We start from the raw sequence: 113,231 nt of genomic DNA, 5'->3' as shown, positions 1-113,231 counted from the left end.
GTCATCGCCGGCGTGAGCGGCTTCGACTTCAGCGAGGTGAGCCAGTAGCCGCCGGCGCGCACGTCGATGTCGAGCGGTCGCACGAGCAGGCCGAGCTGCAATTCGCGCGCGAACATGCACGCCGGCGCGAGCGCGACGCCCGCGCCCTGCATCGCAGCCTCGACCATCAGCCGCGACGAATCGAACACGGGCCCGTTGACCGCCCACGGCGCGAGCTGCGCGGCATCGAACCAGCCGTGCCATTCGTCGGTGCGGTACGAGCGCAGCAGCGTTTCGTTCGCGAGATCGGCCGGTTGTGCGAGCCGCCGCGCGATGTCCGGCGCGCACAGCGCGGTCAGCGGCGCGTCGAGCAGGCGCTCGTTGCGCGTCGTCGGCCAGTTGCCTTCCCCGAAGCGGATCGCGAAGTCGAGGCCCTCGGCGGCGAGGTCGACGACGTTGTTGTTGGTCCGCATCCGCAACTCGACGAACGGGTGCGTATCGCCGAACTGTTTCAGGCGCGGCATTAGCCAGCCTATGGCAAAGGTGCCGACCACGCCGAGCGTCAGTACCTCGCGGAAGCGCCCGCCGTCGAACTGCTTGAGCACCGTCTCGATGCGGCTGAATGCGTCGCTCAGCACAGGCAGCAGCGCGCGCCCCTCGTCGGTGAGCCCGAGGCCGCGCGGCAGCCGCGTGAACAGCGTGCAGCCGAGCCGCTCCTCCAGCGAACGCACCTGCTGGCTGACCGCGGCCTGGGTCACGCTCAGCTCGAGTCCGGCGCGTGTGAAGTTCAGGTGGCGCGCCGACGATTCGAACGCGCGCAGCGCATTGAGCGGAAGATGAGGGCGGAGCTTAGTCATAAGGATTTCTTTTGTCAGCGCTCAATTATCGTTGCTTGTCAGGCAACCGTAAAGTCCCGATAGTGCTGTCTCGCCGGCCGGGTGCGTTCAACCCCCTTTCGCTCACATTCCTCCACGAGACAACCGACATGACCCACTCTTCGAAACGTCGAACCTTGTTGCTGGCCGCTGCGACAGCGCCGCTCGCCCTGACCGTCGCCGCGTGCGCGTCGCGGCAGACGGCTGCACCGGACCCGTCATCGAGCGAGGCCGCCGCCGCGGTCGGGGCGGCCTCGCTCGACGCGGAAGCGTTCGATGCGCTGGCGGCGCTCGAACGCAGCGCGGGCGGCCGCCTCGGCGTGTGCGCGATCGACATCGCAAGCGGCCGGCGCGCGGCACATCGCCAGGACGAGCGCTTCCCGTTCTGCAGCACGTTCAAGGCGATGCTGAGCGCGGCGGTGCTGGCGCAGAGCGTCGAGCGCCCCGCGTTGCTGCAACAGCGCGTGACGTATACCAGGGCCGACCTCGTCAACTATTCGCCGGTGTCGGAACAGCATGTCGGTGAGGGCATGACGGTTGCCGCGCTGTGCGAGGCCGCGATCCAGTACAGCGACAACTCGGCCGCGAACCTGCTGATGAAGCTGCTCGGCGGCCCGCCGGCGGTGACGGCCTACGCGCGCTCGATCGGCGACGACACGTTCCGGCTCGATCGATGGGAGACCGAACTGAATACCGCGCTGCCCGGCGACCCGCGCGACACGACGACGCCGGCCGCGATGGCCGCGAGCATGCGCGTGCTGATGGTTGGCGATGCGCTGCCGCCCGCGCAGCGTGCGCAGCTCGTCGCGTGGATGCGCGGCAACAAGGTCGGCGACAAGCGACTCCGTGCGGGCGTGCCGGCCGGATGGACGGTCGGCGACAAGACGGGCACCGGCGACTACGGGACCACCAACGACGCGGGTGTCGTGTGGTCGCCGTCGGGTGCGCCGATCGCGCTGGCCGTGTACTACACGCAGGCGCGTGCCGATGCGCGGGCGAAGGACGACGTGATCGCGTCGGTCGCACGCATCGTGGTCCGGGCATTCGGTTGAGCGGGTGGCGCGGCGTGTGTGATCCGCATGCATGCCGTGCCTCGGCCGTGACCTGCGTGATCAAACGTTGTGCGATCAACGACTTAGGTCACGCATGCTCAGGATATCCACATGCTTGCCAACAAAAAGTGTGGACAAGCCCGCGCGCGGCCGCATCCGGCGTGGCGCGGGCCGCCGTGCCGCGTTTGAAGCGGCGCGGACAAAGTCTTTCGGATCAAGCGCTTGGCCTCGGTATGCGCAGGCTATCCACACGCTTGGCAACACAATCTGTGGACAAGCCGGTTCGCACGCGCGGAAGGTGCTCCGTCACGTGGCGAACGGGCGTGTGAGCGGCGCTTTCCCGGCCGCGTGCCGCATTTGAAGCGGCACGGAGAAAGTCTTTCGGATCAAGCGCTTGGTCGCGGTATGCGCAGGCTATCCACATGCTTGCCAACAAAATCTGTGGACAAGCCGAGCAGCCGTGGTGACGACGGTCAGGGCTGCCGATCATCGACGGTGGGCCAGCGCGCGAACGCGAACACCCACAACATCACGAAGTTCAGGATCGGGACGAACATCGTCAGGACCCACCAGCCCGAATGCCCGGTACGCCGGACGATGCGGACGTACGGATAGATGACGACGGCGACGAGCACGAGTGAGACGACCAGTTGCCACGCGGTGAAGTGTTCCATGGTCTTCCTCGGAGTGAGGTGTCGTGGTGCGGCACCGGCGGAACGTCCAGGCCGTTGAGCCGTCGCGCGAAGCCGGCGATGCGCGTCAGCGTGCGGCTCGCGTGATCTTGACGCGAGGCAGGCGCGAGCGTCAAGGCGACGGCGATGCGCTGCTGTTGCGGGGGATCGTCCGCCTGCGCGGGCCGCACGGTGCCGCAACCGTGACGCCGCGCATGAACCGTAGTCCGATCAACGGGTTAGCGCAGGCTTGCGCAGGATATCCACAAGCTTGCCAACAAAATCTGTGGGTAAGTGCGCCGCGCATGGCGGGCACGTGCGAGAACCGGCTGCGGCGTGCATCGTCTTGGCGTTGTGATGCGTCGTGCGGCGACGCGGGGGATGCGATGGCCATCCCCGGGGCCTCGTCTGCATCACGCGTGCCAAAGTCCATCGGATCAAGGGCTTAGGGTTGCGGTGCGCAGGATATCCACAAGCTTGCCAACATTTTCTGTGGAGAAGTCGGGGTGCGCGAGCGACGCGCGACACCCCCGCGAATGCCACGCGTTGCCCCGCTTCACGCGTGCACTCACGCAGTGCAGATACCGGCCATACCGACTTTCTGGAACAGGTGAGGGCTCGCGACGGCGGACGACGGATAGGCCGACAGCTTGGCGACGAACTCCGGATGCGTGAAGGCCGCGCGAAACGCTGCGGTCGATTCCCAGATCGCGTAGTTCAGGTAGGTCGGACTGTCGCCGAGCGCGCGATGCAGCTGGGTCGAGATGAATCCCGGCTGCCGCTTCATGAATTCGGCGTCGTCCTTCCACACGGCGAGAAAGTCGGCTTCGTCGGCGGCGGCCAACGTGAACACGTTGACGAGGACGACCGGCTCCGCGTCGATGGCGACCTGTTGCTGGATCGGAAAAGCCGGATCCATCGGCTTGAATTGAGGCATGGGAACTCCTTCGGATGAGGGGGGAGCGGTTGAGCGGTCACGTCGGTGCAGCGGCGCCATGCGCGCTGGACATCGCTGACAGCACGCGGATCGCCGCATCCAGGTCAGCCGAACTGAAGTCGCCGGCGATGTCGCGGACATGCTGTTGCCACTGCCCGACCACGGCCTGGTAGGCCGCCTCGCCGCGAGGCGTCAGCGCGTACAGGGGCGAGCGCTTGTGTGCCGGGTTGGGCAGCGATTGAACCAGCCCTTCGTCGGTCAGCACGTTGATCTGTTTCAGCACGGCCTGCCGCGTGATGCCCATCGCATCGGCGATCTGCGGGATGTTCGGGGCTTCCGGCGCGAGCGAGATGGCGCCAAGCACCTGCCAGCGTGCACTGGTCAGGCCGTGGGGCCCGGCAAACGTGTTGCCCCATTCGATCAGCAGGCCGTTCAGGCGGAATACGGACAGCGCGACGGCGGTCAGCTTCGCGGATTTCGTCATGTTCGATACGCGGGATAAATTGACAACCACTTTACGTTATGGACAACTGGTTGTCAATGTTGCGAGCGAATCGTCGACGACAGCTGAGCGAGATGCGTGGTTGACCCGGGCTGGCGCATTTGCCAAGCACGCCTGGCAAACCCTTTCCGATCAATGGCTTGGTGCTGTTAATGGACGGTTGTCCACAAGCTTGCCAACACAATCTGTGGACAAGCCGCGCGATGCGCGCGGGTCAGGCCGGCAGCGGAAAGCGCACGGTGACGGTCAGCCCGCGCCCGCCGCGCGTGGTGCCGAGTGTAACCGTCGCGCGATGCTGTTCGGCGATCCGCTTGACGATCGACAGCCCGAGCCCGCTGCCCGACGACGTGACGGCCTGCGCGCCGGCGCCGCGATAGAAGCGCTCCCACACGTCGTTGCGTTCGGCCTCCGGGATCCCCGGGCCGTCGTCGGCGACTTCGAGCACGGGCGTCGCGCCGTCGATGCGTGCAGACACATCGACACGCGCGCCGTCGCCCGCATAGCGGATCGCGTTGTCGACGAGGTTGTTCAGCAGTACGCGCAGCGTGTCCGCATTGCCCGACGTCATCACGGGCGTCGACACGATCGCGCCGAGATCGATCCGGTGCGCGTCGGCGACGCGCGTGCGATCCGAAACCACCGACCGGCACAGCGCGGCGAGATCGACGGGGGCCGACACGGAGGCGGCCGCCTGCGCATCGGGTTCGAGGCGCGCGAGCGTCAGCAACTGCTCGGCGAGGTGGCCGAGGCGTGTCGTGCCTGCCTGGATCTGTGCGAGGATGTGCTCGCGTTCTTCGGCGGTGGCCGCGCGCCGCAGCAATTGCGACTGGATCGACAGGCCCATGATCGGCGTGCGCAACTCGTGTGCGGCGTCGGCGATGAAGTGACGCTGCAGCGTGAACGAGCGGTCGAGGCGCGCGAGCAGGTCGTTGATCGCTTCGGCGAGCGGTCGGACTTCGTTCGGCATCGAGCCGACGTCGACCGGTTCCAGATTGTTCGCATTCCTGCGCTTGAGGCCGGATGCAATCGTGCGCAGCGGCCGCAACCCCGCGCCGATGCCGAACCACAGGCCGATCGCGAGCAGCGGCAGCATCGAGAACACCGGCCACAGCAGGTGCACGGCGATGCCCGCGATCGCTTCCCATCGGGCATGGCGTGCCTGCGCGAGCCGGATCGTCGTGCCGCCGCGCTCGGTCACATAGGTGCGCCACGGCTGGCCGGCGACGTCGACACTTGCGATGCCCTTCTGCTCGGGCGGCGGCAGTTTCGAATCGCGGTCGGTCGAATACACGAGCGTGCCGTTGCGCCAGACCTGCAGCAGCACGGCGTCGGGGTCGCTCGCCTCGAAACCGTGCTTGCCGTTGGCGTGGTTGCTGAACGACAGCTCGCCGTTCGGACCGACGACGATCTGCTTCGACATGCTGCGCATCTGGTCGTCGAGCAGGTCGTCGAGCTCGCGCAGCGCGCCCCAGTAGGTGCCCGCGCTCGCGACGAGGCCGATCACGCATGCGGCCGGCAGCAGCCACGTCAGCAGGCGCCGCCGCAGCGATGCGTTGCGCCAGCGCGCGATCGCGCGTTGCATGCGCGTCATGGGCCGTCACCGATCCGGTAGCCGACGCCGCGCACCGTGCGGATCATGTCGTGGCCGAGTTTCTTGCGCAGGTTGTGGATGTGCACTTGCACGGCGTTGCTCTCGATTTCCTCGCCCCAGCTGTACAGCCGCTCCTCGAACTGCTCGCGCGAAATCACCGCGCCCGGGTCGCGCATCAGCTCGTGCAGCAGCACGAACTCCTTCGGCGACAGCGGCACTTCGTCGTCATTGAGCCAGACGAGGTGCTTGACGGGGTCGAGCCGCAGCGGGCCGATCGCGAGGGTCGTCTGCGCGCGGCCCGCATGGCGGCGGTTCACGGCGCGGATACGGGCGAGCAGTTCGTCGAGTTCGAACGGCTTGACGAGATAGTCGTCCGCCCCGCTGTCGAGGCCTGCGATGCGGTCGGGCACGCCGTCGCGCGCGGTGATGATGATCGCGGGGAGGTTTTCGTCGCGGCGGCGCAGCGCGGCGAGCACCGACAGGCCGTCGCGGTTCGGCAGCCCGAGATCGAGCAGCAGCAGGCCGTAGCCGGTCGCGCGCAGCGCGAGCGACGCGGCGTCGCCGTCCTTCACCCAGTCGACCGCGAAGCCTTCCTGTTTGAGCCCCTGTTCGAGCCCGCTGCCGATCAGCGGATCGTCCTCGACGAGCAATACGCGCATGAATTGGTGTCTCTTCAACGGGGCGCCGTGGCGCCCGGGGTTCCCATGATAAGCGCCCGTGTCTTAGGCGCACCTTAAATGCGGGCGGCGCGCGGCGGGCGTCGGCGGGCATCCGATGCGGCACCGTGTCGCTTCGGTGCGGCCTTCAGGTTTGCTTAATCTTACGGTCCGTAATCTGGGGCCGTCGCGTTCATCGGGGCGCGGCGTCACATCGAAGAAGAGGACCACGATCATGAAACACCTGGCCAGAATCCTGACGGTTGCGCTCGCCACGCTGCCCGCCGCCGTCTACGCGCAATATACGGGGCCGTCCGCGCTGACCCCGACGACCGTGAAGGAGCTGCTCGCGAACGGCAAGGACGACCAGCACGTGCAGTTGCAGGGCCGCATCGTCAAGCATGTCGGCGGCGAGGATTACGAATTCGCCGATGCGACCGGCACGATCCACGTCGAGATCGACCACAAGCTGTGGGCGGCCGGCCAGCCCGTCAGCGACAAGAACGAAGTGAAGGTGACCGGCGAATTCGAGCGCAAATGGTCGGGTAGCGTGAAGGTCGACGCCGATCACGTCGAAGTGCTGCGCTGACCGGTGCGCGCGGGGCCGGTGATACCATGGACGACCGGTTCCCGTACCCACCAAGATGGCCGCCAATTTCGACGAACTCGCGTCCCGGATCCGGGCGCAATTTTCCGAGCTGAGCCCGCAATTCCAGGCGGGCGCCGCCTTCCTGCTCGATCATCCCGACGAAGTCGCCACCTCGTCGATGCGCAAGGTCGCACAGCGCGCACAGGTGCAGCCCGCATCGCTCGTGCGGCTCGCGCAGCAATTCGGCTTCCCCGGCTGGAACGAGCTGCGCGACCTGTGCGTCGCACGCGTGCGCACGCGCCCCGAGCCGCTCACGCAGCGGGCGCGCTCGCTCGTGCGGCCCGACGCGAAGGCGTCGCTCGCGCACGACCTGCTCGCCGCCCAACAACACAACCTGTCGGCCACCGCCGCGCAGAACGAGCACGCGCTCGCCGATGCCGCGAAACTGATCCGCAAGGCGTCGCACGTGCATGTCGCGGGGTTTCGCTCGTGCTATCCGGTCGCGTTCGGCTTCGTGTACGGCTACCGGCTGTTCCGTCCGACCGTGTCGCTGCTCAACGGCGTCGCCGGTTCGCTCGAAATGGAGCTGCGGACGATCGCGAAGCAGAGCGTGACCGTCGTCGTCAGCTTTGCACCGTATTCGGCGGAAGCGACGCGCGTCGCACAGGCCGCGAAGGCGCAGGGCAGCCGGATCGTCGCGATCACCGACAGCGCGGTGTCGCCGATCGCACTGCACGCGGATGCGCAACTGATCTTCGCGCACGACAGCCCGTCGTTCTTCCCGTCACTGGTGGCCGCGCACGCGATCGCCGAAACGCTGGTCGCGCAGTTGCTGGCGCTCGAAGGCAGCGATGCGGTCGCCGCGCTCGAGCGCACGGAAGCGGAACTGCACGCGAAGGGTGCTTACGTCGTTTGACGCGGTACGGACGGCTGCAACCTTTCCTTGTTTTCGATTCACGCGGACTCAACCGATGACGTTCACATACGAGGTGACGGACGCGGGCGACGCGAACGTGCGCAAGCAGATCGTCGCGCCGCTCGTCCGGTTCAACGAAAGCCAGGCGAGCCCGAACGATGCCCGTCCGCTGGCCGTGGTCGTGACCGATGGCGACGGCGCGGTGGTGGGCGGCCTGTGGGGCAGCACGGCGTATGGCTGGCTGCATGTCGACCTGCTCGTGGTGCCCGAGGCCGCGCGCGGCCAGGGCGCGGGCACGCGCATCATGGATCTGGCCGAGGCGGAAGCCGCCGCGCGCGGCTGCCACAGCGCGTGGCTCGACACCTTCGACTTTCAGGCGCGGCCGTTCTACGAGAAGCGCGGCTATGTCCGCTTCGGCGAGTTGCCGGATTATCCGGTCGGACACGCGCGCATTTTCCTGACGAAGAAGCTCGCGGGCTGAGCCTCGCCGCCGCATGGCGCGGCACGGTTGACGAGGTCGCTGGCCGTCGCCTAGGATACCTGGCAGCGATGCAGGTCGCTTCCGGGTCCGCGGAAAGGGTTGAACCCACCTGTCGCAGCAAATTCGCTTTCCCCCTGTCCTTTGTGCTGGCGGTATTGCGGACCTTCGGCCACGACTGCACGAGGATTCGCATGAAAAAGCTGCCGCCCAAGGCCAATCCCGATCATCTGAAAAAGCAGGCCAAGGCATTGCTGCGCCTGTACCGGCAAGGCGACGCCGATGCCGTCGCGCGCTTTGTCCGGTTTCTCCCTGCCGCCGCGAACCGCACGCACGACGAAGCGCGCGCGCTCGGGCTTCGCCTGCATGACGCGCAATCCTGCATTGCGCGCGAGTACGGCTTTGCCTCATGGGCCGATCTCGGCGCATTCGTCGAAACGCATGCGCTGGCGGGGCAACCGCGGTCGCAACTGATCCGGCGCTGGCTCGACCTGGCGTACGGCGGCGACGTGACCGGCGGCTTCGACGCACCCCGGCCGCGCGTCGCCGCAAAATTGCTGCTCGACCATCCCGATCTCGTGGCGGGCGATCCGACCGTCGCATGCGCGGCCGGCGATCTCGACGCGGTGAAGGCGGCACTGGCCGCCGATCCCGGCTGGATCGCGCGCGCCGGCGGCGTGCTGAAGCTGCCGCCGCTGGTCGCCGTCACGCATTCGCGGCTCGGGCAGCTTCCCGGGTTTGCCGCCAGGCTGCGCGCCTGCGCGCGTCTTCTGCTCGATGCCGGCGCCGATCCGAACCAGCGGATCGGCAACCGCTTTCCGCCGGCTTCGCTCGCCGAGCCCGACGACGCGGGCCCGTTGTCGGCCCTGTACGGCGCAGCGGGCGTCAATCGCGATCCGGTTCTCACCGCCATGCTGCTGGAAGCCGGCGCCGATCCGAACGACGGCGAATCGCTGTATCACTCGGTGGAGAACCCGGCCTGTACGCGCCTGCTGCTCGAACACGGCGCGCGGGTGGGCGGGACGAATGCGTTGCGGCGTGCGTTCGACATGCGTGACGCAGAGGCGCTCGAACTGCTGCTCGCGCATGGCGGCGATCCGAACGAGCCGCCCGGAGCGGGGCTGGCGCAGACCTGGGGCGCGCCGTTGTTGCGGGCGATCGGCGTGCGCTGCTCGGCGCGCCACGTCGCCGCGCTGCTGGCGGCCGGCGCCGATCCCGGCGCGCGGACCCCGGCAGGCGTCAGTGCGTACCGGCTGGCGATGCAGACCGGGCTGCCCGATGTCGAGGCGTTGTTGCGTGCGGCCGGCGCGGAAGAGGCGCTCGATGCGCAGGACGCGTTCGTGGCGGCCTGCGCGCGCGCCGACGCCGACGATGCGCGGCGCATCCAGGCGCGCCATCCCGACCTGCCCGGTGCGCTGTCGGGCGAGCGGCTGCGGTTGCTGCCGGACGCTGCCGCGTGGGGTTCGCGCGACGCCGTGAAGGTCATGGTCGAACTCGGCTGGCCGATCGCCGCGCGAGGCGGCGACTGGGATGCGAGCGCGCTGAATCACGCGGTGTTCCGCGGCGATGCGGACCTGCTTGCGTTCCTGCTCGCGCACGGCGCGAGCTGGCGCGACATGCACGGGTTCGGGAGCGACGCGCTCGGCACGTTGTCGTGGGCATCCGTCAACGAACCGGAGCATGCCGGTGCGGCCGACTGGGAGGCTTGCGCGCGGGTGCTGCTCGCGCACGGCGTGCCGCATGCCACGCGGGATCCGTCGAATCCGGATGGCGTGCTGATCGACGGTCGCGCGATGCGCTTCTCCGAGGCCGCGACCGACGTATTGCTCGGCATCGACGACGGGCCGAGCGCATCGATCTGAACGACCGCGGGCCGGCGACGGGTAGGCGCCGGCCCGCTCGTCGGCGGCTGCCGCCGTGCCGGGTTTTTCAAGTCGCACGACGACATTTCGGCGAACGCTGAAACGTCGCGTGCACGAGCGGCGTAAGCTCGGTCGTCAACGTCCCTCCGGAGTCCGCGATGACCCTTTCCGACCAGCAAGCCCGCCAAGCCGAAGCCTTCCGCGCACTGCATGCGCGCCCCGGCGCCTTCATCATCCCGAACCCGTGGGACGCGGGCACCGCGCGCCTGCTCGCGATGGCCGGTTTCGAGGCGCTCGCGACCACGAGTGCCGGCTACGCGTTTTCGAAGGGGCAGCCCGACAATGCGATCGACCGCGACGCGATGCTCGATCACATCGTCGAGATCGTCGCCGCGGGCGGCCTGCCCGTCAGCGCCGATCTTGAGAACGGCTTCGGCGACGCGCCCGACACGGTGGCCGAAACGATCCGGCTCGCGGCCGAGGCCGGCGCGGTCGGCGGCTCGATCGAGGACGCGACGGGCCGCGCCGACGCGCCGATCTATGCGCGCGAAGCGGCGATCGAGCGCATCGCGGCCGCCGTCGACGCGGCACGCGCGCTGCCGTTCCCGTTCACGCTGACCGCGCGCTGCGAAAACTACCTGCATGGCCGCCACGACCTCGCCGACACGATCGCGCGGCTCGTCGCCTATCGCGACGCAGGCGCCGACGTGCTGTACGCGCCGGGTATCACGGATGCGGACGAAATCGCGGCGGTGACGCAGGCGGTCGGCGCGCCCGTGAACGTGGTGATGGGGCTGCAGGGCGGCTTGCTGAGCCTCGACGCACTGGCGGCGCTCGGCGTGAAGCGCGTGAGCGTCGGCGGCGCGCTGGCGCGGGCCGCGCTTGGCGCATTCCTGCGCGCGGCGAAGGAGATGGCGCAGGACGGCACGTTTACATTTACGCAAGCTGCCGTGCCCGGGCGCAATATCAACCGCTGGTTTGCGTCACCGGATAATTCACCGGATTTGTTCGGAGAATGAGTGTAAATAAATCGTGGGATCGTTTCCAATTGAAATTTTGATTGACAATAATCAATCGATTTCGCGTCCGAATTAAACGTCGGTGACGACGTAAAATACATCGTCTATTCTCCGCATTTGGCCCGTTCGACCCTCGCCGGCGCGCAAGCCGCGCCGGACAGGGCGATCGGGCGTCCGCCGGGCGCGTCGATGCCGCGCATTGTTGCATTTCCCCGTTCACTATGTTTTTTGAACGCGGGAGTTGCCGGCTGGTTTTTTGATTGATAATCTGCGGCACGTTTCAAATCAACGGTTGGTAAGCCGCCGGTAATATCGATATATAAGAATGCTGAGAGAGCGATGACGAACCGAGAAAATCAACGCATCAGGTTTCGTGTCGGCGATGTCGTGACGCTGAAGACGGGCGGGCCGCGCATGACCATCACCTATGCCGGGCCGGTCGTATTCGACGACGGCGACTGGCTGATCTGCCAGTGGTTCGACGAAAACGGCGAATTCCGGCAGGAAATGTTCCCTCACGACACTGTGGTGCCCGAGCCGCGCGCGATTTCGGCCGGGCGCGTACGCCTGCGCATGCAGTCGCATCGCTGCCGCTCGGCTGCCTGACAAGCACCTGTCGTCGCGATGCAGCCACGCCCGGTACCCGCGCCGCGACATTTCACGTCGGCCCGAAACATGCGGCGGTGCGCTGCGCCGATACTGTCCGCATGAACCCGACCGATCCTATCGCAGCGGTCACGCACCGCGATCCCTATCCCTACTATGCGGCGCTCGTCGACGGGCCGCCGCTCGCGTTCGACGCCACGCTCGGCCTGTGGGTCGCGAGCTGCGCGGCCGCCGTGACGGCCGTGCTGGGCCATCCGGCCTGCCGTGTTCGCCCGCTGGACGCACCCGTGCCGCCCGCGTTGCGCGGCACGACGGCCGGCGCGCTGTTCGGCGAGCTGGTGCGCATGAACGACGGCGCGTTGCGGCACGACGTGCCGAAGCAGGCGCTGCGCACGGCGTTCGCGCCGATCGACACGGCTGCATTGCGCGACCGTGCCACGCGGATTGCCGCGCGGCGCTTGCCGGCGCCGGGCGATGCCGGCGCACTGGACGCGTGGTGCATGACGGTGCCCGTCTGCGCGGTCGCCGATCTGCTCGGCTTCGACGAGGCGCAGCTCGACGACATCGCGGCGCAGGTCGTCGACTTCGTCGCCGCGCTTTCGCCGTTGTCGGATGCCCCGGCACTGGCTCGCGCGAGCGACGCCGCGCGGCAGCTGCTCGACCGGATGACGGCGCGCGTCGCGCAGACGCAGGCCCATGACGGCACGCTCGTCGCCGCGGTGCAGCAGGCGGCCCGTGCGTCGGGCTGGCACGCGAGCGGCGCGCTGGTCGCGAATCTGGTCGGGCTGCTGTCGCAGACCTGCGAGGCGACCGCCGCGTGGCTCGGCAATACCCTGGTGGCGTGGAACGGGGACGCGGGAGCGAGCGCGGCGCGCGGCGTTCCGGACGATGCCGCGCTCGACGCATTCGTTGCCGAAGTCGGGCGCTTCGATTCGCCGGTGCAGAACACGCGCCGCTTCGTCGCATCGCGCACGACGATCGAAGACGTGACCGTCGAAGCCGGTGACGCGATTCTCGTCGTGCTTGCCGCGGCGAATCGCGACCCGGCCGTGCATCGCGATCCGCACCGGTTCATGCCTGAGCGCGCGGCCGGGCCGAATTTCGGCTTCGGCACGGGGCCGCATGGTTGCCCGGGCGAGCGGATCGCGCGGGCGGTGACGGCGGGGGCGTTCGGGGCGTGGCTGCGTGCGGGCGGCGAACCGCCGCGCGACGGGCTGGCGTGGCATTACCGTGCGTCGACCAACGTCAGGATGCCGAAGTTCGGCGCGGCGCGGTGAAGGGGAAAGCGGGACTTAACGGCAGCCTTGCTTCTCCGCCCATTGTTCCTGGGCGGCGACGCGGCGTTGCACGCGTTCGACGAGACCGGTCGAGAAGGTTCGCATGCTGATACCGCGGCGCTTCGCGAGGATCGTCTGCGCGACATCGGTGCGGGGGTTCGGCTGGCAGGCCCAGTACAGCGTCATCAGCCAGCCGATGCCGGTCCACCCGAACAGCGCGTTGAACATCGCGACCGTCAGCTTGTCGTGCCGGCCACGCCGGTCGGCAATGACCGCCGGCAGAAAATAGATCGCGATCGCGGCGACCGAACCGGCCACTTGAATCAGGACTGCGTTCTGCATGTTGCTGCTCCATCCGAACTGCAATGGGACTGATTGTCGCGCTTTTTCCGTCTGCGTGCAGGCCGCGCCCTGGCAATTGATTGTTGCGTTTTTAATGACGATCAGCCGGCTTCGGCGCCTGCCGGCTGCACATCGTTGCTCAGCGCGAAACCTTCGTCGAGCCAGCCCGTCACGCCGCCGATCATCAGCTTGACCGGCCGGCCGAGGCGCGCGAGCTGGATCGCCGCGCGTGCGGCGCCGTTGCAGTGCGGGCCCGCGCAATAGACGACGAACAGCGTGCCGGCCGGATAGCCGGCGAGCTTGCTCTCGATGATCTTGCGGCGCGGCAGGTTGCGCGCGCCGGGTACGTGGCCGGCGGCGAACTGGTCGGGGCCGCGTACGTCGAGCAGCACGAAATCGGGCGTACCCGACGCGAGCGCGTCGTGCACGTCCCAGCAATCGGTCTCGAAGCGCAGCGATGCCTCGAAATGCGCGAGGGCGACGGGGCTGTCGGCGGCGGGCACGTCGGTGACGTAGGACATGGGAAAGTTCTCCTGAAAGTTGTGCGGAACGCGGTGGAATGAGGGGCAGTATCGCGGTTCCGCCCGTTTCGCGGCAGTGGCGCGATCGACAAGTTCCGGTAACATCACGCCATGCACAACCATCTCGTCGTCGCGCTCGCCTACGACCGCCTCTGCACGTTCGAATTCGGCTGCGTGGTCGAACTGTTCGCCCTCGAACGCCCCGAGCTCGGGGTCGACTGGTATCGCTTCGCGGTCTGCGCGAGCGAGCCGGGGCCCGTGCGCGCGGCGGGCGGCATCACGGTCGCCGCGCCGTATCGGCTCGCGACGCTCGATCGCGCCGATACCATCGTGATTCCCGGCTGGCGCGATCCGGACGAGCTGCCGCCGGAACCGTTGCTGAAGAAACTGCGGGCCGCGCATCGCCGCGGCGCGCGGCTCTGCTCGATCTGCTCGGGCGTGTTCGTGCTGGCCGCGGCCGGCGTGCTCGACGGCCTCACGGTGACGACCCACTGGCGTTATGCGGAGAAACTGCAGGCGCGCTATCCGGCGCTGCGCGTGAATCCCGATGCGCTGTACGTCGACGAAGGGCAGGTGATCACGTCGGCCGGATCGGCGGCGGGGCTCGACATGCTGCTGCATCTCGTGCGCCGCGATCACGGCGGCGCGATCGCGAACCGGGTCGCGCAGCGCCTCGTGCTGCCGCCGCATCGTGACGGCGGCCAGGCGCAGTTCGTGCCGCGCCCGGTCGCGCCGGGCGGCACCGACCGGCTCGCGAAGCTGATCGACTGGATGCGCGCGCACGCGGCCGAGCCGCACACGCTCGCGTCGCTTGCCGCACAGGCCGCGATGAGCACGCGCACGCTGCAGCGTCAGTTCGCGGACGCGACGGGAATGTCGCCGCTCGCGTGGCTGATCCGCGAACGCGTGAACGTCGCGAAGGACATGCTCGAAGCCCATCCCGGGCTGTCGCTCGCGCAGGTTGCGGCGCGAGCGGGGTTCGGTTCCGAGGAATCGCTGCGCCGGCATTTCCGGCGCGTCGCGGCGACGAGCCCCGCCGCGTACCGGCGCGGGATGAGTCGCGGCGAAGGCGCGCGGGACGCTTGAGCGCGGTACCGGTTCCTGGCGGCGCTCTCCTCGGATGACACCGCGGTGGCGTAAGATCGCGCATCACTGAGAGAAGCCGGTTGCGTGGTCGCCGGCTTGCGCCGTTCATGCGGCACGACGATAACGACAAGGACACCATCATGGGCCTGCTGGGAAAGCTGTTCGGAAAGAAATCGCGCGCGGAAGCGTCGTCGCCTGCGCCGTCGACGCGAGCCGGTGCCGAACCGGGTGAGTCGCGCGAGCCCGACATCGCCCCCGAACTCGCCCCCGCGCTGGCCGCGTTCCAGGCGGGCCGGCCCATGGACGCGATCGCGGGCGCCCTGCCGCACGTGGAGCGGCTGGCCGATGCGGCGCGCTTGTGCGCGCTCGCGTACTCGGAGATGGCGCGCTACCCGGAAGCCTTCCCGTACTGGCTCAAGCTGTTCGAGCGGGAGCCGAGCGCGCACAACGCGCTGCAGCTCGCGACGACGTCGGTGATGTGCGGCGAAGTGGAGCGCGGCGAAGCGTGGCTGCTGAAGGCTGCCCAGGTCAATCACGACACGCACGAGCAGTCCGACGTTGCCGCGTGCGTGAACTTCATTTCCGCATTGATGCAGAGCGGCCACCTGCGCGAGGCGCTGCCGCATCTCGCATGGATGCGCGACATCTACGCGCAGGTGCGCATCACCGATTCGACCTTCCTCTACATGCGCGGCATTCCGCTCTTCTCGTCGTTCCTGGAGAAGAGCTTCGAGATCCTGAAGGCCACGCAGCCGGCCGACGCGATTGCGTCGTGGTACGGCGAACTCGATGGCAAGCTCGACGAAGAGGGGGCGGCGCAGCTCGCCGAGTGGGTCGGCCAACTGAAGGGGCAGCCGGCGGCCTGAACGGCCGATGCCGGCTGCGAGTGACGACGCCTGCCGCCGGGCGGCGGCGCGGCGTCGCCGTGCGCGCTCGGTGCACTCAGCGCGTGCTGGTATCGCGCGGCTTCTGCTTGATGCACGCGATCCGGTACACGCCATCCTCGACTTCGACACCGTGCGTGTCGTGCGTGAAGCCCGGGAAGCGCAGGTCGTACTGCTCGAGCGCCTTCAGGTAGCCGAGCAGCGGCCCGTCGGCCGGCCCCGCGTTCTCGCCGGGCATCAGCAGCGGAATGCCGGGCGGATAAGGCACGACGCCCGTCGCGACGGTGCGGCCTTCCATCTCCGAGAGCTCCAGCATCTCGATGTCGTTGTGCACCAGATGCTCGAACGCCTCGGCCGGGCTGTAATCGGGCTTCGGCAGCGTGGAGAAGCCACGCGACATCATCTCGGTCGTCTTCAGGTCGCTCATCGCGCTGAACATCAGGTCGCACAGGTCGCGCAGGCCGAGCGTGCCGTAGCGTTGCGGATAGCGCGCGACGAGTTCGGGCAACGCCTGTTCGAGCGGCGCGTTCGCATCGTAGTCGCGCTTGAAGTCGAGCAGCGTGTTGACGAGCGTGCCCCACTTGCCCTTCGTCACGCCGAGCGAGAACAGGAACAGGATCGTGAAGTCGGTCGTTTTCTCGACGACGATCCCGTGCCGGTCGAGATACGCGGTGACGACCGATGCCGGAATGCCGACCGGCATCAACCCGCCGTGCGATGCGACGCCCGGCGTGACGATCGACACCTTGATCGGGTCGAGCATGCAGTAGTCGTCCTCGATATCGCCGAAGCCGTGCCACGTGTCGCCCGGATGCAGTACCCAGCACGACGGGTCGGTGGCGAGCAGCGTCTCGTCCGCTTCGTGGAAACGCACGCGGCGGCCGGTCTTGCGATCGACGACGCTGTCGGGCTGCCAGCCGTTGAAGAACCAGTCGTTGTTCTCCGCGCATTCCGTATGCAGGCGCGCCAGCATCTGGCGGAACGCGACGGCCTCGCGGATCGCGTCGGTCGTCAGCGCCTCGCCGCCGGGGCCGTCCATCATCGCGGCGCTCACGTCGTTCGACGCGATGATCGCGTAGTTCGGCGACGTCGACGCATGCATCATGTACGCCTCGTTGAAGCGTGCGTGCTCGATCGGGTTGCGGCCGTCGCGGACATGAATGAACGAGGCCTGCGACAGCGCGGCGAGCAGCTTGTGCGTCGATTGCGTCGCGAACACGGTCGGCTTGCTCGCGTCGTGTTGCGCGGGATCGCCGTGCATCGCGTGACGGTCGCGGTAGATCGGGTTGAAGCGCGCGTAGCCGTACCACGCCTCGTCGAAATGCAATCGATCGACGCTCTGGCCGAGCAGTGCCTCAACGCGCGCGACGTTGTAGCAGAGGCCGTCGTACGTCGAGTTCGTGATCAGCGCATGCACGGGCGTCGGGTCGATGCCGTCGCGGCCGCGCACGAGCGGGTTCGCGTCGATCGCGAGCCGCACGGCGGCGGCCGTCAGCCGCTCGGGCATGATCGGGCCGATGATCCCGTAGTGGTTGCGCGACGGAATCAGGTAGGTCGGAATCGCGCCCGACATCGTCATCGCGTGCTCGGCCGACTTGTGGCAGTTGCGGTCGCACAGCGCGACCTGGTTGCGCGTGACGCTCGCCATCAGGATCACGCGGTTCGACATCGACGAGCCGTTCGTCACGTGATACGTGCGATGCGCGCCGAACACGCGCGCCGCATAGCGTTCGCTTTCGCCGATCGGGCCCGAGTGATCGAGCAGCGAGCCGAGTTCGCCGACCGAGATCGACAGGTCGGAGCGGAACAGCGATTCGCCGAAGAATTCGAAGTACGCGCGGCCGACCGGCGATTTCAGGAACGCGGTGCCGCCGGTGTGGCCGGGCGTGTGCCATGAATATTCGTACACGCGCGAGAACTGCGCGAGCGCGCGGAACATCGGCGGCAGCACGGTTTCGCGGTAGCGCTCGATCGCGGCGACGATCCGGCCGCCGATGAACGCGGTGGTGTCTTCCAGCATCCAGATGAAATCGTCGGCCTTGCGCATCGCGTCGACCGGAATCGCGGACGCGCTCGCGCGGCTCGCCAGCAGGAACACGGGCACGGTCGCGTTGCGCGCGCGCATCGCGTCGAGCACGGCCTGCGCGGGTGCGTGCCCGGCATCGTTGCCGAGTTCCCAGTTGAGCAGCAGGCACTGAATCGCCGGATCGGCGGCGACCACCGCGCACGCATCGTCGGCGGACGTCGCGATCACGACGTCGACGAGCCGCGTGCGCAGCTCCTCGGCAAGCGCCGTTGCGGCGCGCCCGGTGGCCGTGCGTTCATCGATGTCGTGCTGCACGAGCAGCGCCTTCATGCCGAGGCGGCGGAAGGCCGGTTGGGTCAAGGAAGCGGTCATGTATTAATCCCCCGTTTGCTGGGTTGCCTGGACGCTCGCGGCAACAGCCGGCGAGCGCGCGTGAAGGGTGTCGGCCTGGTGACGGCCCACGGAGATCCAGAAGGTGGCGACGAGCGCGGCGATGGTCACGCCGAGCGCGAGATAGCGGACCCAGCGCGGCGAGCGGCCGCCCGGATGGATATGGGTTTCCTCGATCTCGCGCTGGCGGTTGATCGACAGCTCGTAGAAGACGATCGTCGCGACGACGAAGATCAGCGACCAGCGTGTTTGCTGGCCGTCGGAGCCGACCATCGCCCACAGCGCGTAGACGGCGCCGATCAGGCCGACGATCGTGTAGAACGTGAACTGGTGCGACGGCATCTTGCCGTAGCCGAGCACCTTGATCGCGATGCACGAGTAGATGTACGGCAGCAGCGTCATGATCACGGCGATCGACGCGATCTTGCCGAACTGCTCGCTGGCGCTCGGCGACATCGTCGCGAGTACCTGCACCGACATGATCAGCGCGACGATGGCAAGGCCGGCCGACGGCACGTTCTTCGAGTTCACGCGGGCGAACACGCCGGCGAACAGGCCGTCGTCGGCGGCCGCCTTCGCGGTCTGGCCGACCAGCAGCGTCCAGCCCGCGAGCGAGCCGAGGCAGCCGAGCGCCGCGCAGATCGCGACCGCGTTCGCGGCCGTATCGCCGAGCGCGAGCCGCGCGGCATCCGCGAACGGCGCGCTCGATGCGAGCAGCGCCTTGTTCGGGATCATCCCCATGATCACGGTCGAGCTGAGCACGTAGCAGACGGCCGCAAGCACGACGCCGCCGACGGTCGCGATCGGCACGTTGCGCGACGGGTTCTCGACGACGCCCGCCGATACCGACGCGCTCTCGACGCCGATGAACGCCCACAGCGTGAAGTTCAGCGTCGCGCCGATCGCGCTGAAGCTGTTGGTGCCGGACACGTTCCAGCCGGCGAAATACACGTCCTTGCTGAACCAGAACCAGCCGAACACGGCCATCCCGAGGATCGGCACCAGCGCGAAGATCGTCGTGACCGACTGCACGCGGCCGACGACGTTCGGCCCGAGGATGTTCGCGTACGTGAACAGCCAGATCACGAAGATCTGTGCGAGCGCGAACACGAGCGGGTCCTTCAGGACCGGGAAGAAATGCGTGAGGTAGCCGAGGCCGGCCACGGCGAGGCCGACGTTGCCGAGCACGTTCGCGAGCCAGTAGATCAGGTTGGTCTGGTAGCCCATGTACGGGCCGAACGACTTGCGCGCATACGCGTACGGGCCGCCGGCGACCGGGTCGATCGCCGCGAGCTTCGCGAACACCAGCGCGAGCGACACGGCGCCGACGACGGTGATCAGCCAGCCGAAGATCGCGATGCCGCCGGTGGCGGCGAGGTTCGCGGGCAGCATGAAGACGCCGGAGCCCATCATGTTGCCCGCGACCATCAGCGTGGCGGGAATGACGCCGATTTTCGGCGCGGAAGCCGCGGCCGACGTGGCGGCGGAGCGGGAGGAGGACGAGCTGGCATCGGACATGCGACGCTCCTTGACGAGACGTGTTGCGGTTGAGGTGGCGCGGCGGGGCGCCGGTCGGCGATTCCGGTGCGGATCGTCGATTTAATTAACGTGTTCATGTTATCGCCTGGATGGTTTCGAATAAGGGTAAACGCCGGTATTTAATAAATTGAAGATTGATGAATGTCATTGAAACTGGTGAATTGGCGTTTGAAGGCGGGGGGAGGTGGTCCGTGCGGCAACGCTGGAAGGCGTTTCTGTCGGTCTCGATCCCGGGCGTCGGGATCACGCTGCCGAAGCTGCCGTGAATAATCGTTTCTCCGAACCGATTGAATCGATTTGTGATGTAAATGGCGCAGCAATGGAGTGCGGGTTTGTCGGTTAATATCGAGCGCATTTGATGCGCGCCGCCTGCGCGCGCACGCTTCGCTTCTTCCCCGAGGACGATCCCGATGACGACGCTGCCTTCCCGCTTGCCGCTGATCCAGGCCCCGATGGTCGGGTCGCTGAGCCCGCTCGCGATCGCGGTGTGCGAAGCCGGCGGGCTCGGCTCGCTCGCATGCGCGGCGCTCGGCCCGCAGCAACTGCGCGACGAGATCGCGGCGATCCGCGCGCGCACGCCCGCGCCGTTCAACGTAAACTTCTTCTGCCATACGCCGCCGGCGCCCGATGCCGAGGTCGACGCGCGCTGGCGCGCGGCGCTCGCCGGCTACTACGCGCAAGCCGGGCTCGATCCGGCCGACGTGAAGGGCGGCCCCGGCCGCGCGCCGTTCGACGACGCGATGTGCGCGGTCGTCGAGGAATCGCGGCCGGCCGTCGTCAGCTTCCATTTCGGGTTGCCGGACGACACGCTGCTCGAGCGCGTGCGGCGCACGGGCGCGCAGGTGATTTCGTCCGCGACGACCGTCGAGGAAGCGCGCTGGCTGGATGCGCGCGGCGTCGACGCGATCGTCGCGCAGGGCGCGGAGGCCGGCGGCCATCGCGGGATGTTCCTGACCGACGACATCCATGCGCAACCGGGCCTGTTCGCGTTGCTGCCGCAGATCGTCGACGCGGTGCGCGCCCCGGTGATCGCGGCCGGCGCGATCGCCGACGGGCGCGGCATCGCGGCAGCGTTCGCGCTCGGCGCGCGCGCCGTGCAGATCGGCACGGGCTACCTGCTGACGCCGCAAGCCGGCCGTTCGGCGCAGCATCGCGCGGCGGTGCGCGCCGCGCGCGACGACGGCACGCGCATGACCAACCTGTACACGGGCCGCCCCGCGCGCGGGCTGCTGACGCGCTTCATGCGCGAGCAGGGGCCGATGAGCACGCTCGCGCCGGCGTTCCCGCTCGCGACGGCCGCGGTCGATCCGCTGCGCGGCGCGTTCGAGCGGCAAGGCCGCGACGACTTCTCGCTGCTGTGGGCGGGCGAGGCCGCGGCGCTTGCGCGCGAAGAGGATGCGGGCGAACTGACGCAGCGCCTGTGGCGTGACGCACTGGCGTGCGCGGCGGGGCTGCACGACGCACTCCCGCAGGCGGTCTGAACCACCGGGAAGGGGGGCGCTGGCGCGGGAGCATCGGCGTATCATCTGGGTTTTCGTCAGCCCGATCCAGGCACCCCCACCATGACCTCCGTCGACACTACCCCCGTCCTCGACCATGACAAGCTCGTTACCTTCATCGAGCGCAAGTGGAACGATGAAATCCTCCACGCCCTGACCGACTACATCGCGATCCCCGCGAAGAGCCCCGCATTCGACCCCGACTGGGCGAAACGCGGCTATCTCGAGCGCGTCGTCGTCGATGCCGCGCAGTGGGCCGAGCGGCAGCCCGTGAAGGGCCTGAAGCTCGAGATCGTGCGTTTGCCCGGCCGCACGCCGGTGATCTTCTTCGAATCGCCCGCCACGCGTTCGGGCAGCACCGACACGATCCTGCTGTACGGCCACCTCGACAAGCAGCCCGAATTCGACGGCTGGCGCGCGGACCTCGGCCCGTGGACGCCGAAGTACGAGAACGGCAAGCTGTACGGCCGCGGCGGCGCGGACGACGGCTATGCGATCTACGCGAGCCTCGCGGCGCTCGGTGCGCTCGACGAGCAGGGCATCGAGCGGCCGCGCTGCGTCGGCCTGATCGAGACCTGCGAGGAATCGGGCAGCTACGACCTGCTGCCGTACGTCGATGCGCTGCGCGACCGGCTCGGCCAGGTGTCGCTCGTCGTGTGCCTCGATTCGGGCGCCGGCAACTACGACCAGATGTGGCTCACCACGTCGCTGCGCGGGCTCGTGTCCGGCGACCTGCAGGTCGAGGTGCTCGAGGAGGGTGTGCACTCGGGCGTATTCGGCGGCATCGCGCCGTCGAGCTTCCGCGTGATGCGCCAGCTGTTCGAGCGCCTCGAGGATGCGAAGAACGGCAACCTGCTGCCGGGCGTGTTCCATTGCGAGATTCCCGACAGCCGCGTGCGCGAAGCCGAAGCGGCCGCCTCGATTCTCGGCGACGCCGTGTGGAAGGGGCTGCCGTGGGCCTGCGGCGCGGATGGCAAGCCGGTGCTGCCGACCACGACCGATCCGCGCGAGGCGCTGCTGAATTCGACGTGGCGTCCGTCGCTGTCGGTCACCGGCGCGGCCGGCCTGCCGGCGCTCGCCGATGCGGGCAACGTGCTGCGTCCGCGTACCGCGTTCAAGCTGTCGCTGCGCCTGCCGCCGCTCGTCGACGCCGCGCAGGCCGTGCAGCAGCTGAAGGAATTGCTCGAACTCGATCCGCCGTACAACGCGAAGGTCACGTTCAAGCCGGATGCGGGCGCCGCGACGGGCTGGAGCGCGCCCGATCTCGCGCCGTGGCTCGCATCGTCGCTCGATGCCGCGTCGCGCCGCCACTTCGGCGCCGACTGCGCGTACATGGGCCTCGGCGGCACGATCCCGCTGATGAACGTGCTGCAGGAAGGTTTCCCGTCCGCCCAGTTCATGGTGTGCGGCGTGCTCGGGCCGAAGTCGAACGCGCACGGCCCGAACGAATTCCTGCACGTGCCGTATGCGAAGAAGCTGACGGCGGCGGTCGCGGACGTGATCGCGACCGCGCGCTGATCGCCTGGCGCTTGGTGCTTGGCGTGACAACTGGCCAACCTGACCCGACGGAACCTCGCCGATGACCGCATTGCCGACGCTCGATACCGAACCGCTGCGCATGCGCGCCGAACCGCTGCATGCATTCGTCGCGGCGCTCTGGGAACGGGCCGGCAGCAGCGAGCGGGAGGCGAGGCTCGTCGCCGATCACCTGGTCGGCGCGAATCTCGCGGGCCACGATTCGCACGGGATCGGGATGATTCCGAACTACGTCGCGTCGTGGCGGGAAGGACAGTTGCAGTTGAACGGGCACGCGTCGATCGTTCGCGACGGCGGCGCGGTGCTAACGATCGACGGCGGGCGCGGCTTCGGCCAGGTGATCGCGTTCGAGGCGATGGTCGAAGGGATCGACCGCGCGCGACGCATGGGCATCTGCGCGATCGGGCTGCGCGACGTGCATCATCTCGGCCGTATCGGGCACTGGGCCGAGCAGTGCGCGCGCTCGGGGCTCGTATCGTTCCATTTCGTCAACGTGCCGGGCGACCTGCTGGTCGCGCCGCTGCACGGCACCGATCCGCGCTTCGGCACGAACCCGTTCTGCGCCGCGTATCCGCGTGCGGGCAGGCCGCCGCTACTGCTCGATTTCGCGACGAGCGCGATCGCGTACGGCAAGACGCGCGTTGCGTACAACCAGGGCAAGCGGGTGCCGGCCGGCTCGCTGATCGACCATCGCGGCCAGCCGACCGACGATCCGGCCGTGATGCACGAGCAGCCGTTCGGTGCGCTGCTGCCGTTCGGGATGCACAAGGGGTACGCGCTGGCGGCGATGTGCGAGATTTTCGGCGGCGCGCTCGTCGGCGGGCACACGACCTACGGCGACACATTGCAGAAGACGAGCGCGATCGTGAATGGAATGCTGTCGGTGCTGATCGATCCGAACGCGTTCGATGCGGCCGACGCGGAACGCGAAGCCGATGCGTTCGTCGCATGGGCGAAGGCGTCGCCGCAGGCCGGCGACGCACCGGTGCAGGTGCCGGGCGAGCCGGAAGAGGCGAGCCGCGCGGCACGCGGTGCCGGCGGCATTCCGGTCGATCGCGCGTCGTGGCGGCAGATTCGCGAGAGCGCGGCGGCGGTCGGCTTCGACGAGGCCGAGCTCGACGCGTGGACGCAGCGCTGCAGGGCATCCGCATGAGCTGGCAATCGGAAAAGGCGCACGGCGAGGAGATCGCGTATCGGCTCGCGCCGCTCGGCAACGTGACGGTCGTGCGATTCTTCAGCGGTGCGGCGATGCGGCTCGACGGCGTGATGTTCGGCTTCATGTCGCGCGGGTCGCTGTTCCTGCGTGTGGATGACGTGAACCGTCCTGCGTTCGTCGCGGCGGGGATGGGGCCGTTCTCGTACGAGCGGCCCACGCGCACGGTGTCGCTCGACGGCTATTACGAAACGCCGGCCGACGTGCTCGAGGACGCCGGCGCGCTGTTCGACTGGTGCCGCAGTGCGTATCGCGCGGCGTTGCTGGCGGGGCCGCCGAAGCGCAAGGCGCGGGCGGTGGCGAAGCCGGTGGCGGAAGGGAGCGCGGTGGTGAAGCGAGTGGCGAAATCGGTGGCGAAACCAGCAACGAAACCGGCAGCGAAACCAGCAGCGAAACCAGCAGCGAAACCAGCAGCGAAACCAGCAGCGAAACCGGCGTCAAAACCAGCAGCGAAACCAGCGGCAAAGCGCAAGCGAACCTGACACCGATCGAGCGACGCGAAAACGTCGCGAATTTCGCTTTCCTTTCTTTCGATCCCGACCGTGTCGGGGCGATTCGCTGCGCGCGTGGCGCGGCGTGGGTACCCGGCGGCGCGCCCGCACGGGTGCGCAAAATCATCCGCGTTGCCGCACCGCACATCCCCCATGCTTCACAACGGCGGCCACGGCGTTTATGATCGGCGCGGGTTTCACCCGTGCCTGGCGCGCCGAGCCGGCCTCGCCGCCGGCCCCGCGAACGGCGCATCGTACGCCGCGCGGGACGCTTCCCCACTCATCATTCCAGACGGAGACAGCCGATGCTCGTCCTGATTCTCGGTTTAGCGATCTTCCTCGGTGTGCACTCGATCCGGATCGTCGCGGACGGCTGGCGGTCAGCGACGATCGAGCGGATCGGCGAGAAAGGCTGGAAGGGCTCCTATTCGATCGCGTCGATCATCGGCTTCGTGCTGATCATCTGGGGCTACGGCATCGCGCGCCAGGGCGCGATGCTGCTGTGGGTGTCGCCGGTCGGCGTGCGCCACCTCACCGGCATGCTGACCGCGATCGCATTCGTGCTGATCGCCGCGTCCTACGTGCCCGGCAACCGCATCAAGACGCTCGTCGGCCATCCGATGGTGGCCGGCGTCGCGGTATGGGCGATCGCGCACCTGCTCGCGAACGGCACGCTGCATGCCGTCGTGTTGTTCGGCGCGTTCTTCGTGTGGTCGCTCGTCGATTTCGTCGTGTGGCGCGCGCGTGACCGCCGTGACGGCGTTCGCTATCCGGCGGGCAAGCTGTCGGGCGACGTCGTGGCGATCGTGGCCGGGCTCGTCGTGTGGGCCATCTTCGCGCGGTTCCTGCACGGCTGGCTGATCGGCGTGCGGCCGTTCTGAGCGGCCGGGAAGTTGAGCGACTGAGACGTCGAGCGACGGAGCGGCGGCCGACCGGCGCGCCGCTTGCCCGCCCGGGGCAACGGTCAGCGCACCCTCGCGCCGGCCGTATCGCCGAGCTGCGCCGGTTTGCGACGCAGGAAATACGCCGCGACGATTGCGAGCGCCGTCAATACCGTGAACCAGAACTGGAAGCGCGAATCCGGGTTGAATGCTTGCGAGCCGAGCACGGCGACCAGCGCCAGCAGTGCGATCCAGTTCGACACCGGGTAAAACCACGCGCGAAACGCCTGCGGATCGCGCGGTGCGTGCTTCTCCTGCCGGCGCATCGCGAAGTGCGCGACGATGATGAAGATCCACACGATCATCACGAACGCGCCGCTGCTCTTTGCGAGCATCAGGAACAGGTCGCCGCCGCTCACGAAGTGAACCCCGAGGATCGACACGCAGATCGCGAGGCACAGTACGAGCGCATTCATCGGCACGCCTTTCGCGTTGGTACGGCCGAACATCGCGGGCGCGTGGCCGCGCTGGCTGAGCGAGAACAGCATGCGCGAGTTCGAGAACAGGAACGAGTTCATCACCGACATGAACGACACGAACAACACGATCTTCATCGCGACGGCCGCGCCCGTGAAGCCTGCCATGTTGAACAGCGACACGTACGGCGACTTCAGGTTGGCCTTGTCGGTCCATGGCATGCACAGGATCAGGATCGACACCGAGCCGACGTAGAACACCATCACGCGCACGATCACGCTCTTGATCGCACGGATCACGTTCTTGCTCGGGTTCTCGGATTCGCCCGCCGCAACGGCTGCGATTTCGCTGCCGCCGAGCGAGAAGATCACGACCATCACACCGGCGAGCACGGGCGACATGCCGTTCGGCATGAAGCCGCCGTGATCGGTCAGGTTCACGAGCCCGGGCGCGGGAATGCGCGGCTGGAAGCCGAGCAGGATCGATGCGCCGAGCGCCATGAAGACGATGATCGTCGCGACCTTCGCGAACGACAGCCAGTATTCGGCTTCGCCGAACGAGCGTACCGAGTACGCATTGCTCGCGATCAGCGTGACGAGCATGAACAGCGCGCCGCCCCAAACGGGCAGCCACGGCAGGAAATCGTGGAGGATCGCGCCGAGCAGGATCGCCTCGACGGTGATCGTCATCATCGACTTGAACCAGTACAGCCAGCCGACCGCGAAGCCGGCCCATTCGCCGAGATAGCTGCTTGCGTAGGTGGAGAACGACCCGCTGTCGGGATTGCGGGATGCCATTTCGCCGAGCATGAACATGACCAGCGTGACGATCACGCCGCCGATCAGGTACGACAGGATGGCCGCTGGGCCGGCGGTCGCGATGATGGCGCCGGAGCCGACGAACAGGCCCGCGCCGATCACGCCGCCGAGCGCGATCATCGTGATGTGCCGTTGCTTGAGGCTTTGCCTCAATGAGTTGTCCTGCATCTCCTACCTCTAGTTATTGTTGGCACGTTGGCCGGGAACGCATCGGGCCGCGCGGCGGCAAGCGTTCTGCCGTCCGCATGGGGCGCCGATGTCGAGGGAGCGTGTGTGACGCGATGTGCCGGGCCGCCGGCGGTGAATCGGAATGGCGGCCGCGAAGTGCCGGTCGGTGCCCGCGAGAGGGCGATGACGACGACAACCCCGGATTGTGGGTGGACACCGCCGTCACGGCAAACGAGATATCCGAAAGACGTCTTGCGGTTTGCTCATCAATTGCCGCGGCGGCGGCGGGCGTGTGCGTGCGTCAGAGCGGCTTGACGAACAACCCGACGGTCAGCACCGCGCCGATGCAGACGATCCCGATCCGCAGCACGCGTTCGTTCACGCGATGCAGCGCCCACGTGCCGAGCAGCCCGCCGACGATCGCGCCGCCGCCGAGCGCGAGCGCCTTGCCCCAGTGCAGGTGCGGCGACGTCAGGAACAGCACCACGGCCGATGCGTTCATCACGCCCGCGAGCGCGTTCTTCGTCGACATCGCGTGACGTGGCGCGAGCCCGGCCATCGTCAGCACGGCCATCATCAGGAAGCCGAGTCCGCCGCCGAAGTAGCCGCCGTAGATCGCGATCATGAACTGCGAGAGCGCGGCGGGGACGGTGCCGAGATGGGCCGTGCCTTCGCTCGGCTTGCGGAAGAAGCTGCCCCACGCGAACACGATCGTCGCGAACAGCACGAGCCACGGCACGAGGCGCGAGAAGATCGACGACGGGGTCTTCAGCAACAGCAGCCCGCCGAGCGCACCGCCGACCACGCTGATGAAGAACATCGCGCGGAACGACAGCTTGCCCACGCCGCGCACCATGTTGCGGCTCGCCCAGCCGGTCGTGACCTGCGCGGGAAACAGCGCGACCGTCGACGTGATGTTCGCCGAGAGCGGCGACATGCCCGACACGATCAGCGCGGGCAGCGTGACGAACGAGCCGCCGCCGGCGAGGGTGTTCTGCAGTCCGGCCCACAGGCCGGCGAGGATGACGAGAGCGAGCATGGGTGCGGGAGCGGGGAAGTGGCTGGGCTGGCTTGCCGCGAGCGGGCAAACGCGGCGGCCGCTCGATGGTAATGCAGGATCGCGTTTGCCGGGAACGGGGCCCGGGCCGGGACGGCGTCGCCACCGCACGGCGTGCGAAACGAAAGACCAGCGAAGCGGATTCACGTTTCATGCGCGCGCCGCCCCTCCGGATACATCGCGCCGGCCGCATTTTCGCGAAATACCGATCGAGTCGCGAAAGGGCGGCCCGGGCAATCAAACGGATTTTCCCGGATTGCGGAGAGACATGCGTGAATCGACCGATCGGGAATTGTTTTGTGAAACGTTTGGCCGTCAAATCGGAATGTCGGTGTGAAAGTCAATAGAAGAGTTTAAAAGTTCTGTAATTCCGCTCGATGCGCAGAGCGTGCCGTACTTGGCGCGAAAGCCTTGCCGGCGGGCGGCCTCGCCATGTCCGGCAAGGCCGGTGCAGGCTTGCAGCGGCGGGCTTTGCTTCGTCGGCCGGCCGGTTTGCGTGCGCAATGCCCGAATCGGCGCAATGGAATTGGTTTGTTTTATTGTTCATTGGGGCGCATCGTTTCGTTTAAACCGAATGCGCATCGAGTCGGGTTGCGATTTGTTGCAGCGCGGTGCACAATCGTTCACAAGTGCAATAAATCCGCAGCGGATTTTCTCAGCGGCAAAAATTCTCCCCGCCATTCACGGCACGCCTCTTGGGCGGACGCACGATCGTGTGTCAGGCGCGGCGGCGCGACTGCCGATTTCCGGTATATCGCGAATCACGGAGCAAATACGCCCGAGGCACGATGCCGTTGTTGGCCCATCGGCCGGCCGGTCCCGACAGTACAGCATGGGCGCAACATGGCGACTTCCATCGACCTCAATCTTCTTGTCGTTCTGGACGCGTTGCTGTCCGAGAACAGCGTAGTGGGCGCGGCCAACGCGCTCGGCCTGAGTCCGTCCGCACTCAGCCGCTCGCTCGCACGGTTGCGGGTGATGACGGGCGACCCGTTGCTGGTGCGGGCGGGACGGGACCTCGTCCCGACCCCGCGCGCGCTCGAGTTGCGCGACAGGGTGCATGCGCTCGTCGTGGAGGCGCAATCGGTCATGTGCCCGTGCGAACGGGTCGACATGTCCACGCTCAAGCGCACGTTCTCGATTCGCGCGAACGAGGCGTTCGTCGAGACGTTCGCGCCGGCGCTGCTCGAGTACGCGTCGCACACGGCACCCGACGTGCGGCTGCGTTTCGCACCCAAACCCAACAAGCATGTCGACGCGCTGCGCAACGGCGACATCGATCTCGAGGTCGGCGTGATCGGCCAGGCCGGCCCCGAGTTGCGCGTGCAGGCGCTGTTTCGCGACCGCTTCATCGGCGTGGTCCGCACGGATCATCCGCTGGCGTCCGGCGAAATGACGCCGGAACGCTTCGTGTCGTTTCCGCACGTGGGCGTGTCGCGCCGCGGGCAGTTCAACGGACCGATCGATACGCTGCTCGATGCCCTCGGCATCGCGCGCTCGGTGACCACCGTCGTGGCGAGCTTCCCGACCGCGCTGTCGCTTGCGCGCGGCTCGGACTTCGTCGCCAGCGTGCCGGAGCGGCAGACCGAGCGGTCCCGCGTCGGCATGCACAGTTTTACGCTGCCGGTGCCGATCGCCGACCTGACCGTCTCGCAGATCTGGCACCCGCGTTTCGATCGCGACCCCGCGCATCGATGGCTGCGCGATTGCGTGCGCAATATCTGTGCGCCACGCGTTGCCGAGGCGAACGCCCGCTAGCTTCGTGGCCGCTTCGACGTGACGCGCCATGCAAGTGTTGTGGCGTGCGTCAACGTCATTGATATATTGCGTTTCATGCATCTTCCGAAGCGTAAATCGATTCGGTATGCTCGATTCCGGTTGGACAACACCGGAGATAATGGTTAGGACGTTTATTGCTTTTGAATTCGCCGAACATTCGTGACGCCTTTAAATAATAAATATCCAATCCGAGGGGTATGTGAATTGAGGTGAAAATTGGAAATCATGAATCTGAAATATTGGCGTCTTATTTTGGATGGAGAAACGAATGGTTCATTGTGCGGCGAATATCGCGACTCCCGATGATGTCACGCTGAGCATGCGCGAGTGCGAGGTATTGCGATGGGCAGCGGAGGGGAAGACCGCGTATGAGATCGGCATCATCCTCGGCTTGACCGAGAGGACGATCAATTTCCATATATCGAGATCGATCGTGAAGCTCAACGCATGCAACAAGACCAATGCGGTGGTGAAGGCCGTGCTGATGGGCCTGATCGTGTTTGCATGAACGGCACCGGGGCGTGCGCCCCGGTTGTGACATCAGATTGCGCCCTGGAACGACAGCACGCGCGTCCTGAACTCTTCCGGCACCGGCACCGTGGTCTTGCTGCCGTAATCGAACATCACGTGCGTGGACACGGCGCGCGCAACCACCGCCTGATCGTCGTCCGAATCCTCGCCGGGCGCCTGCGCGTCGCGCACCATCAGGTATTCCAGTTCGAAGCTCTTCGAGCCGAAGCGCGTGACGCTGCTGCGGACCGTGATCGTATCTCCGTACTGCGCGGGTTTCAGATACTCGCACGACGTCTTGACCATGATGTGCGGCAGCTTTTCCGAATAGGGCAGCTCCAGCAGATCGTGCATGTAGGTCAGGTATGCATGCTGCAGATAATCGTAATAGACCGGGCTGCTCACATGGCCCATTGCGTCCGTTTCCCGATATTTCACGTCGATCCGGGTTTCGAAATATTTTCTTGTCATTGCGAGGCTCCTTGGCAGAACAGCAGGTGAGAACGTGTTTGTTCAGGAGTTAAGTTAGACGTGATCCGCATATTGGAATACTGTCGGAAATCACAGATATTCACTATGCGAAATGCTTCTGAGATAAATGACAGTATCACCCCGGATTTGACCGCGCTCTAATTGCTTCGGAAATCGGCATCCGATCAGCGAGAGTGGAGTGATAAATGGAAAAATCCGTTGAGGCAGCGTTGACGCAAGGCGTGGCGGTGATCAGTGCGCAGCGGTTGCGCGCAGAGTTGCCATGCGATCCCGGCCTGGCACGCTCGATCGGCGATGCGCGGCGTGCATTGGCGCAGATCATCGCGGGCGAGGACGATCGGCTTGCGCTGATCGTCGGCCCGTGTTCGATCCATGACGCAGAGGCCGCGCTGGCGTTCGCGCGGCGGCTCGCGCCGCTGCGCGAGCGGTACGCCGATGTGCTCGAGATCGTGATGCGGGTCTATTTCGAAAAGCCGCGCACCACGGTCGGCTGGAAAGGACTGGTGAACGATCCGTATCTCGACGGCAGTTTCCGGATCGAGGACGGCCTGCGCGTTGCGCGCAAGGTGCTGCTCGGGATCAATGCGCTGGGCCTGCCGGCCGCGACGGAGTTTCTCGATCCGATGACCGCACCGTATCTCGACGACCTCGTATCCTGGGGCGCGATCGGCGCCCGGACGACCGAATCGCAGATCCATCGTCAGGCGGCATCGGGGCTCGACCTGCCGGTCGGCTTCAAGAACGGCACCGACGGCAACGTGAAGGTCGCGATCGATGCGATCCGCGCGTCCCGCGCTTCGCACTGCTACCTGAGGCCGTCCGTTTCCGGCGGCGTGGAAATTGCGACCACGCCCGGCAATCCCGACACGCATGTCGTCCTGCGCGGCGGCAAGACTCCGAATTACGATGCCGCGAGCGTTGCGGCGGCCTGCGCCGCGCTGCGCGACGCGCATCTCCCCCCGTATGTCGTGATCGACGCGAGCCATGGCAACAGCGGCAAGCAGACGCGCGCGCAGATCGATGTCTGCGGCAATCTCGCCGCGCAACTGCATCGCGGCGAGCGCGCCATCGTGGGCGTGATGATCGAGTCGTTCCTCGTCGAGGGGCGGCAGGACGTGGTGCCGGGCACGCCGCCGGTGTTCGGCCAAAGCATTACGGACGCATGTCTCGGCTGGGATCACACGGCCGAACTTGTCGAGCAGTTGGCTGCCGCGGTGGTTGCGCGGCGGCGTTCGCCAGCCGGCTTCATCGCGCACGGCGCCGCCGTCGCGATGCAGGCCGTTTCTTACTGAAAGGAGCTCTCTTGAACTCACCCATCGACATCGCCCGCGCGCTTGACTGGAAAGGCGACGGTGCCAGCCGCACGCCGTACGAGGCGTACACGAGTGAAGCGCTGTATCAGCGTGAACTCGAGCGCCTGTTCTACGCGAATCACTGGTGCTACATCGGCCTCGAAGCCGAAGTGCCGTCTCCCGGCGATTTCCAGCGCACGGAAGTCGGCGAGCGTTCCGTCGTGATGACGCGCACGGAGGACGGCGAAATCGTCGTCTTCGAAAATGCGTGCGCACACCGCGGCATGCAGTTTTGCCGGGAACGTTCGGGGAAAGCAAAGGATTTCCACTGCCCATATCACCAGTGGAACTATGACCTGAAGGGCAACCTGATCGGCGTGCCGTTCCGGCGCGGCGTGCGTCAGGGCGGCACGATCAACGGCGGCATGCCGGCGGATTTCGATCCGGGCAAGCATGCGCTGCGGCGCCTGCGCGTGTCGACGCGCGGCGGCGCGGTGTTCGCGTCGTTCGACGAGAACGTCGAATCGTTCGAGGATTTCCTCGGGCCGCGCATCCTGCCTTACTACGATCGCCTGTTCCACGGTCCGAAGCTGACGGTGCTCGGCTACACGCGGCAACGCGTGCCGAGCAACTGGAAGCTGATGGTCGAGAACATCAAGGATCCGTATCACGCGGGGCTGCTGCATACCTGGTTCGTCAATTTCGGCCTGTGGCGCGCGGACAATCCCGCCAAGCTCGTGACCGACGAGCATCACCGGCACGGTGCGATGGTGTCGATCCGCAGCGGCGGCGGCGGCGGCGAGGTGACCCACAACGTGACGAGCTTCAAGGAGCGCATGACGCTGAACGACGACCGCTTCCTCGATGTCGTGCACGAACCGTGGTGGGGCGATCCGACCGTCGTGATGCTCACGCTGATGCCGAGCGTCATCATCCAGCAGCAGGTCAATGCGTTGTCGACGCGGCGCATCCGGCCGGTCAGCCCGGGCGTGTTCGACTACGTGTGGACGCATTTCGGTTTCGAGACCGACACCGAGGAGATGACGCGGCGCCGTCTGCGCCAGGCCAATCTGTTCGGGCCGGCCGGCTTCGTGTCGGCGGACGATGGTGAAGTCATCGAGTGCGTGCAGCAGAGCTTCGAGCAGATCCAGCGCGGCAACGTCTACAACGAACTCGGCGGCCGGCAGGTCGACGAGCAAACCGACCATATGGTCAGTGAAACGCTGGTGCGCGGCATGTACCAGTACTGGCGCCAAGTGATGGAGGCCTGAATGAGCACGATCACGACACGAACGGGCCGGCCGGCCGCCGAGCCGCACCTCGGCGGCGCGAGCTTCGAGGATTTCTATGCGCTCGTCCAGCTCAATGCACGGTATGCGGCCGTGCTCGACAGCGGTGACTGGGACGCATGGCCGGAATTCTTCGTCGAGCAATGCCGGTATACGGTGGTGCCGCGCGAGAACCACGAGCGCAACCTGCCGCTCGCGGTGATGGACTTCGAGAGCAAGGGCATGCTGAAGGATCGCGTCTACGGGATCAAGGAGACGCTGTTCTTCGATCCGTACTATCAGCGCCACGTGATCGGGCTGCCGCTCGTCACGTATCTCGACGACGCGGCGATCGAGGCGGAGACGAACTACGCGGTGCTGCGCACGAAGACCGAGCAGATGAGCGACGTCTACAACACCGGGCGCTACCTGGACCGGATCGTGCGGACGCCGCAGGGGCTGCGTTTCGAGTCGCGCATCTGCGTCTACGACAGCGAGATGATTCCGAACTCGCTGATTTTCCCGGTTTGAGCGAGGTGCCGAAAGTGACTACGAATTGGATCGATGCGGTCGCGCCGGAAGCGGTGCGGACCGACGGATTGCTCGGCGTCCGGGTCGGCGGCCGCGACATCGCGCTGTATGCGGTGGGCGACGAGATCTTCGCGACCGAGAACCAGTGCACGCACGGTGACGCGCGGCTGAGCGACGGTTTCCTGCTCGACGACGAGATCGAGTGCCCGCTGCATCAGGGGCGCTTCAGCGTGCGGACCGGCATCGCGCTGTGCGCGCCGCTGACGACGTGCGTGCGCACCTATCCGGTGAAGATCGAGAACGGCCGCGTGTTCGTGCAGCTTGCGGCGGAGCCGGCGGAGGCGCGATCATGAGCGCATACGTGGTGTTCGATATCGACATACACGACGTCGACGCATACCAGGCGTACCGCCGGCTCGGCGCGCCGACGGTGGCCGAGTACGGCGGGCGTTTCCTGGTGCGCGGCGTCGAAGTCGAAACGCTGGAAGGGGAGTGGTCGCCGAAGCGCGTCGTCGTGCTCGAGTTCGAGTCGGCGCTGCGCGCCCGCGAATGGTATCGGTCCGAAGGCTATCAGGCAGCGAAGCTGCTGCGCGAGCCGGCGGCCCGGACGACCGGCATCCTCGCCGAAGGATACGTGCCGGTCGCCAGCGATCCGCGTTAAGCGGTGAAGGTGAAGGGGCTCCGCGCCGGGTCTTCCGGCGCGGAGCCTTTTTTTTCGTTCAGGAGTGCAGTCGAGCGTGGCGGGCTTCGGAGATTTCCCGCGTGGCTTCGCCCATGCCGTCGCCCGATTCACACGGAGGTCGCGCATGGCAGGGCACGCCGGACGGTGCGGGAGGTGTGTCAACGCGAGGTCGTGATTGAACGCCGCTGCGGCCAAGGCTATGGCTACCGCGAGCTTGCGTCGAAGTCACCGGAGCCGGACGTATCGCAGACGGTGCGCGCCACGGCCGCCGGCCGTGGCGCGTGCATCACGCGTGGCGGTAGCGGATCGACCAGACCGTCAGCAGCGTCGCGCCGAACAGCAGCAGGCAGCCGAACGAAAAATCGTTCAGCGCGAGCATGTGCGCTTCGACGTCGATTGAATGTGCGACGGATGCAAGCGCACCGGACGGCGACAGTCCCGCGTGATCGAGCCGCGCGAACCAGTCGCCGGACGCGAAATCGTACGGCGTGATGTGGTCGACGAGATAGGTGTTGTGCACGCGGGAACGGCGCTCGAAGTAAGTCGGCGCGACCGAGGTCGCGACGCTGGTGCCGATCCGTCGCAGCGCGTTCTGCAGCCCGGATGCAGCGGGCAGCCGCTCGCGGGGCAGCCCGGCGAGCGAAAGCGACACGAGCGGCGTGATGAAGAACGCGGTGGCGGCGCCCATCAGCAGCGAATTGGCGGCGATGTCCCCAAGGGTCACGTCGGTGTTGAAATGCATGCGCCAGAACGATGCGGCGCCCCATCCGACGAGTGCGACGGTCGCGAGCAGGCGCGGGTCGGTGCGGCCCTGGAAGCGGCCGAGAAGCGGCGCGATCACGATCCCCGCGACGCCGAGCGGCGCGGTGGCGATGCCGGCCCAGGTGGCCGTGTAGCCCTGCTGGGTCTGCAGCCACAGCGGCACGAGCACCAGCGCACCGAAGTAGAGCCCGAAGCCGACCGTGATCGCGAGCGTGCTCGTCGAGAAGTTGCGGTCCGCGAACAATCGCAGGTCGACGATCGGATGGTCGTCGGTCAGCTCCCAGAGGATCAGCGCGATGAACGACACGACCGCCACGACCGCCAGCCCGCGAATTTCGCCGGAGGCGAACCAGTCGAGGTTCTGGCCGCGATCGAGCAGCAGCTGGAACGAACCGAACGCGGCGGTGAGCAGCAGCAGCCCGACGACGTCGACCGGCAGGCGCCGCGTCGCGTTGTCGCGTCCCGCCAGCAGCCGCGCGAGTACGCCCAGCACGAGCACGCCCGGCGGTACGTTCACGTAGAAGATGTACGGCCAGCTCAGGTTGTCGGTGATCCAGCCGCCGGCAATTGGCCCGAGTACCGGTGCGACGAACGTCGTGGTCTGCCACACGGCCAGCGCGACGTGGCGGCGCGTCGACGGGAACACCGCCATCAGCAGCGCCTGGGATAGCGCGGTGATCGGGCCCGACGCGGCGCCCTGAAGCGCGCGAAACAGCAGCAGCGACTCGAAGTTCGGCGCCATCCCGCACAGGACCGACGTGAGCACGAAGAGCAGCACCGACAGGCGGAACAGCCGCACCTGGCCAAAGCGCTGCGTGAGCCAGCCGGTGAGCGGCAGCGTGATCGCGAGCGGCGTCGCGAACGAGGTCAGCATCCAGGTGCCCATGTCGGGCGCGACGCCGAGATCGCCCGCGATGGTCGGGACGGCGACGTTCGCGATCGTCAGGTCGAGCGTCTGCATGAAATTCGCGACGCTGACCGCGATCGCGACGAGCGCCAGCGGCATGCCGGCGAGCGGCTCCAGCGGCAGTTTCGGCGCCGCGTTCCGGGCGAAAAAGCGCATCGTCAGGCTCCCGGTGCGAGCGGGCGCGCGCCGCTGTTCGCGCGAATCGTCTCGGCGACGAGCGCATTGCCCGCTTCGTCGTCGTCACGGTAGATCGATGTGGCGTCGATCGACCTGCGCACCGCGGGCGGGCGGGCGACCGGCGACGCCGATGCGGTGCCGCTGCCGTGTTCGACCGGCACCGATGCCGTCATCGACAGGCCGATGCGCAGCGGGTGCGCGCGCAGCTCGGCGGGGTCGAGCGCGATCCGGACCGGCACGCGCTGAACGACCTTGATCCAGTTGCCGGTCGCGTTCTGCGCGGGCACGGCCGCGAACGCTGCGCCCGTGCCGGCTTCGAGCCCGACGACGCGCCCGTGGAACACCACGTCGCTGCCGTACAGATCCGAGAACAGTTCGACCGGCTGCCCGGCGCGCATGCCGCGCAGCTGCGATTCCTTGAAGTTGGCTTCGACCCACACGTGATCGAGCGGAACGAGCGCCATCGACGGCGTGCCGGGCGAGACGTGCTGGCCGACCTGCACGACCCGGCGCGTGACGAGCCCGCCGAGCGGCGCGCGTATTTCGGTGCGGCGCAGCGCAAGCGCCGCGCTGCGGACCCGGGACGCCGCCGCGCGCACGAGCGGGTTCGTGTCGATCGACGTGCCGTCGGTGTGCGCGAGCGTCGCGTCGTAGGCGGCTTGCTGCGCGTTCAGCGCGGCCGACGCACCGTCCATCGCGTCCCGCGCATGGCGAAGATCCTCGCGCGATACGCCGCCGTCCTGTGCGAGGCTCTGCCGGCGCTGGAGATCGTCATTCGCCTTGGACAATTCGGCGCGCCGCAGCCGGATCTGTGCTTCCTCGCGCGCCGCGTCCGCATGCGCGGTACGGTATTCGCGCACCGCGCGGGCGAGCTGGGCGACCGCTTCGTCCAGCGCGAGCCGCGCATCGGTCTTGTCGACGCTGAAGAGCAGGTCGCCCGGACCGACCCAGTCGGCGTTCTGCACGCGCACGGCGTCGACGGTGCCGCCGATCTGCGGCGAGATCTGCACGACGTCGCCGGACACGTATGCATCGTCGGTCGTCTCGGTGCCGCGCGTGGTGGCCCACGCGGCGACGCCGATGCCGGCGGCGCCGGCGAGTGCGATGAAGAACCAGCGGAAGTAGCGCCGGCGCGCGCGTTGCAGCGACGGCTCGGCGGCGGGGGATTCGGGACGGTTCATTGCGTGACTCCAGTGGAAGTGGCGCCGCCGAGCGCGGCGATCAGGCGGGCGTGCTCGATCGCGAACGACGCGTCCGCACGGGCGACCGATGCGCGATCCTCGAGCAGCCGGCCTTCGGCGAGCAGGACGTCGAGGTAGCCGGAAATGCCCTTCCGGTAGCGCTGCGTTTCGACGGCGTAGGTCTGTTGCGCGCGCGACAGCGCGTCGCGCTGAAGCGCGCGCTGCCGGCGGAGGGTGTCGATCTGGACGAGGGTGTCGCTGACCTGTGCAAGCGCGTTGACGACCGTGTCGTCGTACACCGCGACGGCGGCGTTGTAGGCGGCGGTTTGTGCGCGCAGGCCGGCTCGCAGCCGGCCACCCTCGAAAATCGGCAGCGTGATCGCGGGACCCGCGCCGAACGTGCCGCTGTTGCCGTGGAACAGCGCGCGGAAGCCGAAGCTCTGCACGCCGGCGAAGGCCATCAGGTTGACGTCCGGATAGAACGCGGCGCGCGCCGCGTCGATGTTCGCCGCCTCGGCTTCGACCTGGTAGCGCGCGGCCAGTACGTCCGGCCGGCGGCCGATCAGCGCCGCGGGCAGGACGGCCGGCATCGGCGGCTCGGCCGCGGGCGGCGCGGCCGGCGTCAGCGCATCGGCGTAACCGGGCCCCCGGCCGACGAGCGCGGCGAGCCGGTGGCGCAGCCGGGCCGATGCGGCCGCGTGCGTGTCGATGTCGGCCTGCGCGTGCGGAATGGGTTCGCTTGCCCTAAGCACGGCGACCTGCATGTCGAGCCCGGCGTCGGCGCGTTGCGACGTGAGGCGGAGCAGATAGCTGTGTTGCTGCAGCGTATCGCGCGAGATCGCGAGCAATTGCTGTTCGAGCACGAGCTGCAGATAGGTTTCGACGATCGCCGCCTGTAGCGACACGGTGGCCGCGTGCTCGAGCGCGCGCTGCTGGTCCGCGCGCAGCGCGGCGGCGCGGGCCAGCGCGTGCTGCCGGCCGGCGATGTCGAGATTCCACGATGCGCCGAGGAGCGCCTGCGCGTCGACCTGCCAGTGGCCGGCCGCGGGTGGAGGTGTCCGGTAGCTGCCGGGCAGGCGCGTCGGCACCGCACTGACCGTCGCGCCGAGTTGCGGCAACAGCGCGGCGCTTTCGACATCGGCGTCGGCGAGCGCCTGCGCGACACGTTCGCGTTGCGCCTGCAGCGTCGGGGCGCCGGCCAGTGCATCGTCGACGAGGCGATCCAGCTGCGCATCGCCGAACGCGGTCCACCAGCGTTCGGCGATCGTCGGCGAGCCTGCGCCGGCGGCGTGGATCGCGGCGCCCGCATCGAGTTGCTCGACGGGCGTCATCCGGGCCGCCGGGCGTTGCGCGCCGAACGGCGCGCAGCCGGCGATCGCAAGCGCGGCGAGCGCGGGAACCAGGCGGCGTGAGCCGCGCGCTCGGTCGATGAGAGAGGGCATGGTCGGTTTCCTGTGCGCGATGGCGAACAATATATCTAAAAATATATCTTTAGATATTATTTGACGCTCGGCAACTGGTAGAAATGGCAGTCCGCCGAACCGGCCGGCGGAGTTGAAGCAGCTGAAGGGGGGGCCGATCGGAGGAGCGATTTACGCCATGGCAAGCGCGTCGAGCGCTGCCGCGAGCGTTTGTGCGACGGACTGGCCGGATGTGTCGATGCGGCGATGCGCGCATGCGCGGTACAGCGATTCGCGCGCGTCGTGCAGCGCGGCGAGCGCCGCGCGCGGGTCGGCGACGTTCAGCAGCGGGCGGGACGCGTCGTCGCGCGTGCGGTGCAACAGGGTGTCGAGATCGCTCGCGAGATGGATCACGAAACAGCGCTGGCCGAGCCGGGCGCGCGTATCGTCGCGCAGCACGGCGCCGCCGCCGGTCGCGAGCACGAGCGCCGGCCCGCGCGTCAGCGCGTCGATGACGTCGGCCTCACGTGCGCGGAAGTCGCCCGCATGGAATTGCGCCGCGACGGGGGCGCCGAAGCGGCGTTCGAGTTCCCGATCGGCGTCGACGAACGGCAAACCGAGCGCGCCGGCCAGTGCGCTGCCGAGGGTCGTCTTGCCGGCGCCGGGCATCCCGACGAGCGCGATGCGCGTCGGGCCGGCCTGCGAGCGCGGGCTCACAGGCGGCTCCGCAGCGACGGGGCGCGGCGTGTCACGGCGGCGATCCGCTGCATCCGGACGTAGTTGGCGAGCCGGTCCAGTGCATCGGTGATGAAGGTGTGAGGCGCGCCAGGGGCGGTGTCCAGCGCAATGCCGGCGATGACGAGCGTGCCGTCGTACAGGGCGTCGGTGAGCGCGCCGATCCGGGCGCCAAGCGCCGGCGACGCAGCGCCGAGATCGGCGACCACGCGGCGCGAGCGAGGCCAGTCGACCGGTTCGGCCGGGCGTGCCGGCCAGCGCGCCAGCAGGCCGCCGGGCAGCGGCGCCGCGGGCCGTGCCGCCGCCGTTTCGAGCACCTGCCAGGTCAGCGGCGCCGCGGGCAGGCATGTGCGCCAGCGGCCGTAGGCGGTTGCCGCGGTGTCGCCGATCGCTACCGCAGGAAGCTGGAGACGCGCGCAGCGCCGCAGCAGGCACGCGGTGTCGGCGGCGTCCGGCATGCCGCGCACGATCGGCAGCAACTCCAGTTCGTCGTCGTATTCGGCGCGCAGCGCGCGCAGCCATCGTCCGGCGGCGAGCGGCAAGCATCCCGCCGAGGCGATGCCGCAGAGCACGAGCAGGCGATCGTCGCGACCGTCGCGAATCGCGAGCAGTCGGGCGGCGACGCGGGACGAAGCGGGTGCCGTCGTCATTGCGCGGCCGACCCGTCGGCGGGTGCGTCCGACCCGCTCGCGGCACGCGGATACGCGCCGAGGACGCGCAGTTCGGCAGCGGCGAGCGCGACTTCGTCGAGTGCCGCGCGCACGTTCGGATCGAGCGGGTGCCCGCCGAAATCGATGCAGTACCGATACGCATGGCCGCCGCCCCGTGCCGGACGCACGTCGACCCACAGCAGCGGTGCGCGGTGGTGCGCGAGCGCATCGAATACGCGCGCGAGCGCGTCGGGCGCATCGGTCGGCCGCAGCACGATGCTCGTGCGGTCGTGGCCGGTCGGGGCGGGAATCTGCCCGCCGACGATCACGAAGCGCGTGCGGTTGTCCGGGTGATCCTGGATCGTGCGGGATACGATTCGCAGTCCGTAAAGTGCGGCTGCCGGTTCGCCGGCGATCGCCGCGCAGTCGTACAGGTGCGCGGCTTCGCGCGCGGCCACCGCGTTGCTGGAAACGGGGATGCGGCGCAGGCCGGGCGCATGCGTGTCGAGCCACGCGCGGCATTGCGCGAGTGCCTGCGGATGGCCGACCACGCTGTCGACGCCGGCGAGCGATCCGCTGGCGCTCAGCAGGCAGTGCGCGACCGGCAGCTCGATCTCGCCCGTGACGGGTGCCGCTTGCGCGATCAGCAGGTCGAGCGTGCGGGTCACGCTGCCTTCGGAGGAATTCTCGACCGGCACGACCGCGCAATCCGCGTCGCCGCGCGCGAGCGCTTCGAATACTGCATCGATCGTCTCGTGTGCCTGCCCGCGGGCAAACTCGCCGAAATGCCGCAACATCGCGGCTTCGGTGTAGGTACCCGACGGGCCGAGGAACGCGACTGACGGCAGCGATTGCGCGTCACGGCTCGCGCGGAACAGCGTTTGCCAGATGGCCTTCAGGTCGCGGTCGCGCAGCCCCCACGGCGCGCGCGTGCACAGCTCGGCGACGATCGACGCTTCGCGGGCGGGCTGCTGCACCGCGAGCCCCGCGTGCCGCTTGAGATGACCGATCTCGGTCGCGTGCACGATGCGCTGGCCGATCAGCGCGAGAAGTTCGTCGTCGATCACGTCGATCTGCGCGCGGCGGCGCGCGATCGCATCGTCGACGGACGACGGGGCGGCAAGTTCGGACGGCGTCATGGCGTTTCGATCCGTGAAGTCGACGAAGCGGGCGGCCGGTGTGCGGCGACGTGCGCGGCTGCACCCGGCTGCAGCCGCGCGACGGCGCGCTCGTATTCGGCCTCGAGCCGTTCGACGATCTCGGCGACGCTGAGTACCGCGTCCATCGCGCCGACGCCCTGGCCGGCCCCCCAGATGTCGCGCCACTGCTTCGCGCCGCCTTCCGGCGAGAAATCGAGCTGCGCGCCGTCGACCCGTGCGAGCCGGCGCGCGTCGAGCCCGGCCGCCTCGATGCTCTGGCGCAGGTAGTTGCCGTGGACGCCGGTGAACGCGTCGGTATAGATGATGTCGGCCGCGCTGGCTTCGACGATCGTGTCCTTGTATCGCTGCACCACGTTTGCTTCGTGCGATGCCAGGAAGCGCGTGCCGATGTACGCGAAGTCGGCGCCGAGCGCGCGCGCGGCGGCGATCGCGTCGCCCGTCGCGATCGCGCCGGACAGTGCGATGAAGCCGTCGTAGAAGCGCCGTACTTCGGTGACCAGCGCGAACGGCGACAACGTGCCGGCGTGGCCGCCCGCACCCGCCGCGACGAGCACGAGGCCGTCGACGCCGGCTTCCAGCGCCTTCTGCGCATGCCGCACCGTCGTGACGTCGTGCAGCACGATTCCGCCGTAGGCGTGGATCGCGTCGACGATGTCGCGCGACGGTGCGCGCAGGCTCGTGATCATCAGCGGCACACGCCGCTCGATGCAGATGCGCAGGTCCTGTTCGGCGCGCGGATTCGACGGATGGCAGATGTGGTTGACCGCGTACGGGCCGACCGGCGCATCGGGATGGGCGTCCCGGTACGCACGCAGCGTGCCGTCGATCGTGTCGATCCAGTTGCCGAGCTGTGCGCTGAGCCGCGCGTTGAGCGCCGGAAATGCGCCGACGATCCCGCTCTTGCACTGGGCGAGCACCATCTCGGGATAGCTCGCGATCAGCATGGGAGACGCAATCACCGGCAGCCGGAGACCCTGCAGCGGAAGCGGAATCATGGTCGGGCTCCGGCTCGTTAGCGCGCGAGCGCCGTGCTGTCGCGCCGCTCGGCGAGACGGCGATGGAAGCCGTCGCGGCTCACCGCGCAGCGCGTATGCACGCCTTCGCCGACCACGCCCACCGCGTCGCGCACTTCGACCCGGTACGTCATCATGCGGCCGTCGACCTCGATCAGTTCGGCGTCGACCGTCACTTCCCATTCGGGCGGCGTCGGTGCGAGATGCTTGATCTCGAAGTTGTAGCCCACCGTCATCTGCCCGTCCGGCAGCAGATGGTCGGTCGCCTGCATGCAGGTCTGCTCGATGAAGATGATCATGATCGGGCTCGCGAGCGCGTGCGCTTCGCCTCCCCATTGATCGGCAAGCGAAATCGTGTCGACGCGGTGAGTGGCGCGGGCGCGCAGGCCAGTCTGGATAGTCAAGGGAAACTCCTGAAGGGGGGGTGAAAGTGAGCGGTTACGCCGCGCGCGCCGTGGCGGCCGCGCGTCGTTGCATCTGGCTGAAGATGTTCCGGTAATGCATTTCCTCGGTGCCGCCGGCCGATCCCATTGCGAGCGCGTCGGCGACGAAGGTGGCGAGCGGACCGTGCCGGTAGCCGTCGCTGCCGTGAATCGCAAGCAGGTGCAGTGCGGCCTGCGCGAGATCGCGCGCGCCCGCGAGCTTCGCGATCGAACAGTTCGCGAGGGCTTCGGGACGCTGCTCGACGAGCAAGTCGAGCGCGGCGCGCGCCGTCCAGCGGGTGCGCTCGATGCCGACCTGGACGTCGACCAGCCGGCGCTGCACGTGCTGATGCGTGTCCAGCGCGACGCCGAGCGTCTTGCGGGCGCCGGTGTGTGCGAGTGCGTCGGCGAGGAACGGCTGGGTGACGTTCGCGCACAGCAGGCCGAACAGCGCGCGATTCATCGACGCGATGTCCATCAGCAGGCGCAGTCCGTCGCCGGGCGCGCCGAGCAACTCGTCGGCCTCGACGCGTACGCCGGACAACGCGAGGTCGCCGATCGGCAGGTCCGTGACACCGAGCGTGGCCTGCGGCGCGGTGCGCTGCACGCCTGCGCGTGCGGGATCGATCAGCACCAGCGCGGTGGCCGGCTTGCCATCGCCGGCCAGGGTCGCGACGATCATCATCAGGCGCGCTTCGGGCGCGTGGCTGATGTTGTACTTGTGGCCGTCGAGCCGGTAGTGGTCGCCGTCGCGCGCGAGGCGGGTTTCGAGCGCGCGCACTTCGGTGCCGGTGCCTTTCTCCGAGATCGCCGTGGCGCCGATGGCGCCGGACAGCAGCGGCGGCAGATGCCGGGCGCGCTGCGCGTCGGAGCCGTATGCGACGATCGCACGAATCAGCGTCGCCTGGTTGGCGAGCGCCATCGCGAAGCCGACGGAGCGCTGCGCCGCGGCAATCGTCTCGAATGCGTCGATGAAGTCGCGCCACGTGCTTCCCGCACCGCCGAGTTCGCGCGCTACCGGCAGGCGCCACAGTCCCGCCTCGGACAATGCATCCCATGCTTCGCGATGGAATGAGCCGGAAGGGGCGGACCGCGCATGGCGTTCGGCGATGTCGCGGAACGTGGCGGTCGTCGTGTGCTGTACTTCGCTGGCAGTGAGGGTCATGTCAGGGAGCGAGACTTTGCATGGATCGTGTCGCCAATCTAATGAAAAGCCCCCGGCCGAGAAACTGTCAGTTATTGCACTCCGGCGCGGCACGCATCAGGGGATGATCCGGGCGAAACGAGCGATGCGGCGAACGGTGGCGCACGCTTGTCGAGCGAGGTCGTGACGCCGGTCGCACGCATCGTCGCGAAGCAGCGCCGCGCGAGTCGGGGCGCTTCGGCGACGGGAAATGATGGCGCACCGGCCGGTGAAGGCGCTGCCGCGCGTCGATCGTGACGGCGAGACGGCGCCGGGCTGTCGATGAATTTTTCAAACGGCTTGAGTCAATTGAGTTCGCACTACAGATTATTTGAAAAGATGCGATTCGAACTGCGCGAGCTCTCGTGAGTGGAAGCGGGTCGGCATGCTCGTTGCGCGCGAGGGCGACAACCTTGCCGGTGGCGTGTCGAATGCCCGCGCGGAGCGAATGCGGTGACGAATATCGCGTCGTGGCGGAGTCAGGGTGGCGTGAGTGGCAGCTCGTTCGCGCCGGATGCCGGCGCGTCAGGATGCCCGTGTCGTGGCCGACAGGTCGGACTGCTGCCGGGCCGCACTTGCGTTGCATCGGGGCACTCGACGACGAAATTCGGAATGGAAATGATCCGACGATTCGGCGCGCCCGATCTTGCCGTCCTGTTCTGGCGATCGGCGGAAAGCATTTCCAGCTTGCCCCCGTGAAATTGCCGTGCTAATTTTTCATGAAATTTATTGGCGTAAATTTCACGGGAGCCCGCATGTTCGTGCAGTCCGACCGTCACGTCGCAAGCTACTACGCCGGCACCTACCCGGCGCCGATCCCGCATCGTCCGGAACTGGAGGGGCGCATCGACACCGACGTGCTCGTCGTCGGCGCGGGGTTCAGCGGGCTGCATACGGCGTTGCGCCTGGCGCTGGCCGGCAAGCGTGTCGTCGTGCTCGAAGCGAGCCGCGTCGCGTGGGCCGCATCGGGCCGCAATGGCGGGCAGGCGTTGCTCGGCTGGTCGTGCGACATGCAGCCGCTCGAGGATTCGCTCGGCCGCGACGGCGCGCGCCTGCTGTGGGACAGCATGCGCTGGGCCGCGGCCGAGGTGCGCGAACTGCCGGCCAGGCACGGTTTCGATATCGACTACCGGCCCGGCAGCCTGTGGGCAGCGGTGCGGCCACGGCGTGTCGCGATGCTCGCGCAGGCCCGCGACGAAGCGGCCGAGCGCTGGGGCTACGACCGGCTGCGCGTGATCGGCCAGGCTGAAATGCCCGAATGGATCGGCGGCACGCGTTATCTTGCGGCGCTCTACGATCCCGAGGCCGGCCACCTCAATCCGCTGAAGCTCGCGCTCGGCCTCGCGCAGACGATCGAGCGCACGGGCGGCCGCATCTTCGAGCAGAGTCGCGTGCTCGACTGCCGCGAGACGGCCGGCGGTCACATTGCCCGCACGGCGCGTGGCGAAGTGCGCGCTGACGTACTGGTGCTGGCCTGCAACGCGTATGTCGACCGGCTCGATCGCGATCTCGCGCGCCGGTTGCTGCCGGTCGGCACGTACCAGGTCGCGACTACGCCGCTCGCGCCCGACGTCGCCCGTTCGCTGCTGCCGCGGAACAGTTGCGTGATCGACAACCAGTTCGTGCCCGACTATTTCCGCCTGAGCCCCGACAACCGGCTGCTGTTCGGCGGCGGCTGCACGTATCTCGGCGGCATTCCGGCCGATATCGCGGCCGCGACGCGCCCGCACCTCGAACGCGTGTTCCCGCAACTGGCCGGCGTGCCGCTCGATTACGCGTGGGGCGGCCATATCGACATCAGCATGCGCCGCACGCCGGACATCGGCCGCCACGGGCAGCGTTTCTGGCTGCAGGGGTTCTCGGGGCACGGCGTGCTGCCGACGCTCGCCGGTGCGCGGGCGGTGGCCGACGCGGTGCTCGGCGACGAACGCCTGCTCGCGCAGTACCAGCGCATCCGCAACCCGCGCTTCCCCGGCGGCGGCCGATTCGCCGCGCCGCTGGAGGCGATCGGCAAGGCCTGGTACCGTCTGCGCGATACCGTCTGACTGCACCGGAACCCACCATGAATGAACAGGAAGAGATAGAAAGCCTGGCGATCCTGATCCGCGACCTGCGCAAGCATCGCAAGGTCACGCTCAACGATCTCGCGGAACGGATCGGCCGCTCGGTCGGCTTTCTGTCACAGGTCGAGCGCGGGCTGTCGCGCCCGACGGTTGCGGATCTCACCGCGATCGGCGAGGCGCTCGGCGTGCCGACCACCTATTTCTACAGCCTGAGCAAGCCGCGCAGCGTGCCGTGGGTGACGCGGCCCGACGAGCGGCGCACCGTGTATTACGCGGCCGGCATTACCGACATCCTCGTGTCGCCGAACATGCGCTCGCGCTTCTCGATCCTCGAAAGCCATCTCGCGCCGGGCGCGAGCAGCGGCGAGCGGCCTGTCGACGACAGCGACGAGCAGGGCGGCTTCGTGCTTGAAGGAGAACTGACGATCTGGATCGACGGCGACGATACGCCCGTCACGCTTGGCCGGAACGACGCATTCCAGCTGCCAGCGCACAAGCGCTTCCGTTACGCCAACCTGACCGACGCGCCGACGCGCGTGATCTGGGTATTCACCTGAGTTGTCGGCGGGGCGGGCGGTGCAGCAGGCCGCCGCGTCACGCAGCCTGTTTGCAGTACTGATTTAAATGCGGCGTTCGTCGTCGAATGTACCGCGTGAATCCGGTTCGCCGCGCTGCGGCACCGCCATACAAGACATGGAAAGGATGAGACATGGCTGACGTCGTTCCCGCGCTGGTCGCTGAAGTCCGCGCATTCCGGCAGGCGCACCCGGAGATCCGTTATGTCGACCTGATCTGCCTCGACCTGCCCGGACATTTCTACGGCAAGCGCTACCCGGTCGATGCGCTCGAAAAGGTCGCGGCCGGCGCGCTGCTGAAGCTGCCGCAGAACTGCATCCTGCTCGGCACGCAGGGCGGCCTCTACAAGATCGGCGACTACTGTTTCAACGACGGTGACCCGGACGCCGTGCGCCGATTGGTCCCCGGCACGCTGAAGCCGGTGACCTGGGAGAAGCAGCCGCTCGGCCAGATGCTGATCACGACGGACGGCACCGACGCGCCGGTCGAGTTCGAGCCACGCGAGGTGCTCGCGCGCGTGCTGGAGCGGTTCGCGCGGCGCGGCATCCGGCCGGTCGTCGCGTTCGAGCTCGAGTTCTACCTGTTCGCCGCACAGCTCGAAGAGGGGATGCCGAAGTATCCGCGCGACCGCCTGTCCGATGATCGCGACGATCAGCCGAACATGCATATCGAGCGCCTGTCGCGCTTCTCCGACGTGTTGCACGAGATGGTCGACGTCGCGTGCATGCAGGGGATCGACGCGACCGTGATCACCGCCGAACTCGGGCCGGGCCAGTTCGAGATCAACTTCGGCCATTGCGACGACGGGTTGCGCGCGGCCGACTGGTCGGCGATGTTCTGCCGCAGCACGCGCGGCGTCGCATTGCAGCACGGTTATCGCGCGAGCTTCATGGGCAAGCCGTACCTGCATGCGCCGGGCAGCGGGATGCACGTGCACGTGAGCCTCTACGACGATGCGGGGCGCAACCTGCTCGCGGCGGACGGGCAGCGGCCGCTGCGGCATGCGGTGGCCGGATGCCTCGCACTGCTGCCGCATTGCATGCCCGTGTTCGCGCCGAATCACAACGCGTTTCGGCGTTACGGTTCGATGGTGAACGCGGCGAGCCGCGCGAGCTGGGGCTTCGAGGATCGCGATGCGTGCATCCGGATTCCCGAGTCGGATGCGCGCAACCTGCGGATCGAACACCGGCTCGCCAGTGCGGACGCGAACCCGTACCTCGTGCTCGCGGCGATTCTCGTCGGGATGGAGCACGGGCTCGACGCGAAGCTGGAGCCGATCGCGCCGCTCAACGAGGATCGCGGCAGCGGGATCGACTTTCCGAAGGAGATGCTGTCGGCCGTCGCGGCGATGCAGGATCATGCGGCCGTGCGCGAAGGGCTCGGCGGCGAGTTCGTGATGGTGTATTGCGAGAACAAGCGGCAGGAGGAACTGGATTTTCGCAATGAGATTGGCGCGCGGGAGTATCGGTGGTTCTTGTGATCGGATGCCATCGCTTGCGGGGCTTGTCAGTCCCGTGCCTGCACCATCGGCAGTCCCGCTCCCCACGCGTTCGCGAGCGCCTCGATTTCGGCGACCGGATCGGCTTGTCGGGCAGCTTCATGCGTGTCGTTGGCGAACAGCCGGTGAGCGAACGCGCGTGCGCGTAGCGTGATCGCTGCGGTTTTCCGGCTGCGTCGCACCGTGAACGACACGAGCGCGGCATTGAGGTCGCTGCCTTTTCCATGCTCGTCGAGGCAACGCGCGAGATGCCACGCGTCCTCGAGCGCCTGGCATGCGCCCTGTCCGGAGGTGGGGAGCGGCGCGTGTGCGGCATCGCCGATCAGCAGCACATTGCCGCGGTGCCATACATCGACCGGATCGAGATCGTGCACGCGGATCTTCGCGATCGTGTGCGGCGGCGTCGCACGCATCACGTCTGCGATCGGCGCCGGCCAGCCGTCGAAGAGCCGTTCCAGCAGCGGGCCTGGATCATCCGGCGCCGCAGCGTCGCTGTTGCTGTCGTTGTCGTCGGCGATTTCGGCCTCGGCCCGGGCCGCCGCCCAGTACAGGCGATGCCGGTCCACCGCGACGATGCCGAATCGCTCGCGCTGGCCCCAATAGTCGAATATCGACACTTCGTCGACCAGCGGCACATCGCTCTGCGCGACGCCGATCCAGTTGACGAAACCCTGATAGACGGGCGTGGCGTCGCCGACCACATGGCGTCGCGCTACGGAGTTCATGCGGCCGTCCGCGCCGATCACGAGATCGGGAGTGATCGTCGCGCCGTTGTCGAAATGAACGACGGCGCGGCCGTCAGTGCCGATGTCGATGGCCGTCGCGCAGTAGCCGAAGCAGACTTCGATGTCGTGCGCGGCGACATGCCGAGCCAGCACGGCCTGCAGGTCGCGCCGCAGGATCGAGCGCGTCTGGAAACCCATGTGTCGGTCGAGTTCGCCGATATCGAAACGCTTGAACGGGGTGCCGTGCCGGTCCATGCACCGCATCGCGTGCAGATGGCCGCTGACCGCGGCGATGTCCGGCAGCAGGCCGAGTTGCTCGAGCACGAAGCCGGCATTCGGCCATAACACGACACCGGCGCCCATCGTCGTCCCGGACGCCCTGCGTTCGTAGAGCCGTATCCGGTGCCCCTGCCCGGCAAGCGCAAGCGCGGTGCTCATGCCGGCCACGCCGGCGCCGAGAATGGCGATATCCATGTTGATGCTCCCGTAGGTTCGTGCGCGTGCTCGCATCGGCGCGGGATCGTGCGCCGGCGGCCACGCCTTGACTGGATCCGCATCGTAAATTACGGTCGCGAACGGGATAAGCCATGAAAAGCGGCGAGCTTTGATACCAAAAACGGGAGAATGATGCGCAGCAAGCTGGATCTGAACGCGGTGCGCGTGTTCGTGTCGGTCGTCGACGAAGGCAGCTTTGCCGGCGCTGCGCGTGTGCTGTCGATACCCGGTTCCAACGTGAGCCGTCATGTGGCGCAACTGGAGTCGAGGCTCGGTGTGCGCTTGCTGGAACGCAGCACGCGGCACCTGCGCATGACGGAGGCCGGGCGCCTGCTGCACGAGCGCGCGAAGCCGATGCTCGATGCACTGACGCTCGCCGAGTTCGAACTGACCTCGCAGCAGACGGAGCTGCGCGGCGTGCTGAAGCTCTGCGTGCCCGGCGAAATCGGGCCGCGCATGCTCGGGCCGATCGTCGCGGAATTCGCCCGCCGCCATCCGCGTGTCGAAATCGACTGCGATACGAGCCTCGCAGGGGTCTCGACACTGCGCGACGATATCGACCTGTCGGTCATCGTCAATCGCGGCAAGCTGGACGACAGTGCGTTCGTCGTCAGGCCGCTCGTGAGCCTGCCGAGCGTCGTCGTGGCGGCGCCGTCGCTGATCGAGCGCACGGGCATGCCGACCCGGACGGAGCAGCTCAGGCAATTGCCGTGCATCACGACGTTGAGCACGCTGAAAGGGCAGCCGTGGCAGTTCGCCGGCGACGACGGGCGGATTCACAAGATTCCGGTCGCCAGCCGGTATCGCGTCAATAGCGGCGAGATGGCGGGGCTGGCGGCGGTAAACGGGATCGGCTTCGCGATTCTCGTCGAACGAGGATGCGCGGCCGAGCTGGCCGCCGGGCGGCTCGTGCGCGTGCCACTGGAGATGACGCCGGCGCCGCTCGAACTGTTGGCCGCCTATTCGAGCCGCAATTCGGTCAACGCGAAGATCCGCGAGTTGCTGCAGCTGATGCAGGCGCGCCTTGCGGTGGAGGAAGCGATGCCGTCATGACGTTCGTTTCGGCAACGCGCGCCAATAGCGCACTTCTTCGATCGGCGCACCGTCGATCTCGAACGTCTTGATGTCGTCTTCGGCAACGAAACCCTCGCGTTCATAAAACGCCCGTGCTCGATGGTTCTTGACCAGCACCCAGAGCGACACCCACGCACGGCCCATGTCATGCAGCGCATCGCATGCATGGTCGACCAGCGCCGCGCCGACGCCTTGCCCGCAATGCGTCGGATGCAGGTAGATCGCTTCGATTTCACCCCAGGTGCGATCCTTGTCGGTGTCGCGCGTCGGACCGAAGGCGATCCAGCCCGTCGGGCCGCTTTCCGCGAACGCGAGCGCAACGCGCGGCCGGCCGGCGTCGAGCGCTTGGCGCCAAGAAGCGGTGCGCTTTTCGACCGACAGGCCGGCGAGGAACGGGGCCGGCATGATGCCCGGGTAGGTAGCCTGCCACGATGCGACGTGGATGGCGGCGATGGCCGGGGCATCGGCGGGCGTGGCAGGGCGGATGTCGATGTTCATCGTGTTCGATGTCATGTGTGTTCCGTCTGATCGGGTGCCGTGTGCCGCGCCGTCGTGTGCGGGATTCAATTCGCCGGATCCAGGCTGCCGTCGATCGCAAAACGGTAGTGGATATCCACCTGTGATGCATCGCCCGGCACGTCGGTTTTCTTCAGCACGAATTCGAACGCAGGCTCGAACCAGCCGTTGCGCGGCACTTCGCCACCGAGGATATCGACGTCATACCAGCCGTTGTCGATTTCGATCACGGGCCTGCCCGGTTCGCGGTAACGCGCGAGCAGCGCATCGACCGTTGCGTCGTTGAAGCGTTCGAGAATCCGCCACGTATAGAGCATGATCGAACGATGTTCGACGCGCAGCACGTACCCACCGCGCCGATGCTGCAGGCGGCTTCCCGTCTTCAGCAGTTCGGGTGTTGCGTCATCCAGCGTGAAGATGATCGTGTACGGATGATTCTCGATGCCGGCCAGCGGAATGACGACGCCTTCGAGCACGGCGCGATCGCCGCTGTCGCTCGTCGTGAACGCCGTCGCGACGTCGTCCGGCAGCCCCTGCCGTTCCTTGAAGCGCTTCAGCAGCAGGAGATCGCCGACGAGAAAATAGTCGACCAGATCGTTGAGGACTTCAGGGAATGCTTGTCGCATCGCCGCTCCTTTCGCGGTGCCGAAGCGGAGGGTTCGCAACGGCATGAAGCGCCGCGCCGCGAAACGCTTCGCGGCGCGGGTCGCGCGAAGCCCTTAGTCGCCGAGCTTCGACGTCACGCAACCCGTGCTCGTGCACTCGCGTTCACGCTCGCGCAGGAACGACAGCCGCGACTGCGTCATGTCGGTCGCGCACTGGAGATCCACGAGGTAGCCGTTGTTGCGCGTCTCGCTGCACTGCGCGTCGCGTTGCTTCAGCCATGCGAGCTGGCCGGCCTTCAGCGTCGCCTGCTGGTCGCTGCTCAGTTGCTTGCGCAGGCGGCCGTACTCGTCGTTGAGGTCACGGTCGGTCTGCGAGAACTGGGTGCTGCTGCAGTACACCTGGTCGAATGCGCTGTGCGGCTTCGCGCAGCCGGCCGCGTGCGCGGCGAACGGAACGGCAAGCGCGAGCAGCGCGCAGGATGCGAGCAGATTCTTCATTTTCATGGTGATGCTCCTGACTGGGTGAAAACCGTTGAGTCCGACGGGGATGCCGTCATTTATTTCGGCGCGGTGCACGTGTCGATGCCGCCCGCGATCGCAGTGGACAGCTTCTGGATCGTCTCGCGCCGCGCAAGCCGCGCTTCCTCGTCCGGATTGACGATCACGCCGGCTTCGACGAGCACGGCCGGAATCGGCGCGGTGCGCAACACGACGAGATCGTCGAAGCGGTGGATGCCGAGTTGCGGGTCGATCAGCGGGCGATTCTCGCCGCGGATCGGCTGCGCGTGATACAGCGACGGCCGCTCGCCGGACGCGACCAGCCGCTCGGCAATCGCCTTCGCGCACCGCAGGCTTTCCGCATAGTGCGGATTGCGTTCCGACACGAACACCGAGAAGCCGCGGAATTCGCGCTGGCGGCCCGCGTCGATGAACTGCTGCTGCATCGAGTCGTGATGGATCGACACGAACAGGTTCGCGTCGGGCGCCTGCGTCGAACGCTGGTCGAGCGCGATCTCGCGGCCGTCGGCCGACGTGCGCAGCACGCGGTCGCCATGCGCGACGAGTTTCTCGGCGACCGCCGCGGACAGGTCGAGGTTGTACAGGTATTCGACGCGGCCGCTCGCGCCGGTGGAACCCGGGTGAGCCGGCGTATGGCCGGTGTCGACGACGATGTAGCGCCCGGAGGCGGGCGCGGTGTCGGTGCCGGCCGCATGGAGCGCAAGCGGCGCGCCGAGCAGCGGGGCGCAGGCGAGCACGCGCGCGGCGGCGCGCACGAACGGGCGAAGGCGTCGGATGGTTCGGTTCGTCATTGTTGTTGTCGAGGAGGGCATACGGCGCGTCAGGCGGTGCGGCACCGTCGGCCTGCTCAAGGCAGTCGGAATGTCGGGCGATTATAGCGGGTGGCGGTGGCGCCGCAATGACGGATGACGACCGTCAGGCCAACGTGCGCCGGGCGGCGAGCATGCCCCAGTACGACGCTTCCTCGAACAGCGACAGCCCCGACAGGTCGGCATGCGCGAACACGACCGGGCCGTCGGCATCGCGCAGCGCGAGCAGCCCCGGCCGGCTCAGGAAGCCGACATCGGGCGTCGCCATCGCGTGACCGCGCATGGTGATCTCGAGCGCCGTCGCGTGTTTCCACAGATCGCGCCCGTAGACGGCCTGCAAGTCGGTCGCCGCCTGTTCGCGCAACGCGTCGGGTTGGGCCTGTGCAAGCCAGCGGCGCGTGTCGTCCGGCGCTTGCGTGCTCAACGCCTGGTACGCGGAGAACACCGAGCGCGTCGGCGGCGACATGCGGATCAACTGGTGCGTCGACACGACATAGCCGAGCCCTGCGCCGTCGTAGACGACGTTGTCCCACGCGAGCGGCACGCCGGCTGCTTCGGCCGGCATGCCGTCGAGCAGGAAGTTGGACACGAGCCACGGCGCGCGCGGCGGCAGGTCGCGCGCGGGATCGAAGCCATACGCGGCCAGCTGCGGAAATACGCGCGCCGCGACGAACAGCGGCATCGCGCTGACGACGCGCCGCGCCTTCAGCACGAACGTCGACAGCGCGCCGTCGTTGCCGATGCGTGCGCATAGCACGTCGACGCCGCCCGCGCGTTCGGTCGCGCGCACGGCGAAGCCATCGCGCGACCATGCGTTCGAGCCGGTGCGCGCGGTGATCGAATCGCTCAGCTTCGTCACCATCGTGTGCAGCCCGTCGGGCCAGGTCAGCACCGCGCCGTCGCCGGCATCGCCGGCGTGAGCGCCGCGCGACGAGAAATAATGCAGGCCTGCCCATGCGGACACGTGCTCGTATCCCGCGCCGTAGTCGTCGCGGCAGCAATAGTTCAGGTACCAGTGCAGCGACTTCGCGGTGTAGCCCTCGTCGAGCAGCCACTGGCGGAACGAGCGCCGGTCCAGCGCGCGCCAGCGCGGGTCGCGTGACGATTCCGCGATCGGGATGCAGAACACCTTGCGGCCATCGGCGCCGCGCGCGCTGCGCAGCCCGTCCGTGTACGCGAAGAAGCGTGCCTGTTGCGCGAGCTCGTCGGCGCCGAGGCCGGCCGTCGGCACGAGGCCGTCCTGCCACTGCCCGGCGATGAAGAGCCGCTCGTCGGGTGCATGGACGAGCACGCGCTCGTCGTACACGGGGCGCGCGGAGAACGGCGCCGATTCGATCACGCCGAGATCGGCGAGCATGTCGCGCAGATGCGCGGATTCGAGTGATGGCAGCGGCAGGTAGTGCGCGCCTTTCGGATAGCCGAGATCGCCGAAGCGGCCGCCGGCCGCGTTGCCGCCGAATTCGGGGCCCGCGAGCACCGTGAAGCGCTTGTGTCCCGCACGCGCGAGCTGCCATGCGCATGACAGCCCGGCAGCGCCCGCGCCGAGGATCGCGATGTCGGTCTCGATCGTGCCGGACGGCGGCGGCAGCGTCGCATGGTCGCGCAGCGCATGGCCTTCGCGCATGCCGGGGTAGTTGACATGCGGCGTCGTCTCGAGCCAGCCGGTGCGCCCGCAGGCGGCAAGCGACGCGGCCGCCGACGCGACGAGGAACGTGCGGCGGTCCATCAGCGCAGCACGTGTTTCCAGTCGTCGTCGAAACGGCGCACGAGCGGCTGGTCGTTGAGTTCGTTCGGCGACATCGGCAGCGCCGGCATGTCGGCCGGGAAGTGGAACATCTCGACGGCCGTCTGCGCGTCGAGCCAGCGCATGGGCACCGAGTAGTGCGTCGGCACCGTGAAGTCGCGCCGCTTGCCGGCGATCACGAAGCCCCAGTCGCCGAACGACGGCACGTAGCAGTGGTACGGCCACGTGTTGAGCCCGGCTTCATGCAGCGTCGCGATGATGGTCCAGTACGCGTGCGGCGCGAAATACGGCGACGTCGACTGGATCACCGCGTAGCCGTTCTCCGACAGGTGGCGGGCGAGCAACCGGAACACGGGCACCGAATACAGCCGGCCGAGCCCGAAGTTGGTCGGGTCGGGGAAGTCGACGACGATCGCGTCGTACACGTCGGCATTCGATTCGAGCCAGCGCACCGCATCGTCGTTGATCACGTGTACGCGCGGGTCCTTCAGCGAGCCCTGGTTCAGCTTGACGAGCGGTGCGGACGTCGAGAACAGCTTCGTCATCGCGGGATCGAGATCGACGAGCGTGATCCGTTCGAGGTTGCGGTGCTTCAGCAGTTCACGCACCGCGAGGCCGTCGCCGCCGCCGAGCACGAGCACGCGCTTCGCCCACGGCAGCGCCTCGATCGTCGGGTGGATCAGCGCCTCGTGATAGCGATGCTCGTCGCGCGACGAGAACTGCAGGTTGCCGTTCAGGTACAGCCTCATGTCGTCGTGCCACTGCGTGAGCACGATGCGCTGGTACGGCGTCGTTTCCGAGTAGATCGTCTCGTCGCCGTACACGCCGTGCTCGGCCCAGTGCGTGATGCGGTCCGACAGCGCGAAGCCGGCGACGAGCAGCCCGATCACGAGCGATGCGCGCATCAGCTTGCCGCGCACGTTGCGGATCTCGTCACGGAACAGGTGTGTCGTCCACAGCGCGACGAACGCGTTCAGGAGCCCAAACAGAAAGCTGGTGCGCAGCAGGCCGAGACGCGGCGCGAGTACCAGCGGGAAGATCAGCGACACGGCGAGCGAGCCGAGATAGTCGAAGGTCAGCACTTCGCTGACGGTATGGCGGAACGCCTGGCGTCGCTGCTGGAACGCGCGCATCACGAGCGGGATCTCCATCCCGATCAGCAGGCCGAGCGCCAGCACCAGGGCATAGAGCGCCGCGCGAAACGGCGCGGCGAGCCACGCGAACACGGCAAACAGCAGCGCGGCCGACACGCCGCCGAGCAGGCCGACGAGCAGCTCGATGTCGACGAAGCGGTCGAGCACGTCGTCGTCCTCGACGAACTTCGCGAGCCACGAGCCGATCCCCATCGCAAACAGGTAGCAACCGATCACCGACGAGAACTGCAGGATCGAATCGCCGAGCAGGTAGCTGGACAGCGCACTGCTGATCAGTTCGTAGCCGAGCCCGCACGACGCGAGCACGAGAATCGACAGGACGAGCGCGCGCCTATGCAGCATGGTGCGTCCGTTGTGCAGCGATCGGCAATGTGGATATACTGGCGCGGACTTTTGTGGGGCGGCCATCCGTCCGCTGGCCCCACACAAGCCGGCTGGCGACGGGGCGGCGAACCGAGCACAAGATCCGAGGGAAAGAATGAATAGTGCCTATCTCTATGCGGTTCATTTATTGTCGGCGTTCGTGCTGCTTCTCGTGTTCGCGGCAGTGTACCTGAAGGTCACCCCGTTCGACGAACTGGCGCTGATCCGCGACGGCAACGCGGCCGCGACGCTGTCGTTCGGCGGTGCGCTGGTCGGCTTCTGCCTGACGCTCGCATCCAGCATCGCGCACAATTCCACGCTCGGAGAAGTCGTGATCTGGGCCGTCGGCGCGATGGCCGTGCAACTGATCACCTATGCGGCGCTGACGCGCCTGATGCCCGGCATGAATCATGCAATCGAGGATCGCAACGTCGCGATGGGCGGCCTGATGGGCACCGCGTCGCTTGTCGTCGGCATCATCAATGCCGCCTGCCTGACCTGACGCGCCACGCGTTTCGAGGAGACCGACATGAGTCTGGGATCGTTTATCCGCAAGCAGTTCGTCGACGTCCTGCAATGGACCGAAGACACCGACGGCGTGCTGGCCTGGCGCTATCCGATGGAAGACATGGAAATCCGCTACGGCGGCAAACTGACCGTGCGCGAAACGCAGGTCGCGATCTTCGTCAACGAAGGCAAGGTCGCCGACATCTTCCAGGCGGGGCTGTACACGCTGGAAACGAATACGCTGCCGGTGCTCACGTACCTGAAGAACTGGGACAAACTCTTTCAGTCGCCTTTCAAATCGGACGTGTATTTCTTCAGCACGCGGCTACAGCTCGGCCGGCGCTGGGGCACCGCGCAGCCGGTGACGATCCGCGACCGCGAATTCGGCTTCGTGCAGGTGCGTGCGTTCGGCATCTACTCGTACCGGATCGTCGACGCGGGCGCGTTCTATCGCGAGGTCAGCGGCACGCGCGCGCAGTACACGGTCGACGATCTCGAACAGCAACTGCGCAACCTGGTGGTCACCGCGATGAGCACCACGTTCGGCTCGGCCGACGTACCGTTCGTCGACATGGCCGCGAACCAGTCGCTGCTGTCGCAGCGCGTCGCGGAGGCGCTGGCGCCGGTGTTTACGCGCTACGGCCTTGCGCTCGATGCGTTCGCGGTCGAGAGCGTGTCGCTGCCTGCGGAGCTGCAGAAGGCGCTCGACCTGCGGATCGGCGCGGGGATGGCCGGGGATCTTGCCCGCGCCACGCAATACCAGACCGCGCAGGCGATTCCGCTCGCCGCGCAGAACCCGGGCGGCATCGCCGGGATCGGCGCGGGGCTCGCCGCGGGTGCGGCGATCGGGCAGGCGATGGCCGGCCAGATGGCGGGTGTCGCGCAATCGGCGCCGGCTGCACCGCCCGCGCCCCCCGCCGCGCCGGTGGCGGCCGCACAGCCTGCCGCGCCGGCGGAGGGCACTGATTACGTGCAGCGGCTCGAACAGTTGAAGGCGCTGTTCGACAAGGGCCTCGTGACCGAAGACGAATATTCGCGCGCGAAGGCCGAGATCCTCGCGAAGCTGACCCGGTAAGCGTCGCGCATGTTCAGTACCTCGTGCCCCCAGTGCGGCGCGCCGGTCGAGTTTCGCTCGGCGGCGGCGGTGATGGCCGTCTGCGCGTCCTGTCGCAGCACGCTGCTCAAGCGCGGCACCGACGTCGAACGTATCGGCGAACTGGCCACGGTGCTCGACGATGCGTCGCCGATCCAGATCGGCACGGCCGGTCGCTACGGCAAGCGTGCGTTCACGGTGCTCGGGCGCATCCAGATGACCTACGACGCCGGCGCGTGGAGTGAGTGGTATGTCGTGTTCGACGACGGCACGTTCGGCTGGCTGTCGGATGCGTCCGGCCAGTATGCGATCACGGCGCGCGAGCCCGACGATGCGTCCGGCGGCGCGTGGCCTGCGTTCGGCACGCTGGAACCGGGCATGCGGATCGACCACGGCGGCCGCGCATTTCTCGTGTCGGACGTGCGCACCGCGCGCTGCACGGGCGGCGACGGCGAGCTGCCGTTCCGCGTCGATGCCGGCTGGGAGGCGCGCGTCGTCGACCTGCGCACCGGCAACGCGTTCGCGACCTACGACTATTCCGACGCCGATTCGAACGGCGGGAGTCCGGCCGTCTATACGGGCGAAGCGCTCGAATTCGATGCGCTCGCATTCACCGGGCTGCGCGATACCGAAAACGATACGCGCGAGAAGCGCGGCGCGGAGATGGTGCCGTTCGCGTGCCCGAGCTGCGGTGCGCCGCTGTCGTATGCGCCGAACGTCGCCGACTACGTGGTGTGCGGCAGTTGCCATGCGGGCGTGCAGTGCACGACCGAGCAGCAGACCGTGTTCGCGGCGCAGCGCAAGCTCGACGCGGTGAAGGGTGCGCTGGAGCTCGGCGCGATCGGCACGTTCGACGGCGTGAAGTACACGGTGATCGGGATGATGCGTTGCCGCGTGCCGGACGAAGAAGAGACGTGGGACGAATACCTGTTGCTGAACCCGAAGCGCGGGTTCCTGTGGCTCGTGCAGAGCGAAGGGCGCTGGGAACGCGTGCAGGTGCTCGACCAATGGCCGACGATCGGCGGCGAGTCCGACGTGACCGACGGCGGCAAGACCTACCGCCTGCGCGAGGAATACGATTCGGAGGTCGTCTACGTGGTCGGTGCGTTCAACTGGCGCGTGCAGGTGGGCGATCGCACGTCGATCATCGACTACGGCTGGCAGAAGGACAAGCTGACGCGCGAGCGCAGCAACGCGGAGATCGTCTGGTCGCGCGCGCAGCCGCTGTCGGGCAGCACGCTTGCCGAACGCTTCGGCACGCCGGCGCTCGCGACGGCCGCGGCGGCAACGGGCGCCGCTGCGTCGACGGGCCTGTTCGGCCGGAAAGGCCCGCACAGTTTCGCGCCGCTGCCGCTCGTGTTCAGCGCGCTGCTCGTGATCCTGAACATGGGCTCGCTGTTCTCGTTCAGCGGCCGCTCCGTCTACGTGCTGGTCGGCGTGCTGGTGCTGTGGCTGCCTGAATGGCTGTGGAAGAGCTTTGCGTCGGACGGGGGCAGCGCGTGATCCGGTACATCCTCTATGGCATCTACGGCCTGATCGTCGTCACGCTGTTCAGCTGCGCATCGATCGGCGGCAGCGGTTCGGGCGGCAGCGGCTGGGGCAGTTCGTCGGCCCGCAGCGGCTACTCGTCGTACGGGTCGCACAAATGACCGTGCGCGACGCGATCGCGCCACCGCGCGCGACGTTCGGTGCGCACGTGCTGGCCGACCTGGCCGGCATCGACGCGGCGCTGCTGCGCGACGCCGCGCGCCTCGAGGCGCTTCTCGTCGAAGCGGCGCAGCAGGCGGGCGCACGCGTGATCGGCGCGCATTTCCATCATTTCGGCGGTGAGCATGGCGTGACGGGCGTCGTGCTGCTCGCCGAATCGCACATCACGATCCATACGTGGCCCGAGCATCGCTTCGCGGCCGTCGACGCGTTCATGTGCGGCGCGGCGCGTGCGGCCGATGCCGTCGACGCGATCGCCGCCGCGCTCGGCACGCAGGCGCAAGTCCGGCAGCAGGTTGCGCGCGGCGGCGCGCCGACGTGAGCGGGCCTTTCACTCTCTTGACCGATATGCGTAACGGAATCCGATTTGCCGCGTTGCTTGGCTGGGCGCTGCTGGCGGGCAATGCCGCCGCCGATGTGCCGCCGAAGCCGCCCGGGCCGGTCGTGATGGTTCACTTCGATTACTACGAGAAGGACAACGCGCGCCTTCACGCGCTGGAGCAACGGCTGGATCGCGCGGTGAAGCAGGCACGCGCCGGCGAACTGGGCGAGACCGAAGTGCATCGCGACGGCAACGACGGTTACCTGTACTTCTATGGTACGAGCGCCGACCGCCTGTACGCGATCGCGCGCCCGATCCTGAAATCGTCAGGATGGCTGACCGGTACGGAGGTCACGTTGCGCCGCGATGCGGGGGCGGAAACGTTCCCGTTGCGCGGGGGCGGCGCACGTTAGGGCCGGGCCGTCACGAACGTCGCGACGTTCCCGCTACCGGTCGAACCGGAACGACGACACGCTGTGCAACGTCGCGCCGCCGTCAGATGATGCAGCGGCGCACGCGGTTCGCGAAGTCTTGAACCCGTGCGCCGTGCAGCAAGATGCGACGGGGCGAAATCAGCGATTGATTTCGTCCGCCGAAATCAGCTCGGCCACCAGGACTGGCGCCGGCCCCTGCAGGTAGTACTCGTGCTCGAGCGGTTCGCGCAGCTTCATGAACGTTTCCGTGCCGATCTGCATCGTTTCGCCCGCATGCATGCGCGCGCCGCTTTCCAGCAGGTAATGCATCACGTTGTTGAAGATGCCCGAGTAACGTTCGCCCTCGTGATGGCCTTCCGCGAGCGCGGCGAAATCGGGCAGGCCGAACACGTCGGCGCCATAGGTGCGCATCCACACGCCGTCGACGCCTTCGACTTCGTATTTCACGAAGCCGCAGAAGAACAGGTTCAGCGGGATATCCCGCAGCACGTCGAGGCTTTCCTCGCCGAGTTCCTTCGCATTGAAGACGCCGGCCGGCAGCGACGTGTGCGCGTGCTCGTTCAGCACCGCGAGGCCGTTCTGTTCGGCGAGCGCGCCGGCGACGGCCGCCAGCGCGACATACTGGTCGAGCGGATTCGCTTCGTGCCCGGCGTAGTAGAGGATCACGTGGCTGCGACTTGCCCGCACCTGCTGCTTCAGGTCCTGCCCGTAGTGGGCCGGTGCGACACACGTTTCCAGCGCCTCGGACGGATAGGGCGCGTCGAAGCCGACGAGCCGGACGACATGGTTGCCCCAGCCGGCGAGCCCGAATACCTGCTCCAGCGTCGGCTCGGTCTCGACGCGCGCCTGCTCCATGCTCGGGTGGTACGCGCGCAGCGCGGCCGTCAGCGCGGGGATGTCGACCTTCAGCGGGCCGTCGAAGACGACCGTCACGCTCAGCGGATTCTCGACGTCGGGTGCCGCGACCAGCGCTACGGGGTTTTCGGGTGCTTCGTTGCGGCCAAAGAATCGGGATATCAGGCTCATCGGATTAGGTTCGTGTCGTAGCCGTTTCAGGGAGGAGTGCCCCGTTCTCTCGGTCGGGGCGCGCCGTCAGGGTGACGGCCGCCCGTAGTTTCCCCGGGTTCGGCGAATCTGGCAAATGCGCGGTGAATGCCCGACTGCGCGGCGGTGGCGCGTTGGAACACCGTGGGGAGGAGGTGGCGCGGACACGCCGGGCCGTGCGGGCGCGTGGCCCGCGGCAGCGACGATCAGTGCGGTAGCGCTTCGGCTTCGGCCCAGCGCTTGAACGAGTCGAGACGCCGGCGCGTCTGCACGAGATAGAACGCGCCGATCAGCGGTTCGAGCAGCCAGCGCAGCCAGGCCGGCTGGGCGCGGAAGTGGTACGTGAATTTCACCTCGGTCGTGCCGGGCGTGTGCTCGGTGAAGTTCCAGCTGCCGCTGAAGCGCTCGAGCACTTTCGGCCCGTCGACCATCTCGACGGCGGCGACCTGCGGCGGACGGTACGAGATGTAGCGTGACACCATCGTCGCGCCCGACTGGCTGCGGCAGAACGCGTCGACGCCGACGCCGGCCGTCGTGCCGTCGAGCAGATACGCGTCGGTGAGGAAGCTGTCCCACACGAGCCGCCGCGCGTAATCCTGCGACCACGTGAAGAGGCGTCTGCGATCGACACCGACGGTCCGGCTGACTGAGATCCTCATGATGGCGGGCGCAATGGCGCGGATTGGGATGAAATCGAGTGTAACCCGCCAATGCCGCGTATTGCGTCAGACTTCGTCAAGTCGAGGATGAGCTCGATTGACGCACCTCGGGATTTCCCCTAGGATTCGTTTCAACCCTTCGGGAAAGACCCGAAGCGTTTCACTCTCTTGAGGGAGCCTCATGAGTACGCAACAGAACCGGCGCTTCGACGCGCTCGTTTTCATTGGTCGTTTCCAGCCTCCGCATCGTGGTCACCTGAACGTGCTGAAGTCGGCACTGAGCCGGGCCGAGCGCGTGTGCGTGCTGATCGGATCGACCGACAAGCCCCGCACCATCAAGGATCCGTTCTCGTTCGACGAGCGCCGCCAGATGCTGGCTTCGCTGCTCGATGCGTCCGAGCGCGACCGCGTCACGATCGCGCCGTTGCAGGATTCGACCTACAACGACGGCGACTGGGTGCGCTGGGTGCAGGACGCGGTCGCGTCCACGCTCGGCGATATCGCGCAGCGCAAGGTCGGGCTGATCGGCCACGAGAAAGACGCCACGTCGTATTACCTGCGGATGTTCCCGCAATGGGAGCTCGTCGATGTCGACGCGACGGAAGACATTTCCGCCACCGAGATTCGCGACCAGTATTTCGCCGAACGCCCGAACAGCTTCGTGCAGTGGGCCGTGCCGGAACCCGTGTTCGGCTGGCTCGAGCGTTTCCGCACGCAGCCGGAATTCGCGCAGCTGAAGTCGGAAGCCGAATTCATCGCCGGATATCGCAAGGCGTGGGCGGCCGCGCCTTATCCCGTCACGTTCGTGACGGTCGACGCGGTGGTCGTGCATTCGGGCCATATCCTGCTCGTGCGCCGCCGCAGCGAACCGGGCCGTGGCCTGTGGGCGCTGCCGGGCGGGTTCGTGAACCAGGACGAGCGGCTCGACGCGGCCTGTATCCGCGAGCTGCGTGAAGAAACCGGCCTGAAGCTGCCGGAGCCCGTGCTGCGCGGCTCGATCAAGGATCGCCAGGTGTTCGACCACCCGACGCGTTCGCTGCGCGGCCGCACGATCACGCACGCGTGCCTGTTCAACTTCCCGACCGGCGAACTGCCGCGCGTGAAGGGCAGCGACGACGCCGACAAGGCGCGCTGGGTGCCGCTCAACGAATTCGCGCAGATGCGCAACGTGATGTTCGAGGATCACTTCGACATCGCGTATCACTTCCTGGGGAAGCTGTGATCCGCTGATTCCCCGCATTCCGTCCGCCGCGACAGACGCGGCGGCACTTCAACGGCCTAGAGGAGCTCTAGCCATGCAAAACGATCTCGGCGGCTTTGCCGCGGTTCTCGCCAATCCGATCCTCAACACGGATTCGTACAAGGCTTCCCACTTCCTGCAATATCCGCCCGACGCGTCGGCGATGTTCTCGTACGTCGAATCGCGCGGCGGCCGTTACGACCGCACGGTGTTCTTCGGCCTGCAGATGCTGCTGAAGGAATATCTGTGCAAGCCGATCACGCACGCGATGATCGACGAGGCGCGCGACTTCTTCACGGTGCACGGCGAGCCGTTCAACGAAGCGGGGTGGCGCTACATCGTCGAACGCTACGACGGCTACCTGCCGGTGAAGATCCGCGCGGTGCCCGAGGGCTCGGTCGTGCCGGTACACAACGTGCTGATGACGGTCGAATGCGACGACCCGCAGGTGTTCTGGCTCGCGTCGTATCTCGAGACGATGCTGCTGCGCGTGTGGTATCCGGTTACGGTTGCGACGCGCAGCTGGCACCTGCGGCAGACGATCCGCCGCTTCCTCGAAAAGACCGACGACGATCTCGCGCAACTGCCGTTCAAGCTTCACGACTTCGGCGCGCGCGGCGTATCGAGCGCGGAGTCGGCCGCGATCGGCGGCGCGGCGCACCTCGTGAACTTCATGGGTTCGGACACGGTGCTCGGCGTGCTGGCCGCGAACCGCTTCTATCGCGAGCCGATGGCCGCGTACTCGGTGCCGGCGGCCGAGCACAGCACGATCACGTCGTGGGGCCGCGAGCATGAAGCCGATGCGTACCGGAACATGATTCGCCGCTTTGGCCTGCCCGGTGCGATCGTGTCGGTCGTGTCGGACTCCTACGATCTGTTCGCCGCGCTCGATCTGTGGGGCGGCGAGCTTCGGCAGGCCGTGCTTGATTCGGGCGCGACACTGGTCGTGCGTCCCGATTCGGGCGACCCGGTGTCGATCGTGCTGCAGACCGTGCGCGCGCTCGACGAATCGTTCGGCTCGACCGTAAACGGCAAGGGGCGGCGCGTGCTGAATCGCGTGCGGGTGATCCAGGGCGATGGTGTCGACGAGCGGTCGATCGATGCGATTCTCTCCGCGCTCGACGACGCCGGTTATGCGGCCGGCAACGTCGTGTTCGGCATGGGCGGCGCGCTGCTGCAGCAGGTGAACCGCGATACGCAGCGTTTCGCGATGAAGTGCTCGGCGATCCGGCGCGGCGGCGTGTGGCACGACGTCCGCAAGGATCCGGTGACGGATCAGGGCAAGCGCTCGAAGAAGGGGCGGCTCACGCTGCTGCGCAGTTTCCGCACCGGCGAGTATCGGACGACGACGCTGCCCGCCGCGTGGGACGACCGGATGCTGGAAGGCGAATGGGAAGACGCGCTCGAAACGGTGTTCGATACGGGGCGGCTGCTCGTCGATACGTCGTTCGCGGAAGTGCGGGCGAGGGCGCACGCGGGGGAAGTGTGATGCGGGAGGCGGAGGCGGCGCGAGAGGCTCGGGTCACGCCGTCGCTGATACGACGCGATTGCGAGGTCTTTTAGCGGCGGACTACCTCAGCGAAGTGCTCTGGATGTCGGCGTGATGCGCGGATCGCGGCACAAGTGCCGACATCCATCGTTGCAAAGCGGCACCAGTGTCAGACCGATCTGAAGATAGCCTTCATAACCGGCGCTGTCTTTCGGATACGGTTTCGAGATGATGTGGGTATCCGACCAGATGTTCTCACTCTTGACACCGAGTTGTATCAGGAATTCCTTCAGGTGTGCCGCTCGCCGCAGCGCCAGCCCATGTGGATTGACTTCCCCGATGTAGGCTCCGGCGGTGACGATGCCTCGAATTTCGGCGCCGGGCCATTGGCGCGCGCGAATGGCCATCTCTGTAATCTTGACGCGATCCTCGTTGGGGATCGCGTCGGAATTGAGCGGGACGCTGTCAAGCATGTCTTCGGAAACCGTACAGGCCGTGGATGGCATCGAAAACGCGAGGCAGGACCAGATCGCGATGCTTGTCGCGCGTGCAAGAAATGTCACCACAGAATCCTGTCGTCGAAAAATGTACCGATCCATTTCGTGATTGTTTGCCTAATTGCTGCGTTTCAGCATTCCCGAGCGGGGGCACGTCCGCCCGCATCCGCCTGCATGCCACTGCATTCTTCGACACGCACGATCTCCATCGCCCGCGCCAGCGCATCGAACACCGCCGGCCCCTTGCAGCGCGACACGTTGAAACGCAGGTACGACGTCGCGCCGTGCGACGCGCTGAACACGTTGCCGGGCGCGAGCACCACCTCGCGGTCCAGCGCATGGCGCGCGACACGCGCGGCGTCGAGCCCGTCGGGCAACTCCGCCCACACGAACAGGCCGCCGCGCGGCTCCGTCCAGATCCTCAGCCCGGCGCGTGTGAGGCGTCGGAGCGTTTCGCCCATCGCGTCCGCGAGGCGCGTGCGCAGGCTGTCGACGTGGCGCCGGTACGTGCCGTCGACGAGCAGCCGGTGTACGACGTTCGCGCCGATCTGCCCATGGCCGAACGACGTTGCGAGCTTCAGGTCGACGAGCGCCTCGATCCATTCCGGGCGCGCGGCGACGTAGCCGCAGCGGATCGCGGCCGACAGCGTCTTCGAGAAGCTGCCGATCGACACGACCCGCGACAACCCGTCGAAGGCCGCGAGGCGAGGCGCGGGCGTGCTCTCGAAATCCGCGAAGATGTCGTCCTCGACGATCAGCAGACCGTGCTCGGCCGCAAGCGTCAGCAGCCGGTGCGCGACGGGCGCCGCGAGCGTCGCGCCGGTCGGGTTGTGCAGCGCCGCGTTGGTGATGTACAGGCGCGGCCGGTGCTCGGCGAGCACCTGCTCGAAGCGCGCGAGATCGGGGCCGTTCGGCGTGTACGGGACGCTGACGATCCGCGCACGGTGCGCGCGCAGCAGCGCCTGGAAGTTGAAGTAGCACGGGTCGTCGAGCACGACCGTGTCGCCCGGCTCCAGCAGCAGGCGGCAGACGAGATCGAGCGCGTGCGAGCCGCCGTCGGTCAGCATGATCTGCGCGGGTTCGGCCTGGACGCCGTGCTGCGCGAGCCGCCATGCGAGCTGCTGGCGCATCGCGGGCAGGCCGAGCGGCGTCGCGTAGTCGGTCAGCGCGTCGGATTCGTCGCGCGACGCGGCGCGCAGCGCGCGGCGCAGGCTCTCGTCCGGCAGCCACGACGGCGGCAGCCATCCGCAACCGGGCTTCACCGAAGTGGGTGCTGCCTCGAGCGACTGGCGCGACAGCCACAGCGGATCGAGCCCGCGATCGAGCCGCGGGCCGAGATCGGCGAGCGCGAGCGGTGGCGCGTGTCCCGACACATAGAAACCCGAGCCGCGCCGCGAGACCAGCACGCCTTCGCTCGCAAGCCGCTCGTACGCATCGACGACGGTCGATTTCGACACGCCGAGCGCGTCCGCCATCATCCGGATCGACGGCACGCGCGCGCCGGGCACCAGCGCGCGGCTCGCGATTCGTGCGCGCAACGTATCCATCACGGTTTCCACGCGCGTGCGCGACTGAATGGGCGGAACGGGAAGCGCGGTGGTCTGGCTCATGACGAAGAGTGAACTGTACGGCCGGTTGTCCAGTACAGTTTGTCCGAATTGTATTGGGCCGTAGCTTACGCGCTTTTCGCGGGCGGCGGATCATCGGTGATCCCCTTTCCCCGTTCAGGATTTCCCGTGCAAAAGACGACCGACGGATGGCTCAGCGGCCTGCTGGGCGTGATCATCTTCAGTGGCTCGCTGCCCGCGACGCGTATCGCGGTGCAGGGGCTCGACCCGCTGTTCCTCACCTTTGCGCGCGCGACGATCGCCGGCGCGCTCGGCCTGCTGCTGCTCGTCGTGCTGAAGCAGCGGCGGCCGACGCGTGCCGAGGCCGTGTCGCTCGCGATCGTCGCGCTCGGGGTCGTGGTCGGTTTCCCGTTGTTGACGGCGCTCGCGCTGAAGCATGTGACGTCCGCGCAGGCGATCGTGTTCGTCGGGTTGCTGCCGCTCGCGACCGCGCTGTTCGGCGTATGGCGCGGCGGCGAACGGCCGCGGCCGCCGTTCTGGATCTTCTCGATCATCGGCAGCGGCGCGGTGGCCGCGTTTGCGCTGCGCAACGGCGGCCACGCGTCGGTGGCCGGCGATGCATTGATGCTGGCCGCGATCGTCGCGTGCGGGCTCGGCTATGCGGAAGGCGCGCGCTTGTCGCGCGATCTCGGCGGCTGGCAGGTGATCTCGTGGGCGCTCGTGCTGTCGCTGCCGCTGATGCTGCCGCTCACGTGGTTCACCCGGCCAGCGTCGTTCGAAGGCGTCGATGCTGCTGCGCTGTGGGGGCTCGCGTACGTGTCGCTGTTCAGCATGCTGATCGGCTTCGTGTTCTGGTATCGCGGGCTCGCGCTCGGCGGGATCGCGGGCGTCGGCCAGTTGCAGCTGCTGCAGCCGTTCTTCGGCTTCCTGCTGGCGGCCGGGCTGCTGCACGAGACGGTGCCGCCGTCGATGGTCGTCGTGACGTTCGTCGTGGTCGGCTGCGTGGCGGGCGCGAAGTACTTTTCGAAGATGGCGCCCGTGCAGCGGGCGAGCTGACGCGTCGGTGCGCATGCCGCCATATGGCTGGCCGTGCGCCGAAAAGCAAAACGGCCAGGCTGCCGGTAGCGGCAAGCCTGGCCGTTGGCTTTCGTCTCGACGAAAGCGCGTTACTCGAACGTTTCGAGCGCGAGCAATTCGTCGATCGTCTGCCGGCGGCGGATCAGCCGCGGCGCACCGCGATCGACGAGCACTTCCGGCGCGAGCGGCCGGCTGTTGTAGTTCGACGACATCGACGCGCCGTACGCGCCAGCATCATGCAGGAACAGCAGGTCGCCGATCTGCGGCTGCGCCAGCTTGCGGTGCGTGACCACGCCCCCCGCGTCCTGCGTAAACACGTCGCCCGATTCGCACAGCGGCCCCGCGATCGCGAGATCGACGAGCGGCCGGCCGGCCGGCAGCGCGCCTTCGTGCGTGTGCACCGACACCGCGTGGTAGCTGCCGTACATCGACGGGCGCATCAGGTCGTTGAAGCCCGCGTCGATCAGCACGAAATCGTGCTTCGGCCGGCGGTTGACGGCCTGCACTTCGGTGACGAGCGTGCCGGCTTCGGCGACGAGGAAGCGGCCCGGCTCGATCTCGATGCGCACCGGGTGGCCGAGATGCCGCTCGATCCGCTTGCGCGCGGCGTCCCACTGGCTGAAGTAGTGACCCACGTCGACGCGCGGCTCGCCGTCGCGATACGGAATCGACAGGCCGCCGCCGGCCGAGATCGCGTCGATGTCATGGCCGAGCGACGTGACGAGATCGACCATCGCATCGCACACCTGAGACAGGTGGCCGTAGTCGACGCCGGAACCGATGTGCATGTGGATGCCGACGAGCTTCAGCCCGTACCGGCGCACGATCTCGATCGCGCGCGGCACGTCGTCGATCCAGATGCCGTGCTTGCTCTGCGGGCCGCCGGTGTTGGTCTTGTTGCTGTGGCCGTGGCCGAACCCGGGGTTGACGCGCAGCCACACGCGGTGGCCGGGCGCGTGCTCGCCGATGCGCGCGAGCATGTCGAGCGAACCGGCGTTCACGGTCACGCCGTGCTTCAGCACGGCCGCGAGCGTCGGGCGGTCGATCAGGTCGGCCGTGAACACGACGCCTTCCGGCTCGCCGGCAGGGCTGAACCCGGCCGCGAGGCTGCGCTCGATCTCGCCGAGCGATACGGCATCGACGCACGCGCCCTCCTCACGCATCAGCTTCAGGATATGGACATTCGAGTTCGCCTTCTGCGCATAGCGGATCACGTCGAACTGACGCAGTTGGGCGATGCGGTCGCGGATGACGTCGGCGTCGTACACCCACAGCGGGGTGCCGTATTGCTGCGCGAGCGTCGCGAGCTGGCGGGAATCGAGGGACATGGCGGATGAATCGGGTCGAATGAACGGATAGGGTGAATGATGCGCCTGATTACCTATACAGTAAAATGCTTACGTATCTGCATTCGATTCATATTTGATATAGAAGATCATGCTCACGCACCGCCATATCGAGGTCTTTCGCGCGCTGATGGTCACCGGCAGCACGACGCGCGCGGCCGAGATGCTCTATACGTCGCAACCGACGATCAGCCGCGAGCTTGCGCGCATGGAACAGGTCGTCGGCTTCGCGCTGTTCGAGCGCGCGCATGGCCGGCTGCGGCCGACGATGGCCGCGCTCACGCTGTTCGACGATGTGCGGCTTGCGTATGTGGGGCTTGAACGCGTCGCGGCTACCGCCGCGCGCCTGCGCGAGTTTCGTGACGGTCAGCTGTCGGTGATTGCGCTGCCGGCGTTCTCGCACGCGATCCTGCCCGGCGCGTGCCGGCGTTTTCACGAGGCCCACGCGGGCGTCAGCGTGTCGGTTGCGACGCAGGAATCGCCGGTGCTCGAAGAGTGGCTGACCGCGCAGCGTTACGACCTCGGGCTGACCGAGCGCGACGTCGCGCCGGCCGGCACCGTGCTCACGCCGCTGCTCGAAGTCGACGAAGTGTGCGTGCTGCCCGACGGCCATCCGCTGCTCGCGCAGGACGCGATCGATCTGCCGGATCTCGCCGATCGCCCGTTCGTGAGCCTGTCGCTGAACGATCCGTACCGCATTCTGATCGACGAGGCGTTCGCGCAACTCGGCGTGGCGCCGCGCTCGGTCGTCGAAACACCGTCGGCCGTGTCGGTGTGCGCGTTCGTGCGGCAGGGGCTCGGCGCGGCGATCGTCAATCCGCTGACGGCGCTCGATTTCGTCGGGCGCGACCTGCACGTGCGGCCGCTCACGCGGTCGTTTCCGTACCGGGTCAGCGTGATCGTGCCCGAGCATCGGCCGAAGAGCCTGCTGGTCGATGCGTTTGCCGACGCACTGCGCAGTGAGGCGAAGACGATCCGCCGCCGGTTGGCCGCGCTCCTCGGCTGACGCGGCAGTATGATGGGCGTTTTTTCGCCATCATCGTCTCTTTCCGGAATCCTCATGACCGATGCTTCTGCTTTCCTCGAACAACCGATCCTGACCGGCGAACGCGTCGAACTGAGGCCGCTCGCCTCGTCCGACCGGCAGGCGCTGCTGGACGCTGCCGCGGACGGCCAGTTATGGAACCTGAAGGTCACGGTCGTGCCGGGCCCCGATACGATCGACGCCTATCTCGACACCGCACTGCAGGGCCGCGCCGCCGGCACCGTGATGCCGTTCACGATCGTCGATCGTGCATCGGGCCGCGTGATCGGCAGCACGCGTTTCTGGAAGATCGATCGCAAGCACCGCAAGCTCGAGATCGGCCATACGTGGCTGAGCGCATCGGCGCAGCGCACGCGTGCGAACACCGAAGCGAAATGGTTGTTGCTGGGCCATGCGTTCGACGTGCTGCAATGCGTGCGCGTGCAGTTCACGACCGACGAGCTGAACGAGAAATCGCGCGCGGCGATCCTGCGGCTCGGTGCGAAGCAGGAAGGTATCGTGCGGCACGAACGGATCATGCCGGATGGCCGCAAGCGCAATTCGGTGCGCTTCAGCATCATCGACGACGAATGGCCGGAGGTGCGTGCGCGGCTGTTGGCGAAACTCGCGACGTAACGCGTGAAGCGTGACGTTTGACGTGCGTCGCGCCGCCGGAAGGGCAGCGTCGACGCGGCGACAGGGGACGCAGTGCGCCGCGCACGACGGCGCGGCGTAGCGGGCGCGTTACTGCGCCGATGCGAGGTGGTGGCGTTCCGCGAGCTTCTGCGCGTCGGCGTAGTGCTTCTGCAGGATCGGCAGCGACTGGCGGGCGACTTCCTTCAGCTTCGTGTCGCGGCCCGACGCGATTTCGGCCTGGAATGCCGAGATGGCCTTCTGCTGGCCGGCGAGCGCGACCTGCTCGATATACGCCTTGTCGAACTCGGCGCCGCGCAGGTTCTTGATGCTGCCCAGCACGGCCGTGTCGGGGTCGTTGGCCGGCACGTCGACGCCGCGCGGGCTTGCCGCGCGCATGGCCTGGATGATCTTTTCATCATCGGTCGACACGCGTTGCGCGAACGCCTTGACCTGGCTGTCCGACGTGCGCGAATCGGCGATGCGCGCCGCGTCGTGCTGCGTCGACACGGTTTTCGTGCCGTCCGTGATGAAGGCCTGGTCGGCTTCGTGGATGCGCGTCGCGGCGGCGGCCGGTGCGTTCGGTGCCGGTTGTGCGGTTTGCGCGTTCGCCGTCACGGCGACGAGAAGCAGGCCAGCGGCAGACAAAGCAAGGCGCGAGATGTGGGGAAAGCGGTTCATGGGACCTCCTTTCGATCGGGGCTCGGGTTGAAAAACGGATCACGTGATCCGTCGCTGTGCGAGAGACCGGGCGCGCCCGGGCCGGATTCGACCGCCGCTCTGCCGCGGCGCCGGTCGAAGTGTTACCCGGCCCGACCGATTCTAGGAGAGCGATCCGGTCGCAGGTGCAACCGCGCTGTGGTTTGTGTAACGGTTGGTAAGACGAATCGCCGAGCAAGCGTGACGACCGGTATTGCGTACCTGTTGCGTGTGCGACGGCGGCAATTCTTGCGTGCATGGGATGTGCTGAATGCACGGGGGCGTCATCTGCAAGTCATCGTCGTGCCGAGGTGTCGTGCGCGTCGAGCGGCCGGGTCGAGCCGTGCGCACGAAGCGCCGGGTGCGTCACACGCGATCGAGCAATGCGTCGAGGCGGGGCAGCAACGGTGTCGCGCAATGCGCCTGCAACGCGTTCGGTGCGGTGTAGCCCCACGCGACACCCTGGAATGCGATGCGCGCGCGTCGTGCCGCATCGGCGTCGCGGATTTCATCGCCGACGTACAGCACGTCATCGGCGCGCACGCCGGCCTCACGAACGAGCGCGCGCAGGCGACGCGCCTTGCCGAACAGTGGAATGCCGCATGCGAAATGTTCGACGCGGCTGCTGGCACGCGGGCCGAGCCGGTCACGCACGATCTCCTCGGTATTCGACGTGGCGATCGCGATGCGGATGCCGCGCGCGGCGAGCGCGTCGAACGTTTCGCCGACGCCGGGGAACAACGCCACTTGGGCGACGCGCGGCCGCATCAGGCGGCGCATGTCGACCGTGACGCGCGGCACTTTCCACATCGGCACGTCGAGCGCGCGAATGATGTCGCGCGCCGACATGCCGCGCAGCGCCGGGCGCAACTCGGGCGTGGCGTCGCGAAAGCCGTGCATGCGCGACGCTTCCGACAGCGCCGCGAGAAAGCTGTCGAGCGAATCGGCGAGCGTGCCGTCGAAGTCGAATGCGATGAGGCGATAGGGCATGAAGCGGCGTGGCGGGTTCATTGGGCAGGCGACATTGTCACCGAATCGAGGCCCGTTGGCCGCACGGTCGATTGCGCATGCCTCGACCTGGAAATCGACCCGCGCACGCGCGAGGTCACGCGGATCGTGGCGGCCCGGCCGCTGCCGTTGAAGCGTTGCAACGCAGATCGCGCGTTGCGGCCGCCGTGAGCCGGGCGAGCAGATGCCCGTCCGTCGGGATGTAGTCGATACGTGTCACCGCTTGTAGCCCCTCGCGCCGCGCGGTATCGTCGGCATTTCGCCTTCCACCACGCCAACCGGAGACCGACGTGCCCGCTGCCACCCCCGCCACGCTGAGATTTTCCACCGACAAGCGCGAACTCGACGTCGACGCGATCTTCGACTTCCTGCATCGCGACGCGTACTGGTCGCAGGGCATTCCGCGCGATGTGGTCGAGCGTGCGATCGAGGGCTCGTTGTGCTTCGGTGCCTACGTGGGCGACCGGCTCGTCGGGTTCGCGCGGCTCGTGACCGATCACGCGACGTTCGCGTACCTGTGCGACGTGTTCGTGCTGCCGGCCGAACGCGGCAACGGCTACGGTCGCGCGCTGATCGACCACGTGTTCGCGCAGGAGATGGTGCAGGGGCTGCGTCGCATCATGCTCGTGACGTCCGATGCGCACGCGCTGTACCGGCCGGTCGGCTTCGGGCCGTTGGCGAACCCCGAGCGGGTGATGGAGATCCGCCGCCCGGACATCTACGCGAAACGCTGACGAATGGCGCAGCGCATACAATACGCGCTTTCCGTTTTTGCCGAAGAGAAGCCCATCATGACCGAACAGGAAGCCGAACAGCTCGCGACGCATCGCCATTACAAGGGCGGGCTGTATCGCTACATCGGCGTTGCCCGCCATTCCGAAACCGAGGAATCGGTGGTCGTGTACGAACACCTGTGGCCGCATGCACGCGGTCTGTGGGTACGACCGGAAGCGATGTTCAACGGGAACCTCGAAGACGGCACGCCGCGTTTCCGCAAGCTGCGCGACTGATGGACGGCCGGCGGCGCGCGCCGCCGTGCCAGCCGGCGGGGCGGACGTCTACGCGCCGGCCAGCGCCTTTACCAGCTCCGGCGGGGCCGGCTGCCCGACCGTGACTTCCGGCGTGCCGTGCCACGCCGCGAGCTTCTTCACCGCCTTCGCGACATCGGCCGCGAGCCCCGTGCCGAACCGCACGCCCGGCTCGACATGCACGGCCTTCAGTTCGAACGTGCCGAGCGTGCGATGCGCCTTCGCGTCGATGCGCCCGACCAGCCGCCCGCGATGCAGCACCGGCAGGCAGAAATAGCCGTAACGCCGTTTGTGCCCGGGCGTATAGCATTCGATCGTGTAATCGAAACCGAACAGCGTCGATGCACGCCGCCGGTCCCAGACGACCGGGTCGAACGGCGACAGCAGCGTCGTGACCGTCGAGCGCAGCGTGTCGGCTTCCGCGGCGGGCAGCCACGCCTCGAGCGAGCGATGCACGTAGGCCGGCTCCTTCCAGCCGTCGATCGCCACCGGGATCAGGTCGCCTGCGCTCGCGAGCTGCTCGAGTTCCGCGCGGTACGAACGGCGCGGCAGCCGATAGTAGTCGGCCACCCAGTCCGCGCGCACGACGCCGAGCGCGCGGCACGTGTAGTCGAGCAGCGCGGGCAGCACGGCGTGGCGCGGCGGCAGGTCGCGCGCGTCGTCCCAGTCGGGCAGCACGCGCTCGCGCACGTCGTACACGCGCTGGAAATTGCGGCGTTCCGACACCATCAGGTCGCCCGTCGTGAACAGCACTTCCAGGTGACGCTTCTCGGGCTTGCGATCCCACCAGCCGTTGCCTTTCACGCCATCGTCGCGGGCGAAATCGGCCGACCGTACCGGGCCTTCGGCGCGAATCCGCGCGAGCAGCCGCTCGATTTCGGGACGATTCTGCGCATGCCACTCGGCTGCGTACTTCCAGCCCATTCCGGACGGATCGAGCATCTTGTAGCGCATCAGGCCGAACTGCTCGATCGGCAGGAAGCACGCTTCGTGCGACCAGTATTCGAACAGGCGTGCCTCGGCGAGATGCTCGTCGAGCCACTGCGGCGAGAAATCGCCGAGACGGCTGAACAGCACGAGATACGGGCTGCGCGCGACGACGTGGATGGTATCGATCTGCAACTGCGCCATCCGGCGGATCGTGTCGAGCACGTCGGATTTGGTGGCCTTGCGGCGGGGCGGCGTCAGCAGGCCCTGCGCGGCGAGATGCAGCGCGCGGGCGGCGGCGGGCGAGAGCGTAAGCATCGGAAGGGCGGACGGGAGTGATGGTCGGGAACCACTTTAGCGCGAAAGCGGTGCGCGCGCGCGACGTGCCCATGCAACGTGTCTGACAATGGTTGACAGATACGTTTCGCAAGTTTCCCTATAGTGCAGTTCATGGCGCGACGATAAAGGCGCGCAACGATTTTGCTTCCGACGCACATATGTCCATGGCACGCAGGAAGCGAATCCGGGATTCTCAACCCCCATCGGGAGACCCGGAGCCCTGAGCGGACATCCATGCGGCTGTGCACCGGCCCCGTGTGGATGTCCGCTGATTTTTTTGTATTGTCCGGTTTGCTTCGCGAGCCGCGTTCCCTTCCGTCTTTTCCCGTTCGTCTGTCGGCGCGTTATTGCCGCTTGCCGCGCGCGACTTCGTCGCCGGCGCCGGGCGGCAGCCGCCGCGTGATCGGAATCGACGCGAACGAGCACAGCCCGACCACGACGAACGCGGGCCAGAAATCCGACCACACCATCTTCTGATGACCTTGCAGCCAGTGCGAAATGTGCAGCACGAGGCCGGCGACCGTCACGCCCAGGCCGAGCGACATCTGCTGCACGACGCTGCCGAGGCTCGTCGCGCGGCCGGCGTCCCGCGGCGAGATGTCCGCGTAGATCATCGAGTTCAGGCTCGTGAACTGCAGCGCGGGGAAGATGCCGCCGACGAGCACGATCAGCCAGATCGCCCAGGTCGCCATGCCGGGATGGAACACGCCGTAGGCGGCGATCGCGAGGCCCGCGAATGCCGCGTTGTAGATCAGCACCGTGCGGAAGCCGAAGCGGCGCAGCGTATGAGTGGCCGTCGAGCGGCTCATGGCGCCGCCGAACGCGGACGCGCACGTGATGAGCCCCGAATGGAACGCGCTCATGCCGAGCCCTTCCTGCAGCGCGAGCGGCAGCAGGAACGGCACCGCGCCGAGGCCGATACGGAACAGCGACCCGCCGACCACGCTCGCGTGATAGGTGGGGATCTTGAGGAAGCTGAGGTCGAGCACCGGGCGCTCCTTGCGGCGCGCATACGGCACGTAGAGCGCGAGCAGGGCGGTACCGGCCACGCACATGACGAGCGCGTTCGAGCGCGACGTGAGCGAGCCGTCGATCAGCGTGAGACCCATCAGCAGCAGCGCGGCGCCGCTGGCCGACAGCACGAAGCCGAACCAGTCGAGCGGGCCCGGATCGGGCTCGCGCGTATTCGCGATGTGCTTGCTCGCGAGGTAGATCCCGTAGATGCCGATCGGCACGTTGATGAAGAAGATCATCCGCCAGTGCAGGTAGGTCGTGATGAAGCCGCCGACCAGCGGCCCGACCGTGGGCCCGAACAGGGCGGGAATCGCGAGGTAGTTCATCGCGCGCACGAGATCCGAGCGCGGCACGGCGCGGAAGATGATGATGCGGCCGACGGGCACCATCATCGCACCGCCGACGCCTTGGATGAAGCGCGCGAACGTGAGCACGCCGAGGGAACTGGATGCCGCGCACATCAGCGAGCCGACGACGAAGATCCCGATCGCGGTGCGGAACACGGAGCGTGCGCTGAAGCGGTCGGCCAGCCAGCCGCAGATCGGAATGAACACGCCGAGCCCGACCACGTAGGCCGTGATCGCAATGTTCAATGTGACGGGGTTGTGCCCGAAATCCCTCGCCATCGCGGGAAGGGCGGTGACGATGATGTTCGCGTCGACGCTTTCCATGAACAACGCACAGGCAACGATGAGCGGTGCTAGAAAGACGGGCGACATGGGCTGGGCGCGCGGTAAAGACGCCATTATGCCCACATTGTGACCGTTGAGTCACGTACGACAACAGTTGTTCCGCATGTTGCAACAGTCGTCTTTGTTGGCGGACGCCAAGAAAAGAACGACTGCAGAAACGCGGCGCTTGCATCGCGCCGGGATCGCGCGTTCCCATGCGCGGTGATCCTGCTCGGCTCCGATACACCTATCGATCACGCGTGCCGCGTAGAACGCGGCGGCGTAGCGGCGCAGCGACGCGTGTTCGCCTCGCGTTTCGCGGATCGGCGCGCTGTATTCGCACAGCGGCCGCAAGCGCTCCGGCATGGGGACGCCGAGCCATTCGGGGCGCGTCGTCACGGCGATGAACAAGGGTGGGCGAGGTTGCGGTTTGCCGGGGCGGAAGGGTGTTTCTAGAATATGAGCGTTTGCTCATATTCGAAACTCGCATTCCGACCATGGCCGAATCGTCTTCACGAATCCCGCTGTCGCCTCGCAAGGCGCCGCGCCAGCGTCGCTCGCTGGCCACCGTCGACGCGATCGTCGAGGCCGCCGCTCGCATTCTGGAGCGCGACGGCTTCGACGGCTACACGACGAACGCGGTCGCGGCGCTGGCCGGCGTGAGCATCGGTTCGCTCTATCAGTACTTCCCGAATCGCGATGCGCTGACGGCCGCGCTCGTCGAGCGCGAGAGCGCGCATCTGCTCGACGACGTCGACCGGGCTGGCGCGCTGTCGTCGTGCGACGACGTACTGCGCGCACTGGTACGCGCGGCCGTCGCGCACCAGATGCGCCGTCCCGTGCTCGCGCGGCTGATCGATTTCGAGGAGGCGCGGCTGCCGCTCGGCGCGCGCACCGCACGCGTCGTGGATCGTATCCACGCGACGCTGCTGCATGCGCTCGGGCTGCGCGATGCGCCGCGCGTCGCGGCGCCCGACGTCGTCGCGCACGATCTGCTCGCGATCGTGAAAGGGATCGTCGATGCGGCGGGCGCGCGCGGAGAGACCGATGCGGATGCGCTCGACGCGCGCGTGTGGCGGGCCATGCGCGGTTATCTGCGCGAGTCGCGCGAATCGAAACTTGCTTGATGTGCACGTTTCGTGCGACATTCCGACCTACTCGCACCACCAAACGACGCGCATCGATCGAGGGCCATCGAGACGAGCGCGCGCGCGAACGAGACCTCGTGCCGACCCACTCACCATCCAAAGGAGGGGACACGTCATGACGTCACGTCGTGCCGCATCGATCGCATCGCGCTTTTCAGCCCACTTTTCAGCCTGCTTCTCGGCCGGCTTCCCAGCCCGCTTTTCAAGCCGCTTCTCTACGCATTTCCCGCCCCGTCGCTCACCGCCGCCCGTGCCGCGTCTTCGCTGGGCCGCCGCATTGGCCGTCGCGTATCTTGCCGTTGCCGGCTGCGCCGCACAGGCCGACAACACGAACCAGGCCGCCGCACAGGCAACTGCCCAGTCGGCTCCGCCCGCCACGGCCGCGGTTGCCGTCCCCGCATCAGGCACGCTGTTGCCGCCGCCGAGCCAACTCTATGGCGACCTGTTCGTCGCGGTGCAGACCGCGCAGATCTATCCCGACCAGAAGACCTTCGTCGACGCGACGCCCGATAGCGATCCGGCGACGATCGTACAGTTGTATCAGCAACAGAAATCGCAGCCGGGCTTCTCGCTGAAGGCGTTCGTCGGCCAGCATTTCACGCCGCCACCCGAAGGCGGCGTGACGCCGCCGCCGAACCAGACGCTGCGCCAGCACATCGACTGGCTGTGGCCGCAGCTCACGCGCACGAGCACGACGGTGCCGCCCTACAGCTCGCTGATCCCGCTGCCGAAGCCGTATGTCGTGCCGGGTGGCCGTTTCCGCGAAGGCTACTACTGGGATACCTATTTCACGATGCTCGGGCTGCAGGTGTCGGGTCGCGAGGATCTCGTCGACAACATGCTCGACAACTTCGCCCATCTGATCGACACGATGGGGCACATCCCGAACGGCAACCGCACGTACTACGCGAGCCGCTCGCAACCGCCGTTCTTCGCGTACATGGTGACGCTCGCCGCGCAGGCCGAAGGCGACGAGGTCTATCGGAAATACCTGCCGGAACTGCGCAAGGAACATGCGTACTGGATGCAGGGCGAAACCACGACGCCGCGCGGGCAGGCCGTGCGCCACGTGGTCACGATGCCCGACGGCGCGGTGCTGAACCGCTACTGGGACGCGAGCGATACCCCGCGCGACGAGTCGTATCTCGAGGACGTGACGACCGCGAAGTCGGCGCCGGCGCGTCCTGCGAACGAGGTCTACCGCGACCTGCGCGCGGGCGCCGAAAGCGGCTGGGACTACAGCTCGCGCTGGTTCGGCGACGGCAAGACGCTCGCGACGATCCGCACGACGTCGATCGTGCCGGTCGACCTGAACAGCCTGATGTTCCATCTCGAGACGACGATCGTGAAGGGCTGCGCGGTCACGCGCGATGTCGCATGCGTGACCGATTTTTCAGCGCGCGCGGCCCGGCGTGCGGCCGCGATCAACCGCTATCTGTGGAATCGCCGCGGCTACTACGGCGACTACGACTGGCAGCAGCGCAAGCCGCGCGACGCCGTGACGGCCGCCGCGCTGTATCCGTTGTTCGCGGGTGTTGCGTGGCCGGAGCGCGCGAAGGCGACCGCGCGCGAGGTGCGCAAGACGCTGCTGCAGCCGGGCGGTCTCGCGACGACCACCGAGAACACGGGGCAGCAGTGGGATGCGCCGAACGGCTGGGCGCCGCTGCAGTGGATCGCGATCGACGGGCTGCGGCGCTATGGCGAACCGGCGCTCGCGAAGGACATCGGCACGCGCTTCCTGTCCGACGTGAAGCATGTGTACGCGACCGAAGGCAAGCTCGTCGAGAAGTACGTGGTCGAAGGTGCCGGCACGGGCGGCGGCGGGGGCGGCGAATATCCGCTGCAGGACGGTTTCGGCTGGACCAACGGCGTCACGCTGAAACTGCTCGGGCTGTACGGCGAGTGAAGCGCGGCGCGGGCCGCGCGCCTGCGTCGCGCGAGAACGCACGAGCCGGACTGCCGCGCAAGCGGCCGTCCGGCCCGGTTTTGCGTCAGGCTTGCGTTAGAACGTGATCGTCGTGCGCACGCCGACCACCGTTTCGTCGCCGATGCGCGCACCGGCCGCGTTCGGGTTCGGGATGCCGCCGCCCGGGCGGAAGAAGTGCTGCAGGTCCGCTTGCAGTTGCCACCACGGGGTGACCTGGTACTGGTAGGTCGCCTCGACGACCGTTTCCGCACGGCGTACCGGATAGCCGGGCGTCGTGTAGACGCCGGTGTCGCCGTCGAGGCCGCGCGCATGCGAGCCGATCTTCGCGTAGCCGACGGCGATGCCTGCGACGTCGTTGTCGCGTCCCTTGAACGGCGCCTTCAGCGTCACGCCGGCGTTGGCGGCGAAATCGATGATATTGCGATCGCCCGGCGCACCCATCACGCGCGCGAACACGCCGACCGAGCGCGGGCTGTCGGCCGACGGCCGCCACACCATCTGGTCCGCGACCGCATAGAACCCGTAGTTGCCGCGGTGGGTGGCGGCGATGCCGTTGCTCTCCGGATTCGCGAGCGACAGGCCGTCGGTGCCGTAGCGCGGGTCGTTCGCATGCTGCGACTGATACCAGAAGCCGAGCTTGTACGTGCCCGGCAGGCCGGCCGGCTGCGGCGCCTTCGGGTCGGCGGGCGGCGCGTTCAGTGCGTACTGCACTTCGCCGATCACGAACGCGCCGCTGCGCAGGTTGAAGTTGGTGCCGTGCGCGTTCAGCACCTGCGCATCGCCGTCGCTGCGTCCGGCCGGGTTGCCGTCGAACACGCCGACCATCGCAGTCCACGCATCGGCCGGCTTCACGCGCAGCCGCACGCCGAGCGACGACAGCGGATACGCGGGGCCGCCGGCCGGCAGGTCGGTCGACGGCAGCACGGGCCAGCCGAACGTCGCGTTCATGAACGTCGCCGCGTTCTGGCTCACCATGAATTCCTGGTCGACGCTCTGCTGGCCGACCTTCACGTCGACCTTGCCGTCGAGCAGCGACTGCTGGTACCAGAGTTCCCAAAGGCGCGTGGTCGAATTCGCCTCGATGCCGGTCGCGGTCTGCAGCGTCTGCAGGTAGCGCTGTGTGAGGTTGGTGCCGTGAATCTGCAGCGCCGACACGTTGAACGTGCCGCCCGGCAGGCCGATCGCCTTGCCCGTATCGACGTTGAAACTGAATTGCGTGAGCCCTTGGTACGCGCCGCCGCGATTCGTGCCGCCCGACGTGTTGTACAGGTACTCGCTGGTTTCCTGCAGGCTCAGCGTGATGCCGTGGTCGCCGAGCCTGTCGCGCAGGCCGCCCATGTTGCCGAGCAGGTTCGAGCGCTCCCAGAAGCCGGTGGGGGCGGGCGCGGCAGCATCGGCGGCCTGTTGTGCGGGCGCGGCGGCGTCGCTGGCGCCGGCCGCCGGTTCAGCTGCTGCCGGCGGCGACGATTGCGCGAACGCGGGCGCGGCGGCGAGCGACAGCAGCAGCGCGGCGAGTGCATTGACGCGGAACTGGCGCGGGACGGGTTCGAGGTAGTGCTTCATGTGGGTTCCGTTGTCGGTTTGATTAGTTAGGCTGAAGAAACGAAAACGTGATGCGGGTGCGCGGCGAGACGATCGCGCGGCGGCACCTGGCGCGGCGGCGCGACGGGGCGTTACGGCAGCCAGCCGCCGATTCGCCATACCTGCGCGAAGCCGAGGCGCGACGCGGCCGAGCACAGCAGCGCGACGAGCGCGACCGCGGCGGCCATCACGGCGAACAGCAGACAGTCGAGCGGGCGAGGCGCCGCCGGCACGTGGGCGAGTGCCGTAACGCGCCAGTTGCTGAACGCGTGGGCGAGCGGCGAGAGGCCGGAAACGAATGAGCGGTCGCATGCGAGATGCACGATGCGCTTGAGTCTGACCGCGAACGATTGAAGAAACATGACGCTGCCTCCGTCCCGTCCGGCTCGCGCCGGACGACGTGATCGAGCGCGGGCGCGTGACGCGGCCTGCGATCGGAGGGTGGAACGTAATGGAGCGTGCAACGGACGAACCGGCGATGGCCGGCCCGGGAGGAAGCGCGCTAACCCGACGAATGCGAGATAGCGGCGTAAGACATGCGTCTGGCTGCTATCTCGCGATGGCTTGGCCGGCCTGGACCGGCATCGAACTGCAACTAGAGCATGTGTCCACGGAGGGACTCCTGTGATGAATTGCGGCGGATTGTATTCGGGTCGTTTGCTGCGGCGCAAGTAAAAAACGCGCAAAAGGCGCCGTGCTTGGCGTGCGTGTCGCCATGTGCGCGGCGGGGCGCGGCAACGGCGCGAGGGCGGAACGACGAGACGGCGGCGGGGCGCCACGCCGTTGTTCGCACACATCGGATCCTGACCGCGTCGTGACGCGCTGAAAGGTTTCGGCGCGTCGTTTCAAGGGCAAGTCTTTCAGCGCCGCAAGGTACGAAATTTATTTCGGAAAATGGGGTTGGGAGGGGTTGACTTCGCTTTCGGGCCGTCCATAGAATCCGCCATCTTCACTCTTGGGGCCGCCGCCTTGGACGCCTGCAGTAGTCGATCTTCGAACGAAATTTCCGCCTGAGCGACCGACGTCCGCGCCTCATCGAAGCCGCCGTTTGTCTCCCAGGCAAACGGTGCGCGCAGCAGTATTCCGCAGCAAATTCCTACGTGCACCCTGATTCGCGCCGGTTAGCGTGATGCGTCTTCGCATGCGCCGTCCGGTTTCACCGCCGCCCGGCAGGCGGCCGCGTTCGCGCACGCCTTTCCGGGGCTCGCGCGTGCCGGCCCGCACGCCTGGCGGCGGTCAACCGTGTTCTCCGGAACACCGCACAGGAGCCGCCATGAACGACAGTGACAGTTGTCCCTTATGCCCGTTGTACGCACAGACCCTTTTGAACCCGGGTCGCAGGGGCAATCCGGCCGACTAGCCTGACACACCGTTCAGGCCCCGGACTGGCCCCGCGCCCAACACGCGGCCGGCAGCCTGCCGTCGCCGCACGGAGCCAGATCATGAACTTCGGCCTTCTGCTGTCGAATCTCCCGCACGTCACGGAATCGCGCAACCACTACGACGCGATGCTGACGCTCGACGCCCGTCCGCGGGTGTTTTCCCGCCTGTTGAACCAGCTGAAATCCTTGATCCGCTGAACGACGCACCGAGCGCGTCTCGGCATGCGCACACGCGGCCGCCGTCGAGCGGTCGCCCCGCGCGCATTCCAAGATCGCTTGCTCACCAGATAACCATTCGCCGTACGGAACACATCATGTCCACGCCATCCAACGTTTCTCCACCGATCGCCGCCGAACGCAGCGCCGTGCTCGACGAAGCCCACCTGGGCGACATCCGCGGTGCGCTCGGGACGATCGCGCATCACGACACCGGCTCGCGCGGCACGTGGTGGGCGCGCCTGCGCACGCTGCTCGCGATCATCGGCCCGGGCCTCATCGTGATGGTCGGCGACAACGACGCCGGCGCATTCGGCACCTACACGCAGGCCGGCCAGAACTACGGCACGACGCTGCTGTGGACGCTGCTGCTGCTCGTGCCGGTGCTGTACGTGAACCAGGAAATGGTGCTGCGTCTCGGCGCGGTCACGGGTGTCGGCCATGCCCGCCTGATCTTCGAGCGCTTCGGCAAGTTCTGGGGTGCGTTCAGCGTGATCGACCTGTTCCTGCTCAATGCGCTCACCATCGTCACCGAGTTCATCGGCATCACGTTCGTGCTGGATTTCTTCGGGCTGCCAAAGGTGGCCGGCGTGTGCGTGGCCGCGGCGCTGACCATGGCCGCGGTGAGTACCGGGGATTTCCGGCGCTTCGAGCGGTTCGCGATCGGGCTGTGCGTGCTGAGCCTGCTGCTCGTGCCGGTGCTCGTGTCGATCCACCCGCCCGTCGCACAGATGACGCGCGATTTCTTCGTGCCGAACTGGCCCGCGCACGCGAAGCTGTCTGACGTGATGCTGCTCGTGATCGGCATCGTCGGCACGACCGTCGCGCCATGGCAGCTGTTCTTCCAGCAGAGCTACGTGATCGACAAGCGCATCACGCCGCGCTTCATGAAGTATGAAAAGGCCGACCTGTGGATCGGTATCGTGTTCGTGCTGGTCGGTGCGGTCGCCATGATCGGTTTCAGCGCCGCGCTGTTCAACGGGCATCCGGAAGCCGGCAACTTTACCGATGCGAGCGGCATCATCGCGGGCCTCGAGAAGTATGCGGGCCGCACGAGCGCGACGCTGTTCGCGGTGGCGCTGCTCGACGCGTGCATCATCGGCGCGGCGGCCGTCTCGCTGTCGACGGCCTATGCCATCGGCGACGTGTTCAAGATCCGCCACTCGCTGCACCGCGGCGTGTCCGATGCGAAGGGTTTCTATCTCGTGTATTTCGGCATCGTCGCGGCCGCGGCCACGCTCGTGCTGATTCCGGGCAGCCCGCTCGGCCTGCTGACCGAAGCCGTGCAGACGCTCGCGGGCGTGCTGCTGCCGAGCGCGACGGTGTTCCTGCTGGTGCTGTGCAATGACCGCCAGGTGCTTGGGCCCTGGGTCAATTCGACGAAGCTCAACGTGTTCACGGGCGCGGTGATCTGGGTGCTCGTGCTGCTGTCGATCATCCTCACGGCGTCGGTGATGTATCCGGATATCAGCGGCGAAGCGATCGTCGACGTGCTGGTCGGCGGCACCGTGCTCGCGATCACGGGCTATCTCGCCACGGTATTGATTCGCCGCAACAAGCGCGTGGTCGAGCCGGCCGTCGATCGCTCGTTGCGCGACACGTGGCGCATGCCGCCGCTCGACACGCTCGAGCCGCAGAACATGACGCTCGTGACGCGGATCTGGATGGCCGTGCTGCGCGGCTATCTCGTGATCGCGGTCGGTCTCGTGATCGTCAAGGTGGTGCAGATGACGCTGCTGAAGTAACGCGGCGGCTCGCTCGACCGCAAGCGGCACCGCGCCGCCACCCGCACATGCCGGCCCGCGAGGCCGGCATGTGCGTTTACCGACGCGTGTGACGACGGCACGCGGCGCGACGTCAGATCAGTTCGAGCTTCGACGTCAGGTACGTGAGCTGGATCCGGTTTGCGACGCCGAAGCGCTTGCGCAGCTTGCGCAGGTGATAGTCGACGTTGTGCGCGCTGGTGTCGAGGCGCCGGCCGATCTCCTTGTCGGACGCGCCTTCGGCGATGCCGAGCAGCAGTTCCTGCTCGAACGGCGTGAGCCCGTTTACCGCGCGTTCGCGCGACGTCGAGATCAGTTGCGGCGACGCGAACTTGTGCACCGACAGCCCGATCGACAGCGCCTGCTCGATCGTCGCCGGCGTGATCCATTCGCGCGTGCGGCGCGGCGCGGTGAAGCTCATGAACGCGTGCAGACGCGTGCCGGGCACGGCCATCGAATACATGATGCCGCTGCACATCCCGTCGTCCTGCATCGTCTGCAGGAAGCCGTCGAGCGCGGCGGGCGTCGCGCGCGGGCCGGCGTCGTGCTCGCGGTGGTCGCGGCGTAGTTGCTGCAGGTCCCACACGATCGGCATGTTGCACACGCGTGCGCCGAGCGTGCGCGGATCGACGTCGTGATGGTTGTGCCGCACGTAGTCGCCGCGATAGGTGGCCGGCGTGAAGGCTTCGTGCAGGTAGAGGCTTTCGACCCGCTCGTGCGCGAATTCGAGTGCGAAGTACGCGAACGTCGAGAAACCCGTCAGATGCAGCAGGCTCGCGACGATCCGGTTGCGCTCGGCCGTGCTCTGCGCGTGCGCGAGCGTATCGGCGACGCCGAGCTTCGGCGCATGCGGCTGCGTGAGCTCGCCGCGCTTCACGTCGTCGCACCAGACGACCTGCACCGGGCGCTCCCGCAGCACGTCGGGGCGCGCGTTCAGCCCGTGCGACGGACGGGCAATGGTTGAGGCGACCGCTTCTTCATGCAATGCAATATCGGACATGAGCCATCCCTCGGAATCGACGCGCATCGCCTGGCGGCGGCCGTATCGTGTACGGCATTCGCGGCGGTGCGATCGAGCATCGTGTGATATGCGCCGATCGTCATCCCTGACGAAACGCGGGGGCATTGTACAAAAATGCGTCGGTGCGCGTAATATGCCGTAATACTAATCGCGGTGAAAGTTTCATATTCGCACGCGTATAACGACGACCAGAAAATCCTAAAGAAAAGACCAGATCGTGACGGGGCGCAGTTTCACATATTGGGAAAGGGCGGGCTCCTCATGACACATGCTGACGGCGCACCACGCGTCGAGTGGTTCTCACAAGCCGATATAACGGCGGCTGCCGCTTATTCGAGCGAATATCAGTCAATCGAGCGCGACGTTTTTACCGGCTTGCAAATTACGCCAGGTAAATCCGACTTCGCATCGGTCGATTTCGCGCAATGCCATGCGCGATTGCGGCAAATCGGATTCAGCACGCTCGGTTACGGCGCGTACGAAATGATCGGGCGGCGCATCCTGTGCGCGCACCTGCTGCGCGACCTCGCGCCGGCGACATTCATGCAGCCGTTCATCGAAGGCATGCTCTACGAAAGCGACCCGCGTTTCGCGCAGGTGCGGCAGAGCGGCTTTCCGGTCGCGTGGCGGCTCGACGAGATCGAAGCGGCCGCGCAGGGCAGCGGCGACCGCAAGGTGCTCGCGCTTGCCGGCCATCTGCGCGCGCACGCGATGAACAGCGGCGTGATCTTCGGGCTGTCGGCGCCGCGCCTCGACCTGCGTGTCGCGGTGAACCTGACGTCGGAGACGCACGGCACCGACTGGATCGACGATCGCGTGATCGGCGGCGCGTTGTCGGTCAGCCTTGCCGTGCATCGCGTCGCGCTGCCGTTCCTCGAGGCGCGCGTCGCGCGCATGCGCGGCTTTGCGCTCGGCGACGAACAGCAGCAGGTGCTCGACCGCCTCGTGCACGGGCTGTCCGATCAGGAGATCGCGAGCGCGCTGCGCACGTCGCTGCACAAGGTCGGTCACCATATTCGCTCGCTCGAAAAACTCTTCAACGTGCAGAACCGTGCGCAACTCGCGTACCTCGCCGCACGGCGGATGCCGTCCGACCTGACGTCCGCCTGACGCGCGCGCCGGCGGCCCGGCGCGCGATGGAAGCGGTTCCGGCGGCGCGTGCCGGAACGTGCCGCCGGGTTTCGTAGTCCGATTCGATCGTGGCCGGAAAACGCGCTTTCACGCTACGAGGCGCGTGCCTTTTTCCGTCGTTCCCCGTCGCTACACTCGTCCCATTCAACGGTCCGTGCGACATGGGGCAGGGTTGCCCGTACCAGCAGGCAATAACGACAGGACGACGGCACGATGGCAGAACCGAAGGCGCTCCCCCGCGACTGGCAGCGGTTGTTTTCCGCTGGCCGCGGCGTGTCCGGACGGCGCCTCGGGGGCGCATCGCCGCGCGCCGACCTGTTTCTCGCGACGTTCATCGTCGCGGTCGTCGCGCTGTTCATCCTGCCGCTGCCGCAGGCCGCGCTCGACGGAATGATCTCGCTGAATCTCGCCGCGAGCGTCGTGTTGCTGACGGTGTCGACCTACGTGCCGTCGGCGGTCAGCTTCTCGTCGTTTCCGGCGCTGCTGCTGTTCACGACGCTGTTCCGGCTCGCGCTGAACATCGCGTCGTGCAAGCTGATCCTGCTGCATGCGAACGCGGGTCACGTGATCGACGCATTCGGGCGGCTCGTGGTGGGCAACAACGTCGTGGTGGGCGGCGTGGTGTTCCTCGTGATCGCCGTCGTGCAGTTCATCGTGATCGCGAAGGGCTCGGAGCGGGTGGCCGAGGTCGGCGCGCGCTTCTCGCTCGATGCGATGCCGGGCAAGCAGATGAGCATCGACGCGGACCTGCGCGCGGGCATCATCAGCGCCGACGAAGCGCGCGAACGCCGCGAGAAGCTCGAGCAGGAATCGCAGATGCACGGCGCGATGGACGGCGCGATGAAGTTCGTGAAGGGCGACGCGATCGCCGGCCTCGTGATCGCGTTCATCAACATCGTCGCGGGGATCGCGGTCGGCACGCTGATGCACGGCATGGATATCGGGGAAGCGCTGCAACGTTACGCGATCCTGACGGTCGGCGACGGGATGGCGTCGCAGATCCCGTCGCTGCTCGTGTCGATCGCGGCCGGCATCGTGACGACGCGTGTCGCGACCCGCGATGCACGGCAGCGCCAGCTCGGCGAACAGCTCGGCGAGCAGCTGGGCGCGCATCCGCGCGCATTGCTGATCGCGGCGTTCGTGCTGAGCGGTTTTCTCGTCGTACCCGGTTTTCCGAAATGGTCGTTCGCGCTGATCGCGCTCGGCCTCGGCGCGTTCGCGTTCTCGCAGCTCAGGCGCAAGACGGCCGCGCCGAGCTTCAACCTGATTCATGTCGCGGGGCGCGTCGGCGCGGTCGACGACGGCCAGCCCGCGAAGGTGTCGCATGCGGCCGGCGTCACGTCGCTGATCGCGGTGTCGCTGTCCGACGACCTGCGCACGAGCCTGAACCTGGCGCACCTGCAGGCCGCGCTGTCGAGCGCGAAGGCGCGCGTCGACGCGGACATCGGCACGGTGTTCCCGCGCATCACGCTGAACGACGACGAAGGCGCGGCGGCCGGCACGTACCGGATCTACCTGCAGGACGTGCTCGCCGCGCAAGGCGCGCTGAAGCCGGGCTGGCTGCTGTGGGACGGTGTCGCGCCGCTGCCCGAGCGCGCGGAGCGCCAGCCGGCCGAAGCGTTCGGCCCGTTCGCGACCGCGCTGTGGATCAAGCCCGACGGCGCCGCGCCCGACGGCAGGTGGCTGTCGAGCGAAGGCGCGCTCGCCGCGCACGTCGAGCAGATCGTGCGCCAGCATGCGGACGAACTGCTCGGGATCCAGGAGACGCAGGCGCTCGTGCATCTGGTGCGCCGCGATCACCCGGAGCTCGTCGGCGAACTGACGCGGCTCGTGCCGCTGCAGCGCGTGACCGAGGTGTTGCGCCGGCTGCTGGCGGAACAGGTGCCGATCCGCAATCTGCGCGTGATCTTCGAGAGCCTGATCACGTGGGCGCCGAACGAACCCGACGACGTGATCGCGCTGGTCGAACTCGTGCGTGTCGACCTGCGCCGGATGATCACCGACCGCCATGCGGGCACGACGCGCCAGCTGCGGGTCGTGCTGTTCGAGCAGAACCTGCAGGAGCGGATCGAGCGTGCGGTGATGCGCACGAAGCAGGGGAATTTCCTCGCGCTGTCGAGCGCGGTCAAGCAGGACATCGGCGAGCAGGTGCGCGCGATCGTGCAGGCCGCGCAGGCGGCCGGCCCCGGCGGTCACGGCACTGCGCAGGGCGCCGCGCGGCTCGCGGTGATGGTCGCGCTCGGCGCGCGCCGCTACGTGAAGACGATCCTGCAGCCGGTGCTGCCCGACCTCGCGGTGCTGTCGTACCAGGAGGTCGAGGAGGACGTGCAGCTGCATACGGTCGGCTGGGTCAAGAACCCGCCGGACGACGGGACGGTCGGCGCGGGCGCCGACGTGCGCGTGCCGGGAGCCGTGCAATGACCAGCTCGACGATCCTCGACCTGACGCGGCAGGCGCTGATGCTCGTGCTGCTGCTGTCGCTGCCGATCGTGCTGATCGCCACCGTCACCGGCCTCGTCGTCGCGATTCTGCAGGCCGTCACGCAGGTGCAGGACGCCAATATCGGCATCGCGGTGCGGCTGATCGCCGTGATGGTCGCCCTCGTGCTGCTGTCGGGCTGGCTCGGCGGCGAAGTGCTGCGTTTCGCGCAGCAGGCGCTGGAACGCATGTTCGTTTCTTCCACAGGAGTGCTTTGATGCGTCGACGCGTCGCCTCGATCCGGTTTCAACCGCGCAGCCTGCAACGGGCCGCGCTTGCCGTGTGCGCGAGCGCGCTGCTCGCGGCATCGCTGTGCATGGCGCCCGCGCAGCCCGCGCGCGCCGCGGACCTGCGCTGGCGCAACAAGCCGTTCACGATCGTCGCGAACGGCAAGAAGATCGGCGACTTCATCCGCGAGCTCGCGTCGTCGCAGGGCGTGACGGCGGTGGTCGACCCGAAGGTCGACGGCGTGATCAGCGGCCGCTTCTCCGGTACGCCGCAGCAGACGCTGGATACGATCTGCTCGACCTACGGCCTGACCTGGTACTACGACGGATCGTTCCTGTACGTCGATCCGGCCGACCAGTCGCAGACGCAGATGATCCCGATCCCGCCGAATGCCTCCGGAGAAATCGGCCGCGCGCTGCAGGCCATGCAGATCCCCGACAAGCGCTACACGCTGGTGATCAACGACCGCGCGAACAGCGTGTACGTGGCCGGCCCGCGCCGCTACGTCGAACTCGTGCGGCAGGCGGTGGGCTCGGTCGGCGACCCGTCGGCGAACGGCGCGCACGCGGACATCCGCGCGTTCCGGCTCAAGTACGGCTGGGCGTCGGATTTCACGATCAACCGCTCCGGCAAGGAAGTGACGGTGCCGGGCGTCGCGACGATCCTGCGGCGGCTGTTCGGCAAGGCGGCCGACACGACCGCGGCGCCGTCGAACCCGTCGCTCGGGCAGGCCGCGCGCCAGGTGAAGCTCGGCTCGGGGCTGACGATCGCGGTGCCGCGCCTCGATTTCCCCGACATCTCCGGCGGCCCGCGTTCGGGCGGCTATGCCGGCGACGGCAGCATGGGCGGCGGGTTCTCGCCGTTCTCGAACGGCGGCGGCGACACGCTGCCGCAGATCGTCGCCGACCCGGCGATCAACGCGGTGATCGTGCGCGACCTGCCGGAGAACATGTACCGCTACCAGTCGCTGATCGGCCAGCTCGACGAGCGGCCGCGCATCGTCGAGATCAACGTGACGATCATCGACATCAACGAGGATTCGCTCGACAGCCTCGGGATCGACTGGCGCCTGCACACGACGCACGGCGACGTGCAGATCGGCAATGGCCAGAATGCGCTGAACGGCAACACGCAGTACAACGGCAGCGGCAATCCGCCGCTGACGTTCGGGATCGGCACGTCGGAAACCGGGCAGACGGGCACCTTCATGCCGACCGGCATCGCGCTGACCGCGTCGATCGGCGGGTCGCTGCGCAACTACCTGCTCACGCGCGTGAACGCGCTCGCGCAGAAGGGGCAGGCGCAGCTGCGATCGAAGCCGAAGGTGCTCGCGCTCGACAACACCGAGGCGATCCTCGAGAACCTCACGCAGTTCTACGTGCAGGTGCCGGGCTACCAGGATTCGTCGCTGTACAGCGTGACGACCGGCACGAGCATCAAGGTGACGCCGATGATCGTCGACGAGGCGATCCGCAATGCGGCCGCCGTATCCGGCAACCCGCAGAGCGTGATGATGTCGATCGACATCCAGGACGGCAACATCGTGCCGGGGCAGGCCGTGTCGAACGTGCCGGTGATCCAGCAGCGCAACATCGTCACCAAGACGATGATCGACGAAGGCAAGAGCCTGCTGATCGCGGGTTTCAACGACGACGAGGTGCGGCTGAACAAGAGCGGCGTGCCCTGGCTGTCCGACATTCCGCTGATCGGCAATCTGTTCAAGTACACCGACAAGTCGGGCAACCACATGGAGCGGTTCTACCTGCTGACGCCGCGCGTGGTGACGACCGCGTCGATGTATGCGCCCGACGGCTCGCCGGTGAACCCGGGCGCCGACGGGCCGGCCAGTCCGGAAGGGATGTCGATGTACCGGCCGCCGGACAACGACGTCGCGGTGCCGCTGACGCCGAAGCCGCTGCCCGGCACGAAGTTCGGGCCGCCCGCGTTGCCGCCGCCGTCGGGTTCGGCGTCGCAGCCGGCGGCGACGACCGCAGGAGTTACCCCGCATGTCGACGACCATCATTGATCCGCACGGCGACGGTGCATTGCCCGGCGGCGCGGGAGGCGCGGGGGCCGGTTCGGCCGCGCCCGCGTCGCCGTGGAACCTGTGCTTCCTGAGCGGGCCGATGTACGGCCGCACGATGTCGCTCGCGCGCGGCGCGAACTGGGTCGGCACCGCGGCCGACTGCGAGGTGATCCTGCCCGATCGCGAGATTGGCGCGAAACAGGTGTGCCTGCAGGTCGGCGCGCTCGCGGTGACCGTGCAGAACCACGGCGGCGACGCCGGCGCACCGGTCCTGTTCAACGACGAGCCGCTCGGCGCGGGCCGCCGCTCGCTGACGCCGCACGACGTCGTGACGGTCGGCTCGATCCGGCTCGGCATCGCGCGGCACGCGCAGGCGAGCGTCGCGCTGCCGGATGAAGCCGGCACGCCGGACCCCGCGCGCGAGGCGGCGTGGCTCGGCTGGCTCGCGGGCGGACTGCGCCGCCTCGGCAGCCGGCGGCTCGTGATCGCGCTGGTCGCGCTGTGGCTCGGCGTGCTGCTCGGCGCGCTCGGCTACGGTTTCGTCACGTGGTCGGGGCGCCTGCCGTGGCAGCACGAATCGGTGCTCGCGCGCACGCACCGGCTGCAGCAACTGCTGCGCGCGTACCCGGAGCTGGCCGTCGCGCCGCGCGACGACGGCGTGATCGTGTCGGGCTACGTGAGCGATCCGGCCGCGCGCGAACGCGTCGCGCAGATCGTCGCGGGCGTCGACAACGCGGCGCTCGGCAACATCTACGTAGTCAGCGACCTGGTCGCGACCGCGCAGACCTATTTCAGCGACACGGCGCTGACGGTCGCGTATCTCGGCCGCGGCCGGATCGAGCTGACGGGCGCGGCCGCGCGCGCGCAGATCGAACCGCGTATCCGCAACTACATGAAGGATGCGCGTCCGGCGCTCGAGGTGGTCGATCACGTGCGCGATGCCGACGCGGGCGCGCCGCGCACCGCGACGACGCTCGGCGGCACGGCGGGGATTCCGGAGATCACGACCGTGTTCGCCGGCGACGGCGACCAGCGCTACATCGAGACCGCCGACGGCAGCCGCTATTTCGAGGGCGCGCGGCTGAAGGAGGGCGCGACGGTCGTGTCGATCGGCCCGGACGAAGTCGTGTTCGAGCGCAACGGCCAGCGCATCACGATGCCGCTCGGCGGCCCGTCGGCGCATGCGCCCGAGCAGGTTCCGGCGCCGCCCGTGGCGCCGCTCGCGAGCGGCGCGGCGGCAGGGATCGCGCAACCGGTGCCGACGTCGTTGCCGGATGGTTTGCCGTCCGATGCCGCGGCGGCCGATGCCGCGCCGGCCGGTGCCGCGGCGCAACGCGCATCGAAGGACGCGGCGCACTAGCGTCGTGACAGGTCATGCGCATCGCGCGGCGCGCGGTGCGCGCATTACGCGGGGCGTCGCGAGCGTGCGGCGCCCCACGTCGACGGCGGGGCATGGGGCTTCCGTCGCCAGGTGGATGACGTTCACGTAAAGGAGCGCAACATGGGTACGCAGGCAGCAGGTGGTGCAACCAACACGAACCAGGTCCAGCAGCAGGCGGACGACCTGACCAAGACGCAGCTCGAACTGACGAAGATCAACTTCCAGGTCCAGCAGTCGACCGCGACGTTCGAAACCAGCAACGCCGTGACTGCGCAGGAGGGGACGGCGAACGCCCAGGTCGCGCAACACCTGAGCTCGGCCGGCCGCGCATGACGCCGGCCGCCGGCCACGCCGCGCGCCGTTGTGCGCCGGGCGTGCCCGCGACGGGCGCCCGGTGGCGGCGGTGCGCGTGCCGGCCGGCCGGTTCCGGGCGGGCCCGACCGATCCGGTCCGGCGCCTGCTTTTCGAGGAGGGCATGGACATGTCAGTGACAGGCGTAGGCGCGGCGCCGCCGGGCGCGGCCGCGCTCGCGGGGACCGCGCAGCAAACGGGCACGGCGTCCGATCCGGCGCAGGTGCGCCAGTTCGATGCGTTGATGCAGCCGGGCGCTTCACCAGCGCCGCCGCCGTCTTCGTCGGGCGTCGCGATGTCGCGCGCACCGGCCGATGCGTCGCCGGCCGTGCAGATGACGCCCGCGCAGGCGAACCCGTCGTCGCTCGTCGAGCGGTTGCGTACCTACGGCAACGATCTCGACGCGCGGTACGCGAACATCGACAAGCATCGCAGCGAGATGCTGACGTCGATGGCCGACAGCCGCAGCGATCCGATGATGACGATGGTGAAGGCGATGGATTTTCAGTGGACGGCGACCACCACGATTTCGGAATACCAGTTGAGCCTGTCGGTCGCGCAGGCGGCGAACGGCTTCACGCACACGGTGCTGAAGACGCAGGAGTGAAAGCGCGCGTGCGGGCCGAGTGCGGCCTCACGCGCCCTGAAGCGGACAAACGATGACGACGATCGATTCGACGCCGCGCGCGCATGCGTGGCGCAGCCGGGCGGCGCGCGCGCTGCTCGCGGGGCTGCTCGTGCTGCTGGCCGGGTGCCAGAAGGAGCTGTACTCGGGCCTGTCGGAGCGCGATGCGAACCAGATGGTCGCGGTGCTCGGCGACGCGGGCATCAGCGCGTCGAAGGACAACGACGCGCGCGACACGTCGGACCGCAACGCGTGGCTCGTCAGCGTCGCGGACGGCGACATGCAGTCGGCGCTCACGGTGCTGCAGGCGAACGGGTTGCCGAAGCCGAGCTACGCGAGCCTCGGCGAGCTGTTCCAGAAGCAGGGCCTCGTGTCGACCCCGGCCGAGGAACGCGTGCGCTACCTGTACGGCGTGTCGCAGGACCTGTCGCGCACGCTGCAGGACATCGAGGGCGTGGTCGTCGCGCGCGTGCAGGTCGTGATTCCGGAGAACGATCCGCTCGCGGACAAGATCAAGCCGTCGTCGGCGGCCGTGTATATCCGCTACCGGCCCGGCGTCGACCTGCGCGCGATGGCGCCGATGGTCAAGGATCTCGTCGCGCACAGCATCGAAGGGCTGCAGTACGACAACGTGTCGCTGTTCCTGCAGCCGGCCGCCGCGCGCGCGACGCGCGTGGACGGGATCGGCAGCGCGGTGACCGACATCGTGCGGCTGCGCTCGCCGCTCGGCTGGCTCGTGTTCGCGCTGATCCTGCTGACCTGCGCGGTGATCGCGCTGTCGGCGGCGCGGCGCGGGATGTTCGGCGCACGGCTCGCGGGCCTGCTCGGCGCGTCGCGCGCGGTGCACGGAACGGCCGGTTCCGGCGGCCTGCGCACGCCGGACGGCGCGCGCGACGGCGCATGAGCGATCCGTACGCGCCGCCGCCGGGCGACGGGCCCGCCGCATCCGACGCGGCGCCGCTGCCGTGGCTGCAGCCGCTCGGGCCGCCGCCCGCGGCGCGGCGCGCCGCGTTTCATGCGCTCGTCTGCGACTTCAACCTGCGGCCCGACCGCTATCTGCACGTGACGCGCGTGCCGGCCGACTGGCCCGCGCGCTACCGTTCGCCGGATGCGTTCGGCGCGGCCGGCCGCAAGCTGCTGGCGCGGTACCTGCTCGACGCGCACGGCGTGGCCGGCCGGCACGACTTCGACGTCGCGAACCCGTGCGCGCGGCTCGCGCTGCTGCCGGGCGCGGCGCTCGAGCAGCTGGCCGCGTATGCGGGGCTGCTGCTGCATCGCCCGTGGCTACGCGATGCGCTGGCCGTGCGGCGGATTCGCGCCGAAGTCGCGGCGAAGCTCGGCGCGGACGCACTGGAACTCGCGCTCGAACGCGCGCCGGAATTCGGTGCGCTCACCGACACGCTCGAGCCGTGGCGTGCCGATCCCGCTGCGTTGCCTGCGGTGATTCGCGCGCGCGGCGGCCGGCTGCTGGCGGATTTCATCGGCGCGGCGGGCGACGCGGTCGCGCGGCGCACACGCCTGAAGTTCCACCGCGCGATCGACGACGAAGCGCCGTACTGGCTGAACCGCGCGCAGCGCGACCAGTTCGGCGAACTGATGTTCCTGTTTCTGATTCCCGAGAGGCTCGCGTCATGGGACTGGCTTTTCTGATCACGAGCGACAACCTGCAACTCCTGTCGGAGCGCAAGGTGCTCAAGGAGCGCGAATACGCGGCGCTGCTCGACGCGTCCGCGGTGATCGCCACCGCGCGCGACGAGGCCGCGCGCATCGTCGCCGACGCGCAGCGCGAATTCGACAGGCGCCAGGCGGCCGGCTACGACGAAGGGATGCGCCGCGCGCAGCGCGAGCAGGCCGCGCAGGCCTATACGCAGGCGCTCGCCGCCGCGCGCACGATGGAGACGATGAAGGATGCGATGGCCGACATCGTCGTGAAGGCCGTGCGCGCGATCGTCGGCGAGATGAGCACGAAGACGCTGTACGAGGCCGCGCTCGCGCGGATCGCGCCGCTCGTGCGCGACGAGGCGTTCCTGATCGTGCGGGTCGCGCCCGGCCGCCAGGACGAAATGCGCGACGCGCTCGACGGCGCATTCGCCGGGCAGTCGAACCGGCCGAAGATCCGCATCGTCGAGGACGCGCAGCTCGAACGCCATGCGTGCACGGTCGAGACGCCGTCCGGGCGCATCGACGCGAGCCTCGACCTGCAGATCGACGCGCTGCGCCAGGCGATCCGCCGCGATGCGCTGAAGGGCGCCGCGCGATGAACGCACCGCTCGACGATACGCTGCCGGCGGGCGACGACGACGGCGCGCCGTTCGATCGCGGCCGCCTCGTCGGCGAACTCGACGCGGGGCTCGCGTTCTTCTCGCCGGTGTCGGTGCAGGGCCGCGTCAATCACGCGGTCGGGCAGATCCTGAATGCGACGGGCATCCGTGCGCGGCTCGGGGAAATCTGCGAGCTGCGCACGCCGAACCAGCCGACGCTGCTCGCCGAAGTGGTCGGCTTCTCGCGGCAGACGACGCTGCTCACGCCGCTCGGCGACGTGGCGGGGCTGTCGCCCGAGACGACCGTCGTGCCGTCCGGGCGCGAGCATGTGTTTCCGGTCGGAGAAGGGCTGTTCGGCCGCGTGCTCGACGGGCTCGGCCGGCCGCTCGACGATCGCGGGCCGGTGACCGGCGCCGCGTGGGTGTCGACGCAGCAGGACCCGCCGAATCCGCTCGCGCGCAAGCTGATCGACACGCCGTTTCCGACCGGCGTGCGCGTGATCGACGGCTTGATGACGCTCGGCATCGGGCAGCGCGTCGGCATCTTCGCGCCGTCCGGCGTCGGCAAGAGCACGCTGCTCGGCATGATCGCGCGCGGCGCGCAGGCCGACGTGAACGTGATCGCGCTCGTTGGCGAACGCGGCCGCGAGGTGCGCGAATTCATCGAGCACAGCCTGTCGCCCGAGGTGCGCGCGCGGTCGATCGTCGTCGTGTCGACGTCCGATCGCCCGGCGATGGAGCGCGTGAAATCCGCGCTGGTCGCCACCGCGATCGCCGAACATTTCCGCGATGCGGGCAAGCGCGTGCTGCTGCTGGTCGATTCGCTCACGCGCTTCGCGCGCGCGCAGCGCGAGGTCGGCCTCGCGAGCGGCGAGCCGCCGACCCGGCGCAGCTTCCCACCGTCGACGTTCGCGGTGCTGCCGCGCCTGCTCGAGCGCGCGGGGCAGGGCTCGCGCGGCTCGATCACCGCGCTCTATACGGTGCTCGTCGAAGGCGACGAGGAATCGGACCCGATCGCCGAGGAAGTGCGCTCGATCCTCGACGGCCATATCGTGCTGTCGCGCAAGATCGCGCTCGCGAACCGCTATCCGGCGATCGACGTGCTCGCGAGCCTGTCGCGCGTGATGCCGCTCGTCGCGAGCCGCGCGCACCAGCATGCGGCCGCGCGCGTGCGCGAGCTGATCGCGAAGTACCAGGAAATCGAGCTGCTCGTGCAGATCGGCGAATATCGCGAAGGCAGCGACCGGCTCGGCGATCTCGCGCTGCGCGCGCGCGACGCGATCGGTGCGTTCTGCGCGCAGGCGTCGGACGAGGACGTGCGCTTCGACACGCTGCTCGCGAAGCTGACGAAGCTGGCGAACGATCATGTCTGAAGCCGACGACCGCCTCGTGCTCGCGACGCTCGCGCGCCTGAAGCGCGTGCGCGCGATGCGCAGCCAGATCGCACGCGTCGCGGCCGCGCGCCAGCAGGGCATCGCCGCGCAGAGCCGCCGCGCGCTCGCGGCCGCGCACGCGCAGCTGGCGCAGCAGGTCGCCGCGAAGGCCGCGATCCAGACGCGGCTCGCCGACGACGTGCGCGAGGCGCGCGCGCTGCAGGATGCGGCGGCCGACACGCGCACGTTCGACCGGCAGATCGGCACCGCGAACGCGTCGGTGAACGAGGCCGCGCACGTGCATCGCGGCCACGAGGCGACGCTTGCCGACCTGCAGCGCGCCGCGCGCAAGGCGCAGGCAGCCGAGGACAAGCTCGGGAAAGCCGGCGAGAAGGCGCTGCACGCGCGCGCCGCGCGGGTCGAGCGCGATGCCGACGAAGTCGCGGACGGTCATGCGGTGCGACGTTTCGCGACGGCTGGCGCATGGGCGGCCGTGGGCGCCGACGCGTCGGGCCACGGGGCGGCCGCGTCCGGCGCAGCGCAGGCATTCGATGCGGAGATGACCGCACCGCGGGCCGATACGCGAGCCGACCGGGACGACACGGACGACCCGAGCGACCCGAACGACCCGGCCGCTTCCGCCGCCGATGGCGCTGGCGATGATCCCCCCGACATCGCCACGCCGGCCACGCTGGAGCGCCGATGTTAGACCCGGCCTCGGGCTTCAACGACGTCGCGGGCACGCTGCGGCCGCTGCTCTATGTGATGCCGCGCCTGTTGCCGATCATGTTCGTCGTGCCGGTATTCAACGAGCAGATCGTCACGGGCCTCGTGCGCAACGGAATCGCGGTCGTGATCGCCGCGTTCGTCGCGCCGGCGATCGACGCCGCGCAGGTGGCCGCGCTGCCGTTCCTGATGTGGTGCCTGCTCGTCGCGAAGGAGGCGATGGTCGGCATGTTGCTCGCGGGCGCGTTCAGCGCGGTGCTGTTCGCGATCCAGGGCGTCGGCTACCTGATCGACTTCCAGACCGGCAGCGGCAGCGCCGCGTTCTTCGATCCGATGGGCGGACACGAAGGCGGCCCGACGTCGGGATTCCTCAATTTCGTCGCGATCGCGCTGTTCGTCACCGCGGGCGGGCTGCAGGTGCTCGTGCAGCTGTTCGCGCAGTCGTATGCGTGGTGGCCGATCGGCTCGCTCGGCCCCGATTTCTCGTCGATGCTGCAGACCTTCGTCGTGCGCCAGACCGACACGATCTTCGAATGGATGGTGAAGCTCGCCGCGCCGGTGACGATCGTGCTGGTGCTCGTCGAGCTCGGCGTCGGGCTGGTCGGGCGCGCGGTGCCGCAACTCAACGTGTTCGTGTTTTCGCAGCCGCTGAAGAGCGCGCTCGCGCTGCTGATGATGGTGCTGTTCCTGCCGGTGGTGTACGCGTCGCTGCATGCACTGCTGAGCCCCGACAGCGGGTTGATGGCGTTGCTGCGCGCCCTGTTCGCCGCGCACGGCGGCGCGTGAGCGCGACGGAGCCGCGATGGCCGAAAAGGACCAGAAGCCGACCGCGAAACGCCTGCGCGAAGCGCGCGAGAAAGGCGATGTGCCGAAGAGCGCGGAAACGATCTCGTCGGCGTTCTTCGTCGGCGTGTGCGTCGCGCTCGCGGTGGGTATCGGCGCGCTGTTCGCGCGGCTGCAGGCGCTGTTCCGGCTCGTGTTCGACGCGGTCGGCGCGGCCGACCCGTCCGCGCGGATCGCGGTGCTGATCGACGGCGCCGCCCGCGACTGGGCGACGCTGTCCGCGCAGATCGTCGCGGCCGGGCTGCTGGCGGGCCTGCTCGCGGGCTTCGTGCAGGTCGGCGGCGTGATGGCGTGGAGCCGCCTCGTGCCGCAGCTGTCGCGGCTCAATCCGGCCGAGGGGATGAAGAACCTGTGGTCGCTGCGCAACCTCGTCAATCTCGCGAAGATGCTGCTGAAAACGGCGCTGCTCGCCGCGACGCTCGGCTGGCTGATCGTCGAGTCGCTCGACCCGGCCGTGCAGTCGGGCTTCACGCGGCCGCTCTCGATCCTCGCGCTGATCGTGAAGCTGCTGATGCTGCTGTTCGGCTGGGCCGCGCTGATCTACATCGTGATGGCATTGATCGACATCGTGCACCAGCGGCACGAATTCAACCAGAAGATGAAAATGTCGATCGACGAAGTGCGGCGCGAGCACAAGGAAGACGAAGGCGATCCGCACGTCGAGGCGAAGCGCCGCCAGCTCGCGCGCGAAGTGCAGTTCGCGTCGCTGTCCGACCGGATCGGCTATGCATCGGTGGTCGTCCATTCGCCGCGCGTCGCGGTCGCGCTGTATTACGGCGGGATCGGCACGCTGCCGTGGGTGCTCGCGCGCGGCGAGGGCGACGCGGCCGAGCGGATCGTGCGTGCCGCGCGCGATGCGCTGCGCCCGACGCTCGCGAACGTCGGGCTCGCGCAGGCGCTGTACGAGACGACGCCCGAGAACGGCACGATCCAGCCGCAGCATTTCCGCGAAGTCGCGCAGCTGCTGAAATGGGCGACCGGCGCGGGCTGATGCGTGCGACGGCAGCCGCTTCGGCATTCAGCCCTTTTTTCGTTCCGCGCGCGTGCTTGCGTGGCCATGCGTTCCGATCCGATATGGCCCCTTGGGGCGGTCATGCGTGTGCGGCGCTTGACGATATTTTTTTCTTGTTTGCGCGCAAGTTCACCTGTGAATTATTGCTGATTTATTTCTTCGTAAGATGGCTCGACCGTCACGCCGGACGGCGGGCCGCGAGCTTGCGCCACGCGTGACGGAAATGGTCAACAGGGGCGGACAAATCAAATGTGCGGAATCGACGGCTTTCTGAATAGCGTCGCCTTCGATGAGGAGACAGCGCGCGGCACGCTCGCGCGGATGACGGCAAGCCTCGCGCATCGCGGGCCGGATGGGCAGGGGATCTGGGTCGATCCGGAAGCCGGCGTCGCGCTCGGCCACCGGCGGCTCGCGATCGTCGACCTGTCGGTACACGGCCGACAGCCGATGGCATCCGCGTGCGGCCGCTACGTCTTGGTCTTCAACGGCGAAATCTACAACCATCGCGAACTGCGCGCGGAACTCGAGCGTGCCGGGTGCGCACCGGCGTGGCGCGGCCACTCCGACAGCGAGGTGCTGGTCGCGGCGATCGTCGCGTGGGGCGTCGAAGCGACGCTGCGGCGCGCGACCGGCATGTTCTCGATCGCGCTGTGGAATCGCGAATCGCGGGTGCTGACGCTCGCACGCGACCGGATCGGCGAGAAGCCGCTCTATTACGGCCGGATCGGCGACGCGCTCGTATTCGCGTCCGAGTTGAAGGCGCTGCGCGGCTATCCGGGCTTCGACGGCGCGATCGATCGCGATGCGCTGTGCCTGTACCTGCGCCAGTCGAGCGTGCCCGCGCCTCACACGATCTATCGCGGCATCCACAAGCTGCCGCCGGGCACCTTCATCCAGTTCGAGCATGCGCGCGACACGCCGCGCATCCGCGCGTACTGGACGCTCGAGCAGGCCATCGAGGATGGCCGCGCGCAGCCGTTCGAGGGCAGCGCCGACGAAGCCGTCGGCCAGCTCGACACGATCCTGCGCCAGGCGGTGGCGCGGCAGATGGAAGCGGACGTGCCGCTCGGCGCGTTCCTGTCGGGCGGCATCGATTCCTCGACGATCGTCGCGCTGATGCAGGCGCAATCGGCGACGCCGGTCGACACGTTTACGATCGGCTTCCATGAAGCCGGGTACGACGAAGCCGGATACGCGAAGGCAGTCGCGCGTCATCTCGGCACGCGCCATACCGAACTCTACGTGACGGCCGACCATGCGCTCGGCGTCGTGCCGAAGCTGCCGTCGATCTACGACGAGCCGTTCTCCGATGCGTCGCAGATTCCGACCTTCCTCGTGTCGGAGCTGACGCGCCGGCACGTGAAGGTGAGCCTGTCCGGCGACGGCGGCGACGAGCTGTTCGGCGGCTATACGCGCTACTTCCTGACGCCGCGCCTGTGGCGCAAGCTGCATCGCGTGCCGGCGGCGGTGCGCGCGCGGATCGCCGCCGCGCTGCATGCGTTGCGGCCCGATCACGCGGACCAGCTCGCGGCCGTCGCGCAAGGTGCGTGGGGCGGCGTGGAGGCACGCGATACGGCGACGCGCATCGGCGACCGCCTGCACAAGCTCGGCCACGTGATGACGGCCGAGAGCCGCATCGGGCTGTACCGGCTGCTGATGTCGGCGGTACATCATCCGGAACGTCTCGCGCTGTCGGGGCACGAGCCGCCGACGCCGCTCGACACGGTGTCCGCGTGGCCCGAGCATCTGAGCTTCGCCGAGCAGGCGATGGCGATCGATACGCTCACCTACCTGCCGACCGACATTCTCGCGAAGGTCGATCGCGCGGCGATGGCCGTCAGCCTCGAAACGCGCATGCCGTTCCTCGATCATCACGTGGTCGAATTCGCGTGGCGGGTGCCCGCGGCGGTGCGCTTGCCGGAAGGGCAGTCGAAGGCGCTGCTGCGCCGCCTGCTCGACCGCTACGTGCCGTCCGCGCTGATCGACCGGCCGAAGCAGGGCTTCTGCGCGCCCGTCGACCATTGGCTGCGCGGCGCGCTGCGCGGCTGGGCCGAGACGCTGCTGCGGCCGTCGCGGCTGCGCGAGGAGGGCTTCTTCGACGCGGCCGCCGTCGAGCGCCTGTGGCGGCAGCACCAGACCGGCCGGATGAACTGGCAACATCAGCTGTGGACGGTGCTGATGTTCCAGGCGTGGCTCGAACATCAGCGCGCGGGGTGACGCGGCGCGGCGGGCGCGATCGACGCGCACCGCCGCATCCGGGCGCGCGCCGCCATCAGCCCACGATCAGCGGCGCGCCGACCGGCAGGCGATTCGGATCGTTCGCGACCGACGGATTGAGCTGCAGGATTTCTTTCAGCGCGCGCGCGTCCTGCTGGTCGCGCGTCATTCCCTGTTGATCGGCGGGCGATACGTGCGCGGCGTCGAGCAGCGACTGGCGATGCCGGTCGGCGATGACCCACAGCGAATCGCCGGCGACGACGATGTAGGGCTGCGCGGCGGCGCCTCCGGGCGCCTGCGGTGTCGTCGTCGGGGGCGCCGCGGGCGCGACGTGCGCGTGCGTGCCTGACGGCGGTGCCGGCGGCGCGGAAGGCACGGACGGCGCGCTGCCGTGGTTCGTCGCGCCGCTCGACGGCGGCGTGTTGCCGTTGCCGCTATTGCTGCTGCTACTGCCGCTGCCGCTGAACGCCGTATAGATCCAGTTGCCGACGTAGATCCCGATCGGTGCGAGCAGCAGTATCGTCGGCATCTTGCCGGTGACGCGCTTGGTCAGGTTCGGGAAATGCGTGTCGGCACGAGCGAGCGCGAGCAGCGTTGCCGAACCGAGCGACGAGATCGCCATCGGCACGTTCGTGTGGATGGTCGCCGCCGCGCCGACGAACGGCGCGATATAGCCGCCTGCGATGCTCGCGAGGTCGGACGCGGTATCGATGAAGCGCACGACGCGGCTGCGCCGTTCGATGCTCAGGTGGGTGAACGCGCTGGCCTGCACGAGCCCGGTGTAGGTGAGGCCCAGCACCGCACCGGTGGTGCCGAGGAACGGCACCAGCGACGGATCCTGCAGCAGCGTATGCAGCGACAATTCGCCGAGGCTCGCATAGCCGGCGATCGCGGCCGTGCGGCCCACCTTGCCGAGGAAGCGGCGCGGATTGCCGTGATGCAGCTGCTGGATCGACGTGCCGGCCAGCACGCCCTGCATCTGCTGGATCATGTCGGTCGCGAGCAGCTTCGTATACTCGACCGTCTTGTCGGCGGACAGCACCTTGCGGCCGTGCAGTTCGAGCTGCAGGTTGATCTTCGCGCGGCCTTCGGCCGCCAGCCGCACCAGCGACTCGCGACGTTGCGCCTCGTCCATCCGGTGTGCCGACAACTGGTTGTTGAGCCCGTTGATGAAGCGATCGATCACGTGGTTGAAGAGCCGTGGATCGCCGCTTTGCAGCGCGCGCAGCGTGTCCTGGTGCAGTGCCTGGACGAGGCGGCCCGTTCGCACGCCGACGAACGTCGCGTTGGCCGCCTGCTTGTAGTGGGCGGGCGTCAGGCCGATATGGTGGACGGCGACGCCGGCGCCGATCCCGACCAGTCCCGACAGCACGTTCTTCCAGTTGAGCACCGACCACGAGCGTTCCATCTGCTGCAGGCGCAGCGCATTGAGTTCTGCGAATGCGGCGAGCGGATCGTCCGGCTTCACGTAGTCGGCAGCCTGCGCGCTGATCAGACGGTTGTCGCTGACCGGCAGCGACGCGTCGACCATCAGCGCCGGCCGCCGGACCACTTCGCGCCACGGTTGGAGCCCGGCCGCGACGTCCCGGCCGTCGATCAGCGTCGTGTCCTGCTCCGGCGCGTCCAGCAGCGCGCCGACGTCCTTCAGCCATGCGTCGTTGAACGCGCGCTCGCGGGACTTCTCGGACGGCGCGTGCTTCGGGTCGGCGTGCCACGCGTCGGTGGCGAACTTCGCCGTCGCATAGCGCGCGCGATTCAGCAGCCGCGTCGTATTGCCTTCATACAATCGCTGGCGCAATTCGGCGATCCGGGCGGGCGTGAGCCCCTTTTCGCGGCCGATCCGCTCGATTTCGGCCAGCAGCATCTGGTGCTGGTCCGCCAGCGTGTCGCGATCGACGCGCTCGAACACGCGCGTCAGCGCGTCCGTGCCGTGCAGCCGTGCGAGCTTGCTGTGTCGCGGGTTCAAGCCGCCCGGCTGCGCGTATTCCTCCACGGCCCGCTCGACGAGCAGCCTGGCCAGCGCGGTCGTCAGCTCCTGGTTCGCGATGAAGTCGGCGCCGTGCGTCGCGTACGACAGGCCGACATGCACCCATTGGAGCGTGGGCCGGTCGAGCAGCGAATTGAGCAGCTCCAGGTGTCCGGCGCCCGGCACCGGCTCCGGCACCGCGTCCCAGCCGTGGAAGGTCACCATCACGTGCGGAGCCGGTTGGCCCTCGTGCTCGGCGGCCCATGATTCGAGCAGGGTGCCGAGGCGTGCGTGATGGTGGTAGCCGTCGTTGGTGCCCGCGAGGTGGCGATAGTCGGCGGACGACACGAGCGCGCGCGCGGGCGCCATCTCGAGGCGCAGCAGGAAGCCGGCCTGCGAGGCCGCGTCGAGCCAGCGATGCAGGTTCTCGCGAGTCAGGTCGTCGAGGTGCATGACCTTGCCGTTCTCGCCCGTGACGGTACCTTCCCAGTAGTCGATCTTCGCCTTCTTCTGGTCGCCGATCGATTTCACGTCGCTGACGAATTCCGCGTCGTGCTTCGCGCCGCGCGTCGCGTTCAGCGTGTGCGGATCGATCGGGATCGTCACGACCGGCATGACGCCGCCGTTGCGACGGATTTGCGCGACGAACGCGGCCGGATCGTCGGACAGCCGATACGCGCGGCTCATCGGCACGATGCGGTTGCGCAACGCGTTGCCGGCGCCGAGCACGGCACGCCGCAGCGCGCGGTCGGTGGCGGCGGCCGTGCTGAGGACGCGCTGCGCCCGCTTCGAAAACGGCACCGGCGCGTAGCGCGCGCCGCCGCCCGACCAGTCGCGGGCCACGTACAACGGCATGCCGGTGTCGCGCCATGCGGCGGCATCGGCCATGATCGCGGGCGGCGGCGTCGTGTCGGTTGCGTCGGTCAGTTCGAGCGGCGGCAGCCGCGAATCGCGCGCGTACTTCGCGAGCGCGTCGATCCGCTCGAGGTGCGCGAACAGGTCGGGCACGTTGCCGTCGCCATACAGGCGCTTCCATTCGACCAGCGTCGTGCTGACGAGCGACGGCTGGTACGGGCGAATCTTGAGCTCCGGGTATGCGGGCGCGGTCAGGCCCTGGCGCTTCGCAGCCTTGGTCGCGGCCTTGATTTCCTTCTTCAGCGTGTTGCGTGCGCGGCGCGTTTCGCGTGCCTCGTCGCTCGCCCATCTGCGCAGCGACGCAAAGGTGCTCGGCGACGGATCTTGCTCGATCCCTTCCAGATACTCGACGCGCCGGTTCAACGCGGCAAGGCGCGTGCCGCGCGCGTGATCCGCCAGTTCGTTCGGCGTGAGCTCGGTGAGCAGCAGATGGGTGTCGGCGCCGTAGGGCCCGGCGCCGATCGGCGAGGACTCGAGCGGCACACCCGGCGCGCCCGGATTCTGCCCGTCGTGCCAGGTCAGCTTGCCCTTCGCGTCCGGCACCAGCACGCCCCGCGGTGTGTCGAGCTGGTACGTGAGCGCGTCGCTCGTGTCGTACACGTAGATGCGATGCTTGCCCGCATCGAGTGCGCCGAACTCGGCCGCACTCAGCAGATGCACGGCATTGTGGCCGCTGAAATCGAGCGCCGCATGCTTGCCCGCCGGCAGCACGTTCTGGTCGAACAGCGGCACGGTCGCGGCCGCGGCGGCGGGCAGCGCGGCGCCGACGCGTGCGCGCCCGAGCAGCGCCGCGGTGCGGTTGCGCGTCAACAGCGCGACGCGGCGCGGCGCGTTCAGCGTCCTGGTGAGACCGAGATGGCCGAGATAGCGCAGCCCCGGCCGCGGCAGCTTGTCCGGCTTGTCGGCTTTCGGCGGCTTCGGCGGATCGAAGCGATTGCCGACCTGCTCGAGCATGGCCGGATCGACGCTGCTGACCACGAACGACACGCCGTGCCGGCGCGCGCGCGTGAGCGGCACGCCGTGCGGTTTGCCGTGCGGCCGCACGCGCATCTGCGCGCGCCGCGGATACGCGTCGCGCAGCGGACGGTTCTCGATGCGGGTCTTCGCAAGCGGCGCATTCTCGCGATACTTCCACGACCCCGTCGCGGCATCGTACGTCGCATGGCCGCGAATCTCGCCGCTCGTGCGATCGATCGCGTAGAGCGTATCCGACGGGCCGGCCGCGCCAATGGCCTTGTGCGCGCTGCGGTAGTGCTTCGAATCCGCGAGCGCGCCGATCGCATCGACGTACCGGCTGCTCACGCGGCCGCGTCGCGTGAATTCGACGACGTTGCCGTCGCTCGCGTGCTCGATCTTCGACACCCCGCCGAGCGCCTGCAGCTGCGTGAGCGGCACCGGCGACGCATGGAACGCGAAGCCCGCGCGTGCCGCCGCGGCCTGCGCGGGTTGCGCCGCATCATGCGCGGCATCGAGCGCGGCGGCGAGCGATTGCTGCTCGTCGGGCGTCAGCTTCCGGCCGATGAACCTCGGCGCCGTGATCGCGCCGTTCGCATCGATCCGTGCGGTCGCGACGAAATCGGGCGCCGTCGCCGGCGTGAGCTTGCCGGCGCGCGTGATCAGCAGCGCGGTATCGACGCCGGCCTGCCGCACGAGCGTGCGCAGCGACGACGCATCCGCGCCGTCGATGCGCTTGAGCGTGCGCATCCCGCGCGCGTCGAGCCACGCGCGCGCGCGCGTAATCTCCGCGCTGTCGAGCGCATGGCGGCCGCGCCGGGCGCCGCCGGCCCGCGCGCCGCCACGCGCCGGCGCCGCGAGCGTGAGCGGCGCCGGCGCACCGGCGAGATCGGCCCGCGCCTGCTCGCCGTACAGCGCGCGATAGGTCGGCCGGCCCGGCAGCGACGTGCGCATCTCGCCGAACGCGTCGGCGAGTGCGTCGAGCGCGGCCGGATCGCCGCTTGCAAACGCGTGTTCCGCCGCGCGCGCGAGCGCCGGCGGCAGCTGCACGTGCATGGCGATGTCGGGGCCGCCCGCAGCGAGGATTTCGGCGCGCACGCGATACGCGTTGAGTTGCGCACGGGCTTCGGCCAGCAGCAGGCTCTTTACATACGCGCCGTGGCTGCTGCGGTCGAGGCCGAGCGTGTCCGTCGCGAGGTCGACGCTGTGCTGCGCTTCGTGCGCGAGCGCGAACACGAGCGTGCCGGCGCGGCGCGTGTTGCCGTCGAGGACGATCCTGCGCCGCGCCGCATCGACGTACTGACCGCCGTCGGGCGCACCGAGCTTCACCTTCCAGCCGTCGGCGCGCGCGAGCCGCATCTGGGCACGCAGCGTCGGCGAACGGCGCGCCAGCGCATGCGCCTGCATCGTCAGCACGATGCCGCGGAAGGTCATGACGACGCGCGCGATCGCGCCGCGCCGCGGTGCGTACGCGCCGGCCTCGTCGAACGCGGGATGCGCGAGCTTGATGCGGCCGTGCGCGATCCCGGAATGGATTTTCGCGGCGACTTCGTCGATTCGCCCGAGTACGCTGCCGTCCGGGTCGGCGCCCGGCATCACTTCGCCGGGATCGTGCAGCATCACGTCGCCGTTGCGGCCGAACAGGACCTGGAAGTCGTACAGCAGGTGGTGGGCCTGCGTGACGCGGCGAATGCGCGCGAGATCCGCCAGACCGCGGCTCGACACCACGGCCGGCAGGCCGATGTCGAACTCCACGTCGACGCTGCTGAGTTGCGCGGACGGCTTCAGCACGACGCCGACGCGGTTGGCGACCGAGAACGGCCCGTCGGTGGTGCTGGTCGGCAGCTCGTACGCCTCCTTCAGCATCCTGAGCCCGTCCTGCTCGAGCTCGACGGCTTCGTACGCGTCGGCGAGGCCCTCGATCGAGCCGTCGCGATATACGCCGATCGCCTGGCCGGCGCCGCCGTCGAACACCGTCTTGTACGCGCCCGAGCCGAGCACCGGCCCGAGGAAATCCGCAGGGTCGGCAGGCCGCGCGGGATCGCCGTCGCGGTAGAGCGTGCGGTGCACGCTGTCGACCGACAGCTCGCCGAGCGACGGCTGCCGATAGCTGGCCGGGCGGTAGCGGTTCAGCCCGGACAGGTCGTCCGGCAGGCCGCCCGCGCCGATTGCGTCCGGATGGACGGTGTAGATCGCGCGCTGCCACAGGTTCGCGAGCTGCGCGGCCGCCCCTTCGTTCGCATGCCGCGCCGACAGGATCGTCGTGTAGCCAGGGTCGGACGGCGGCGCGTTGAGCAGCGTGAATTCGTGCGGATCGACCGGCTGCCCGTCGGGCCCGAGCAGCGTGCCGTCGCGCAACGTGTCGGCCGGCACGATCGCGATGCGCTGGCCGACGTCGAGCAGCACGCGGCCGTCGCGCAGCAGCGCCAGCGTGTCGACCGCCGGCGGGCCGCCTGCGCCGAACGGCGACGCGTCGTGTTCCGCGTGGGCCTGCGACCATGCCGCGCGCTGCGCCTGAATCTCGCGCATCGATGGCGGTGCGTCGCCGCCGTCGCGCGCGGCGCGCGTCTCCGGTGCCGGCATCGCGCGCGTGCGCCGGCCGGGGCCGCGCTCATACGCGTTACCGTAAAACTCGGCGTAGGTCTTGCCGCGGCCGCCCGACACCGGCGCATCGGCGAACGCGTCGACGAGCCGTGCGAGCGCGCCGTCATTGCCGCGCGCCGTCTGCCATGCGTCCGCTTCCGCCTGCAGCGCGTCCGGCAGCCGCACCTTCGCGGCGATGTCGACGCCGCTCGCCATCCGGATCTCGTAGCGTGCCTCGAACGCGCTGAGCTGCGCGCGCGCTTCGGCTTCGAGCGCCGTGCGCACGAAGCGCCCGCGGCCGCTGTAGTCGAGGCCGAGCGTCCCCTCGATCGCGTCCACCGCATGTTTCGCTTCATGCGCGAGCACGTACGTCATCCATCCGGGGCCGGCCGCCGCGCCGTCGATCGTCACGCGCTTGCGCTTCGTGTCGATCCGGCTGCCGCCGCCGCGCTTGCCGACCTTCACGCGCCAGCCGTTCGCGTCGAGCATGCGCAGTTGCGTCGCGAGCGTGCCGGAGCGCTGCGCGAGCGCGCTGACCTCGACCGGCAGCGGCGCGCCGCCGACCCGCATCCGCACGCGCGTGATCACCGACGGCTTCTGCACGAACGCGTCGTCGGCAACCGGTGTCGTGTCGCGTTGCGAATCGAGCGCGTCTTCGCCGTGCAACTCGATCCAGCGCATCATGCCTTTTTCGATCTCGAACAGACGCGATTGCGACAGCGCGTGCGCCGCGTAGGTGTGCAGGATCGGGCCCGGATCGCAGACGAGGAAGTCGCCCGTGCGCGTGAAGATGCCCTGCAGGTCGAAACCGATCTCGTGCTGCGTGAGCAGCTCGCGCAGCTTCACCACGTTCCGGATGCCCGCGCGCGACAGCGCGGGCGGCAGGCGGCCGGTCGCGAACTCGTCGCTGTGGAACACGCCGAGCGGGCGGGACAGCGCGGAGACGCGCTCGCCGAGCGCGCGAAACGGCCCGTCCAGCCGAACGGTGCGGATGCCCCACTGTTCCAGCTGCGCGAGCGCCCGTTGCTCGTCGATCACGAGCTGCTCGTTGGCCGCGCGCTGCGCTTCGGGCGTCAACGGTTCCTGCGGCGCGCCGGGCGGCTGCGGACTGCGGTCGACGGTGGCGAGCGCGGCGTCGTCGCCGAGCGCGAACGCGGTCTTGCGCGCGCCTGCGCCCAGCAGTTCGCCGACGTTGCCGTCGATGTCGATCCGGGTGGCCGGATCGCCGTCGAGATGAACGCCGTCGGCGTCGGCCGCGAGTTCGCCGAGGGCGTGCGGTGCGGCAGGGGCCGGGTCGAAGCGGCGGAACACGCGCGCGTCGTGCACCGTCGCATCGGCGCCGGCCGCATGCTCGGGCGGCGCGTAGACGGCGCGCCGCCACACGTTCGAGAGCCGCGCGGCCGCTTCGTAGCCGCCGTGCCCGGCTGACAGCACGATCGCATCCGCCTGCTTGACCGTATGCCACGGCGCCATCGCGATCGCGTATTCGTGCGCGCCGACCGGCTGGCCGTCGACGAGCAGCGTGCCGTCCGGCAGCGTGTCCGCGTGCAGCATCAGCACGTTGCCGTCCGCAAGCGTCGACAGGTGTCCGTCGCGGCGCGCCTGCAACGTGGCGGCATCGGGCGCCGGGCCGTCGCCGAACGGCGACGCGAACACCGCATGCGCGTAGCTCCACGCGGTGCGCTCGTCGAGGTGCTGCCGCCCGGCCGGCGCGGTGCCGTCCCGGCCGTCGCCGGCGTGCATCCGCGGCGCGGGCATCCGGTGCGGGATGCCGCCCCGGCGTTGCTGGCGCGACCACACGTCGTCGTAGAACTCGCGGTAGGTCTGCTCGTCGCGGCCGGAGACCGGCGCATCGGCGACGTTGTCGGCGAGTCGCGCGACCGTACCCGTGTAATCGCTCGTCGGGCCGTGCCAGTCCACGCCTTCGCGCGCGATCGCGTCGGGCAGATGCGCGTGTTCGGCGATGTCGACGCCGGTCGACAGCGCGATCTCGTAGCGTGCCTCGAACGCGTTGATCTGGGCGCGCGCCTGCGCTTCGAGCGCCTTGCGCGTAAAGCGGCCGCGGCTGCCGTAGTCGAGGTTCAGCACGCCGGCCATCGCTTCGACCGCCTGGCGCGCCTCGCTCGCGAGCGTGTACGTGATGCTGCCGGGGTCCTGGAGCGCGCCGTCGATCGTCATCACGCGCTTGCGCGAATCGATGTGGCTGCCGCCGCCGCGCTTGCCGACCTTCACGCGCCAGCCGGCCTCGCTCAGCATGCGCAACTGCGTGACGAGCGTCGCCGACTGCGCCGCGAGTGCCCGCGCGGCCTCCGGCACCGGCGCGCCGCCGAAGCGCATCTGCATCCGCGTGAACCAGCCCGACCCGGACGCGGCCGCGTCGGGCGGCGCGGCTTCGGTCGTCTCCGGATGCGCGGCCACGAGATCGGCATCGTAGGCGCCGGCGACCTCGTGGTCCGACACCGGGCGCGGGTGGGCGCCGTCCGCGCGGGATCGCGCCGGCGCGCTCTCGTCGTGCGCCGGCGCGCGCTCGGGCGCGGCGGCGCGTTCGGGCCTGACCAGCACCAGGACCCGGTTCGGCGGGCTGAAGCGGCCGTCGAGTGCCTTCATCGGCTGCGGCGTCGCGGCGGGGTGCGGCATCGCGGGCGCGTTCGGTCCGCGCTTGCCGGCGAGCACGATTACCGGCCCGTCGTTCGCGTCGCGCGCCGGCGCGGCGTGCGACGCCTGTTCGGCGGCGTCGCCGCCGGCCGGGCCGCCTGCGACCGCGACGCCGTCCGGTGCCGGATCGAAGCGCAGCATGCGCGCGTCGGTGCGCAGCTGACCGTCGGCGCCGAATGCGTCGGGCGTCGCCGCGTAGACCGGCTTCTGCCAGCGGTTCGCGAGTTCGGGCGCGAGTTGCGCGTCACGCTCGCCCGCGACGACGACGATCGGTTCGTCGAGGTTCTGCGCGCGCGCGGCGGCGGGCGACGCCGCGTGCGGCGCGTCGCCGTCGCGGACGATGTAGAGCGTGCGACCGCCGACCTCGAGCGGCTCCGCGCCTGGGCCGCGCGGCACCGAGATGCCGGCCGGATCGGCCGTGGCCGCGCGCGCGGCGGGCTCGGCGCCGGTCAGGTCGACGACCCGGATGTCGACGCGCGGGCGTGCGGCGGTGGGCGTCGCGCGCGCGAGCGCACCGGCCGGCGCGTCGGTATCCAGCGGCCGGTACCGCATCGCCTGTGCGTCGGCGCTGCGCCGGTCGAGGTTCGCGTCGGTCACGTGCTCGGCAGCGCGCTCGTCTTGCTGCGCGTCGACGCGCGCGCGTTCCTCGCTGGTGCGCCGGGTGCTGCGCGCGTCGTTCGCGGCGCTGGCCGTCTCGCCTTGCTGCGCCGCTTGCGCGAGGCTGCGCGGCGCCTGTTCGCCGCGAGCGGCGACGTACTCGTCGCGCGCCTGCTGCAGCGCACTGTCGAGCAGGTCGAGCGGCGTTCTCGCGAGAATCTTCGGCGTCGCGCTCATTCGGCCGCCGGGGCCGAACGACAGCCGTTCGCCGGTGTCGGTCACCGAGTCGACCCGCGTGCCGTTGGTCCAGTTCTTGTCGGAAGCGGAGACGACCGACAACTTGCCGTCGTCGCCGAGCACCACGGATTTGCCCGCGGGCAACGCGTTGCGCGATGCGCCGTCGAGCACGCGAATCGGCTGGTCTTCGTAGGTCAGGATCTTGTCGCCGACCCTCAGCGTGCCGTCGCGCGCGACCGTCACGCGCTCGCCGTCGAACGTTGCGCGATTGCGGCCGGCGGCGAGCGATGCGTCGTCGCCTTGATTGAGCAGTCGCCCGATCGTCCGGCCGTCCACGGTGACCGTGCGGCCGTCGGGCGTGCGCGCGGCGAACGGCCTGCCGGTGCGCTTGACGACGCTCGTGACCGCGCGCTCCTTGAGCCCGCCTGCGCCCATCAGCGCGAGATTCGTGACGCCGCCGACGAGCGCCTGGTTGCCTGCCTTGGTGTCGTGATTCCAGTAGTCGACGCCGGCCTCGACGAACGATTCGCCCGCACCGATCGCGCCCGTCGTGATCGCCGTGGCCTTCATCGCGCCCCTGAAGACCGACGCCACTTTCGGCGTGCGCGTCAGCGCCGTGACGGTGCGCGTGAACAGTTTGCTGCCGGCCAGCTTCGCGGCGCCGGCGGCGCCCATCGGCACCAGGTTGATGAAGTCCGCGCGCGCGCCCGGGTCGGTCAGCGGATTGATGCTGCGGCCGTGATCGAGGCGGGTCTTGATGTCGAGCGCCGAGCTCGTCATCGTCGCGGCGATCGACGTGTACGTCATGCCGGCGCCGACGACGTTCAGCGTCGCGCCGAGCGGCAGCCCGACGCCGGTCGCGTCGAGCACGCCGCCGATGCCTTCGAGCACCATCCCGCCGATCAGCATGCCGAGATTGACCTTGGTGCCGGTCAGCGTTTTCATCAGGCTGTCGAAGCCGCTGTCGTGGTGCGCGGCGCGTGACGTGATCTGCAGCGTGCCGTTGTCGTTGTGGCCGGTCGCGATGTCGACCGTGCCGTCCGACGACAGTTCGTTGTTGTCGATGTAATCGTTGATGTCGTTGT

General features: G+C 68.3%; 102 protein-coding genes and 1 pseudogene (2 of these 103 only partly in view). 59 read left to right on the top strand and 44 right to left on the bottom strand.

Annotated elements, in window-relative coordinates; translation table 11 throughout:
* Nucleotides 1–836: the 5' portion of a beta-lactamase transcriptional regulator PenR gene (gene penR / locus HWX39_RS15560; protein ID WP_175968899.1), read on the bottom strand. The gene continues 55 nt to the left of window position 1, outside the view; only the first 836 of its 891 coding nucleotides appear in the window; it begins with the start codon at nt 834–836; its stop codon lies off the left edge, out of view.
* A gap of 128 nt (nt 837–964) precedes the next feature.
* Here penR and blaPEN-bcc point away from each other — a divergent pair, with 128 nt between their 5' ends.
* Complete coding sequence (gene blaPEN-bcc / locus HWX39_RS15555; RefSeq protein WP_175968898.1) at nt 965–1,906, top strand: PEN family class A beta-lactamase, Bcc-type; 942 nt, start codon at nt 965–967, stop codon at nt 1,904–1,906.
* A gap of 473 nt (nt 1,907–2,379) precedes the next feature.
* Here blaPEN-bcc and HWX39_RS15550 read toward each other — a convergent pair whose 3' ends face one another.
* The 5 genes from HWX39_RS15550 to HWX39_RS15530 form a co-directional block, all read right to left on the bottom strand.
* Nucleotides 2,380–2,580, bottom strand: a complete 201-nt coding sequence (locus tag HWX39_RS15550) for a hypothetical protein (RefSeq protein WP_175968897.1) — start codon at nt 2,578–2,580, stop codon at nt 2,380–2,382.
* A gap of 565 nt (nt 2,581–3,145) precedes the next feature.
* Nucleotides 3,146–3,514, bottom strand: coding sequence for an antibiotic biosynthesis monooxygenase family protein (locus HWX39_RS15545; protein ID WP_175968896.1), 369 nt, complete (start codon nt 3,512–3,514; stop codon nt 3,146–3,148).
* A gap of 37 nt (nt 3,515–3,551) precedes the next feature.
* Nucleotides 3,552–3,998, bottom strand: a complete 447-nt coding sequence (locus HWX39_RS15540) for a MarR family winged helix-turn-helix transcriptional regulator (RefSeq protein ID WP_175968895.1) — start codon at nt 3,996–3,998, stop codon at nt 3,552–3,554.
* 232 nt (nt 3,999–4,230) lie between these two features.
* Nucleotides 4,231–5,607, bottom strand: coding sequence for an ATP-binding protein (locus tag HWX39_RS15535; RefSeq protein ID WP_175968894.1), 1,377 nt, complete (start codon nt 5,605–5,607; stop codon nt 4,231–4,233).
* Nucleotides 5,604–6,266 (bottom strand): response regulator, encoded by a 663-nt coding sequence (locus HWX39_RS15530; RefSeq protein ID WP_175968992.1) that lies wholly within the window; start codon nt 6,264–6,266, stop codon nt 5,604–5,606. Before HWX39_RS15530 ends, HWX39_RS15535 begins: the two co-directional genes overlap by 4 nt.
* A gap of 232 nt (nt 6,267–6,498) precedes the next feature.
* Here HWX39_RS15530 and HWX39_RS15525 point away from each other — a divergent pair, with 232 nt between their 5' ends.
* The 7 genes from HWX39_RS15525 to HWX39_RS15495 all read left to right on the top strand — a co-directional run bounded on the left by HWX39_RS15525 (nt 6,499) and on the right by HWX39_RS15495 (nt 13,010).
* Entirely contained in the window at nt 6,499–6,852 is a 354-nt protein-coding gene (locus HWX39_RS15525; RefSeq protein WP_175968893.1) for a NirD/YgiW/YdeI family stress tolerance protein, read from the top strand.
* A 55-nt stretch (nt 6,853–6,907) separates the two neighbouring features.
* Complete coding sequence (locus HWX39_RS15520) at nt 6,908–7,768, top strand: MurR/RpiR family transcriptional regulator (protein WP_175968892.1); 861 nt, start codon at nt 6,908–6,910, stop codon at nt 7,766–7,768.
* Nucleotides 7,769–7,823: 55 nt separating this feature from the next.
* Complete coding sequence (locus tag HWX39_RS15515; protein ID WP_175968891.1) at nt 7,824–8,249, top strand: GNAT family N-acetyltransferase; 426 nt, start codon at nt 7,824–7,826, stop codon at nt 8,247–8,249.
* A gap of 191 nt (nt 8,250–8,440) precedes the next feature.
* Nucleotides 8,441–10,108, top strand: coding sequence for an ankyrin repeat domain-containing protein (locus HWX39_RS15510; RefSeq protein WP_175968890.1), 1,668 nt, complete (start codon nt 8,441–8,443; stop codon nt 10,106–10,108).
* Nucleotides 10,109–10,266: 158 nt separating this feature from the next.
* Nucleotides 10,267–11,127, top strand: coding sequence for an isocitrate lyase/phosphoenolpyruvate mutase family protein (locus HWX39_RS15505; RefSeq protein ID WP_175968889.1), 861 nt, complete (start codon nt 10,267–10,269; stop codon nt 11,125–11,127).
* A gap of 339 nt (nt 11,128–11,466) precedes the next feature.
* Nucleotides 11,467–11,733: a YodC family protein gene (locus HWX39_RS15500; RefSeq protein WP_175968888.1), complete on the top strand. Its 267-nt coding sequence runs from the start codon at nt 11,467–11,469 to the stop codon at nt 11,731–11,733.
* A gap of 101 nt (nt 11,734–11,834) precedes the next feature.
* On the top strand, nt 11,835–13,010 hold the full coding sequence (locus tag HWX39_RS15495; RefSeq protein ID WP_175968887.1) for a cytochrome P450: 1,176 nt from the start codon (nt 11,835–11,837) through the stop codon (nt 13,008–13,010).
* A 15-nt stretch (nt 13,011–13,025) separates the two neighbouring features.
* On the opposite strand, the gene HWX39_RS15490 is transcribed toward HWX39_RS15495, so the two are convergent.
* Nucleotides 13,026–13,352 (bottom strand): superinfection immunity protein, encoded by a 327-nt coding sequence (locus tag HWX39_RS15490; protein WP_011354384.1) that lies wholly within the window; start codon nt 13,350–13,352, stop codon nt 13,026–13,028.
* Between the two features lie 101 nt (nt 13,353–13,453).
* Nucleotides 13,454–13,873 carry a rhodanese-like domain-containing protein gene (locus tag HWX39_RS15485; protein ID WP_175968886.1) on the bottom strand — a complete coding sequence of 140 codons (420 nt, stop codon included), beginning with the start codon at nt 13,871–13,873 and terminating at the stop codon, nt 13,454–13,456.
* 111 nt (nt 13,874–13,984) lie between these two features.
* On the opposite strand from HWX39_RS15485, the gene ftrA reads away from it, so the two are divergent.
* The gene (ftrA, locus tag HWX39_RS15480) at nt 13,985–14,959 is read left to right on the top strand and encodes a transcriptional regulator FtrA (RefSeq protein WP_175968885.1); all 975 of its coding nucleotides are present in this window, start codon (nt 13,985–13,987) and stop codon (nt 14,957–14,959) included.
* A 140-nt stretch (nt 14,960–15,099) separates the two neighbouring features.
* Complete coding sequence (locus HWX39_RS15475; RefSeq protein WP_175968884.1) at nt 15,100–15,825, top strand: hypothetical protein; 726 nt, start codon at nt 15,100–15,102, stop codon at nt 15,823–15,825.
* 76 nt (nt 15,826–15,901) lie between these two features.
* On the opposite strand, the gene HWX39_RS15470 is transcribed toward HWX39_RS15475, so the two are convergent.
* Together HWX39_RS15470 and adiC are read right to left on the bottom strand one after the other, a co-directional pair.
* Nucleotides 15,902–18,241, bottom strand: a complete 2,340-nt coding sequence (locus HWX39_RS15470; protein WP_175968883.1) for an Orn/Lys/Arg decarboxylase N-terminal domain-containing protein — start codon at nt 18,239–18,241, stop codon at nt 15,902–15,904.
* Between the two features lie 3 nt (nt 18,242–18,244).
* Complete coding sequence (gene adiC / locus HWX39_RS15465) at nt 18,245–19,777, bottom strand: arginine/agmatine antiporter (protein ID WP_175968882.1); 1,533 nt, start codon at nt 19,775–19,777, stop codon at nt 18,245–18,247.
* 158 nt (nt 19,778–19,935) lie between these two features.
* Between adiC and HWX39_RS36650 the strand changes: the two genes are divergently transcribed.
* The 6 genes from HWX39_RS36650 (at nt 19,936) to HWX39_RS15440 (ending at nt 25,418) form a co-directional block, all read left to right on the top strand.
* Nucleotides 19,936–20,064: a hypothetical protein gene (locus HWX39_RS36650; RefSeq protein ID WP_279613084.1), complete on the top strand. Its 129-nt coding sequence runs from the start codon at nt 19,936–19,938 to the stop codon at nt 20,062–20,064.
* Between the two features lie 144 nt (nt 20,065–20,208).
* Nucleotides 20,209–21,279, top strand: coding sequence for a nitronate monooxygenase (locus HWX39_RS15460; protein WP_175968881.1), 1,071 nt, complete (start codon nt 20,209–20,211; stop codon nt 21,277–21,279).
* Nucleotides 21,280–21,360: 81 nt separating this feature from the next.
* Nucleotides 21,361–22,815, top strand: coding sequence for a M20 family metallopeptidase (locus HWX39_RS15455; RefSeq protein ID WP_175968880.1), 1,455 nt, complete (start codon nt 21,361–21,363; stop codon nt 22,813–22,815).
* A gap of 61 nt (nt 22,816–22,876) precedes the next feature.
* Nucleotides 22,877–23,986 carry a malate/lactate/ureidoglycolate dehydrogenase gene (locus HWX39_RS15450; RefSeq protein ID WP_175968879.1) on the top strand — a complete coding sequence of 370 codons (1,110 nt, stop codon included), beginning with the start codon at nt 22,877–22,879 and terminating at the stop codon, nt 23,984–23,986.
* Nucleotides 23,956–24,528: a TfoX/Sxy family protein gene (locus HWX39_RS15445; protein ID WP_244135010.1), complete on the top strand. Its 573-nt coding sequence runs from the start codon at nt 23,956–23,958 to the stop codon at nt 24,526–24,528. Before HWX39_RS15450 ends, HWX39_RS15445 begins: the two co-directional genes overlap by 31 nt.
* Nucleotides 24,529–24,842: 314 nt before the next feature.
* Nucleotides 24,843–25,418: an NnrU family protein gene (locus HWX39_RS15440; RefSeq protein WP_175968878.1), complete on the top strand. Its 576-nt coding sequence runs from the start codon at nt 24,843–24,845 to the stop codon at nt 25,416–25,418.
* Nucleotides 25,419–25,501: 83 nt separating this feature from the next.
* Here HWX39_RS15440 and HWX39_RS15435 read toward each other — a convergent pair whose 3' ends face one another.
* The 3 genes from HWX39_RS15435 to HWX39_RS15425 form a co-directional block, all read right to left on the bottom strand.
* A complete protein-coding gene (locus HWX39_RS15435) occupies nt 25,502–26,881 on the bottom strand; it encodes an amino acid permease (protein ID WP_175968877.1) in 1,380 nt (459 codons plus the stop codon).
* Nucleotides 26,882–27,182: 301 nt separating this feature from the next.
* Entirely contained in the window at nt 27,183–27,920 is a 738-nt protein-coding gene (locus HWX39_RS15430; RefSeq protein WP_175968876.1) for a sulfite exporter TauE/SafE family protein, read from the bottom strand.
* A gap of 333 nt (nt 27,921–28,253) precedes the next feature.
* On the bottom strand, nt 28,254–28,442 hold the full coding sequence (locus HWX39_RS15425; protein ID WP_175968875.1) for a hypothetical protein: 189 nt from the start codon (nt 28,440–28,442) through the stop codon (nt 28,254–28,256).
* Nucleotides 28,443–28,781: 339 nt separating this feature from the next.
* On the opposite strand from HWX39_RS15425, the gene HWX39_RS15420 reads away from it, so the two are divergent.
* Nucleotides 28,782–29,696: a LysR family transcriptional regulator gene (locus HWX39_RS15420; RefSeq protein ID WP_175968874.1), complete on the top strand. Its 915-nt coding sequence runs from the start codon at nt 28,782–28,784 to the stop codon at nt 29,694–29,696.
* 328 nt (nt 29,697–30,024) lie between these two features.
* Nucleotides 30,025–30,225, top strand: a pseudogene (locus HWX39_RS15415) (LuxR C-terminal-related transcriptional regulator); the annotation flags it as partial.
* A gap of 32 nt (nt 30,226–30,257) precedes the next feature.
* Here HWX39_RS15415 and HWX39_RS15410 read toward each other — a convergent pair.
* Complete coding sequence (locus HWX39_RS15410) at nt 30,258–30,698, bottom strand: thioesterase family protein (protein WP_175968873.1); 441 nt, start codon at nt 30,696–30,698, stop codon at nt 30,258–30,260.
* A 206-nt stretch (nt 30,699–30,904) separates the two neighbouring features.
* Between HWX39_RS15410 and HWX39_RS15405 the strand changes: the two genes are divergently transcribed.
* The 5 genes from HWX39_RS15405 to HWX39_RS15385 are packed head-to-tail and all read left to right on the top strand — an operon-like array spanning nt 30,905 to nt 34,471.
* Nucleotides 30,905–32,011 carry a 3-deoxy-7-phosphoheptulonate synthase gene (locus tag HWX39_RS15405; RefSeq protein WP_175968872.1) on the top strand — a complete coding sequence of 369 codons (1,107 nt, stop codon included), beginning with the start codon at nt 30,905–30,907 and terminating at the stop codon, nt 32,009–32,011.
* Between the two features lie 11 nt (nt 32,012–32,022).
* The gene (locus tag HWX39_RS15400) at nt 32,023–33,282 is read left to right on the top strand and encodes an aromatic ring-hydroxylating dioxygenase subunit alpha (protein WP_175968871.1); all 1,260 of its coding nucleotides are present in this window, start codon (nt 32,023–32,025) and stop codon (nt 33,280–33,282) included.
* Nucleotides 33,283–33,810: an aromatic-ring-hydroxylating dioxygenase subunit beta gene (locus HWX39_RS15395; protein ID WP_175968870.1), complete on the top strand. Its 528-nt coding sequence runs from the start codon at nt 33,283–33,285 to the stop codon at nt 33,808–33,810.
* Nucleotides 33,811–33,824: 14 nt separating this feature from the next.
* On the top strand, nt 33,825–34,163 hold the full coding sequence (locus HWX39_RS15390; RefSeq protein WP_175968869.1) for a non-heme iron oxygenase ferredoxin subunit: 339 nt from the start codon (nt 33,825–33,827) through the stop codon (nt 34,161–34,163).
* The gene (locus tag HWX39_RS15385; RefSeq protein WP_175968868.1) at nt 34,160–34,471 is read left to right on the top strand and encodes a DUF1330 domain-containing protein; all 312 of its coding nucleotides are present in this window, start codon (nt 34,160–34,162) and stop codon (nt 34,469–34,471) included. The genes HWX39_RS15390 and HWX39_RS15385 overlap by 4 nt, the downstream gene beginning before the upstream one ends.
* A 307-nt stretch (nt 34,472–34,778) precedes the next feature.
* On the opposite strand, the gene HWX39_RS15380 is transcribed toward HWX39_RS15385, so the two are convergent.
* From HWX39_RS15380 to HWX39_RS15340, 9 genes are all read right to left on the bottom strand, one after another.
* Nucleotides 34,779–36,317, bottom strand: coding sequence for a DHA2 family efflux MFS transporter permease subunit (locus tag HWX39_RS15380; protein WP_175968867.1), 1,539 nt, complete (start codon nt 36,315–36,317; stop codon nt 34,779–34,781).
* Between the two features lie 2 nt (nt 36,318–36,319).
* Nucleotides 36,320–37,519: an efflux RND transporter periplasmic adaptor subunit gene (locus HWX39_RS15375; RefSeq protein WP_175968866.1), complete on the bottom strand. Its 1,200-nt coding sequence runs from the start codon at nt 37,517–37,519 to the stop codon at nt 36,320–36,322.
* Nucleotides 37,516–38,961, bottom strand: coding sequence for an efflux transporter outer membrane subunit (locus HWX39_RS15370; protein ID WP_175968865.1), 1,446 nt, complete (start codon nt 38,959–38,961; stop codon nt 37,516–37,518). The genes HWX39_RS15375 and HWX39_RS15370 overlap by 4 nt, the downstream gene beginning before the upstream one ends.
* Before the next feature lie 150 nt (nt 38,962–39,111).
* Entirely contained in the window at nt 39,112–39,636 is a 525-nt protein-coding gene (locus HWX39_RS15365) for a shikimate kinase (protein WP_244135008.1), read from the bottom strand.
* Nucleotides 39,633–40,304: a hypothetical protein gene (locus HWX39_RS15360; RefSeq protein ID WP_175968864.1), complete on the bottom strand. Its 672-nt coding sequence runs from the start codon at nt 40,302–40,304 to the stop codon at nt 39,633–39,635. The genes HWX39_RS15365 and HWX39_RS15360 overlap by 4 nt, the downstream gene beginning before the upstream one ends.
* Entirely contained in the window at nt 40,301–41,443 is a 1,143-nt protein-coding gene (gene pheA, locus HWX39_RS15355; protein WP_175968863.1) for a prephenate dehydratase, read from the bottom strand. The genes HWX39_RS15360 and pheA overlap by 4 nt, the downstream gene beginning before the upstream one ends.
* Nucleotides 41,440–42,459, bottom strand: coding sequence for a nitronate monooxygenase family protein (locus tag HWX39_RS15350; RefSeq protein WP_175968862.1), 1,020 nt, complete (start codon nt 42,457–42,459; stop codon nt 41,440–41,442). The genes pheA and HWX39_RS15350 overlap by 4 nt, the downstream gene beginning before the upstream one ends.
* A gap of 17 nt (nt 42,460–42,476) precedes the next feature.
* A complete protein-coding gene (locus tag HWX39_RS15345) occupies nt 42,477–42,881 on the bottom strand; it encodes a hotdog domain-containing protein (protein ID WP_175968861.1) in 405 nt (134 codons plus the stop codon).
* Nucleotides 42,882–42,915: 34 nt separating this feature from the next.
* Nucleotides 42,916–44,064, bottom strand: coding sequence for an acyl-CoA dehydrogenase family protein (locus HWX39_RS15340; protein WP_175968860.1), 1,149 nt, complete (start codon nt 44,062–44,064; stop codon nt 42,916–42,918).
* A 773-nt stretch (nt 44,065–44,837) separates the two neighbouring features.
* On the opposite strand from HWX39_RS15340, the gene HWX39_RS15335 reads away from it, so the two are divergent.
* The 3 genes from HWX39_RS15335 to HWX39_RS15325 all read left to right on the top strand — a co-directional run bounded on the left by HWX39_RS15335 (nt 44,838) and on the right by HWX39_RS15325 (nt 48,201).
* On the top strand, nt 44,838–46,127 hold the full coding sequence (locus HWX39_RS15335) for an FAD-binding oxidoreductase (RefSeq protein WP_175968859.1): 1,290 nt from the start codon (nt 44,838–44,840) through the stop codon (nt 46,125–46,127).
* A 17-nt stretch (nt 46,128–46,144) separates the two neighbouring features.
* Nucleotides 46,145–46,702, top strand: a complete 558-nt coding sequence (locus HWX39_RS15330; protein ID WP_175968858.1) for an XRE family transcriptional regulator — start codon at nt 46,145–46,147, stop codon at nt 46,700–46,702.
* Nucleotides 46,703–46,854: 152 nt separating this feature from the next.
* The gene (locus HWX39_RS15325; protein ID WP_175968857.1) at nt 46,855–48,201 is read left to right on the top strand and encodes a glutamine synthetase family protein; all 1,347 of its coding nucleotides are present in this window, start codon (nt 46,855–46,857) and stop codon (nt 48,199–48,201) included.
* 26 nt (nt 48,202–48,227) lie between these two features.
* Here HWX39_RS15325 and HWX39_RS15320 read toward each other — a convergent pair whose 3' ends face one another.
* Entirely contained in the window at nt 48,228–49,418 is a 1,191-nt protein-coding gene (locus tag HWX39_RS15320) for an FAD-dependent oxidoreductase (RefSeq protein WP_175968856.1), read from the bottom strand.
* A gap of 153 nt (nt 49,419–49,571) precedes the next feature.
* Here HWX39_RS15320 and HWX39_RS15315 point away from each other — a divergent pair, with 153 nt between their 5' ends.
* A complete protein-coding gene (locus tag HWX39_RS15315) occupies nt 49,572–50,492 on the top strand; it encodes a LysR family transcriptional regulator (protein ID WP_175968988.1) in 921 nt (306 codons plus the stop codon).
* On the opposite strand, the gene HWX39_RS15310 is transcribed toward HWX39_RS15315, so the two are convergent.
* From HWX39_RS15310 to HWX39_RS15285, 6 genes are all read right to left on the bottom strand, one after another.
* Nucleotides 50,487–51,026, bottom strand: a complete 540-nt coding sequence (locus tag HWX39_RS15310; RefSeq protein ID WP_175968855.1) for a GNAT family N-acetyltransferase — start codon at nt 51,024–51,026, stop codon at nt 50,487–50,489. The two genes, HWX39_RS15315 and HWX39_RS15310, sit on opposite strands and share 6 nt — an antisense overlap.
* 50 nt (nt 51,027–51,076) lie before the next feature.
* Nucleotides 51,077–51,655: a hypothetical protein gene (locus HWX39_RS15305; protein WP_175968854.1), complete on the bottom strand. Its 579-nt coding sequence runs from the start codon at nt 51,653–51,655 to the stop codon at nt 51,077–51,079.
* Nucleotides 51,656–51,748: 93 nt separating this feature from the next.
* Nucleotides 51,749–52,138, bottom strand: coding sequence for a lysozyme inhibitor LprI family protein (locus HWX39_RS15300; protein ID WP_174936940.1), 390 nt, complete (start codon nt 52,136–52,138; stop codon nt 51,749–51,751).
* A 53-nt stretch (nt 52,139–52,191) separates the two neighbouring features.
* Entirely contained in the window at nt 52,192–52,944 is a 753-nt protein-coding gene (locus tag HWX39_RS15295; protein ID WP_175968853.1) for an N-acetylmuramoyl-L-alanine amidase, read from the bottom strand.
* A gap of 124 nt (nt 52,945–53,068) precedes the next feature.
* Nucleotides 53,069–54,688, bottom strand: coding sequence for an NAD(P)-binding protein (locus HWX39_RS15290; RefSeq protein ID WP_175968852.1), 1,620 nt, complete (start codon nt 54,686–54,688; stop codon nt 53,069–53,071).
* Complete coding sequence (locus tag HWX39_RS15285; RefSeq protein ID WP_175968851.1) at nt 54,688–56,202, bottom strand: polyamine aminopropyltransferase; 1,515 nt, start codon at nt 56,200–56,202, stop codon at nt 54,688–54,690. The genes HWX39_RS15290 and HWX39_RS15285 overlap by 1 nt, the downstream gene beginning before the upstream one ends.
* Before the next feature lie 136 nt (nt 56,203–56,338).
* On the opposite strand from HWX39_RS15285, the gene HWX39_RS15280 reads away from it, so the two are divergent.
* The 6 genes from HWX39_RS15280 to HWX39_RS15255 are packed head-to-tail and all read left to right on the top strand — an operon-like array spanning nt 56,339 to nt 60,265.
* Nucleotides 56,339–56,725 (top strand): DUF350 domain-containing protein, encoded by a 387-nt coding sequence (locus tag HWX39_RS15280; protein ID WP_175968850.1) that lies wholly within the window; start codon nt 56,339–56,341, stop codon nt 56,723–56,725.
* Nucleotides 56,726–56,752: 27 nt separating this feature from the next.
* Nucleotides 56,753–57,805, top strand: a complete 1,053-nt coding sequence (locus tag HWX39_RS15275; RefSeq protein ID WP_175968849.1) for an SPFH domain-containing protein — start codon at nt 56,753–56,755, stop codon at nt 57,803–57,805.
* Nucleotides 57,806–57,814: 9 nt separating this feature from the next.
* On the top strand, nt 57,815–59,326 hold the full coding sequence (locus HWX39_RS15270; RefSeq protein WP_175968848.1) for a DUF4178 domain-containing protein: 1,512 nt from the start codon (nt 57,815–57,817) through the stop codon (nt 59,324–59,326).
* Nucleotides 59,323–59,472, top strand: a complete 150-nt coding sequence (locus tag HWX39_RS15265; protein WP_155291822.1) for a hypothetical protein — start codon at nt 59,323–59,325, stop codon at nt 59,470–59,472. Before HWX39_RS15270 ends, HWX39_RS15265 begins: the two co-directional genes overlap by 4 nt.
* Nucleotides 59,469–59,852, top strand: a complete 384-nt coding sequence (gene speD / locus HWX39_RS15260; protein ID WP_175968847.1) for an adenosylmethionine decarboxylase — start codon at nt 59,469–59,471, stop codon at nt 59,850–59,852. Before HWX39_RS15265 ends, speD begins: the two co-directional genes overlap by 4 nt.
* A gap of 26 nt (nt 59,853–59,878) precedes the next feature.
* Nucleotides 59,879–60,265: a hypothetical protein gene (locus HWX39_RS15255; protein WP_175968846.1), complete on the top strand. Its 387-nt coding sequence runs from the start codon at nt 59,879–59,881 to the stop codon at nt 60,263–60,265.
* 159 nt (nt 60,266–60,424) lie between these two features.
* Here the strand turns inward: HWX39_RS15255 and HWX39_RS15250 are convergent, their stop codons facing one another.
* Nucleotides 60,425–61,312: a DUF4261 domain-containing protein gene (locus tag HWX39_RS15250; RefSeq protein ID WP_175968845.1), complete on the bottom strand. Its 888-nt coding sequence runs from the start codon at nt 61,310–61,312 to the stop codon at nt 60,425–60,427.
* Nucleotides 61,313–61,536: 224 nt separating this feature from the next.
* Nucleotides 61,537–61,989: an SRPBCC family protein gene (locus HWX39_RS15245; RefSeq protein ID WP_175968844.1), complete on the bottom strand. Its 453-nt coding sequence runs from the start codon at nt 61,987–61,989 to the stop codon at nt 61,537–61,539.
* Between the two features lie 181 nt (nt 61,990–62,170).
* Between HWX39_RS15245 and HWX39_RS15240 the strand changes: the two genes are divergently transcribed.
* Together HWX39_RS15240 and HWX39_RS15235 are read left to right on the top strand one after the other, a co-directional pair.
* Nucleotides 62,171–63,211 (top strand): bifunctional nicotinamide-nucleotide adenylyltransferase/Nudix hydroxylase, encoded by a 1,041-nt coding sequence (locus HWX39_RS15240; RefSeq protein ID WP_175968843.1) that lies wholly within the window; start codon nt 62,171–62,173, stop codon nt 63,209–63,211.
* 73 nt (nt 63,212–63,284) lie between these two features.
* The gene (locus tag HWX39_RS15235) at nt 63,285–64,718 is read left to right on the top strand and encodes a nicotinate phosphoribosyltransferase (protein ID WP_175968842.1); all 1,434 of its coding nucleotides are present in this window, start codon (nt 63,285–63,287) and stop codon (nt 64,716–64,718) included.
* Nucleotides 64,719–64,804: 86 nt separating this feature from the next.
* Here the strand turns inward: HWX39_RS15235 and HWX39_RS15230 are convergent, their stop codons facing one another.
* Nucleotides 64,805–65,281 (bottom strand): hypothetical protein, encoded by a 477-nt coding sequence (locus HWX39_RS15230; RefSeq protein ID WP_175968841.1) that lies wholly within the window; start codon nt 65,279–65,281, stop codon nt 64,805–64,807.
* A gap of 65 nt (nt 65,282–65,346) precedes the next feature.
* Nucleotides 65,347–66,825 (bottom strand): PLP-dependent aminotransferase family protein, encoded by a 1,479-nt coding sequence (locus HWX39_RS15225; protein WP_175968840.1) that lies wholly within the window; start codon nt 66,823–66,825, stop codon nt 65,347–65,349.
* A 126-nt stretch (nt 66,826–66,951) separates the two neighbouring features.
* Here HWX39_RS15225 and HWX39_RS15220 point away from each other — a divergent pair, with 126 nt between their 5' ends.
* Nucleotides 66,952–67,839 carry a DMT family transporter gene (locus tag HWX39_RS15220; RefSeq protein ID WP_175968839.1) on the top strand — a complete coding sequence of 296 codons (888 nt, stop codon included), beginning with the start codon at nt 66,952–66,954 and terminating at the stop codon, nt 67,837–67,839.
* Between the two features lie 110 nt (nt 67,840–67,949).
* On the opposite strand, the gene lysA is transcribed toward HWX39_RS15220, so the two are convergent.
* The gene (gene lysA, locus HWX39_RS15215; protein ID WP_175968838.1) at nt 67,950–69,188 is read right to left on the bottom strand and encodes a diaminopimelate decarboxylase; all 1,239 of its coding nucleotides are present in this window, start codon (nt 69,186–69,188) and stop codon (nt 67,950–67,952) included.
* A 109-nt stretch (nt 69,189–69,297) separates the two neighbouring features.
* Between lysA and HWX39_RS15210 the strand changes: the two genes are divergently transcribed.
* Both HWX39_RS15210 and HWX39_RS15205 read left to right on the top strand, forming a co-directional pair.
* Nucleotides 69,298–70,212 carry a LysR family transcriptional regulator gene (locus HWX39_RS15210; RefSeq protein ID WP_175968837.1) on the top strand — a complete coding sequence of 305 codons (915 nt, stop codon included), beginning with the start codon at nt 69,298–69,300 and terminating at the stop codon, nt 70,210–70,212.
* A 54-nt stretch (nt 70,213–70,266) separates the two neighbouring features.
* Complete coding sequence (locus HWX39_RS15205; protein ID WP_175968836.1) at nt 70,267–70,866, top strand: GNAT family protein; 600 nt, start codon at nt 70,267–70,269, stop codon at nt 70,864–70,866.
* Between the two features lie 108 nt (nt 70,867–70,974).
* Here HWX39_RS15205 and HWX39_RS15200 read toward each other — a convergent pair whose 3' ends face one another.
* Both HWX39_RS15200 and HWX39_RS15195 read right to left on the bottom strand, forming a co-directional pair.
* Nucleotides 70,975–71,544, bottom strand: a complete 570-nt coding sequence (locus HWX39_RS15200; protein ID WP_175968835.1) for a DUF4142 domain-containing protein — start codon at nt 71,542–71,544, stop codon at nt 70,975–70,977.
* A gap of 384 nt (nt 71,545–71,928) precedes the next feature.
* Nucleotides 71,929–72,552, bottom strand: coding sequence for an HAD hydrolase-like protein (locus HWX39_RS15195; protein WP_175968834.1), 624 nt, complete (start codon nt 72,550–72,552; stop codon nt 71,929–71,931).
* A 308-nt stretch (nt 72,553–72,860) separates the two neighbouring features.
* On the opposite strand from HWX39_RS15195, the gene HWX39_RS36245 reads away from it, so the two are divergent.
* The gene (locus HWX39_RS36245; protein ID WP_244135007.1) at nt 72,861–73,304 is read left to right on the top strand and encodes a GNAT family N-acetyltransferase; all 444 of its coding nucleotides are present in this window, start codon (nt 72,861–72,863) and stop codon (nt 73,302–73,304) included.
* 57 nt (nt 73,305–73,361) lie between these two features.
* Entirely contained in the window at nt 73,362–73,580 is a 219-nt protein-coding gene (locus HWX39_RS36240; protein WP_006480837.1) for a DUF1653 domain-containing protein, read from the top strand.
* 48 nt (nt 73,581–73,628) lie between these two features.
* On the opposite strand, the gene HWX39_RS15185 is transcribed toward HWX39_RS36240, so the two are convergent.
* The 3 genes from HWX39_RS15185 to HWX39_RS15175 all read right to left on the bottom strand — a co-directional run bounded on the left by HWX39_RS15185 (nt 73,629) and on the right by HWX39_RS15175 (nt 76,960).
* Nucleotides 73,629–74,843, bottom strand: coding sequence for a crosslink repair DNA glycosylase YcaQ family protein (locus HWX39_RS15185; protein ID WP_175968833.1), 1,215 nt, complete (start codon nt 74,841–74,843; stop codon nt 73,629–73,631).
* A 365-nt stretch (nt 74,844–75,208) separates the two neighbouring features.
* A complete protein-coding gene (locus HWX39_RS15180) occupies nt 75,209–76,597 on the bottom strand; it encodes an MFS transporter (RefSeq protein ID WP_175968832.1) in 1,389 nt (462 codons plus the stop codon).
* Nucleotides 76,598–76,648: 51 nt separating this feature from the next.
* Nucleotides 76,649–76,960, bottom strand: coding sequence for a darcynin family protein (locus HWX39_RS15175; protein ID WP_175968831.1), 312 nt, complete (start codon nt 76,958–76,960; stop codon nt 76,649–76,651).
* 86 nt (nt 76,961–77,046) lie between these two features.
* On the opposite strand from HWX39_RS15175, the gene HWX39_RS15170 reads away from it, so the two are divergent.
* Nucleotides 77,047–77,676: a TetR/AcrR family transcriptional regulator gene (locus HWX39_RS15170; RefSeq protein WP_175968830.1), complete on the top strand. Its 630-nt coding sequence runs from the start codon at nt 77,047–77,049 to the stop codon at nt 77,674–77,676.
* 136 nt (nt 77,677–77,812) lie between these two features.
* The gene (gene treA / locus HWX39_RS15165; protein ID WP_175968829.1) at nt 77,813–79,603 is read left to right on the top strand and encodes an alpha,alpha-trehalase TreA; all 1,791 of its coding nucleotides are present in this window, start codon (nt 77,813–77,815) and stop codon (nt 79,601–79,603) included.
* A gap of 96 nt (nt 79,604–79,699) precedes the next feature.
* Here the strand turns inward: treA and HWX39_RS15160 are convergent, their stop codons facing one another.
* Together HWX39_RS15160 and HWX39_RS15155 are read right to left on the bottom strand one after the other, a co-directional pair.
* Nucleotides 79,700–81,187: a carbohydrate porin gene (locus HWX39_RS15160; protein WP_175968828.1), complete on the bottom strand. Its 1,488-nt coding sequence runs from the start codon at nt 81,185–81,187 to the stop codon at nt 79,700–79,702.
* Nucleotides 81,188–81,297: 110 nt separating this feature from the next.
* Nucleotides 81,298–81,567, bottom strand: a complete 270-nt coding sequence (locus HWX39_RS15155) for a hypothetical protein (RefSeq protein ID WP_175968827.1) — start codon at nt 81,565–81,567, stop codon at nt 81,298–81,300.
* A gap of 1,080 nt (nt 81,568–82,647) precedes the next feature.
* On the opposite strand from HWX39_RS15155, the gene HWX39_RS15150 reads away from it, so the two are divergent.
* The gene (locus HWX39_RS15150) at nt 82,648–82,785 is read left to right on the top strand and encodes a hypothetical protein (RefSeq protein WP_165765561.1); all 138 of its coding nucleotides are present in this window, start codon (nt 82,648–82,650) and stop codon (nt 82,783–82,785) included.
* A 116-nt stretch (nt 82,786–82,901) separates the two neighbouring features.
* Nucleotides 82,902–84,548 carry an Nramp family divalent metal transporter gene (locus HWX39_RS15145; protein ID WP_175968826.1) on the top strand — a complete coding sequence of 549 codons (1,647 nt, stop codon included), beginning with the start codon at nt 82,902–82,904 and terminating at the stop codon, nt 84,546–84,548.
* A 112-nt stretch (nt 84,549–84,660) separates the two neighbouring features.
* On the opposite strand, the gene HWX39_RS15140 is transcribed toward HWX39_RS15145, so the two are convergent.
* Complete coding sequence (locus HWX39_RS15140) at nt 84,661–85,566, bottom strand: LuxR family transcriptional regulator (protein WP_069261202.1); 906 nt, start codon at nt 85,564–85,566, stop codon at nt 84,661–84,663.
* A gap of 282 nt (nt 85,567–85,848) precedes the next feature.
* Between HWX39_RS15140 and HWX39_RS15135 the strand changes: the two genes are divergently transcribed.
* The 15 genes from HWX39_RS15135 (at nt 85,849) to asnB (ending at nt 102,239) form a co-directional block, all read left to right on the top strand.
* Nucleotides 85,849–86,697, top strand: coding sequence for an autoinducer binding domain-containing protein (locus HWX39_RS15135; protein ID WP_069260414.1), 849 nt, complete (start codon nt 85,849–85,851; stop codon nt 86,695–86,697).
* Between the two features lie 234 nt (nt 86,698–86,931).
* Entirely contained in the window at nt 86,932–89,139 is a 2,208-nt protein-coding gene (sctV, locus tag HWX39_RS15130) for a type III secretion system export apparatus subunit SctV (protein WP_175968825.1), read from the top strand.
* Nucleotides 89,136–89,414, top strand: coding sequence for a type III secretion system export apparatus subunit SctS (gene sctS / locus HWX39_RS15125; RefSeq protein ID WP_006480854.1), 279 nt, complete (start codon nt 89,136–89,138; stop codon nt 89,412–89,414). The genes sctV and sctS overlap by 4 nt, the downstream gene beginning before the upstream one ends.
* Complete coding sequence (gene sctC, locus HWX39_RS15120; RefSeq protein WP_069260412.1) at nt 89,414–91,450, top strand: type III secretion system outer membrane ring subunit SctC; 2,037 nt, start codon at nt 89,414–89,416, stop codon at nt 91,448–91,450. Before sctS ends, sctC begins: the two co-directional genes overlap by 1 nt.
* Nucleotides 91,431–92,810 carry a type III secretion system inner membrane ring subunit SctD gene (gene sctD, locus HWX39_RS15115; RefSeq protein ID WP_175968824.1) on the top strand — a complete coding sequence of 460 codons (1,380 nt, stop codon included), beginning with the start codon at nt 91,431–91,433 and terminating at the stop codon, nt 92,808–92,810. Before sctC ends, sctD begins: the two co-directional genes overlap by 20 nt.
* A 141-nt stretch (nt 92,811–92,951) precedes the next feature.
* Nucleotides 92,952–93,164 carry a hypothetical protein gene (locus tag HWX39_RS15110; protein ID WP_034180511.1) on the top strand — a complete coding sequence of 71 codons (213 nt, stop codon included), beginning with the start codon at nt 92,952–92,954 and terminating at the stop codon, nt 93,162–93,164.
* Nucleotides 93,165–93,312: 148 nt separating this feature from the next.
* Entirely contained in the window at nt 93,313–93,789 is a 477-nt protein-coding gene (locus HWX39_RS15105; RefSeq protein WP_175968823.1) for a hypothetical protein, read from the top strand.
* Between the two features lie 52 nt (nt 93,790–93,841).
* Nucleotides 93,842–94,711: a type III secretion inner membrane ring lipoprotein SctJ gene (gene sctJ, locus HWX39_RS15100; RefSeq protein ID WP_175968822.1), complete on the top strand. Its 870-nt coding sequence runs from the start codon at nt 93,842–93,844 to the stop codon at nt 94,709–94,711.
* Nucleotides 94,708–95,457, top strand: coding sequence for a SctK family type III secretion system sorting platform protein (locus HWX39_RS15095; RefSeq protein ID WP_175968821.1), 750 nt, complete (start codon nt 94,708–94,710; stop codon nt 95,455–95,457). The genes sctJ and HWX39_RS15095 overlap by 4 nt, the downstream gene beginning before the upstream one ends.
* Entirely contained in the window at nt 95,439–96,068 is a 630-nt protein-coding gene (gene sctL / locus HWX39_RS15090) for a type III secretion system stator protein SctL (RefSeq protein ID WP_175968820.1), read from the top strand. Before HWX39_RS15095 ends, sctL begins: the two co-directional genes overlap by 19 nt.
* Entirely contained in the window at nt 96,065–97,441 is a 1,377-nt protein-coding gene (sctN, locus tag HWX39_RS15085) for a type III secretion system ATPase SctN (RefSeq protein ID WP_069260407.1), read from the top strand. Before sctL ends, sctN begins: the two co-directional genes overlap by 4 nt.
* Nucleotides 97,434–98,150: a hypothetical protein gene (locus HWX39_RS15080; protein ID WP_175968819.1), complete on the top strand. Its 717-nt coding sequence runs from the start codon at nt 97,434–97,436 to the stop codon at nt 98,148–98,150. The genes sctN and HWX39_RS15080 overlap by 8 nt, the downstream gene beginning before the upstream one ends.
* Nucleotides 98,144–98,953 carry a type III secretion system export apparatus subunit SctT gene (sctT, locus tag HWX39_RS15075; protein WP_069260405.1) on the top strand — a complete coding sequence of 270 codons (810 nt, stop codon included), beginning with the start codon at nt 98,144–98,146 and terminating at the stop codon, nt 98,951–98,953. The genes HWX39_RS15080 and sctT overlap by 7 nt, the downstream gene beginning before the upstream one ends.
* A 16-nt stretch (nt 98,954–98,969) precedes the next feature.
* Nucleotides 98,970–100,001, top strand: a complete 1,032-nt coding sequence (locus HWX39_RS15070) for an EscU/YscU/HrcU family type III secretion system export apparatus switch protein (RefSeq protein ID WP_069260404.1) — start codon at nt 98,970–98,972, stop codon at nt 99,999–100,001.
* A 270-nt stretch (nt 100,002–100,271) separates the two neighbouring features.
* Nucleotides 100,272–102,239: an asparagine synthase (glutamine-hydrolyzing) gene (gene asnB, locus HWX39_RS15065; RefSeq protein WP_175968818.1), complete on the top strand. Its 1,968-nt coding sequence runs from the start codon at nt 100,272–100,274 to the stop codon at nt 102,237–102,239.
* 55 nt (nt 102,240–102,294) lie between these two features.
* Here asnB and HWX39_RS15060 read toward each other — a convergent pair whose 3' ends face one another.
* Nucleotides 102,295–113,231: the 3' portion of an LWXIA domain-containing protein gene (locus HWX39_RS15060; RefSeq protein ID WP_175968817.1), read on the bottom strand. The gene runs 2,497 nt beyond the window's last position; 10,937 of the gene's 13,434 nt are visible here — the last part of the coding sequence; its start codon lies beyond the right edge, outside the window — the gene reads right to left on this strand; the stop codon is at nt 102,295–102,297.

The organism is Burkholderia sp. BCC0322, assembly GCF_902833045.1.
Taxonomy (GTDB): domain Bacteria; phylum Pseudomonadota; class Gammaproteobacteria; order Burkholderiales; family Burkholderiaceae; genus Burkholderia.
This window is presented reverse-complemented; position numbering and strand designations above follow the sequence as displayed.

Bases quoted from the DNA above. Each gene is read 5' to 3' on its own strand.
- HWX39_RS36240 (WP_006480837.1), top strand. From the start codon at position 73,362: ATGACCGAACAGGAAGCCGAACAGCTCGCGACGCATCGCCATTACAAG.
- HWX39_RS15330 (WP_175968858.1), top strand. From the start codon at position 46,145: ATGAATGAACAGGAAGAGATAGAAAGCCTGGCGATCCTGATCCGCGAC.
- HWX39_RS15375 (WP_175968866.1), bottom strand. From the start codon at position 37,519: ATGAACCGTCCCGAATCCCCCGCCGCCGAGCCGTCGCTGCAACGCGCG.
- HWX39_RS15435 (WP_175968877.1), bottom strand. From the start codon at position 26,881: ATGCAGGACAACTCATTGAGGCAAAGCCTCAAGCAACGGCACATCACG.
- HWX39_RS15525 (WP_175968893.1), top strand. From the start codon at position 6,499: ATGAAACACCTGGCCAGAATCCTGACGGTTGCGCTCGCCACGCTGCCC.
- HWX39_RS15495 (WP_175968887.1), top strand. From the start codon at position 11,835: ATGAACCCGACCGATCCTATCGCAGCGGTCACGCACCGCGATCCCTAT.
- HWX39_RS15140 (WP_069261202.1), bottom strand. From the start codon at position 85,566: ATGTCCGATATTGCATTGCATGAAGAAGCGGTCGCCTCAACCATTGCC.
- asnB (WP_175968818.1), top strand. From the start codon at position 100,272: ATGTGCGGAATCGACGGCTTTCTGAATAGCGTCGCCTTCGATGAGGAG.
- HWX39_RS15455 (WP_175968880.1), top strand. From the start codon at position 21,361: ATGACCTCCGTCGACACTACCCCCGTCCTCGACCATGACAAGCTCGTT.
- HWX39_RS15550 (WP_175968897.1), bottom strand. From the start codon at position 2,580: ATGGAACACTTCACCGCGTGGCAACTGGTCGTCTCACTCGTGCTCGTC.
- HWX39_RS15145 (WP_175968826.1), top strand. From the start codon at position 82,902: ATGTCCACGCCATCCAACGTTTCTCCACCGATCGCCGCCGAACGCAGC.
- HWX39_RS15200 (WP_175968835.1), bottom strand. From the start codon at position 71,544: ATGAACCGCTTTCCCCACATCTCGCGCCTTGCTTTGTCTGCCGCTGGC.
- HWX39_RS15245 (WP_175968844.1), bottom strand. From the start codon at position 61,989: ATGAGGATCTCAGTCAGCCGGACCGTCGGTGTCGATCGCAGACGCCTC.
- HWX39_RS15380 (WP_175968867.1), bottom strand. From the start codon at position 36,317: ATGCGCTTTTTCGCCCGGAACGCGGCGCCGAAACTGCCGCTGGAGCCG.
- HWX39_RS15325 (WP_175968857.1), top strand. From the start codon at position 46,855: ATGGCTGACGTCGTTCCCGCGCTGGTCGCTGAAGTCCGCGCATTCCGG.
- HWX39_RS15280 (WP_175968850.1), top strand. From the start codon at position 56,339: ATGAATAGTGCCTATCTCTATGCGGTTCATTTATTGTCGGCGTTCGTG.
- HWX39_RS15275 (WP_175968849.1), top strand. From the start codon at position 56,753: ATGAGTCTGGGATCGTTTATCCGCAAGCAGTTCGTCGACGTCCTGCAA.
- HWX39_RS15160 (WP_175968828.1), bottom strand. From the start codon at position 81,187: ATGAAGCACTACCTCGAACCCGTCCCGCGCCAGTTCCGCGTCAATGCA.
- HWX39_RS15285 (WP_175968851.1), bottom strand. From the start codon at position 56,202: ATGCTGCATAGGCGCGCGCTCGTCCTGTCGATTCTCGTGCTCGCGTCG.
- sctD (WP_175968824.1), top strand. From the start codon at position 91,431: ATGTCGACGACCATCATTGATCCGCACGGCGACGGTGCATTGCCCGGC.
- HWX39_RS15320 (WP_175968856.1), bottom strand. From the start codon at position 49,418: ATGGATATCGCCATTCTCGGCGCCGGCGTGGCCGGCATGAGCACCGCG.
- HWX39_RS15510 (WP_175968890.1), top strand. From the start codon at position 8,441: ATGAAAAAGCTGCCGCCCAAGGCCAATCCCGATCATCTGAAAAAGCAG.
- HWX39_RS15505 (WP_175968889.1), top strand. From the start codon at position 10,267: ATGACCCTTTCCGACCAGCAAGCCCGCCAAGCCGAAGCCTTCCGCGCA.
- HWX39_RS15490 (WP_011354384.1), bottom strand. From the start codon at position 13,352: ATGCAGAACGCAGTCCTGATTCAAGTGGCCGGTTCGGTCGCCGCGATC.
- HWX39_RS15210 (WP_175968837.1), top strand. From the start codon at position 69,298: ATGCTCACGCACCGCCATATCGAGGTCTTTCGCGCGCTGATGGTCACC.
- adiC (WP_175968882.1), bottom strand. From the start codon at position 19,777: ATGTCCGATGCCAGCTCGTCCTCCTCCCGCTCCGCCGCCACGTCGGCC.
- sctS (WP_006480854.1), top strand. From the start codon at position 89,136: ATGACCAGCTCGACGATCCTCGACCTGACGCGGCAGGCGCTGATGCTC.
- HWX39_RS15195 (WP_175968834.1), bottom strand. From the start codon at position 72,552: ATGCCCTATCGCCTCATCGCATTCGACTTCGACGGCACGCTCGCCGAT.
- HWX39_RS15295 (WP_175968853.1), bottom strand. From the start codon at position 52,944: ATGACGAACCGAACCATCCGACGCCTTCGCCCGTTCGTGCGCGCCGCC.
- HWX39_RS15250 (WP_175968845.1), bottom strand. From the start codon at position 61,312: ATGAGCCTGATATCCCGATTCTTTGGCCGCAACGAAGCACCCGAAAAC.
- HWX39_RS15370 (WP_175968865.1), bottom strand. From the start codon at position 38,961: ATGCCCTCTCTCATCGACCGAGCGCGCGGCTCACGCCGCCTGGTTCCC.
- HWX39_RS15150 (WP_165765561.1), top strand. From the start codon at position 82,648: ATGAACTTCGGCCTTCTGCTGTCGAATCTCCCGCACGTCACGGAATCG.
- HWX39_RS15500 (WP_175968888.1), top strand. From the start codon at position 11,467: ATGACGAACCGAGAAAATCAACGCATCAGGTTTCGTGTCGGCGATGTC.
- HWX39_RS15290 (WP_175968852.1), bottom strand. From the start codon at position 54,688: ATGGACCGCCGCACGTTCCTCGTCGCGTCGGCGGCCGCGTCGCTTGCC.
- HWX39_RS15520 (WP_175968892.1), top strand. From the start codon at position 6,908: ATGGCCGCCAATTTCGACGAACTCGCGTCCCGGATCCGGGCGCAATTT.
- HWX39_RS15255 (WP_175968846.1), top strand. From the start codon at position 59,879: ATGCGTAACGGAATCCGATTTGCCGCGTTGCTTGGCTGGGCGCTGCTG.
- HWX39_RS15335 (WP_175968859.1), top strand. From the start codon at position 44,838: ATGTTCGTGCAGTCCGACCGTCACGTCGCAAGCTACTACGCCGGCACC.
- HWX39_RS15305 (WP_175968854.1), bottom strand. From the start codon at position 51,655: ATGCGACAAGCATTCCCTGAAGTCCTCAACGATCTGGTCGACTATTTT.
- HWX39_RS15225 (WP_175968840.1), bottom strand. From the start codon at position 66,825: ATGAGCCAGACCACCGCGCTTCCCGTTCCGCCCATTCAGTCGCGCACG.
- HWX39_RS15470 (WP_175968883.1), bottom strand. From the start codon at position 18,241: ATGACCGCTTCCTTGACCCAACCGGCCTTCCGCCGCCTCGGCATGAAG.
- sctJ (WP_175968822.1), top strand. From the start codon at position 93,842: ATGACGACGATCGATTCGACGCCGCGCGCGCATGCGTGGCGCAGCCGG.
- HWX39_RS15450 (WP_175968879.1), top strand. From the start codon at position 22,877: ATGACCGCATTGCCGACGCTCGATACCGAACCGCTGCGCATGCGCGCC.
- HWX39_RS15440 (WP_175968878.1), top strand. From the start codon at position 24,843: ATGCTCGTCCTGATTCTCGGTTTAGCGATCTTCCTCGGTGTGCACTCG.
- HWX39_RS15395 (WP_175968870.1), top strand. From the start codon at position 33,283: ATGAGCACGATCACGACACGAACGGGCCGGCCGGCCGCCGAGCCGCAC.
- HWX39_RS15485 (WP_175968886.1), bottom strand. From the start codon at position 13,873: ATGTCCTACGTCACCGACGTGCCCGCCGCCGACAGCCCCGTCGCCCTC.
- sctC (WP_069260412.1), top strand. From the start codon at position 89,414: ATGCGTCGACGCGTCGCCTCGATCCGGTTTCAACCGCGCAGCCTGCAA.
- sctL (WP_175968820.1), top strand. From the start codon at position 95,439: ATGGGACTGGCTTTTCTGATCACGAGCGACAACCTGCAACTCCTGTCG.
- HWX39_RS15405 (WP_175968872.1), top strand. From the start codon at position 30,905: ATGGAAAAATCCGTTGAGGCAGCGTTGACGCAAGGCGTGGCGGTGATC.
- sctN (WP_069260407.1), top strand. From the start codon at position 96,065: ATGAACGCACCGCTCGACGATACGCTGCCGGCGGGCGACGACGACGGC.
- HWX39_RS15315 (WP_175968988.1), top strand. From the start codon at position 49,572: ATGCGCAGCAAGCTGGATCTGAACGCGGTGCGCGTGTTCGTGTCGGTC.
- speD (WP_175968847.1), top strand. From the start codon at position 59,469: ATGACCGTGCGCGACGCGATCGCGCCACCGCGCGCGACGTTCGGTGCG.
- HWX39_RS15420 (WP_175968874.1), top strand. From the start codon at position 28,782: ATGGCGACTTCCATCGACCTCAATCTTCTTGTCGTTCTGGACGCGTTG.
- ftrA (WP_175968885.1), top strand. From the start codon at position 13,985: ATGCACAACCATCTCGTCGTCGCGCTCGCCTACGACCGCCTCTGCACG.
- HWX39_RS15460 (WP_175968881.1), top strand. From the start codon at position 20,209: ATGACGACGCTGCCTTCCCGCTTGCCGCTGATCCAGGCCCCGATGGTC.
- HWX39_RS15535 (WP_175968894.1), bottom strand. From the start codon at position 5,607: ATGACGCGCATGCAACGCGCGATCGCGCGCTGGCGCAACGCATCGCTG.
- HWX39_RS36650 (WP_279613084.1), top strand. From the start codon at position 19,936: ATGAATGTCATTGAAACTGGTGAATTGGCGTTTGAAGGCGGGGGGAGG.
- HWX39_RS15540 (WP_175968895.1), bottom strand. From the start codon at position 3,998: ATGACGAAATCCGCGAAGCTGACCGCCGTCGCGCTGTCCGTATTCCGC.
- sctV (WP_175968825.1), top strand. From the start codon at position 86,932: ATGGCAGAACCGAAGGCGCTCCCCCGCGACTGGCAGCGGTTGTTTTCC.
- HWX39_RS15205 (WP_175968836.1), top strand. From the start codon at position 70,267: ATGACCGATGCTTCTGCTTTCCTCGAACAACCGATCCTGACCGGCGAA.
- HWX39_RS15350 (WP_175968862.1), bottom strand. From the start codon at position 42,459: ATGATTCCGCTTCCGCTGCAGGGTCTCCGGCTGCCGGTGATTGCGTCT.
- HWX39_RS15135 (WP_069260414.1), top strand. From the start codon at position 85,849: ATGACACATGCTGACGGCGCACCACGCGTCGAGTGGTTCTCACAAGCC.
- HWX39_RS15410 (WP_175968873.1), bottom strand. From the start codon at position 30,698: ATGACAAGAAAATATTTCGAAACCCGGATCGACGTGAAATATCGGGAA.
- HWX39_RS15110 (WP_034180511.1), top strand. From the start codon at position 92,952: ATGGGTACGCAGGCAGCAGGTGGTGCAACCAACACGAACCAGGTCCAG.
- HWX39_RS15310 (WP_175968855.1), bottom strand. From the start codon at position 51,026: ATGACATCGAACACGATGAACATCGACATCCGCCCTGCCACGCCCGCC.
- HWX39_RS15515 (WP_175968891.1), top strand. From the start codon at position 7,824: ATGACGTTCACATACGAGGTGACGGACGCGGGCGACGCGAACGTGCGC.
- HWX39_RS15080 (WP_175968819.1), top strand. From the start codon at position 97,434: ATGTCTGAAGCCGACGACCGCCTCGTGCTCGCGACGCTCGCGCGCCTG.
- treA (WP_175968829.1), top strand. From the start codon at position 77,813: ATGACGTCACGTCGTGCCGCATCGATCGCATCGCGCTTTTCAGCCCAC.
- HWX39_RS15360 (WP_175968864.1), bottom strand. From the start codon at position 40,304: ATGACGACGGCACCCGCTTCGTCCCGCGTCGCCGCCCGACTGCTCGCG.
- HWX39_RS15095 (WP_175968821.1), top strand. From the start codon at position 94,708: ATGAGCGATCCGTACGCGCCGCCGCCGGGCGACGGGCCCGCCGCATCC.
- HWX39_RS15180 (WP_175968832.1), bottom strand. From the start codon at position 76,597: ATGTCGCCCGTCTTTCTAGCACCGCTCATCGTTGCCTGTGCGTTGTTC.
- HWX39_RS15070 (WP_069260404.1), top strand. From the start codon at position 98,970: ATGGCCGAAAAGGACCAGAAGCCGACCGCGAAACGCCTGCGCGAAGCG.
- HWX39_RS15300 (WP_174936940.1), bottom strand. From the start codon at position 52,138: ATGAAAATGAAGAATCTGCTCGCATCCTGCGCGCTGCTCGCGCTTGCC.
- HWX39_RS15105 (WP_175968823.1), top strand. From the start codon at position 93,313: ATGTCAGTGACAGGCGTAGGCGCGGCGCCGCCGGGCGCGGCCGCGCTC.
- HWX39_RS15235 (WP_175968842.1), top strand. From the start codon at position 63,285: ATGCAAAACGATCTCGGCGGCTTTGCCGCGGTTCTCGCCAATCCGATC.
- HWX39_RS15240 (WP_175968843.1), top strand. From the start codon at position 62,171: ATGAGTACGCAACAGAACCGGCGCTTCGACGCGCTCGTTTTCATTGGT.
- HWX39_RS15170 (WP_175968830.1), top strand. From the start codon at position 77,047: ATGGCCGAATCGTCTTCACGAATCCCGCTGTCGCCTCGCAAGGCGCCG.
- HWX39_RS15385 (WP_175968868.1), top strand. From the start codon at position 34,160: ATGAGCGCATACGTGGTGTTCGATATCGACATACACGACGTCGACGCA.
- HWX39_RS15155 (WP_175968827.1), bottom strand. From the start codon at position 81,567: ATGTTTCTTCAATCGTTCGCGGTCAGACTCAAGCGCATCGTGCATCTC.
- HWX39_RS15475 (WP_175968884.1), top strand. From the start codon at position 15,100: ATGGGCCTGCTGGGAAAGCTGTTCGGAAAGAAATCGCGCGCGGAAGCG.
- HWX39_RS15185 (WP_175968833.1), bottom strand. From the start codon at position 74,843: ATGCTTACGCTCTCGCCCGCCGCCGCCCGCGCGCTGCATCTCGCCGCG.
- lysA (WP_175968838.1), bottom strand. From the start codon at position 69,188: ATGTCCCTCGATTCCCGCCAGCTCGCGACGCTCGCGCAGCAATACGGC.
- HWX39_RS15530 (WP_175968992.1), bottom strand. From the start codon at position 6,266: ATGCGCGTATTGCTCGTCGAGGACGATCCGCTGATCGGCAGCGGGCTC.
- sctT (WP_069260405.1), top strand. From the start codon at position 98,144: ATGTTAGACCCGGCCTCGGGCTTCAACGACGTCGCGGGCACGCTGCGG.
- HWX39_RS15340 (WP_175968860.1), bottom strand. From the start codon at position 44,064: ATGACCCTCACTGCCAGCGAAGTACAGCACACGACGACCGCCACGTTC.
- HWX39_RS15545 (WP_175968896.1), bottom strand. From the start codon at position 3,514: ATGCCTCAATTCAAGCCGATGGATCCGGCTTTTCCGATCCAGCAACAG.
- HWX39_RS15270 (WP_175968848.1), top strand. From the start codon at position 57,815: ATGTTCAGTACCTCGTGCCCCCAGTGCGGCGCGCCGGTCGAGTTTCGC.
- blaPEN-bcc (WP_175968898.1), top strand. From the start codon at position 965: ATGACCCACTCTTCGAAACGTCGAACCTTGTTGCTGGCCGCTGCGACA.
- HWX39_RS15430 (WP_175968876.1), bottom strand. From the start codon at position 27,920: ATGCTCGCTCTCGTCATCCTCGCCGGCCTGTGGGCCGGACTGCAGAAC.
- pheA (WP_175968863.1), bottom strand. From the start codon at position 41,443: ATGACGCCGTCCGAACTTGCCGCCCCGTCGTCCGTCGACGATGCGATC.